This window comes from Vibrio algicola, from assembly GCF_009601765.2.
GTDB lineage: Bacteria > Pseudomonadota > Gammaproteobacteria > Enterobacterales > Vibrionaceae > Vibrio > Vibrio algicola.
Genome location: NZ_CP045699.1, coordinates 1,903,159 through 2,018,501, shown reverse-complemented (window position 1 = coordinate 2,018,501; position 115,343 = coordinate 1,903,159). Strand labels below are relative to the sequence as shown.

The 115,343-nt window shown below is 42.9% G+C and carries 96 protein-coding genes, 5 tRNA genes, 3 rRNA genes, 2 pseudogenes and 2 other annotated features (1 of these 108 running past the window's edge); of the genes and pseudogenes, 80 read left to right on the top strand and 26 right to left on the bottom strand.

The genetic code is table 11. The features are described from left to right. Window positions 1-262: 262 nt before the first annotated feature. Window positions 263-379, top strand: a sequence feature (Thr leader region). A 34-nt stretch (window positions 380-413) separates the two neighbouring features. Genes thrA through thrC form a run of 3 tightly spaced genes read left to right on the top strand, consistent with a single transcriptional unit; the run spans window position 414 to window position 5,133 of the window. After that, window positions 414-2,873, top strand: coding sequence for a bifunctional aspartate kinase/homoserine dehydrogenase I (gene thrA, locus GFB47_RS09220; RefSeq protein WP_153447719.1), 2,460 nt, complete (start codon window positions 414-416; stop codon window positions 2,871-2,873). A gap of 2 nt (window positions 2,874-2,875) precedes the next feature. Then, window positions 2,876-3,847, top strand: coding sequence for a homoserine kinase (thrB, locus tag GFB47_RS09215; RefSeq protein ID WP_153447718.1), 972 nt, complete (start codon window positions 2,876-2,878; stop codon window positions 3,845-3,847). Further along, complete coding sequence (thrC, locus tag GFB47_RS09210; protein ID WP_153447717.1) at window positions 3,844-5,133, top strand: threonine synthase; 1,290 nt, start codon at window positions 3,844-3,846, stop codon at window positions 5,131-5,133. Before thrB ends, thrC begins: the two co-directional genes overlap by 4 nt. 222 nt (window positions 5,134-5,355) lie before the next feature. Here the strand turns inward: thrC and grcA are convergent, their stop codons facing one another. Further along, window positions 5,356-5,733 carry an autonomous glycyl radical cofactor GrcA gene (gene grcA / locus GFB47_RS09205; protein WP_153447716.1) on the bottom strand — a complete coding sequence of 126 codons (378 nt, stop codon included), beginning with the start codon at window positions 5,731-5,733 and terminating at the stop codon, window positions 5,356-5,358. Window positions 5,734-6,085: 352 nt separating this feature from the next. On the opposite strand from grcA, the gene ung reads away from it, so the two are divergent. Together ung and GFB47_RS09195 are read left to right on the top strand one after the other, a co-directional pair. After that, on the top strand, window positions 6,086-6,754 hold the full coding sequence (gene ung, locus GFB47_RS09200) for a uracil-DNA glycosylase (RefSeq protein WP_153447715.1): 669 nt from the start codon (window positions 6,086-6,088) through the stop codon (window positions 6,752-6,754). A gap of 125 nt (window positions 6,755-6,879) precedes the next feature. Further along, window positions 6,880-7,407: a hemerythrin domain-containing protein gene (locus GFB47_RS09195; RefSeq protein ID WP_153447714.1), complete on the top strand. Its 528-nt coding sequence runs from the start codon at window positions 6,880-6,882 to the stop codon at window positions 7,405-7,407. 105 nt (window positions 7,408-7,512) lie between these two features. Here the strand turns inward: GFB47_RS09195 and GFB47_RS09190 are convergent, their stop codons facing one another. Beyond that, window positions 7,513-7,698, bottom strand: coding sequence for a DUF3545 family protein (locus tag GFB47_RS09190; RefSeq protein WP_153447713.1), 186 nt, complete (start codon window positions 7,696-7,698; stop codon window positions 7,513-7,515). Between the two features lie 788 nt (window positions 7,699-8,486). Between GFB47_RS09190 and GFB47_RS09185 the strand changes: the two genes are divergently transcribed. Both GFB47_RS09185 and yaaA read left to right on the top strand, forming a co-directional pair. Continuing rightward, complete coding sequence (locus GFB47_RS09185) at window positions 8,487-9,932, top strand: alanine/glycine:cation symporter family protein (RefSeq protein WP_153448203.1); 1,446 nt, start codon at window positions 8,487-8,489, stop codon at window positions 9,930-9,932. A 260-nt stretch (window positions 9,933-10,192) separates the two neighbouring features. Further along, window positions 10,193-10,969 carry a peroxide stress protein YaaA gene (gene yaaA / locus GFB47_RS09180; protein WP_153447712.1) on the top strand — a complete coding sequence of 259 codons (777 nt, stop codon included), beginning with the start codon at window positions 10,193-10,195 and terminating at the stop codon, window positions 10,967-10,969. Window positions 10,970-11,086: 117 nt separating this feature from the next. Here the strand turns inward: yaaA and srmB are convergent, their stop codons facing one another. Beyond that, window positions 11,087-12,322: an ATP-dependent RNA helicase SrmB gene (gene srmB, locus GFB47_RS09175; RefSeq protein WP_153447711.1), complete on the bottom strand. Its 1,236-nt coding sequence runs from the start codon at window positions 12,320-12,322 to the stop codon at window positions 11,087-11,089. A 97-nt stretch (window positions 12,323-12,419) separates the two neighbouring features. Continuing rightward, window positions 12,420-13,127 (bottom strand): tRNA1(Val) (adenine(37)-N6)-methyltransferase, encoded by a 708-nt coding sequence (locus tag GFB47_RS09170; RefSeq protein WP_153447710.1) that lies wholly within the window; start codon window positions 13,125-13,127, stop codon window positions 12,420-12,422. Window positions 13,128-13,426: 299 nt separating this feature from the next. On the opposite strand from GFB47_RS09170, the gene brnQ reads away from it, so the two are divergent. Then, complete coding sequence (gene brnQ, locus GFB47_RS09165) at window positions 13,427-14,773, top strand: branched-chain amino acid transport system II carrier protein (RefSeq protein WP_153447709.1); 1,347 nt, start codon at window positions 13,427-13,429, stop codon at window positions 14,771-14,773. 367 nt (window positions 14,774-15,140) lie between these two features. Here brnQ and fldB read toward each other — a convergent pair whose 3' ends face one another. Beyond that, window positions 15,141-15,659, bottom strand: a complete 519-nt coding sequence (gene fldB / locus GFB47_RS09160; protein ID WP_153447708.1) for a flavodoxin FldB — start codon at window positions 15,657-15,659, stop codon at window positions 15,141-15,143. Window positions 15,660-15,791: 132 nt separating this feature from the next. Here fldB and xerD point away from each other — a divergent pair, with 132 nt between their 5' ends. The 7 genes from xerD (at window position 15,792) to GFB47_RS09125 (ending at window position 24,210) form a co-directional block, all read left to right on the top strand. Beyond that, window positions 15,792-16,697 (top strand): site-specific tyrosine recombinase XerD, encoded by a 906-nt coding sequence (xerD, locus tag GFB47_RS09155; RefSeq protein ID WP_153447707.1) that lies wholly within the window; start codon window positions 15,792-15,794, stop codon window positions 16,695-16,697. A gap of 54 nt (window positions 16,698-16,751) precedes the next feature. Continuing rightward, complete coding sequence (dsbC, locus tag GFB47_RS09150) at window positions 16,752-17,534, top strand: bifunctional protein-disulfide isomerase/oxidoreductase DsbC (RefSeq protein WP_225874262.1); 783 nt, start codon at window positions 16,752-16,754, stop codon at window positions 17,532-17,534. Beyond that, window positions 17,534-17,875 carry a N(4)-acetylcytidine aminohydrolase gene (yqfB, locus tag GFB47_RS09145; protein ID WP_218619083.1) on the top strand — a complete coding sequence of 114 codons (342 nt, stop codon included), beginning with the start codon at window positions 17,534-17,536 and terminating at the stop codon, window positions 17,873-17,875. The genes dsbC and yqfB overlap by 1 nt, the downstream gene beginning before the upstream one ends. Before the next feature lie 74 nt (window positions 17,876-17,949). Then, window positions 17,950-19,749 carry a single-stranded-DNA-specific exonuclease RecJ gene (gene recJ / locus GFB47_RS09140; protein WP_153447706.1) on the top strand — a complete coding sequence of 600 codons (1,800 nt, stop codon included), beginning with the start codon at window positions 17,950-17,952 and terminating at the stop codon, window positions 19,747-19,749. A gap of 126 nt (window positions 19,750-19,875) precedes the next feature. Next, window positions 19,876-20,974, top strand: a protein-coding gene (gene prfB / locus GFB47_RS09135) for a peptide chain release factor 2 (protein WP_153447705.1) whose coding sequence is annotated in 2 segments (ribosomal slippage) — window positions 19,876-19,950 and window positions 19,952-20,974 — 1,098 coding nt in all. Because the reading frame shifts where the segments join, the coding sequence is not laid out codon by codon here. A 75-nt stretch (window positions 20,975-21,049) separates the two neighbouring features. Then, window positions 21,050-22,573 (top strand): lysine--tRNA ligase, encoded by a 1,524-nt coding sequence (gene lysS / locus GFB47_RS09130; protein WP_153447704.1) that lies wholly within the window; start codon window positions 21,050-21,052, stop codon window positions 22,571-22,573. A gap of 290 nt (window positions 22,574-22,863) precedes the next feature. Beyond that, window positions 22,864-24,210, top strand: coding sequence for a sigma-54 dependent transcriptional regulator (locus GFB47_RS09125; RefSeq protein ID WP_153447703.1), 1,347 nt, complete (start codon window positions 22,864-22,866; stop codon window positions 24,208-24,210). Between the two features lie 77 nt (window positions 24,211-24,287). Here the strand turns inward: GFB47_RS09125 and GFB47_RS09120 are convergent, their stop codons facing one another. After that, a complete protein-coding gene (locus GFB47_RS09120) occupies window positions 24,288-25,322 on the bottom strand; it encodes an NADP(H)-dependent aldo-keto reductase (protein ID WP_153447702.1) in 1,035 nt (344 codons plus the stop codon). Window positions 25,323-25,478: 156 nt separating this feature from the next. Here GFB47_RS09120 and GFB47_RS09115 point away from each other — a divergent pair, with 156 nt between their 5' ends. Continuing rightward, window positions 25,479-25,790, top strand: a complete 312-nt coding sequence (locus GFB47_RS09115) for a DUF6482 family protein (protein WP_153447701.1) — start codon at window positions 25,479-25,481, stop codon at window positions 25,788-25,790. A gap of 46 nt (window positions 25,791-25,836) precedes the next feature. Here GFB47_RS09115 and mutH read toward each other — a convergent pair whose 3' ends face one another. Further along, a complete protein-coding gene (gene mutH / locus GFB47_RS09110; protein ID WP_153447700.1) occupies window positions 25,837-26,514 on the bottom strand; it encodes a DNA mismatch repair endonuclease MutH in 678 nt (225 codons plus the stop codon). A gap of 605 nt (window positions 26,515-27,119) precedes the next feature. Here mutH and rppH point away from each other — a divergent pair. The 6 genes from rppH (at window position 27,120) to GFB47_RS09080 (ending at window position 33,437) form a co-directional block, all read left to right on the top strand. Beyond that, the gene (gene rppH / locus GFB47_RS09105) at window positions 27,120-27,635 is read left to right on the top strand and encodes an RNA pyrophosphohydrolase (RefSeq protein WP_153447699.1); all 516 of its coding nucleotides are present in this window, start codon (window positions 27,120-27,122) and stop codon (window positions 27,633-27,635) included. Between the two features lie 127 nt (window positions 27,636-27,762). Beyond that, window positions 27,763-30,012, top strand: coding sequence for a phosphoenolpyruvate--protein phosphotransferase (ptsP, locus tag GFB47_RS09100; RefSeq protein ID WP_153447698.1), 2,250 nt, complete (start codon window positions 27,763-27,765; stop codon window positions 30,010-30,012). A 328-nt stretch (window positions 30,013-30,340) separates the two neighbouring features. Beyond that, window positions 30,341-31,186 (top strand): prolipoprotein diacylglyceryl transferase, encoded by an 846-nt coding sequence (gene lgt, locus GFB47_RS09095; RefSeq protein ID WP_153447697.1) that lies wholly within the window; start codon window positions 30,341-30,343, stop codon window positions 31,184-31,186. A gap of 3 nt (window positions 31,187-31,189) precedes the next feature. Beyond that, window positions 31,190-32,041, top strand: coding sequence for a thymidylate synthase (locus tag GFB47_RS09090; RefSeq protein ID WP_153447696.1), 852 nt, complete (start codon window positions 31,190-31,192; stop codon window positions 32,039-32,041). A 159-nt stretch (window positions 32,042-32,200) separates the two neighbouring features. Further along, window positions 32,201-33,091 (top strand): transcriptional activator NhaR, encoded by an 891-nt coding sequence (nhaR, locus tag GFB47_RS09085; protein ID WP_153447695.1) that lies wholly within the window; start codon window positions 32,201-32,203, stop codon window positions 33,089-33,091. A gap of 52 nt (window positions 33,092-33,143) precedes the next feature. Then, entirely contained in the window at window positions 33,144-33,437 is a 294-nt protein-coding gene (locus GFB47_RS09080; protein WP_153447694.1) for an ArsR/SmtB family transcription factor, read from the top strand. A gap of 277 nt (window positions 33,438-33,714) precedes the next feature. Here GFB47_RS09080 and rpsT read toward each other — a convergent pair whose 3' ends face one another. After that, complete coding sequence (gene rpsT / locus GFB47_RS09075; RefSeq protein ID WP_017023738.1) at window positions 33,715-33,975, bottom strand: 30S ribosomal protein S20; 261 nt, start codon at window positions 33,973-33,975, stop codon at window positions 33,715-33,717. A gap of 289 nt (window positions 33,976-34,264) precedes the next feature. Between rpsT and murJ the strand changes: the two genes are divergently transcribed. From murJ to ispH, 6 genes and pseudogenes are all read left to right on the top strand, one after another. After that, window positions 34,265-35,821 carry a murein biosynthesis integral membrane protein MurJ gene (gene murJ, locus GFB47_RS09070; RefSeq protein WP_153447693.1) on the top strand — a complete coding sequence of 519 codons (1,557 nt, stop codon included), beginning with the start codon at window positions 34,265-34,267 and terminating at the stop codon, window positions 35,819-35,821. 111 nt (window positions 35,822-35,932) lie between these two features. Beyond that, window positions 35,933-36,913, top strand: a complete 981-nt coding sequence (gene ribF, locus GFB47_RS09065; protein WP_153447692.1) for a bifunctional riboflavin kinase/FAD synthetase — start codon at window positions 35,933-35,935, stop codon at window positions 36,911-36,913. Window positions 36,914-36,976: 63 nt separating this feature from the next. Beyond that, window positions 36,977-39,837, top strand: a pseudogene (ileS, locus tag GFB47_RS09060) (isoleucine--tRNA ligase). Continuing rightward, complete coding sequence (lspA, locus tag GFB47_RS09055; RefSeq protein WP_153447691.1) at window positions 39,837-40,349, top strand: signal peptidase II; 513 nt, start codon at window positions 39,837-39,839, stop codon at window positions 40,347-40,349. The pseudogene ileS and the gene lspA overlap by 1 nt, the downstream one beginning before the upstream one ends. 195 nt (window positions 40,350-40,544) lie before the next feature. Beyond that, window positions 40,545-40,973: an FKBP-type peptidyl-prolyl cis-trans isomerase gene (gene fkpB, locus GFB47_RS09050; RefSeq protein ID WP_153447690.1), complete on the top strand. Its 429-nt coding sequence runs from the start codon at window positions 40,545-40,547 to the stop codon at window positions 40,971-40,973. A 124-nt stretch (window positions 40,974-41,097) separates the two neighbouring features. Further along, entirely contained in the window at window positions 41,098-42,054 is a 957-nt protein-coding gene (gene ispH / locus GFB47_RS09045; RefSeq protein ID WP_178306471.1) for a 4-hydroxy-3-methylbut-2-enyl diphosphate reductase, read from the top strand. 284 nt (window positions 42,055-42,338) lie between these two features. Here ispH and GFB47_RS09040 read toward each other — a convergent pair whose 3' ends face one another. Continuing rightward, window positions 42,339-43,832 carry a carbon starvation CstA family protein gene (locus tag GFB47_RS09040; RefSeq protein ID WP_153447688.1) on the bottom strand — a complete coding sequence of 498 codons (1,494 nt, stop codon included), beginning with the start codon at window positions 43,830-43,832 and terminating at the stop codon, window positions 42,339-42,341. A gap of 273 nt (window positions 43,833-44,105) precedes the next feature. Between GFB47_RS09040 and GFB47_RS09035 the strand changes: the two genes are divergently transcribed. From GFB47_RS09035 to GFB47_RS09025, 3 genes are all read left to right on the top strand, one after another. Then, the gene (locus GFB47_RS09035) at window positions 44,106-44,495 is read left to right on the top strand and encodes a DUF2799 domain-containing protein (protein ID WP_153447687.1); all 390 of its coding nucleotides are present in this window, start codon (window positions 44,106-44,108) and stop codon (window positions 44,493-44,495) included. A 157-nt stretch (window positions 44,496-44,652) separates the two neighbouring features. Beyond that, window positions 44,653-46,440 (top strand): cation:proton antiporter, encoded by a 1,788-nt coding sequence (locus GFB47_RS09030; RefSeq protein ID WP_153447686.1) that lies wholly within the window; start codon window positions 44,653-44,655, stop codon window positions 46,438-46,440. A gap of 36 nt (window positions 46,441-46,476) precedes the next feature. Beyond that, window positions 46,477-46,893, top strand: a complete 417-nt coding sequence (locus tag GFB47_RS09025; protein ID WP_153447685.1) for a phosphate-starvation-inducible protein PsiE — start codon at window positions 46,477-46,479, stop codon at window positions 46,891-46,893. On the opposite strand, the gene btsR is transcribed toward GFB47_RS09025, so the two are convergent. Both btsR and GFB47_RS09015 read right to left on the bottom strand, forming a co-directional pair. After that, window positions 46,888-47,622 (bottom strand): two-component system response regulator BtsR, encoded by a 735-nt coding sequence (gene btsR, locus GFB47_RS09020; RefSeq protein ID WP_153447684.1) that lies wholly within the window; start codon window positions 47,620-47,622, stop codon window positions 46,888-46,890. The two genes, GFB47_RS09025 and btsR, sit on opposite strands and share 6 nt — an antisense overlap. 8 nt (window positions 47,623-47,630) lie before the next feature. After that, entirely contained in the window at window positions 47,631-49,313 is a 1,683-nt protein-coding gene (locus GFB47_RS09015; RefSeq protein WP_153447683.1) for a sensor histidine kinase, read from the bottom strand. 195 nt (window positions 49,314-49,508) lie between these two features. On the opposite strand from GFB47_RS09015, the gene GFB47_RS09010 reads away from it, so the two are divergent. Both GFB47_RS09010 and tyrA read left to right on the top strand, forming a co-directional pair. Then, window positions 49,509-50,582 carry a 3-deoxy-7-phosphoheptulonate synthase gene (locus GFB47_RS09010; protein ID WP_153447682.1) on the top strand — a complete coding sequence of 358 codons (1,074 nt, stop codon included), beginning with the start codon at window positions 49,509-49,511 and terminating at the stop codon, window positions 50,580-50,582. 49 nt (window positions 50,583-50,631) lie between these two features. After that, window positions 50,632-51,762, top strand: a complete 1,131-nt coding sequence (gene tyrA, locus GFB47_RS09005) for a bifunctional chorismate mutase/prephenate dehydrogenase (RefSeq protein WP_153447681.1) — start codon at window positions 50,632-50,634, stop codon at window positions 51,760-51,762. A 156-nt stretch (window positions 51,763-51,918) separates the two neighbouring features. Here the strand turns inward: tyrA and GFB47_RS09000 are convergent, their stop codons facing one another. From GFB47_RS09000 to ettA, 3 genes are all read right to left on the bottom strand, one after another. Beyond that, on the bottom strand, window positions 51,919-52,839 hold the full coding sequence (locus GFB47_RS09000; RefSeq protein WP_153447680.1) for a hypothetical protein: 921 nt from the start codon (window positions 52,837-52,839) through the stop codon (window positions 51,919-51,921). Window positions 52,840-52,928: 89 nt separating this feature from the next. After that, entirely contained in the window at window positions 52,929-54,023 is a 1,095-nt protein-coding gene (locus GFB47_RS08995; protein ID WP_225874261.1) for a M23 family metallopeptidase, read from the bottom strand. 231 nt (window positions 54,024-54,254) lie between these two features. After that, entirely contained in the window at window positions 54,255-55,922 is a 1,668-nt protein-coding gene (gene ettA / locus GFB47_RS08990) for an energy-dependent translational throttle protein EttA (protein WP_153447679.1), read from the bottom strand. Between the two features lie 196 nt (window positions 55,923-56,118). Here ettA and GFB47_RS08985 point away from each other — a divergent pair, with 196 nt between their 5' ends. Continuing rightward, window positions 56,119-58,113 carry a transglycosylase SLT domain-containing protein gene (locus GFB47_RS08985; protein WP_153447678.1) on the top strand — a complete coding sequence of 665 codons (1,995 nt, stop codon included), beginning with the start codon at window positions 56,119-56,121 and terminating at the stop codon, window positions 58,111-58,113. A 38-nt stretch (window positions 58,114-58,151) separates the two neighbouring features. Further along, window positions 58,152-58,460 (top strand): trp operon repressor, encoded by a 309-nt coding sequence (gene trpR / locus GFB47_RS08980; RefSeq protein WP_153448199.1) that lies wholly within the window; start codon window positions 58,152-58,154, stop codon window positions 58,458-58,460. Between the two features lie 18 nt (window positions 58,461-58,478). Here the strand turns inward: trpR and yjjX are convergent, their stop codons facing one another. From yjjX to bamD, 4 genes are all read right to left on the bottom strand, one after another. After that, window positions 58,479-59,012, bottom strand: a complete 534-nt coding sequence (gene yjjX, locus GFB47_RS08975) for an inosine/xanthosine triphosphatase (RefSeq protein WP_153447677.1) — start codon at window positions 59,010-59,012, stop codon at window positions 58,479-58,481. A 1-nt stretch (window position 59,013) separates the two neighbouring features. Then, the gene (gene pheA / locus GFB47_RS08970; protein WP_153447676.1) at window positions 59,014-60,195 is read right to left on the bottom strand and encodes a prephenate dehydratase; all 1,182 of its coding nucleotides are present in this window, start codon (window positions 60,193-60,195) and stop codon (window positions 59,014-59,016) included. A 10-nt stretch (window positions 60,196-60,205) separates the two neighbouring features. Next, window positions 60,206-60,327 (bottom strand) — a sequence feature (Phe leader region). A 123-nt stretch (window positions 60,328-60,450) separates the two neighbouring features. Further along, window positions 60,451-60,795: a ribosome hibernation-promoting factor, HPF/YfiA family gene (gene hpf / locus GFB47_RS08965; protein ID WP_153447675.1), complete on the bottom strand. Its 345-nt coding sequence runs from the start codon at window positions 60,793-60,795 to the stop codon at window positions 60,451-60,453. 222 nt (window positions 60,796-61,017) lie between these two features. Further along, the gene (bamD, locus tag GFB47_RS08960; RefSeq protein WP_153447674.1) at window positions 61,018-61,746 is read right to left on the bottom strand and encodes an outer membrane protein assembly factor BamD; all 729 of its coding nucleotides are present in this window, start codon (window positions 61,744-61,746) and stop codon (window positions 61,018-61,020) included. Between the two features lie 149 nt (window positions 61,747-61,895). Between bamD and rluD the strand changes: the two genes are divergently transcribed. The 12 genes from rluD to nfsA all read left to right on the top strand — a co-directional run bounded on the left by rluD (window position 61,896) and on the right by nfsA (window position 73,589). Further along, window positions 61,896-62,873 carry a 23S rRNA pseudouridine(1911/1915/1917) synthase RluD gene (gene rluD / locus GFB47_RS08955; protein ID WP_153447673.1) on the top strand — a complete coding sequence of 326 codons (978 nt, stop codon included), beginning with the start codon at window positions 61,896-61,898 and terminating at the stop codon, window positions 62,871-62,873. 3 nt (window positions 62,874-62,876) lie between these two features. Further along, window positions 62,877-63,629: a peptidoglycan editing factor PgeF gene (gene pgeF, locus GFB47_RS08950; RefSeq protein WP_153447672.1), complete on the top strand. Its 753-nt coding sequence runs from the start codon at window positions 62,877-62,879 to the stop codon at window positions 63,627-63,629. 138 nt (window positions 63,630-63,767) lie between these two features. Further along, window positions 63,768-66,341 (top strand): ATP-dependent chaperone ClpB, encoded by a 2,574-nt coding sequence (gene clpB / locus GFB47_RS08945; protein WP_153447671.1) that lies wholly within the window; start codon window positions 63,768-63,770, stop codon window positions 66,339-66,341. 713 nt (window positions 66,342-67,054) lie between these two features. Next, a 16S ribosomal RNA gene (locus tag GFB47_RS08940) occupies window positions 67,055-68,597 on the top strand. 116 nt (window positions 68,598-68,713) lie between these two features. Further along, a tRNA-Glu gene (locus GFB47_RS08935) sits at window positions 68,714-68,789 on the top strand. Window positions 68,790-68,822: 33 nt separating this feature from the next. Further along, a tRNA-Lys gene (locus GFB47_RS08930) sits at window positions 68,823-68,898 on the top strand. 44 nt (window positions 68,899-68,942) lie between these two features. Further along, a tRNA-Ala gene (locus GFB47_RS08925) sits at window positions 68,943-69,018 on the top strand. A 26-nt stretch (window positions 69,019-69,044) separates the two neighbouring features. After that, window positions 69,045-69,120: transfer RNA gene (locus tag GFB47_RS08920), tRNA-Val, on the top strand. A 405-nt stretch (window positions 69,121-69,525) separates the two neighbouring features. Next, window positions 69,526-72,415, top strand: a 23S ribosomal RNA gene (locus GFB47_RS08915). Between the two features lie 130 nt (window positions 72,416-72,545). Next, a 5S ribosomal RNA gene (gene rrf / locus GFB47_RS08910) occupies window positions 72,546-72,661 on the top strand. The 16S, 23S and 5S rRNA genes sit together here with 5 tRNA genes alongside, the layout of an rRNA operon. Before the next feature lie 29 nt (window positions 72,662-72,690). Beyond that, window positions 72,691-72,767, top strand: a tRNA-Asp gene (locus GFB47_RS08905). A gap of 99 nt (window positions 72,768-72,866) precedes the next feature. Next, a complete protein-coding gene (gene nfsA / locus GFB47_RS08900) occupies window positions 72,867-73,589 on the top strand; it encodes an oxygen-insensitive NADPH nitroreductase (RefSeq protein WP_153447670.1) in 723 nt (240 codons plus the stop codon). A 117-nt stretch (window positions 73,590-73,706) separates the two neighbouring features. Here the strand turns inward: nfsA and GFB47_RS08895 are convergent, their stop codons facing one another. From GFB47_RS08895 to rdgC, 3 genes are all read right to left on the bottom strand, one after another. After that, window positions 73,707-73,961, bottom strand: a complete 255-nt coding sequence (locus tag GFB47_RS08895) for a YfhL family 4Fe-4S dicluster ferredoxin (protein ID WP_153447669.1) — start codon at window positions 73,959-73,961, stop codon at window positions 73,707-73,709. A 12-nt stretch (window positions 73,962-73,973) separates the two neighbouring features. After that, complete coding sequence (trhP, locus tag GFB47_RS08890; protein ID WP_153447668.1) at window positions 73,974-75,455, bottom strand: prephenate-dependent tRNA uridine(34) hydroxylase TrhP; 1,482 nt, start codon at window positions 75,453-75,455, stop codon at window positions 73,974-73,976. Between the two features lie 202 nt (window positions 75,456-75,657). Continuing rightward, window positions 75,658-76,569: a recombination-associated protein RdgC gene (rdgC, locus tag GFB47_RS08885; RefSeq protein WP_153447667.1), complete on the bottom strand. Its 912-nt coding sequence runs from the start codon at window positions 76,567-76,569 to the stop codon at window positions 75,658-75,660. A 212-nt stretch (window positions 76,570-76,781) separates the two neighbouring features. Between rdgC and phoB the strand changes: the two genes are divergently transcribed. The 7 genes from phoB to phoU are packed head-to-tail and all read left to right on the top strand — an operon-like array spanning window position 76,782 to window position 85,409. Further along, the gene (gene phoB / locus GFB47_RS08880) at window positions 76,782-77,471 is read left to right on the top strand and encodes a phosphate regulon transcriptional regulator PhoB (RefSeq protein ID WP_153447666.1); all 690 of its coding nucleotides are present in this window, start codon (window positions 76,782-76,784) and stop codon (window positions 77,469-77,471) included. Window positions 77,472-77,500: 29 nt separating this feature from the next. Continuing rightward, window positions 77,501-78,820 (top strand): phosphate regulon sensor histidine kinase PhoR, encoded by a 1,320-nt coding sequence (gene phoR / locus GFB47_RS08875; protein WP_153447665.1) that lies wholly within the window; start codon window positions 77,501-77,503, stop codon window positions 78,818-78,820. Next, window positions 78,817-79,797, top strand: a complete 981-nt coding sequence (locus GFB47_RS08870) for a PstS family phosphate ABC transporter substrate-binding protein (RefSeq protein WP_153447664.1) — start codon at window positions 78,817-78,819, stop codon at window positions 79,795-79,797. The genes phoR and GFB47_RS08870 overlap by 4 nt, the downstream gene beginning before the upstream one ends. A 60-nt stretch (window positions 79,798-79,857) precedes the next feature. Further along, entirely contained in the window at window positions 79,858-82,128 is a 2,271-nt protein-coding gene (locus tag GFB47_RS08865) for an ABC transporter permease subunit (protein ID WP_153447663.1), read from the top strand. Between the two features lie 45 nt (window positions 82,129-82,173). After that, complete coding sequence (gene pstA, locus GFB47_RS08860; RefSeq protein ID WP_153447662.1) at window positions 82,174-83,877, top strand: phosphate ABC transporter permease PstA; 1,704 nt, start codon at window positions 82,174-82,176, stop codon at window positions 83,875-83,877. 1 nt (window position 83,878) lies between these two features. Further along, window positions 83,879-84,697 carry a phosphate ABC transporter ATP-binding protein PstB gene (gene pstB, locus GFB47_RS08855; RefSeq protein WP_153447661.1) on the top strand — a complete coding sequence of 273 codons (819 nt, stop codon included), beginning with the start codon at window positions 83,879-83,881 and terminating at the stop codon, window positions 84,695-84,697. Window positions 84,698-84,707: 10 nt separating this feature from the next. Continuing rightward, on the top strand, window positions 84,708-85,409 hold the full coding sequence (gene phoU / locus GFB47_RS08850) for a phosphate signaling complex protein PhoU (RefSeq protein WP_153447660.1): 702 nt from the start codon (window positions 84,708-84,710) through the stop codon (window positions 85,407-85,409). A 139-nt stretch (window positions 85,410-85,548) separates the two neighbouring features. Here the strand turns inward: phoU and GFB47_RS08845 are convergent, their stop codons facing one another. Then, complete coding sequence (locus tag GFB47_RS08845) at window positions 85,549-86,286, bottom strand: copper homeostasis protein CutC (protein WP_153447659.1); 738 nt, start codon at window positions 86,284-86,286, stop codon at window positions 85,549-85,551. 150 nt (window positions 86,287-86,436) lie between these two features. Next, window positions 86,437-87,048: a peroxiredoxin gene (locus GFB47_RS08840; protein ID WP_153447658.1), complete on the bottom strand. Its 612-nt coding sequence runs from the start codon at window positions 87,046-87,048 to the stop codon at window positions 86,437-86,439. A gap of 198 nt (window positions 87,049-87,246) precedes the next feature. On the opposite strand from GFB47_RS08840, the gene GFB47_RS08835 reads away from it, so the two are divergent. Beyond that, a complete protein-coding gene (locus tag GFB47_RS08835) occupies window positions 87,247-88,152 on the top strand; it encodes a hydrogen peroxide-inducible genes activator (RefSeq protein WP_153447657.1) in 906 nt (301 codons plus the stop codon). Window positions 88,153-88,171: 19 nt separating this feature from the next. Here the strand turns inward: GFB47_RS08835 and GFB47_RS08830 are convergent. Beyond that, a pseudogene (locus GFB47_RS08830) lies at window positions 88,172-88,626 on the bottom strand (CBS domain-containing protein). Between the two features lie 304 nt (window positions 88,627-88,930). On the opposite strand from GFB47_RS08830, the gene queA reads away from it, so the two are divergent. The 5 genes from queA (at window position 88,931) to secF (ending at window position 94,603) form a co-directional block, all read left to right on the top strand. Beyond that, on the top strand, window positions 88,931-89,983 hold the full coding sequence (gene queA, locus GFB47_RS08825) for a tRNA preQ1(34) S-adenosylmethionine ribosyltransferase-isomerase QueA (RefSeq protein ID WP_153447656.1): 1,053 nt from the start codon (window positions 88,931-88,933) through the stop codon (window positions 89,981-89,983). A gap of 88 nt (window positions 89,984-90,071) precedes the next feature. After that, window positions 90,072-91,217, top strand: coding sequence for a tRNA guanosine(34) transglycosylase Tgt (tgt, locus tag GFB47_RS08820; protein ID WP_153447655.1), 1,146 nt, complete (start codon window positions 90,072-90,074; stop codon window positions 91,215-91,217). A gap of 135 nt (window positions 91,218-91,352) precedes the next feature. Then, window positions 91,353-91,688 (top strand): preprotein translocase subunit YajC, encoded by a 336-nt coding sequence (yajC, locus tag GFB47_RS08815; protein WP_153447654.1) that lies wholly within the window; start codon window positions 91,353-91,355, stop codon window positions 91,686-91,688. 104 nt (window positions 91,689-91,792) lie between these two features. Further along, window positions 91,793-93,643, top strand: coding sequence for a protein translocase subunit SecD (gene secD, locus GFB47_RS08810; RefSeq protein WP_153447653.1), 1,851 nt, complete (start codon window positions 91,793-91,795; stop codon window positions 93,641-93,643). 9 nt (window positions 93,644-93,652) lie between these two features. Further along, window positions 93,653-94,603, top strand: coding sequence for a protein translocase subunit SecF (gene secF, locus GFB47_RS08805; protein WP_153447652.1), 951 nt, complete (start codon window positions 93,653-93,655; stop codon window positions 94,601-94,603). Between the two features lie 284 nt (window positions 94,604-94,887). Here secF and suhB read toward each other — a convergent pair whose 3' ends face one another. After that, a complete protein-coding gene (gene suhB, locus GFB47_RS08800; protein WP_153447651.1) occupies window positions 94,888-95,691 on the bottom strand; it encodes an inositol-1-monophosphatase in 804 nt (267 codons plus the stop codon). 195 nt (window positions 95,692-95,886) lie between these two features. On the opposite strand from suhB, the gene trmJ reads away from it, so the two are divergent. The 20 genes from trmJ (at window position 95,887) to GFB47_RS08700 (ending at window position 114,371) form a co-directional block, all read left to right on the top strand. Next, window positions 95,887-96,627, top strand: a complete 741-nt coding sequence (gene trmJ / locus GFB47_RS08795) for a tRNA (cytosine(32)/uridine(32)-2'-O)-methyltransferase TrmJ (protein WP_153447650.1) — start codon at window positions 95,887-95,889, stop codon at window positions 96,625-96,627. Between the two features lie 104 nt (window positions 96,628-96,731). Beyond that, window positions 96,732-97,256 carry a Fe-S cluster assembly transcriptional regulator IscR gene (iscR, locus tag GFB47_RS08790; protein WP_153447649.1) on the top strand — a complete coding sequence of 175 codons (525 nt, stop codon included), beginning with the start codon at window positions 96,732-96,734 and terminating at the stop codon, window positions 97,254-97,256. Window positions 97,257-97,288: 32 nt separating this feature from the next. Further along, on the top strand, window positions 97,289-98,503 hold the full coding sequence (locus GFB47_RS08785) for an IscS subfamily cysteine desulfurase (protein WP_153447648.1): 1,215 nt from the start codon (window positions 97,289-97,291) through the stop codon (window positions 98,501-98,503). A gap of 74 nt (window positions 98,504-98,577) precedes the next feature. Next, on the top strand, window positions 98,578-98,958 hold the full coding sequence (gene iscU / locus GFB47_RS08780; RefSeq protein WP_153447647.1) for a Fe-S cluster assembly scaffold IscU: 381 nt from the start codon (window positions 98,578-98,580) through the stop codon (window positions 98,956-98,958). 92 nt (window positions 98,959-99,050) lie between these two features. Beyond that, on the top strand, window positions 99,051-99,374 hold the full coding sequence (gene iscA / locus GFB47_RS08775; protein WP_153447646.1) for an iron-sulfur cluster assembly protein IscA: 324 nt from the start codon (window positions 99,051-99,053) through the stop codon (window positions 99,372-99,374). A gap of 126 nt (window positions 99,375-99,500) precedes the next feature. Beyond that, on the top strand, window positions 99,501-100,016 hold the full coding sequence (gene hscB, locus GFB47_RS08770; RefSeq protein WP_153447645.1) for a co-chaperone HscB: 516 nt from the start codon (window positions 99,501-99,503) through the stop codon (window positions 100,014-100,016). 30 nt (window positions 100,017-100,046) lie between these two features. Beyond that, complete coding sequence (gene hscA / locus GFB47_RS08765; RefSeq protein ID WP_153447644.1) at window positions 100,047-101,897, top strand: Fe-S protein assembly chaperone HscA; 1,851 nt, start codon at window positions 100,047-100,049, stop codon at window positions 101,895-101,897. A gap of 49 nt (window positions 101,898-101,946) precedes the next feature. After that, window positions 101,947-102,285 carry an ISC system 2Fe-2S type ferredoxin gene (gene fdx / locus GFB47_RS08760; RefSeq protein ID WP_153447643.1) on the top strand — a complete coding sequence of 113 codons (339 nt, stop codon included), beginning with the start codon at window positions 101,947-101,949 and terminating at the stop codon, window positions 102,283-102,285. Window positions 102,286-102,302: 17 nt separating this feature from the next. Beyond that, window positions 102,303-102,500 (top strand): Fe-S cluster assembly protein IscX, encoded by a 198-nt coding sequence (gene iscX / locus GFB47_RS08755; protein ID WP_153447642.1) that lies wholly within the window; start codon window positions 102,303-102,305, stop codon window positions 102,498-102,500. A 318-nt stretch (window positions 102,501-102,818) separates the two neighbouring features. Continuing rightward, the gene (pepB, locus tag GFB47_RS08750) at window positions 102,819-104,114 is read left to right on the top strand and encodes an aminopeptidase PepB (RefSeq protein WP_153447641.1); all 1,296 of its coding nucleotides are present in this window, start codon (window positions 102,819-102,821) and stop codon (window positions 104,112-104,114) included. 62 nt (window positions 104,115-104,176) lie between these two features. Next, window positions 104,177-104,608 (top strand): nucleoside-diphosphate kinase, encoded by a 432-nt coding sequence (gene ndk, locus GFB47_RS08745; protein WP_153447640.1) that lies wholly within the window; start codon window positions 104,177-104,179, stop codon window positions 104,606-104,608. A gap of 213 nt (window positions 104,609-104,821) precedes the next feature. After that, on the top strand, window positions 104,822-105,940 hold the full coding sequence (locus tag GFB47_RS08740; RefSeq protein WP_153447639.1) for a bifunctional tRNA (adenosine(37)-C2)-methyltransferase TrmG/ribosomal RNA large subunit methyltransferase RlmN: 1,119 nt from the start codon (window positions 104,822-104,824) through the stop codon (window positions 105,938-105,940). Between the two features lie 54 nt (window positions 105,941-105,994). Beyond that, on the top strand, window positions 105,995-106,756 hold the full coding sequence (pilW, locus tag GFB47_RS08735; protein WP_153447638.1) for a type IV pilus biogenesis/stability protein PilW: 762 nt from the start codon (window positions 105,995-105,997) through the stop codon (window positions 106,754-106,756). Beyond that, window positions 106,746-107,759 (top strand): cytoskeleton protein RodZ, encoded by a 1,014-nt coding sequence (gene rodZ, locus GFB47_RS08730; protein WP_153447637.1) that lies wholly within the window; start codon window positions 106,746-106,748, stop codon window positions 107,757-107,759. The genes pilW and rodZ overlap by 11 nt, the downstream gene beginning before the upstream one ends. A 7-nt stretch (window positions 107,760-107,766) precedes the next feature. Further along, the gene (gene ispG / locus GFB47_RS08725; RefSeq protein ID WP_153447636.1) at window positions 107,767-108,903 is read left to right on the top strand and encodes a flavodoxin-dependent (E)-4-hydroxy-3-methylbut-2-enyl-diphosphate synthase; all 1,137 of its coding nucleotides are present in this window, start codon (window positions 107,767-107,769) and stop codon (window positions 108,901-108,903) included. A 33-nt stretch (window positions 108,904-108,936) separates the two neighbouring features. After that, window positions 108,937-110,205 (top strand): histidine--tRNA ligase, encoded by a 1,269-nt coding sequence (gene hisS, locus GFB47_RS08720; protein WP_153447635.1) that lies wholly within the window; start codon window positions 108,937-108,939, stop codon window positions 110,203-110,205. A 35-nt stretch (window positions 110,206-110,240) separates the two neighbouring features. Then, a complete protein-coding gene (locus GFB47_RS08715) occupies window positions 110,241-110,858 on the top strand; it encodes a YfgM family protein (RefSeq protein WP_153447634.1) in 618 nt (205 codons plus the stop codon). A gap of 11 nt (window positions 110,859-110,869) precedes the next feature. After that, window positions 110,870-112,042 carry an outer membrane protein assembly factor BamB gene (gene bamB / locus GFB47_RS08710; RefSeq protein WP_153447633.1) on the top strand — a complete coding sequence of 391 codons (1,173 nt, stop codon included), beginning with the start codon at window positions 110,870-110,872 and terminating at the stop codon, window positions 112,040-112,042. 183 nt (window positions 112,043-112,225) lie between these two features. Continuing rightward, window positions 112,226-113,728, top strand: coding sequence for a ribosome biogenesis GTPase Der (gene der / locus GFB47_RS08705; protein WP_153447632.1), 1,503 nt, complete (start codon window positions 112,226-112,228; stop codon window positions 113,726-113,728). A 403-nt stretch (window positions 113,729-114,131) separates the two neighbouring features. Continuing rightward, window positions 114,132-114,371: a YfgJ family double zinc ribbon protein gene (locus GFB47_RS08700; RefSeq protein ID WP_153447631.1), complete on the top strand. Its 240-nt coding sequence runs from the start codon at window positions 114,132-114,134 to the stop codon at window positions 114,369-114,371. 24 nt (window positions 114,372-114,395) lie between these two features. On the opposite strand, the gene GFB47_RS08695 is transcribed toward GFB47_RS08700, so the two are convergent. After that, window positions 114,396-115,343, bottom strand: partial view of a sensor domain-containing phosphodiesterase gene (locus tag GFB47_RS08695; protein WP_153447630.1) — the 3' portion only. Its footprint extends 690 nt past the window's final position; the window shows 948 of its 1,638 coding nt (coding positions 691-1,638); the start codon falls outside the window, past its right edge; the stop codon is at window positions 114,396-114,398.

Below are 115,343 nucleotides of genomic sequence, written 5' to 3'. Positions count from 1 at the left end.
TTTACCACATTTTATTACATTTACTCATATCAACTTATTTAGATGAATTATGCAAAATTAATCACTAATTATTATTTATCATTAGGTTTTACCTGTGGGTTTTTAATGATTAATTAGCCAATTGTAATGTGTGTGTTTTTGGGGGGATTCGAGTTTAATGCTAATAAAATGAAGTTTTGATTGACTCATCGAGCTTAAATCGGTATTTCTAGTATCAGTTCTTAAGTTAAGTAGATTTTTTATATGTTTTCGACTAGCGCTATGATGATGACCAGCACCACCATTATTATTACCGACACTATAAATGTTGGAGCAGGCTGGTAAGCGAAAGTTTTCAAAAAAAGGCCTGTATCTCTCACCAGATACGGGCCTTTTTTATGCGAGATTAAAACTAAGGAATACCGGAGGAAGGGATGCGAGTATTAAAATTTGGCGGCTCATCATTGGCCGATGCGGATCGATTTTTACGAGCCGCGGACATTATTATTAATAATGCCCAACAGGAAGAAGTGGCAGTTGTATTGTCAGCTCCAGGAAAAACAACCAATAAGTTAGTTGCAGTCATTGAAGCGACATTAAAAAACGGTGAGGCTGAATTACAAATAGATGAGCTAGAGCAGTCATTTTATGATTTGTTTAAAGCGATTAAAGCGGAAATAGGCAACCTAGAAAATAAAAATTTCGATGCTCAAGTTAAAACCTCAATGTTGCAGCTGCGCCAGTATGTGCATGGTATTAGCTTACTTGGTATGTGCCCCAATCATGTTAACGCGCGAATCATCAGTAAAGGCGAAAGGATTTCGATCAAACTGATGCAAGCGGTTATTGAAGCTAAAGGTAAATCTGCCAGTCTTATTGATCCGGTGGCCTACTTATTGGCCAAAGGCGATCACCTTGAAGCTATGGTTGATGTTGATGCGTCAACGGTGAATTTCCAACATAACCCGTTACCTCAAGGTCATATCAATATTATGCCAGGCTTTACTGCTGGTAATGCTCAAGGTGAACTGGTTACCCTAGGGCGTAATGGCTCGGATTATTCTGCGGCAGTTCTTGCGGCTTGTTTGCGCGCCGATTATTGTGAAATATGGACCGATGTCGATGGCGTTTATAATTGCGATCCACGCTTAGTTGAAGATGCACGTTTATTGAAATCGCTGAGTTATCAAGAAGCGATGGAGCTGTCTTACTTTGGCGCTTCGGTACTGCATCCGAAAACCATTGCCCCTATCGCACAATTTCAAATTCCATGCTTAATCAAAAATAGCTTTAATCCTCAAGGCGCGGGTACTTTAATCGGTCAAGACACCGGTGAAGATAACTTAGCAATAAAAGGCATCACCACGTTAAGTAATCTAACCATGGTTAATGTGTCAGGTCCTGGCATGAAGGGCATGGTAGGCATGGCGAGCCGAGTATTTGGCGCGATGTCGATTTCGGGTGTGTCAATTGTCCTTATTACTCAATCGTCTTCTGAGTACAGCATCAGCTTTTGTATTGAAGCCGCCGATAAACTCAAAGCGGAGCAATCCTTACAGGCAGCCTTTGAGCTTGAGTTAAAAGATCATCTGCTGGATCCTATTGAATTTACCGATGATGTGGCAATTGTGACCTTAGTGGGTGACAAAATGCGCACCGCGCGTGGCGTGGCATCACAGTTCTTTGCCTCGTTAGCTGAAGTGAATGTCAATGTGGTGGCGATTGCGCAAGGCTCATCTGAGCGCGCGATTTCAGCGGTGATCCCAGAAGATCGCATCGCAGTGGCGGTGAAAGCGTGCCATGAAAATCTGTTTAATTCTAAGCATTTCTTAGATGTGTTTGTGGTCGGTCTTGGTGGTGTCGGCGGCGAACTTGTCGATCAATTCCAACGTCAACAAGCCAAACTAGCTGAAAAAGGTATTGTGATCCGAGTGTGTGGTCTGGCAAATTCAAAAGGTTTATTGCTAGATAGTGAAGGCTTGCCTCTTGATGATTGGCGTGAGCGTATGGGGCACGCGACGGAAGAGTTTAGTCTTGCTCGCATGATCGCATTAGTGCAACGTAATCATATTATCAACCCTGTGCTGGTGGACTGTACCTCAAGCGAATCTATTGCCAATCAATATATTGACTTTCTTGCCGCCGGTTTCCATGTGGTCACCCCGAATAAGAAAGCCAATACCGCTAGCATGAGTTACTACCATCAATTACGTGAAACTGCGCGCAGTACTCGTCGTAAACTCATGTATGAAACCACGGTTGGCGCAGGTCTTCCGGTGATTGAAAACTTGCAGAATTTGATTTCAGCCGGTGATGAGCTCGAGAAGTTTAATGGCATTTTATCCGGTTCGTTATCCTATATCTTCGGCAAGCTGGATGAGGGCATGACTTTAAGTCAAGCGACTAATATTGCTAATGATAATGGCTTTACTGAACCCGATCCACGGGATGATTTATCGGGAATGGATGTGGCGCGTAAACTGCTTATTCTTGCCCGTGAAGCTGGAATGGAACTTGAGTTAGACGATGTCATTGTTGAGCAAGCATTACCACCGGGATTTGATGATTCAGGCAGCATTGATGAATTTATGGCGCGTTTGCCACAAGCTGATGGTTACTTTATTGAGTTATCGGCCAAAGCGGCAGCCGAAGGCAAAGTATTGCGTTATGTTGGCAGCATTGATGGTGGTGTATGCCGAGTAAAAATGATCGCGGTTGACGATGATGACCCTATGTACAAAATTAAAGATGGTGAGAATGCGCTGGCTTTCTATAGCCGCTATTACCAACCGATCCCATTGGTGTTGCGAGGTTACGGCGCGGGTACTCAAGTGACCGCAGCGGGAGTGTTCTCGGATGTTATGCGCACCCTTGGCTGGAAATTAGGAGTCTGATCATGACATTAAAAAATGAAAGTGTAGTGGTGTATGCCCCCGCTTCAATTGGTAATGTGAGTGTCGGCTTTGATGTTTTGGGCGCGGCAGTGTCACCGATTGATGGCACCTTGTTAGGTGACCGCGTATTAGTTGAATCTGGCAACTCGCCTTTTGAGTTAAAAACCGCCGGTAGTTTTGTGAGTAAACTGCCCACCAATCCGAAAGAAAATATCGTTTATGATTGCTGGCGTGTGTTTGCGCGCGAGCTTGAGAAAAAAGGCATTGATTTGCAACCGTTAGCCATGACGCTTGAAAAAAACATGCCGATTGGTTCGGGGTTGGGATCAAGTGCTTGTTCGATTGTAGCGGCGCTTGATGCGTTAAACCGTTTCCATCACCAGCCTCTTAATGAGATGGAGTTACTGGCGTTAATGGGCGAAATGGAAGGCCAGATCTCAGGTGGTGTTCACTATGATAATGTGGCGCCATGCTATTTAGGCGGCTTACAATTGATGCTAGAAGAATTAGGCACTATTAGTCAGCAAGTACCGTGTTTTGATGACTGGTATTGGGTGATGGCGTATCCGGGGATTAAAGTTTCGACCGCTGAAGCGCGATCTATTTTACCGTCGCAATATCGCCGCCAAGATATTATTGCTCATGGTCGGCATTTGGGCGGTTTTATTCACGCTTGTCATTCGGCGCAACCTGAACTGGCTGCCAAACTTATCAAAGACGTGATCGCCGAACCGTATCGTGAGAAGCTATTACCAGGCTTTGCTAATGCGCGACAATATGCGATGTCGGCCGGTGCGTTAGCATGTGGCATTTCAGGTTCAGGGCCAACTATCTTTACCATTTGTTCGAAAAAAGATGTGGCAGAGCGTGTGGCTCACTGGTTAGAAGAAAATTACCTACAAAACCAAGAAGGTTTCGTGCATATTTGTCGCTTAGACAAGGATGGTTCGAGCGTAACAGGAAGTGAATTATGAAGCTGTACAATATCAAAGAAAATGATGAGCAAGTCTCTTTCGGCCAAGCGGTACGCCAAGGATTAGGTCGTAACCAAGGGTTGTTTTTTCCTGCCGATATCCCACAATTTGATGATATCGATGCGCTGCTAGCAGAAGATTTTATTTCGCGTAGCAGTAAGATTTTATCGGCATTAATTGGTGATGAGTTATCAAGTGAGCAAGTGGCTCAATTGGTGGATGCGGCATTCCAATTCCCAGCACCGATTAAATCGGTTAAAGATGGCGTCTATGCGTTGGAGCTATTCCATGGCCCGACGTTGGCGTTTAAAGATTTTGGTGGTCGTTTTATGGCGCAATCACTGGCTGCCGTCACTGCTGATAAAAATCAAAAAATCACGATTTTAACCGCCACATCGGGTGATACTGGCGCGGCGGTGGCGCATGCGTTTTATGGTATGGAAAACATTAATGTGGTGATCTTATATCCGAAAGGTAAGATCAGCCCACTGCAAGAAAAACTATTTTGTACGCTGGGCGGGAATATTCATACCGTGGCGATTGATGGCGATTTTGATGCCTGCCAAGCGTTAGTGAAACAAGCGTTTGATGATCAAGCGTTACGTGAAGAAATTGGTTTGAACTCGGCGAACTCAATTAACATTAGTCGCTTGATGGCACAGATCTGTTACTACTTTGAAGCCGCGTCTCAAATGAGCAAAGCGGAACGTGAAAACCTAGTGATTTCAGTGCCAAGTGGTAATTTTGGTAACTTAACGGCCGGCTTACTGGCGAAAGCATTAGGTTTACCGATTAAACGCTTTATCGCCGCCACCAATGCTAATGACACCGTACCGCGCTACCTTGAAACCGGTAAGTGGGATCCTAAACCAACCGTTGCCACCACCTCGAATGCGATGGATGTCAGTCAACCAAACAATTGGCCACGAATTGAAGAACTGTGCCGGATTAAAGGTTGGGGTTTAGATACCTTAGGTAAAGGGATGGTAACCGATCAACAAAGCGCTGAATCTGTGGTAGACCTTAATCAACTGGGCTACTTATGTGAACCGCACGGTGCGATCGCGTATCGAGTATTGACTGAACAACTTCAAGCAGGTGAAACTGGGTTGTTCTTATGTACCGCGCATCCGGCTAAGTTTAAAGAAGTGGTGGATGAGATTTTAGGCTCGGATATCGATGTGCCTGCGCCTTTAGCTAAACATGGTGCGATGGAATTACTCTCACAAGACCTGGCGGCAGACTTTGATTTACTTAAAGTGGTATTAAGAAGTGTGCAAGGGTAATAATAAGTCGCTCTTAACCAGTATGCTTTAAAAGCGGGACTGCCTATCTATTGACTATCTATTGCCTTAGCACAGGGGGTACAGGGCACAGATATGAACTTACGTTTTTTTGGCTTCTAAGCAGAAAAAAGACACAAAAAAGCTCAAGAGTGATCGCCACTTTTGAGCTTTTTATTTGCTTGCCAATCCGAATAACAAACAAGGTTATTCGGAAGCTGTCATTTACATAGTTTCTGTAAATGTACGTGCGATAACGTCACGTTGTTGCTCAGCAGTTAGAGAGTTGAAACGTACAGCGTAACCCGAAACACGGATAGTTAGCTGTGGGTAGTTCTCTGGGTGAGCAACGGCATCCTGTAGAGTTTCACGAGAAAGCACGTTTACGTTTAGGTGTTGACCACCTTCTACGCGTGGTGCAGTTTCGATTGCAACTTCACGGAATTCGATTTCCCCTAGTGCGTCAGTAGCAACAACTTGATCAGCTTCAAAGCCAGCGTCTGCAGCAACACAACGAGCTTCGTTTTTCTCGTTGTCTAAAAGCCAGATTGAATTTAATAATTCGTCATTTGCTGCTTTAGTAATTTGGATACCTTGGATCATGTCCATCTCCTTTGCCACACAATGTGGGATTAATATGTGCTCACTTTCTTATGGGAAAGCGTCGTTTGTCTCAATGTCGCTATTATATACGCAATAACCATAAAATTCATATTGATTTAAGTCAAAAAACTACCAATTTTATTTTCCATTATTGGTGGTTTTTGTTGCTGTAAATCAAGAAAACCTTAATAAACGTGGCTTTGTAACTTATTTTTAAGCTTTAAAATATATTTGATAGCTCATTTTGTCGTAATTTTACGACGATTTTAAATGAATTTTTTATGTCAGCAGAGGTAAGTTAGAGGTAAAATAAACCCAATACTGACAAATTTGAGTGACAAGAGGCAATGAGATGGATTGGGCAACAATAATCAAACAGCAGCAACAACTGCCATATTTTCAGCAATTGATGGCATTTGTTGAATCGCAACGTTCTGATCCTGAGATTGAGATCTTCCCTCCTCAAGAGCAGGTTTTTAGCGCATTTGATTACACGCCATTTGAGCAAGTGAAAATAGTGGTGCTAGGGCAAGATCCCTATCATGGACCGAATCAAGCTCATGGTTTGGCTTTTTCTGTATTGCCCAATGTGAAAGTGCCACCGTCGTTGGCCAATATTTATAAAGAACTTGCTTTGGATATTAAAGATTTCACCACGCCTTCGCATGGTTATTTGGAAAGCTGGGCTAAACAAGGGGTGTTATTGCTTAATACTGTGTTAACTGTGGAACAAGGCAAAGCACATTCTCATGCTAAATCAGGCTGGGAGACCTTTACCGATCACATTATTGATCAGATCAATCAGCATAAAACGGGTGTGATCTTTTTATTGTGGGGGGCTCATGCGCAAAAGAAAGGTGCGAAAATCGACAGTGACAAACACTTTGTACTCACTGCGCCACATCCTTCTCCTTTGTCTGCTCATCGTGGTTTCTTTGGCTGTGAGCATTTCTCGCGCAGTAATCAGCTATTAGAGCAGCAAGCAATGACCCCGATTGATTGGCTTTTGCCACCACTTTGATGATCATAGATTAAAATGACTGGTGATTTTTTTGTTCTCATTTTGTTGCTTTATTGATCGAGAATAAGAGGGACTATCGAAATCGCGCTATAATTAAAGCAGCGAAACTGCACAAGGAGACAGTTATGTTAGGCGAAATTATTAGTCGAGAACACAGCTATATGGTGCGATTGTTGGTGGTGTTAGATAAGCTTTTAGCCGATTTAAAGGCTGAAAAAAGTATTGATTATAATGTGATAGCAGAAGTAATCCATTATCTGCAACAGCATTCAGAACAAACTCATCACCCTAAAGAAGACATTATTTATCATTATTATTTAGAGCATTATGGCAATGATGAACAAATCGCCAATCTTGAACAAGCGCATCATGAGTTAGCGCAGGTGAGCCAAGAGTTTGCCGAACTGGTTGAAATGGTTAATCAAGATGCGGTGGTGCCACATGATGTTTTTTACCAAGCATTAGCCAATTTTATTCATCAACAAAAGAAACATCTTGATTTTGAAGAGCGAGAAATACTGCCGCAATTGAAGAAGATGTTTACTGACCAAGACTGGCAACAGGTTGAATCTCTATGGGGCGAAGCGGATAAAGATCCGCTATTTGGTGCTGATATCGAGCAAGATTATGCCAAATTAGTGGCGTTGATATAACCGTTAAAAATGGTGAACTCAAGATTGAAAATAGGCGCTATTAGCGCCTATTTTTGATGATAAACATGAAACGGTATAACCAAATTATTGATGTTTCAGTTATGGTTAAATTTGAATATCGTCGAGCTTGTACTCACCACTGTAATCCAATTCCATTAATTCCTTTTGGAGTTGTCTTCGGTCTAGAATCGCTTCAATTTCTCTCCATTTACGTTTGCCTGCTTTTACTCTGGTCGAGCGGTACTGATCCGTTTCCATATCCATGATGCTATCGAGTTGAAAACCTTCCATAATATGATCCCTCTCTACTATAGATTATCCAAGAATAGTGTGACTCAAGAATAAATTTATCCCAGACAAACACCTTAAACCTAATGCTTATTTGGAGAGTTATAGATACCACACTTTTGAAAAGCTTAACTTTGAACTATTTCTCATTTGTTTCTAAATAATGAAATTTTCATGTCATTCTGCAAAGACTATCAAACTTTTTGAAGGTGAGGTTAAAAAGTGACCACTTGGTTGTGTTTATGTAAAATTAAATCTCATTAATAACCCTGATAATTGTTAATATTTCGTTACCAATATCAATTGGAAGGAATAGTGATTTTTTGTTAGGTGGTTCTGTTGATGACATGGTTCGAAGTAATTTATGCAAAGTTAAAAAGGCCTTGTTTCATTGGTGGTTTTTTAGGTCGAAGTCAGATTGTTATATTTGAATAGCAACAGATAACACATCTCTAAAGATTAGGGTTTAATGCCATTTTTATGATTATTTACCGACTAAATATATTGAATACTTAGGTTTCGATAGCAAAATAACGCATAGTTATGAAATTAGATTCATATTGATTTTTGACGCTTAGCCCTGCATTATCCTGCTGGTCATTATATTTCTCTGCCGATCTTATATTGATATAGACTGATGAGCGTTTGAGTGTCGGCATCGAGGGAAAGTTTGGTGTCAGGGTTTTACCTTTTGTGATTATGACAAGATTATAAAGATAAAAGGTAAGACAGAAGGAACCTACCAATGAGTGGTGGGGGTGAATGTTGTCATAAATTTATGTGAGGTTTACGTGACGGATCTACTTGGGTTAGTAAACGGTCTTCTTTGGGGATCGATCTTAGTGTATTTATTGGTTGGGGTGGGGGTGTTCTTCACTGTTCGTCTTGGCTTTATTCAATTTCGCCACTTCGGCCACATGTTTTCGGTTTTAAAGCATAGCCGTAAAGCCGACAAAGATGGTATATCTTCCTTTCAAGCTTTTTGTACTAGCTTAGCCGCGCGTGTCGGTACCGGTAATATGGCCGGTGTGGCAGTCGCGCTTATGGTGGGTGGTCCCGGTGCTATTTTCTGGATGTGGTTGATTGCCATGGTCGGTATGGCAACGGCATTCGCAGAAAGTACTTTAGCTCAGCTTTATAAAACCCCCGGTGAAGATGGTGTTTACCGTGGTGGTCCAGCTTATTATATGGAAAAAGGCCTAGGCATGCGTTGGATGGGGACTTTATTCTCTGTCTTTTTGATCATTGCTTTTGGTTTGGTATTTAATGCGGTGCAATCTAACTCGATTGCTGCGGCTATGCATACTGCTTTCCATTGGGATAAAACCATGGTTGGTGTTGTATTAGTGCTGCTGTCTGGTTTTGTTATCTTTGGTGGTATCCGTAAAATTGCACGAACTGCCGAACTGTTAGTGCCGATTATGGCGATTTTCTACTTAGTGCTCGCTGTATTCGTTATTATCATGAATCTTGATAAAGTGCCTGCCGCATTTGAGCTTATCTTTAAGAGTGCTTTCGGTCTGCAAGAAGCCGCCGCAGGTGGTGTTGGTTATGCGGTTATGAACGCAATTAAAACCGGTGTTGCTCGTGGTTTGTTCTCCAACGAAGCGGGTATGGGTTCTGCGCCTAATGCTGCCGCCGCCGCTACGCCATACCCTCCACACCCAGCATCGCAAGGTTATGTGCAAATGCTAGGTGTATTTGTTGATACTATTGTTATTTGTACTGCTACCGTGTCTATCATTTTGTTATCGGGTGAATATGTTCCTGGTATGCAAATGGATGGCATCGTATTAACTCAGAATGCATTGAGCTCTCAAGTTGGCGAATGGGGTAAAACCTTTGTGGCGATTGCGATTTTCTTCTTCGCATTTACTTCAATTATTGCTAACTATTCTTATGCTGAAGGTAACATTGTCTTTATCTTCAAAAAATCACAGCATGCAAAAAATATCTTCCGTGTGATGGTGTTAGGGATGGTAATGTTCGGTGTGGTAAAAGATGCGCCAACCATCTGGGCATTGGCCGATGCATCAATGGGTTTAATGGCGATTGTTAACTTGGTGGCGATTATTTTGCTATCGGGTATCGTGATTAAACTGGCAAAAGATTACAACAAACAACTGGATGAAGGTAAATTACCGACGTTCGATGCCAATGATTTCCCTGAATTGAAATCACAAATCGAACCAGGTGTTTGGGGTACAGAAAAGAAAAAAGAATCCGCTAAGTTGTAATAACCCACGCAGATGAGACTAATAGAGAAAACCGTACAGTGATGTGCGGTTTTTTTTGTTATATTGATAACCATTGAATTTGAGAATGAATAATTATAGTCATTCGATGGGATCTTTGGTCCATTTGAACATGCCGAAAAGACGCGACTCTACCCTTGGACACTTGAAAAAGACCGTCCATGGCCTTTGACTCTTTTCTCTATGCTCAATATTGGCAGAGTATAAAACCCCTTGGATTGATATCAAAGGACGGACAAATTATGTTGATCTTGGTTTCCCCGGCAAAGACGTTAGATTACGACTCACCTTTATCCACGCGTAAGCATACCCAGCCAGAGTTTATTTCACACTCTGCACAACTGATCGATGTGTGTCGCAAGCTTTCACCACAAGACATTTCTGGCTTAATGAAAGTTAGTGATAAAATTGCTGGTTTGAATGTGGCGCGCTTTGAGCAGTGGAGCGACCACTTTGATTTTGATAATGCTCGCCAAGCCATTTTTGCTTTTAAAGGCGATGTTTATACGGGGTTGGATGCGACCAGCTTATCCGATGCTGAGCTTGACTATGCTCAATCGCACCTGCGAATGCTTTCCGGTTTGTATGGTTTATTAAAGCCGTTAGATCTGATGCAACCGTATCGTTTGGAAATGGGCACTCGCCTGGCTAATGAACGTGGTACTAACTTGTATCAATTCTGGGGCGACATTATTACCGAGGCGGTTAATCAAGCGCTACAGGCACAAGGGGATGATTTTCTAATTAATCTTGCTTCGAATGAATACTTTAAAGCCGTGAAACCAAAGAAAGTGACAGGCCAGATCATTACGCCGGTGTTTAAAGATTGCAAAAATGGCACTTATAAAGTGATCAGCTTTTATGCCAAAAAAGCCCGCGGCATGATGGCGCGTTATATCATCGAGAATAAGGTTTCATCATTAGCGGATCTAAAAGAATTTGATGTCGCAGGTTATTATTTTGTTGAGGCTGAATCGAGCGCGACCGAATTGGTGTTTAAGCGCGAAGAGCAGAAGTAGCACAAGCTGTTCGATTAAGCGTGCTATTCCAACGAATCAATGGCCATAAAAAAAGGGAGCAAATGAATGCTCCCTGTTTAGATTTGTCTTTAGTGCTACTGAACTGAGATCAGCGGACTATTTCTTTTTCTTCTTCACGGCGGTCTTTTTCTTAGCTGCCGCAGCCGCTTTAACTTTCTTTTTATTTTTCTTCTTCAGCGCCGGTTTTTTGTGCTCAGGGCGCATCTCTTTAATGTAGCGTTCTTTGATTTCTTCTTGAATGTAGCGCATCACACGTTCAATCATTTCTTGGTCGTGGGCTTCAACAATAGAAAGAGCATTACCTTTTTTACCAGCACGAGCTGTACGGCCAATACGGTGTAAATAGACATCGGCGCTGCGCGGCATGTCGTAGTTGATCACATGGCTGACGTCGGGTAAATCGATACCACGCGCGGCAACATCGGTAGCTATAAGGACATTGACTTCACCATCACGGAAACGAGAAATCGCATTGTTACGACGATCTTGTGGCATTTCACCTTGGATCCATGAACAGACAATTTGCGCGCTTTCTAATTGCAGGCGCAATGAAGCAAGACGTTCACGAGTTTTCACAAAAATAATGGTGCGTTCAGCTTGCTCGGTTAAAATGTGCTTTAACATCGAGAACTTGTGCTGAGGTGAATCTGCACGGTGATACCATTGAGTGATCTTCTTGCGCTCACGACGAGAAGGATCCGCTTCTAGTTTTACTGGGTTTTTAAGTAGGTCTTCAGTAAAACCTTCCACCCCACGGCCTTCTAAAGTCGCAGAGAAAAGTAAGGTTTGTTTACGCCAGCGACATTCAGCCGATAGACGGTCAACCACAGGACCAAAGCCCATATCCAGCATGCGATCGGCTTCATCTAAAATTAGCCATTCAATCGCACGGCAATCAAAGCGCTCAGATTCAATGTACTCCATTAAGCGACCCGGAGTTGCTACCACGATATCTTGTGTGGTCGCCAAAATATCGGCGTGCTCTTCGTACATCACACCACCAGTAATGGTGAAGACATTCAAATTAGTATTTTTTGCCAGTGTGCGAGTTTGATCGGCAACCTGCATCGCCAGTTCGCGAGTTGGGGTTAAGATCAAGATACGAGCGGGGCCTGCACGTTTGCGCGGAAAGTCTTGCAAGTATTGCAGCGCAGGCAGTGCAAAGGCAGCTGTTTTACCGGTACCGGTTGGCGCAGAGGCAAGAATATCTTTGCCATCAAGTGCTTGCGGAATAGCTTCAGATTGAATTTGAGTTGGACGTTCAAAACCCATATCTTCAATAGCAGAAATAAGGTTTTGGTCTAGTTCGAGTTCAGCAAAAGTTCTGATCACGTATATTCTCCAGCAAGCTTGTGGTTATGGATGTTACCACTCGCAATAAATAGGGATGGTAAAACGGTCGCGCATTATACACCCAAAGTCTTAAAAATTACATCTTTAAGTAAAAGGCTTTAGTGAGATCAATAAACGCTTCACTGTAACCACTGTCTTGATGAATAGTTAATTCGCTTTGTTGAGTCTCACTGGGGCTAAGGCTTAATTCGAATAATACACGATAACTGGTTTTTTTTAGCGTGGTATGAACCAAGCATAACCGGCTTAAATACCAACCTTGCGATTGAGCTAATCCAATAAAAGCGAGCCCTTCGACTTTAGGTAAGATAAAACTGGCGCGACCTTCGCAAGTTAACCATGTTTTGCAAGCCGTTAATAATGCGTGATGAGACAAGGTGAGAGTATGACGAGCTTGCGCGCGAGCCTGATGTTGAGTGGCCTCTCCGCTGGTGAAATAGGGCGGATTACAAATGATACGGTCAAATTGTTGCTTTAAATCGGCGTGGGTAATATCCGTTTGCTGCACTTTAAGTCGCTGATGCCAAGGGCTTTGCTCGGCATTATAGCGCGCAGCGCACACGGCCCCCTCGTCAATATCAACGGCGGTGATTTGGCTTTTGTCACTGCGTTGGGCACACATCAAGGCGAGTAAACCGGTGCCGGTGCCAATATCTAAAATCTTATGTTTATCATGTAATTGGATCCACGCACCGAGCAAAACCCCATCGGTACTGACTGCCATTCCAGATTGGCCACCGCAAATTGAAAATTGCTTAAAGCTAAAATCTTTCGTCTTATTCATGGTGTTAATACTTCCACTAAAACTAGCTGTAAATGCTATTGATTACTCATTAATTGGTCTTTTGTTTTGCTACGGTTATGTATTTGTTTACTTATTGTTAAGCATTAAACGCTGCCAATTTACTAATTAGCCAGTTTAACGAACTGGTTTGTGGTTAATAACTTGTTATATTATGGTGTTTTTGTTGGATCTATTGCGCATCTTGTACCTTTTGGTCATTATCTTATCATTATGCAGTTGATTGGGTTGTTCTACTGAATCGAATCTTAGATGTACTATTATTTTATTAAGGGGTTATTTTGAACCAGAAGTTAAAAATAACGGATGTTATTGCCTTAGGCTTTATGTTGTTTGCCTTCTTTCTTGGCGCTGGCAACATTATCTTCCCACCGCTTGCAGGTCAACTGGCGGGCGATCACGTTATTCCGACCATGGTGGGTTTTTTGATCACGGCGGTTGGCCTCCCTCTACTGGGTATTATTGCAATTGCCTTGGTCGGTGGTGGTTGGGATAAACTGACTCAAGATCTACCAAAGAAAACCGCAACTATTATCGCGGTGTTGTTCTTTATTATTATTGGTCCTGCGTTTGCTGCGCCTCGTACAGGCTTAGTAGCGTATGAAATGGGCATTAAACCCTTTTTAGATGTCCCGTCACAAACACAATTAACGCTCTTTTCAGTTCTGTTTTTTGTGGTTGCGATGTTTTTTGCTTGGTCACAAGGGCGATTACTTGATGTGATAGGTAAAGTGCTGACGCCAGTATTATTTATTGGTTTAGCCGTGTTATCTGTGATGGTGTTTTTAAACCCGCAAGGGGATATTTTAGCCGCCCAAGCCAGCTACATTCAGCAACCCTTTAGTACTGGTTTCCTTGATGGTTACAACACCATGGATACTTTTGCCTCTTTGATGTTTGGTACCTTGATCATTGAAGCGCTGCGCAGCAAAAAAATCACTCAAAAAGCGGCGGTAACGAAATACGTTATCTATGCTGCCTTTATTGCGGCGGCAGGTTTAGCATTAGTGTACATCTCATTATTTTACTTAGGCGCGACCAGTAATTCGATTGCTTCTGGTTTGGATAATGGCGGTGCAATCTTAAGTGTTTATGTACAAGCGTTATTTGGCACTGAAGGTCAGTTAGTGTTGAGCACCATTGTATTATTGGCATGTTTAACCACATCGATAGGTTTGATTTCGGCTTGTTCGGATTACTTTAGTTCATTAACGCCAATCAGTTATAAAGTTTGGGTTGTGGTAATTGGTTCTGCTTGTGCGCTTGTGGCGAATGTTGGACTGACACAATTAATCGCGCTATTTGTGCCGGTCTTGTTTGCCTTGTATCCGGTTGCGATTGCGATTGTATTTTTGACCTTGGTGCGTTCTCGTTTACCAAACCGTGCATTGGCGTATCGTAGCGTGGTGTTGATTTCGCTGCTGTTTGCGTTAATCGATGCTGCTAAAGCGGTTAATATTGATGTGTCGGCACTGAACTTCTTACCATTATTCGATTATGGTATGGCATGGATGTTACCAACGTTGGCGGCAATCATGTTTATGCTAATAGTGCCGAAAAAGGTAGATCAAGGCGAGACTGAATTGTCAAACCAAGCAGACAATAACGTTGAGTTTGAAGCGTTGTAATTAGCTTGGCAATGAACGGATAAAAACAATAAAGGCTGAGCTATCTTACCGATGACTCGGCCTTTTTTATTTTATAATCGATAAGATAAAAGCGAGCTCCCGTATCTTCTTCGCTTAGGCTCATGTACGGGATGACGAGAGAGGTGTGTGTTTTTGCAATCAATCATAGCGATAACAGGGTGTTATACCAATTTCATAAATTGAATGATCGTTCAAAATTGAGTACAGAGAAAAGTGTCAAAGGCCATGGATGGCCTTTTCTCAAGCGACCAAGGACGGATCAGCGTCTTTTCGGCGTATTCAAATTGATCAAATATTAAATAGAATTGATATTAAGCTGTCATTAAGCGAAGACAATGTGCAACATTTACAAACTATCGTAGTACTCAACTAAGATCTGTTCACACCAAGTGGCAATCCGTTCATCAGTTTGTTCATACTGAGAGTCTTCATCTAGCGCTAAACCGACAAAGAATTTTTTGTCTTCGGTCAGGGCTTTCGATTGCTCAAATTGATAGCCTTGATTAGGCCAGTAACCTAAAAATTGGCACCCTGTGGCTTGTAATTCATCATGCAATAAACCCATCGCATCTAAGAACCATTCGCCATAACCTTCTTGATCGCCGAGTCCAAATAACGCGACCTGTTTATCTTTGAGGGTTAGGCCATCAAGTTGGTCCCACACCGCGCTCCAGTCTTCTTGAATTTCGCCAAAATCCCAAGTGGAAATCCCCAGAATAAGCAGTTCGTAATCTTGCAAGGTCGAGACTGGCGTATCTTTGATATTGTAGATATCCACCAACTCTTCACCAATAATGGCGCGAATTTTTTCTGACACCATTTCGGTGTAGCAAGTGCTGGAGCCGTAAAATAGACCAATTTTCATAATGGTATCTTTGCAAGTGAGGAATAAAATTGACTGCTATTCTAACAAACATCGAAGCAAAAAGGGTGGTAATTCGCAATCGGCTGCCGTACTCTCGCTAGCATTAAAATAATGTTATTGATGAGGTTGTAAATGGAGCCCAAACAAGCGGAGTTAATCGTCGTTGAGAGCTTTATTGATGCTATTTGGCTAGAGCGTGGGCTGTCGGAAAATACCTTACAATCCTATCGCCATGACCTTGATCGTTTAATCGGTTGGATGATGCCGTTATCATTAACGTGGAACTCGATTCAGCATGCTGATTTGCAGGATTATCAAGCATGGCTGGTTGAAAAAGACTACAAACAAACCACTCGTGCTCGTATGTTGTCGGCGATCCGTCGTTTCTTTCAATATTTAACCCGTGAAAAAATTCGCGCCGATGATCCAAGTGCCTTGCTCTTGATGCCTAAACTGCCTAAGCGTCTGCCTAAAGATCTCTCCGAGCAACAAATTGATGATCTATTGATGGCGCCAATTGTGGAAGACCCGATTGAGCTGCGTGATAAAGCGATGCTGGAGTTACTTTATGCTACCGGTTTACGTGTTACTGAGTTGATAAGCTTGACGATGGAAAACATGAGCTTGCGTCAGGGCGTGGTGCGGGTGATTGGTAAAGGCGGCAAAGAGCGTTTAGTGCCAATGGGTGAGAACGCGATTGAGTGGATTGAAACCTTTCTCGAACAAGGTCGCCCTGCATTATTAGGCGAAACCAGTTCCGATGTGGTGTTTCCCAGTAAGCGTGCTCGCCAGATGACCAGACAAACTTTTTGGCATCGGATCAAGTTTTATGCGGTGCATGCTGGCATTGATACCGAAACCTTATCTCCCCATGTTTTGCGTCATGCTTTTGCCACACATTTACTAAATCATGGTGCGGATCTCAGAGTAGTACAAATGCTACTCGGTCATAGTGACTTATCCACCACACAAATTTATACTCATGTCGCAACCGAGCGATTAAAACAAATTCATCAACAACATCACCCACGAGCGTGATACTGTTGTTATTTATAGCCACTTTTATTTTTATTTCAATTTTTAAGGTGAATCATGCGTTATTTAGCATTTATGCGTAACGGTTTTATTGTTCTTCTTTCTTGCTTAGCGTTAACGGCGCAAGCGGCTGATGCTCCCGTTTCTGACAGTCACGTCACTGATAACCAGACCGCTGGAACTCATATCGATAAACAAGAAATTGCCTCTCGTTTTGGTAAGTTAGGTTTAGTGCCTACTTCAATTCAAGCATCACCAATTACTGGGTTAGCGGAAGTGACCACAGAGCAAGGGATCTTCTATGTCACGGCTAATGGTGATCACTTTTTGCAAGGTAAAATGTACGGATTAGATAAAGACGGTAATTTCACCGATTTAATGGCAAAGAAATACGCCAAAATGCTCGAGAAATTTGCAGGCGACATGATTGTCTATAAAGCTAAAAATGAGAAATATGTGGTGACGGTATTTACCGATATCACTTGCGGCTATTGTGTGAAGCTGCATAAAGATATGCAAGCGTATAATGATTTAGGCATTACGGTGCGTTATATGGCATATCCGCGCCAAGGTCCACGCAGTGAAGTGGCAAATTCAATGGCCAAAGTATGGTGCGCCGATGATCGAAAAGCGGCATTGGATGCGGTGAAACTTAATCGCAACTTTGATTTTGACAGTAAACATTTAACTCAGTGCCAAGATATGATCGCCAAGCAATACGCCTTTGGAGCGTTAGTTGGTATTACCGGAACCCCAGCCATTTTGTTACCGAATGGTCAGTTAGTGGGTGGTTACTTACCGCCAAGCCAATTGATTCAAGCATTAGAGTCAATGAAATAATGGCTAAGTCTGCTCCTATCATTCCGACTACCATGACGTTTTTTGCCCGCTTTGAAGCCGATATTTTAGCGGGTAAGAAAACCATTACTATTCGTGATAAAGCCGAAAGCTATTATGTTCCTGAGAGCATTGTGACGGTATCGACACTAGAGCAAGGTCGGGAGTTTTGTCAGTTACAGATTGATTCGGTTGAAGCGATTCAATTTTGTGACTTGAGTGAGTTTCACGCACAGCAAGAAAACATGACTCTGACTGAGCTTAAAAATGTGATCCGCGATATTTATCCCGATCTGGATGCTTTATATGTGATCCATTATCATTTGATCCGCTCTTTAGCCTGAGCGGTTTTTCATTTTTGAGCCATGATTAATAAATCTATCGTTAAATCAATCGCCAATAAAGAAGCCGATTACTTATGACCGCCATTGTTCGCCGCCCAGATGTAGACCTTTCACTCCTACCAGAGACGATTCCCGCTTTGCTGCGTCGCTTGTATCTCAATCGTAATATTAGTGATGAAAAGCAATTAGAAAAAGGCGCAAAAGGACTGCATTCTTATCAATCATTGCACGGTATTAGCTTGGCGGTTGAGTTGCTGTTTGAAGCAATTAAAACCCAGCAACGCATTATTGTGGTAGGGGATTTTGATGCTGATGGCGCCACCAGTTCGGCGTTATCGGTATTGGCGATCCGTATGCTAGGCAGCAACAATGTTGATTACTTAGTGCCAAACCGATTTGAAGATGGCTATGGCTTAAGCCCTGAAGTGGTTGATCAAGCGATTGAACTTGGTGCACAAGTGATCATGACGGTCGATAACGGCGTGTCATCGATTGATGGTGTCGCTTATGCTAAGCAAAAAGGTTTAATGGTAATAGTGACCGATCACCACCTGCCTGGCCATGAACTGCCGATCGCCGATGCGATGGTCAATCCTAATTTGCAACAATGTCAGTTTCCCTCAAAAGCGTTGGCAGGGGTCGGGGTGGCGTTTTATTTAATGTTAGCCCTGCGCGCGCACATGCGTGAACTCAATTGGTTTGTCGAGCAAAATATCCCTCAACCCAATCTAGCTGAACTGCTTGATCTGGTAGCGCTTGGTACGGTGGCCGATGTGGTGGCGCTGGATGAAAATAATCGCATTTTAGTGCATCAAGGTTTGCAACGTATTCGCGCCGGTAAAGGTCGGCCAGGAATTCAAGCGTTAATTGAAGTCTCGAAACGCGATGCGAAAAAATTAGTCGCGTCAGATTTTGGTTTTGCATTAGGCCCAAGGCTTAATGCGGCCGGTCGATTAGAAGATATGTCGTATGGCGTAGAATTACTACTAAGCAATAACATTCATGCCGCCAGACAAATGGCAAGTGAATTGGACGGCTTAAATCAAATGCGACGTGAAATCGAGCAAAGCATGAAACAAGAAGCGATGGCTTTTTGTGAACGTTTGTTAAATGGTAAAGATTGCTTAGCCAAAGATAGTCAATTGCCGTATGGCGTAACGCTATATCAAGCCGATTGGCATCAAGGCGTGATTGGTATTTTAGCTTCGCGGATCAAAGATGAATTTTATCGCCCAGTGATCGCCTTTGCTGATGGTGGCGAAGATAACCAAGGTCGGGCGCTAATTAAAGGGTCTTGTCGCTCGATTTCCGGATTACACATGCGTGATGTACTGGATCGGATTGATACCCAAAACCCAGGCGTGATCCTTAAATTTGGTGGTCATGCGATGGCGGCAGGCCTTACTATTAAACGCGATCAATATGCGCATTTTAGTCAATTATTTGATCAAGCGGTACGAGCTGAATTAGATGAGTCGGCGCTTAAAGGGGTGATTTTATCCGATGGTGAATTACAGCCTGAAGAGTTCTCAATGGACACCGCCGAAATTTTGCGTGCTGGTGGACCGTGGGGACAAGCCTTTCCAGAGCCGATATTTGATGGCGAGTTTAAATTACTCAATCAAAAACTGGTGGGCGAAAAGCATTTAAAGATGATGGTTGAGCCGATATTTTTAGATCCAGAGACATTGCAACCACTGGGCAAAGGGCGCAGTACCAGCATCATGATCGATGCGATTGCGTTTAATGTTGATTTACGCCGTTGGCCAGATGCTTCGGTTAAAACGGTACATTTAGCCTACAAGCTTGATATCAATGAATTTCGCGGCAATCAATCGCTGCAATTAATGGTCGATCATTTAGAAGCCAAATAAGAGCCAGTTTGGCATCGATAGTGCTTAACAAAATACCTGTAAAGTTCAAGTGATATTAGGTAGAATTGCGCGGTTATCTCGATCTTAAAGATAATCCCAATTTTCTAATTTTAGCGATGAGCCCAAATGTTTGAAATCAATCCTATCAAAAACCGCCTTCAAGACGTTGCCGAGCGCACACACGTTTTGAGGGGGTACCTTTGACTATGATGCTAAGAAAGAGCGTCTAGAAGAAGTCAACGCAGAACTTGAACAACCCGATGTTTGGAATGAACCACAACGAGCACAAGCGCTTGGTAAAGAGCGTGCCGCACTAGAAGCGGTCGTCGAAACCATAGATCTACTCGATCAAGGTGGTGAGGACGTTGAGGGTTTACTCGAACTGGCGGTTGAAGAAGACGATCAAGAAACCTTCGATGAAATTGAACCAGAGTTGAGCGAGCTTGAAACTAAGCTAGAAAAGCTAGAGTTTCGCCGTATGTTTTCCGGCGATCACGATCCATCAGATTGTTATATCGATCTGCAATCAGGATCTGGCGGTACCGAGGCGCAAGATTGGACTTCAATGATGCTGCGTATGTATTTACGTTGGGCTGAATCCAAAGGTTTCAAAACCGAAATTATTGAAGTATCAGATGGTGATGTAGCAGGCCTAAAAGGTGCAACCGTTCGTATTTCAGGTGAATATGCTTATGGTTGGTTGCGTACTGAAACTGGCGTGCATCGCTTAGTGCGTAAGTCGCCGTTTGATTCTGGTGGCCGTCGTCATACTTCATTTGCTTCTGCATTTATCTATCCAGAAATTGATGACAACATTGAGATCGACATTAATCCATCCGATCTGCGTATTGACGTTTACCGTGCTTCCGGCGCGGGTGGTCAGCACGTTAACACCACAGAATCTGCGGTTCGTATTACCCACGTTCCAACTAACCTTGTGGTTCAATGTCAAAACGATCGTTCTCAGCATAAGAACAAAGATCAGGCAATGAAACAAATGCGCGCTAAATTGTTTGAGTATGAATTACAAAAACAAAATGCAGAGAAGCAAGCCAGCGAGGATTCTAAATCTGATATCGGTTGGGGCAGCCAGATCCGCTCTTATGTATTAGATGATTCACGCATTAAAGATTTACGCACTGGGATCGAAAATCGTAATACTCAAGCAGTATTAGATGGCGATTTAGACAAATTTATTGAAGCAAGTTTAAAGTCAGGTTTATAACTGGTTAAACAACTTGCGGCACCACAGAATAATGCTCAGATAGAGCGTACTAATTTTATTAATTAAGGGCACCTGATGACTGAATCAACTAGCCAAGACCAAATTGATGTAGCAGAAGAAAATAAACTGATCGCAGAGCGTCGTAGTAAACTTGACCACATCCGCAAAGCTTGTAAAGCCAATGGTCACCCAAATGATTTCCGTCGTGAAAATCTAGCGGCAGATTTACAAGCTGAATTTGGCGAAAAAACCAAAGAAGAATTGGTTGAGCTTAATTACATTGCAGCCATCGCCGGTCGTGTAATGGCAAAACGTGGTCCTTTCCTTGTGATCCAAGAAGTGTCTGGCCGCATTCAAGCGTACGCTGCTAAAGACGTGCAAAAAGATCTTAAAGAAAAATACCAAGGTCTTGATATCGGCGACATCATTGGCGTAAAAGGCACGTTGCATAAATCAGGCAAAGGTGATCTTTACGTTAATATGGAAAGCTACGAATTGCTGACGAAAGCACTGCGTCCACTGCCAGAAAAATTCCACGGTTTAACTGACCAAGAAATGCGTTACCGTCAACGTTATGTTGATTTGATCGTAAACGAAGATTCGCGTAATGCGTTTATCATTCGCTCTAAATTAGTAATGGCGATCCGTAACTTCATGTCTAAGAAAGCGTTCTTAGAAGTGGAAACCCCAATGATGCATGTGATCCCTGGTGGTGCAACTGCGCGTCCATTTATCACTCATCATAATGCGCTTGATATTGATATGTACTTACGCGTTGCTCCTGAGCTTTACTTGAAGCGTTTAGTGGTAGGCGGTTTTGATCGTGTATTTGAAATCAACCGTAACTTCCGTAACGAAGGTTTATCGCCACGTCATAATCCAGAATTCACCATGATGGAATTCTACATGGCGTACGCTGATTATAACGATCTAATCGATCTTACCGAAGAAATGTTGAGCACAGTGGCGGTTGAAGTTCTGGGCGATACCTCAATGCCTTACGGTGAAGAGCGTGTTGAGTTCGGTGGCAAATATGCCCGCATGACCATGATCGATGCGATCAAACATTACAACCCTGATCACGCTGATATTGCCAACTTAAATGAAGAAACGGTAAAAGATCGTGACTTTATGGTTAAGATCGCGAAATCTGTGCATGTTGAAGTAGAAACTTTCTGGACTTGCGGCCAACTGCTTGAAGAGATCTTTGGTGAGACAGCTGAACCTCAGTTAATCCAACCGACTTTCATTACGGGCTACCCAGCGGATATCTCGCCTCTTGCTCGTCGCAGCGATTCAAACCCATTCTTTACCGATCGTTTTGAATTCTTTATTGGTGGTCGTGAAGTGGCTAATGGTTTCTCTGAGCTTAATGATGCAGAAGATCAAGATGCCCGCTTTAAAGCGCAAGTGGATGCGAAAGATGCTGGTGATGATGAAGCCATGTTCTACGATGCCGATTACATCAATGCGCTAGAGCACGGTTTACCACCAACAGCAGGACAAGGTATTGGTATTGATCGTTTAGCAATGCTATTTACCAATACGCATACAATTCGCGACGTTATTCTATTCCCTGCGATGCGTCCACAACAATAAAGTAAATTACGGACTTCGTCCTTATTTACATAATTGTTATTTAATAAATAAAACCCGTCTCTATGGCGGGTTTTTTAGATCTCAGCAATAACGGATACATTCTATTATCAGAATAATGTTAATTCGATGGCAGAAATGCGATTAAATTTTAACTTGTCTCATTAATGATACAAACAAACTTTTATTTAACGATATAGTGATGGCTTTTATAACAGCATAAAATGCTACTGATAAATTAGGTAATACTACGATTGGTATCAGTACCCGTTCAAGGATGAAAAAAAAGTATTATGGAACGCCAGTTTAAAATAGGTATTATGCCTGGATCTTTAATCACAATTGGAGGCTCAGCTGAAACTTGGTTTGATTCAATTCAACAAACTGGCTGGATGTGCCATCGATGTGATGATCTAAGATTGGCACAACAACAATTAGAGCAACTTGGCCCATGCATTGGCATTATTGATTTGTGCCAAGAAAATTTAAGTTTAAATGCCATTTCTTGCTTGGTTAGCACCAATAAACAAGTGCGTTGGATTGCCTATATTAAAGAGAGCCAATTAAATTCAGATCCTGTTCGCCAATTTATTGTCAATTATTGTATCGACTTTTTCACTTCACCAATGCCTGAAAAACGATTACTTAATTGTATCGGCCATCAATTAGGGATGCTTAAATTAGAGCAAAAAGTATGGCCAGATAATCCATTAGATCAGCAAGTTAGTTTAATTGGTGACTCATTACCGATGAAGCGACTGCGTGAGCAAATTAAACGTATTGCGGTGACTGATGCGTGCATTATTATTTCTGGCGAGCAAGGTTCAGGTAAAACAATAGTTGCGCAATATATCCACCAATATTCTTCACGCAATAAAGGTCCGGTGGTGGTGGTTAACTGTAGTGCTTTACCCGAGCAACGGCTGGAACAAGAGGTCTTCGGTCACAATAGAACCCACACTACTGGCTATATTGATTGTGAGATCGAGAAGGCAAAAGGCGGCACCTTGATTTTTAAAAATGTCACCGCATTACCTTTGTCTCAACAAAAACACCTGCATAGCTTGCTCAGTGCTAATCATTTAGGGTCCTCGCAAACGATAGAGTCAAATGATGTGCGTATTCTCGCCACAACCCATAATGATATCGAACAGTGCGTGCGTGAGAATACTTTTTTGTCTGAATTATTTTTCAGCCTTAATGTATTAAAAATTTATGTTCCACCGCTAAAAGAACGTTGCACCGATATCAATTTACTCGCGCAATATTATCTGCAACAAAATAGTCGTGAATATAATTCCCAAGCAAGGACATTATCAAATAACGCGGTCAAACAACTGACCCAATATCATTGGCCTGGTAATGTGCGTGAATTAAGTAATCAAATCAAGCGAGCAGTATTAATGTCGGAAGGGACAATCTTAGATGTGCATCATTTGGATCTTCCAAGCCGATTAACCAAAAAACGTAATTTGCGTACGATTCGAGAAGATTCGGAACGTAATGCTTTGATTTATGTATTGGAGAGTCATAACGGCCAAATATCACCTGCGGCTAAAGAATTAGGCGTATCAAGAGCCACCATGTACCGATTACTCGGAAAACATAATGTGGCAGTTGAAAATAAAAGTTTGGCTTAAGTCTTAATTCTGGGGTGAATAAAAAGGTAGACCAATATTTTGGGCTACCTTTTATTCTTTAATGATAAATGTTTTCTTTAAGGGCAAGGATTTGAGAATTGAATACCGACTTGCAAAATATCCTGCAATAATTCGTCACCGAGCTCACTCTCAATACTGTTAATATTGGCTTCTAATTGGTTGATGCTGGTAGCGCCAATAATATTGGATGCAACAAAAGGGCGCTGATTGACAAAAGCTAATGCCATTTGTACCGGATCGATATTATGTTTATTGGCGACATCGATATAGGCTTGAGTCGCAGCTTCTCCTTGTGGTGTCATATAACGCACAAAACGTGAGAACAAACTGCAACGGGCTCCCGTTGGACGTTGACCATTTAAATATTTACCGCTGAGTACCCCAAACGCCAGTGGAGAATAAGCCAGTAACTCGATCCCTTCATGATGACTGATTTCAGACAAACCCACCTCAAAACTGCGGTTGAGTAAGTTATAAGGATTTTGAATCGACACAATTCGTGGCAAGTCATGTTTTTCCGCTAAGCGAAGCAAGGTCATTACGCCCCATGGGGTTTCATTCGACACGCCGATATAGCGAGTTTTCCCAGCTTTAATTAATTCAGCCAGTGCTTCTAAGGTTTCAATTAAGGTCACTTCTTGTTGTTCATCTAAGTGGGGGTAATTGAGTTGACCAAAGCAATTGGTATTACGTTGTGGCCAATGGAGCTGATAAAGATCGACATAATCGGTTTTCAAGCGTTGTAGGCTGCTATCCATCGCTAAATGAATATTACGGCGATCAAGGCTCATATTGTCACGAATATGCGACATGCGACCGGGGCCGGCTACTTTACTTGCTAGTACGATTTTCTCGCGTTTGCCGCTTTTCTCTAACCAGTTTCCAATATAAGCCTCGGTTGAACCTTGGGTTTCTGCCTTGGGTGGCACTGGGTACATTTCGGCTGTATCTATAAAATTAACGCCACGCTCAATAGCATAATCCAATTGCGAGAATGCATCCGCTTGACTGTTTTGCTCACCAAAGGTCATGGTGCCTAATGCGATTTTGCTCACTTCTAGGTTTGAATGCGGGATCTTATGATATTTCATCTAACGTCCTTGATTTTCATTCTTAATATGAAAACCAATATATAACAAAAAATTGTGGTGAGTAAATTCTGCCGAGCCAATTTTGGGTGATTAATTCAAGATCTTGCAGCCGCTTAAGGATCGACTAAGATTAAAGAAGGATGTTGGGGGAGTAATATGAAAAAACAACAATTAGATCATTGGCTGCAAGCCAGTAAAAGCACAGATTGCGGGCCACCAAAAGTCTTTGTGGTCAGTTGCGCTGATCTTGCGCATTACTCTTTAGCTGTGGAGTATAAGCATCAGTTAGAGCCGATCTTAATGAAAGATCAACTGCTGTATTTTTCTTCTTTAGAGCAGGTGAAATCAGAGTTGAAAAAGTTAGGCTTATCTTCGGCTTATTTGCGTTTGCATAATGCTTACGATGAATTCGGCCATGATGACTACGCAGTGACATTTCAAGATATTGAATTGCATTTAGCCAGCTAAGATCAGCCGGATCTTAATCTGTTTGACGAGCAAAAGATCTCTGTTCTTAATTGTTGGGGAGATTGAGGTGGCGAGCTAAAATATTGGCGGTAAATTGGGTGCGTAAATAAAAGCCGCGCGGCAAGGTTTTAAACGGTTGACCGGATGCGCTATAAGCCTCGGTGACCACTTTACTGTTGGCCGCTTTTGGTCTTAGTTGCATCACTTCTCCATGTTTGGCGGTGATTTCTTCCACTCGTCCTAACACAATAAATTCCATCAGCTCTTCCCAATCTTGTTGTAATTGCTGTTGCTCCTCTTGATTCGGTGACCAAAGCAGCGGCAGACCAACCCGCCGCTCGGCTAATGGGATCTCGCGCTCACCTTCCACTGGGATCCATAATACTTTGGCGAGTTTATGCTTAACGTGTGAAGCTTGCCAAGTTAAGCCTTGCACGCCAGTTAATGGCGCCACGCAAACAAAGGTTGTTTCTAGTGGTTTGCCATTATAACCAATCGGTAAGCTTTTTAATTCAATGCCTAAATGTTCAAAATCGGGTTGGGGTTTACTGCCGGCTTCTGCACCTAAATGCCATTCCAATAATTGTCCGACCCAGCCTTTTTCACGGGTAAGATCATCGGGGATCGCAATATTGGCTTGTTGGGCGAGCTGGTAAAATGTTTGGCCAGCCAGCTGTTGCGCCCGTTGTAATAGTTCTTGCTCGGTTTTTGGTGCTAAAGGCATGGTCGATAGTCTGAGTTAGGCATCATGAGGCCACACTATAACAAAATAAGAGCGGGATCTGGCGCGAGAGGATTGAAAAATGAAATTAAAAGTTATCCACAAGTAACTTAACCATTGACACTGATGTGACGTTTTTAGATCGAGTTATTTACATTTAAACCAATAATAATTCAAGGGTTGTTGGAAAATCAGCCGAAAAGCGAGATTAAATGTGGATAATCCATAACGTGATGGATCTTTGACCGATCTGTGATTAAAAAAGATCCTGCAGATCCTTGGGTAAGATTTTCCCTTTGGGTGTTGGTGTAAGTCGATGTTTAATAAGTATAAATGAAGATATTAAAATTAATGTTGCTTAGGGTTTGTTCGACTCGTTATGTGATTAAAATTGCTAATGTCACTTTCTTCACACATTTATTCACAGAAAAAGTGAATAAATGCCAAGTGACCAGCATTTCAGTGTTGATAACTTGTTTTTAAACGAACTTTATCCCAAAAGTGGGCGCTAGGTAATAAAAAACACCAGATTATGCACTTGAAATTTGCCCCTTTTGTGGATATGTGAAAAAATCACTGGTAACAGAGATTTATATTAGAGGTTAGCCGTGATAGATGGCGATGGTTACCGCTTAAATGTGGGGATTGTAATATGTAACAACCATGGTCAGGTATTCTGGGCAAAACGATACGGACAACATTCTTGGCAGTTTCCTCAAGGTGGTATTGATGACGGTGAAACGCCGGAGCAAGCCCTTTATCGAGAACTGTACGAAGAAGTGGGTTTGACTAAACAAGATGTGAAACTGATTGGAGTGAGTCGTCATTGGTTAAGGTATAAATTACCCAAGCGACTGGTCCGTTGGGATTCAAAACCGGTTTGTATCGGACAAAAACAGAAATGGTTTTTACTGCGACTTGAATGTGATGAAGCAAATATCAACATGAATCGCGGGACGACCCCTGAGTTTGATGGTTGGCGCTGGGTGAGTTTCTGGTATCCAGTCAGGCAAGTTGTTTCTTTTAAACGAGATGTTTACCGACGCGCGATGAAAGAATTTGCCGCATTAGCGATGCCGTTTCGTGAACCAAGCTATAAAGCTAAGCGTAAAACACGCCGATAATTAGCCGATAGCAGAGCGCAATGAGCAGTGTAATAGAACCAGCCCTATTTTAATTTTCACCGATTAAAGTAGTGCTGATTTTTCATAATGGAATAGCAGGTATCATTCTAGGAGGGAAGTACCCTGTATGTTGATTCAACTGAGGGACATCGTTGAACAAGTTTCTAAGGCCGAAAACGTACACCAAGCCTTAACTATTTTGGTGCAAGAAACCTGTAAAGCAATGCAGACGGAATGCTGTACGGTTTACCTTGCCAATAACGATCGTCATCGGTTGGAATTAATCGCCACACAAGGTTTAAAGTTCTCAGGTCAATCGGTTCATATTCCTTTTGAACAAGGTCTGGTTGGGTTGGTACGGCGCAGTGCAGAGCCATTAAACTTAGCACAAGCACAGCAACATCCTGATTTTAAATATTTTCCTAAGCTTGGCGAAAATGTTTACCAATCCTTTTTAGGCACTCCCATCATTCATCGCCGTCAAGTGTTTGGCGTGTTGGTGATCCAGCAGCGATCGCCGCGTCAATTCAGTGAAATCGAAGAATCCTTTCTAGTCACCTTAGCCACTCAATTAGCGGTTATTATTGCGCATAGTCAAGCGCAAGGGGTGTGGACATTAAAAGGTCGTCAAGTTCGCTCGTTTAAAGGGCTGGCCGCTTCACGCGGTATCGCAATTGGTAAAATGTGGTGGGACGATACTCATCCAGATCTTAGTAAAGTGGCACCGGCTTCCAGTTTAGATATCGAATACGATCAAGAGTGGTTAGCCTTAGCGGTTGAGCAGGCGATTGCCGATTTCCGCCGTATGCGTAAACGTTTTGATAGTGAACTGAATAAAGATACCTTAGCGATCTTCGAGTTATATATTCACTTATTGCACGATCCTATGTTGAAAGCGGATCTTAATCGTCAAATTGAGCAAGGCGATCGGGCCGATTGGGCATTAAGGCAGGTCATTGAACTGTATGCTAAACGCTTTGCGACAATGTCGGATCCATATCTGCGAGAGCGGGCGAATGATATTAAAGAATTAGGCCATCGGTTATTATTCTTTTTGCATAATCATGATAAGCGCGAGTCTGGATTTAAAGATCCGGTGATCTTAGTGGTGCGTGAGTTAACCGCTTCTATTCTTGCTGGTATTCCAAGAGATAAGTTATTAGCCGTAGTGTCGCTTGAAGGGGCTGCAAACTCCCATGCGGCTATTTTGGCGCGCGCTTTGGGGATCCCCGCCATTATGGGGGCGCAACTAAAACCGGAAATATTACGCGGTAAGTTGGGCATTATTGATGGTTATAGCGGTGATATCTTTATTGAGCCGACCAAGCAATTACTCAAAGAATACCGCTCGCTGTCGCATGAAGAGCAAGAATTATCGCAGTTGGTTGAGCAAGAATTATCTAAGCCGGCCTACACGCAAGATGGCCAGCGAGTGGAGTTAATGCTTAATGCCGGCCTGAGCGCTGATACCAATATTGCCATCAACCAAGGTGTCGATGGGGTGGGTTTATACCGCACAGAGATTGCGTTTTTAATGCAGCATGGCTTTCCGTCAGAGGAAGAACAAACTCAAAATTATCGCCTGATTTTATCCTCCTATCCGGACAAACGAGTGGTGATGCGCACCTTAGATATTGGTGGCGATAAAGCCCTACCGTATTTTCCAATCGAAGAGGATAACCCTTTCCTTGGTTGGCGTGGTATTCGTTTTACCTTAGATCACACTGATATTTTCTTGATCCAATTACGCGCAATGTTAAAAGCCAGTGCAGGGATCGGCAATTTGAATATTATGTTGCCAATGATCTCCAGTAGCCAAGAGATCGATGAATCGAAAGCCTTGCTTGAGCGTGCTTATCAAGAAGTATTAAAGACCATTCCTGAGCTAGAACGACCTCAACTCGGTATTATGCTTGAGGTACCATCAATATTGTATTTATTGCCCTTGGTGGCAGATAAAGTCGATTTTGTTTCGGTTGGCACCAATGACTTAACCCAATATTTATTGGCGGTCGATCGTAATAACTCCCGTGTTTCCGATCTGTATGAACATGTGCATCCTGCGGTGATGATGGCGCTAAAACATATTTTTGAGACCTGTCAGCAACACAAGTTACCTGTGTGTATTTGTGGCGAACTGGCCGGCGATCCGATTGGGGCACTGCTCTTAATTGGCTTAGGTTACCGTTCGTTAAGTATGAATACCTCGAACGTAGCCAAAATTAAATATATTTTAAGAAAGGTCAGTGCCAAAGAGTTAGCACAATTAAGCCAGGATGCTTTAGCTAAGCCTTATGCTGATCAAATTTATCACACCGTTTTTTCTTATCTTGAGCAAAAAGGCTTAGCAGGCTTTATCCGCGCCGGTAAAAAATAGAAGCGAATTTCAATGCCATTTAATATTTGATCAATTTGAATACGCCGAAAAGACGCTGATCCGTCCTTGATTGCTTGAGAAAAGGCCATCCATGGCCTTTGACACTTTTCTCTGTACTCAATTTTGTTCGAGCATTAAATTATGGCATTGCTATTACTTCGATTGGTATGGCACTTTTTCTATGCTCAATATTGTCCAGCCTGACTATGATTAAAATTACTATTCCTCTATGATACGCCTCATTATCTGTTTGTTATGCTATGGCACTATTTGAACCTTAGCTTGTCAGACATTATTGACTATTTTCAATTTTTACAGAGAGACCGTTATGAGTCAGGGATTTTTTGTCTTTCCCCATATAGACCCCGTTATTTTTTCTATCGGCCCGATTGGGGTGCGTTGGTATGGCTTGATGTACTTACTTGGCTTTGCATTCGCGATGTATGTTGCCAATCGCCGCGCTGATAAACCAGGCAGTACTTGGACTCGTGAGCAAGTATCGGACTTATTATTTGCCGGTTTTCTTGGGGTTGTATTGGGCGGTCGTATTGGCTATGTCCTATTTTATGGCTTTGATTACTGGATGGCCGACCCACTGTACATCTTCAAAGTGTGGACTGGCGGCATGTCATTCCATGGTGGTTTGATGGGCGTTATCACCGCAATGTGGTGGTATGCGCGCAAAAACAAACGTACCTTCTTTGGTGTTGCTGACTTTATTGCCCCATTGGTACCGTTTGGCTTAGGCGCCGGTCGTATTGGTAACTTTATTAATGGCGAATTATGGGGGCGCGTCACCGATGTGCCTTGGGCGATGATTTTCCCAAGTGGTGGTCCTTACCCACGTCACCCATCACAATTATATGAATTTTTGTTAGAAGGTGTGGTGCTGTTCTTTATTTTAAACTGGTTTATTCGTAAGCCTCGTCCTGCTGGTGCGGTATCGGGTTTATTCTTGATTGGTTATGGTGTATTCCGCTTTAGTGTTGAATTTGTACGTCAACCGGATGCTCAGCTAGGCTTATTTGATGGGGTGATCTCTATGGGACAAATCCTATCCACGCCAATGATTATTATTGGCGCGCTGATCATGATTTGGTCTTACAAAACTCAAAAACCTCAAGCAGTCGCTGGTACACAAAGCTCGAATAAAAAATCAGTAAAAGGAAAATAAGCGGTGAAACAATATTTAGATTTATGCCACCGAATTATTGAGCAAGGCCACTGGGTTGAAAACGAACGCACTGGTAAACGTTGCTTAACCATTATCAATGCTGATTTAACTTACGATGTGGGTAATAATGCTTTTCCGTTAGTCACCACCCGTAAAAGTTTTTGGAAGTCGGCAGTGGCGGAATTACTGGGCTATATCCGAGGTTACGATAACGCCGAAGATTTTCGCAAGTTAGGCACCAAAACATGGGATGCCAACTCAAACTTAAACCAAGCTTGGCTTAATAATCCTTATCGTAAAGGCGAGGATGATATGGGGCGCGTCTACGGCGTTCAAGGTCGAGCATGGGCTAAACCCGATGGCAGCAGTGTCGATCAACTGCGTAAAATTGTTGATGATTTAAGCCGTGGTGTGGATGACAGAGGGGAAATCTTAAATTTCTACAACCCTGGTGAATTTCACATGGGTTGCTTACGTCCTTGTATGTACAGTCATCATTTTTCTTTATTGGGTGATACCTTATACCTAAATAGCACTCAGCGTTCGTGTGATGTACCGTTAGGGCTAAATTTCAATATGGTTCAGGTGTATGTATTCCTTGCTATTATGGCGCAAATCACTGGCAACAAAGCGGGTGTGGCTTACCATAAGATCGTTAACGGTCATATTTATGAAGACCAACTGGCGCCCATGCGGGATATCCAATTAAAACGTCAACCCTTTGACGCGGCTACTTTTCATATCAATCCAAAAATTAAATCATTAGAAGATTTAGAAACTTGGGTAACGCTTGATGATTTTGAAGTGCGTGATTACCAATGCCACGAAGGGATTAAATACCCGTTTTCAGTGTAATTTGAATTCGTTTTAGTCACGGTATTCATCAACATGATGAGCCCTTACTCCGCTATCTCGCTGTTTAGATAGTGTGAGTAGGGGCTTTTTTGTTACTCGTAAAAAGATCGGAAAAACTTTACTATTACAGGCTATGTAATGCTTTTTTCGAGGTTAAGGATGTCGCATTTAAATTATAACCATCTGTATTATTTTTGGATGGTATGCAAGCAAGGTTCGGTGGTTAAGGCGGCAGAGGCATTATTCTTAACCCCTCAAACAGTGACAGGGCAGATCAAATCCTTTGAAGAGCGTATGGATGGCAAACTCTTAAAGCGCAGTGGTCGTAGCGTGGAGCCAACGGAACTAGGGCAAATGGTGTTTCGCTATGCCGATAAAATGTTTGGCCTGAGTTATGAGATGCTGGATATCGTCAATTACAGCCAGCGAAAGAATGTTTTGTTTGATGTTGGCGTGGCGGATGCGTTATCTAAGCGCTTGGTGAGCAAAATACTCATGACCACTGTACCGGAAGATAACAGTATTCATTTACGCTGTTTTGAATCGACCCATGAACTATTGCTAGAACAACTCTCGCAGCATAAGTTGGATATGATCCTCTCAGATTGTCCGGTCGATTCGAGTCAAAGCCCAGGATTATTTAGCAAAAAACTGGGCGAATGTAATATGAGCTTCTTTTCTTCTAGCCCGATCGATGCCAAAAGTTTTCCTGCTATTTTACAAGATAAAAAATTATTAATGCCTGGTCGTCGAACCGCAATGGGGCGTAATATTTTGCATTGGTTTGAAAGCCTAGCGATCACGCCTGATATTTTAGGTGAGTTTGATGATGCCGCATTAATGAAAGTATTCGCTCGTTACCACAAAGATGCCATTTTCTTAGCGCCGTCGATTTATTTTAATGAAGTGAAAGATGAAGTACCTATTCATTTGGTGAGTGAAATTGAAGGATTAAAAGAAGAATACTACGTTATTTTTGCAGAACGTATGATCCAGCATCCGGCAGTTAAGAGTGTGTGTGAGGCTGACTTTAGTAATCTATTTCATTAATGCAGATTCAAGTATTGATGATGAAGAATGTTCCAGTTTATGAGGCAGTAAGATGGATTTAGTCAAAATGGAAGGCAACGTAGCGCAAGCGGTGGTACTTCTTAAAGCCATGGCCAATGAGAGCCGATTGCAAATCCTGTGTATTTTGCACGATCAAGAGTTATCGGTCGGCCAGTTGGGGGAATTGTTAGCATTAAGCCAATCGGCGTTATCGCAGCATTTGGCATGGTTGCGCCGTGATGGGCTAGTCACAACCCGTAAGCAGTCTCAGACGGTGTATTACTCGCTACATAGTACCGAAGTGAAAGCCATGATACAGCAGTTGCATAAGCTGTATTGTGATTAAAGAATTATCCCCATTCCATTTAATATTTGATCAATTTGAATACGCCGAAAAGACGCTGATCCGTCCTTGGTGCTTGAGAAAGACCATCCATATCCTTTGACACTTTTCTCTGTACTCAATTTTGAACGATCATTAAATTTATGGAATTGGTATTAGGGGCTGTGAGTGACAAATATTAAATTTATAGAATGGGTATTAGACGTTGTGAGTGACAAATTTTAGATATAAAAAAACCGGCCGAGGCCGGTTTTTGTGCAATTAAGCGTTTAATATAAAATTAAAGTGCTTTGATTGCTGCAGTGAAGCGAGACTTGTGACGAGCAGCTTTATTCTTATGAATAAGGCCTTTAGTCGCCATGCGATCTAGAAGAGGTGTAACTTCAACTAGAGCAGCAGTAGCCGCTTCTTTATTACCAGCTTCAATAGCGGCAATAGTTTTTTTCATGTAAGTGCGCATCATTGAGCGACGGCTAGCATTGTGCTGGCGACGTTTCTCAGCTTGGATCGCGCGCTTCTTAGCAGATTTAGTGTTTGCCAAGGGTCTAACTCCCAAAACTTTAGTTCGGTGACAATTTAAGGGCGAGGACTATGCCTCTTTCCTACGTGGTTGTCAACAGATTTGTACGAAAACCAAGCTTTTCCAAAGAAAACTTTGGAGAAGTGAGGTCTACGCGGTTAAGATGGCGTGGATTCTATCAGCATTTGTTTTCCAATGCTATTAATTATCTCATCACATGAGTAACTCTTTTGCTTTGTTTTTAATTTTAATCCTGTGAGCGAAAGATTGCTTATTTTTGTTGTACCCACTCTTTATATTTGAGGCACGTGTGAGTAGAAAACTGCTTAAATCTGGGCTTATTGTAAGCGCAATGACCTTTGTTTCTAGGATATTAGGCCTAGTCCGTGATGTTGTGGTGGCTAATTTGATGGGGGCGGGGGCAGCAGCGGATGTCTTTTTCTTTGCCAACCGAATTCCCAACTTTTTACGTCGCTTATTTGCCGAAGGGGCATTCTCGCAAGCTTTTGTACCAGTCTTAACCGAATATCACGCGGCAGGAGACAAAGATAAAACCCGCGATCTGATCGCTAAAGCCTCCGGTACTCTAGGGGTGTTAGTGACCATAGTGACTATTTGTGGGGTGGTAGGCTCTGGAGTGGTGACGGCTATTTTTGGTGCGGGTTGGTTTATGGACTGGTTACATGGCGGTCCGAATGCGCATAAATTTGAGCTAGCAAGCTTCCTACTCAAAATTACCTTTCCTTATTTATGGTTTATCACCTTTGTGGCGCTGTCGGGCGCGGTGCTTAATACCATAGGAAAATTTGCCGTTTCATCTTTCACCCCCGTTTTTCTTAATGTGATGATGATTATTGCGGCGATTTTTATTGCTCCGCACATGCAACAACCGGAAGTCGGCTTAGCAATTGGGGTCTTTTTAGGGGGCTTAGTGCAATTTGGCTTCCAAATCCCGTTTATGTACCGCGAAGGCTTATTGGTAAAACCACAATGGGGTTGGAATGATCCGGGGGTGAAAAAAATTCGCACCTTGATGATCCCTGCTTTGTTTGGTGTGTCTGTCAGTCAAATTAACTTATTGTTTGATACCATGGTGGCGAGTTTCCTAATGACCGGCTCGATCAGTTGGCTGTATTACTCAGATCGCTTATTAGAGTTTCCGTTAGGCTTGTTTGGGATTGCGATTGCGACCGTGATCTTGCCAGCCTTGTCGCGTAAGCATGTCGATGCTGAATCAAAAGGTTTCTCCGATACTATGGATTGGGGAGTACGCATGGTGATCTTACTGGGCGTACCAGCGATGGTGGGTTTGATCGTATTAGCTAAACCTATGCTAATGGTCTTGTTTATGCGTGGTGAATTTATGCCAAGCGATGTACACAATGCGTCATTATCGTTGTTTGCTTATGCCTCCGGCTTGTTAAATTTCATGTTGATCAAAGTATTAGCGCCGGGTTATTACTCAAGACAAGACACCAAAACCCCTGTGCGCTACGGCATTATCGCAATGCTGACCAATATGGTCTTTAATGCGATTTTTGCTTATTTCTTTGGTTATGTTGGTCTAGCGATGGCGACTTCGCTTTCGGCCTTGGTCAATATGGTGTTGCTGTATCGTGGTTTGCACATTGCAGGAGTGTATCGTTTATCGCGTGAAACCTTGATTTTTGCCTTGAAAGTGGTGATTGCAGGTGGCGTGATGGCCGCGTTATTGGATTGGCAATTAGCGGATATGAGTGTGTGGTTAACTTGGCATATTTCGACCCGTGCTTACTGGTTAATTGGCTTAATTGGTTTGGGGGCGGTGGGGTATATCGTCTCAATCTTAACGTTTGGCATTCGGGTGAAAGATCTAAAAGGCCATTAATCCGCCATGATACACATAAACTGCCGCTAGGATGCTCGCATTGGTAGGGGGTTTATGTGTATAATTCGCCAGTTTAACGCACAATAAAACCCTGGTAATAAGAACCTTAATATGGAATTAATCCGCGGCATTCACAATATCAAATCGCATCATAAAGGGTGCGTGCTCAGTATTGGTAACTTTGATGGGGTGCATTTAGGCCACCAGCAAGTGCTAAGACGATTGTGTCAACATGCTGAAGTATTAGATTTACCTGCGGTTGTGATGACATTTGAGCCTCAACCGATGGAGTTTTTTGCTAAGCAATCAGCGCCTGCGCGGTTAACTCGGCTGCGAGATAAGTTTGTTAAATTGGCCAAATGCAACATTGACCGACTACTGTGTGTTAATTTTAATCAAAGCTTTGCTAACTTAACTCCCGATGCTTTTATTCGAGATTTATTGATTGCTAATTTAGGCGTCAAATATTTAGTGGTTGGGGATGATTTTCGCTTTGGTAAAAATCGTCAAGGCTCGTTTGATGATTTAAAATTGGCCGGACAACAATACGGCTTTGAAGTGGTGAGCACCGACAGTTTTTGCATGCATACGCCAAAACACAATGCTCAGCCAGATTCTATTCGAGTCAGCAGTACAGCAATAAGAAAAGCACTGGCGCAAGATCACTTACCAGAAGCTGCCGCCATGTTAGGGCGTGATTACAGCATAAACGGACGAGTGGCTCATGGTCGTAAACTGGGTCGTACCATTGGTTTCCCAACCGCGAACATTGCATTAAAGCGCAACGTATCACCGGTTTCTGGTGTGTATGTAGTGAAGATTATTGATGGTAATCAACAGGTTGTCGGTGGGGTTGCGAATATCGGTAACCGCCCAACGGTCAATGGGGTTCGCCAACAATTGGAAGTGCATTTATTTGATTTCCAACAAAATATTTATGGTAAACAACTCGAAGTGGTGCTGTTGCATAAACTTCGAGATGAAAAAAAGTTCGATAATTTCGAGCTACTGAAACAACAAATAGACTTAGATGCTCAAGCCGCAAGGGTGTGGTTGCTTGAACATAATATACTTTCCGAGCCTGGTTGCTAACGCGAACAGCCCAGAAATTAAACTTCTCATTAATGTCGCCCAATGTAACGGAATTAAGAATCGATGACTGATTATAAAGATACTCTGAATCTACCTGACACAGGGTTTCCAATGCGTGGAAATCTGGCCAATCGTGAGCCAGAAATGCTTAAGCGTTGGTACCAAGAAGATCTTTACGGCGCAATCCGCGCAGCAAAGAAAGGTAAAAAATCGTTTGTATTACACGATGGCCCTCCTTATGCCAACGGTGATATTCATATTGGTCACGCTTTAAATAAAATTCTTAAAGACATTATTATTAAATCAAAGACGCTATCTGGCTTTGATGCTCCGTACGTTCCAGGTTGGGATTGCCACGGTCTACCAATTGAATTAATGGTAGAGAAGAAAAAAGGCAAGCCAGGTCAAAAGATCACGGCGGCTGAATTTCGTGAAGAATGTCGTAAATACGCAGCAGGTCAAGTTGAAGGCCAAAAAGAAAGCTTTAAGCGTTTAGGCATTATGGGCGAGTGGGACAAACCTTACCGCACCATGGATTTTGGCACCGAGGCCAACATTATCCGCTCATTAGGTAAAATTGCCGATCAAGGTCACTTGCTAAAAGGTTTTAAACCTGTTCACTGGTGTACTGACTGTGGTTCTGCATTAGCCGAAGCGGAAGTAGAATATAAAGATAAAGTATCGCCTTCTATCTATGTGCGTTTTAAAGCGACAGATGAAGCGGCGACACTGGCAAAATTTGATTGTAAAGAAGGTCATCAAGGTCAAGGTGATGTGTCGGTTGTTATCTGGACCACCACACCATGGACCATGCCGGCTAACCGCGCGGTTTGTTTGCGTGATGATCTTGAATACGTATTAATCCAAATTGAAGCCAATGGCGATCAACCAGCAGAGCGTATTATCGTGGCTTCTGAGTTGGCGACAGCGGTAATGGATAGCGTGAATGTTGAGCACTACCATAACTTAGGCTTTACGACTGGCGCAGCTCTAGAGCTATGTCAGTTTAATCACCCATTCTACGATTTCACCGTACCGGCTATTTTAGGTGAGCACGTGACCACTGAATCCGGTACTGGTGTGGTTCATACCGCTCCGGGCCACGGTCAAGAAGATTTCGTGGTCGGTAAGCGTTACGATCTTGAAGTGGCGAACCCTGTAGGGTCAAATGGTGTGTATCTACCCGATACCGAGCTATTTGCTGGTCAACACGTATTCAAAGCCAATGCTTCGGTATTAGAAGTGTTACAACAAAAAGGTGCATTGCTGCATCATCACTCTTTTGAGCATAGCTACCCACATTGCTGGCGTCATAAGACTCCGATCATCTTCCGCGCCACGCCACAATGGTTTATCTCGATGGATCAAGCCGGTCTACGTGCGAAAGCATTAAGCGAAATCAAAAACGTTGAATGGATGCCAGAATGGGGTCAAAGCCGCATTGAAGGTATGATCGAAGGTCGCCCAGAATGGTGTATCTCACGTCAACGTACTTGGGGGCGTACCAATCGCATTATTCGTACATAAAGAAACCGCAGAATTGCACCCAGACTCTCCAGCACTGATCGAAAAAGTGGCAAAACTGGTTGAAGAAAAAGGCATTCAAGCATGGTGGGATCTTGATCCTGCTGACTTAATGGGCGCAGCCGATGCCGCCAATTACGAAAAAGTACTCGATACTTTAGATGTATGGTTTGATTCAGGCACGACTCACTATTCAGTAGTAGATAGTCGCGGCGAATTCAATGGCAACAGCGCTGATCTGTACCTTGAAGGTTCGGATCAACACCGTGGTTGGTTCCAATCCTCATTGATCACCTCTGTGGCAATGAAAGATAAAGCCCCCTTACAAACAAGTATTAACTCACGGTTTTGTGGTGGATGCTAACGGCCGTAAGATGTCTAAATCTATCGGTAACGTGGTTTCACCAAAAGATGTGACCAACAAACTTGGCGCGGATATTTTGCGTTTATGGGTTGCTTCTACCGATTACACTGGCGAAGTGGCAGTGTCGGATGAAATTCTAAAACGCAGCGCCGATTCTTACCGTCGTATTCGTAATACTGCGCGTTTCTTCCTCGCTAACTTGAAAGGTTTCAACCCTGCTACCGATATGGTTGCGCCACAAGATATGGTTGCACTCGATCGCTGGGCTGTGGGTCGTGCACAAGCGGCGCAAACTGAAATCGTAAAAGCTTATGAAGAGTACAACACCCATGGCGTAACTCAGCGTTTGATGCAGTTCTGCTCAATTGAAATGGGTTCGTTCTACTTAGATGTGATTAAAGATCGCCAGTACACAGCCAAATTGGGCGGTCATGCTCAACGTAGTTGTCAAACCGCTCTGTACTACATTGTAGAAGCATTAGTGCGTTGGATGGCTCCTATCATGTCGTTCACGGCAGATGAAATCTGGAACGAAATGCCAACCAATCAAGCCAATGGCGAAGCGCGTGATACTTTCGTGTTCACCGGTGACTGGTTCGACGGTTTATTTGGTCTAGAACAAGGCGAAGCACTAAACAACGATTTCTGGGCTCAAATCCAATCGGTTCGTGCTGGCGTGAACAAATTGCTCGAAACTGCGCGTAAAGACAAAACCATTGGTGGTTCGCTACAAGCGGAAGTTGTGTTATACGCCGATGACGCATTAGCAGCTAACCTGAACAAACTTGAAGATGAACTTCGCTTTGTGCTATTAACCTCTAAAGCACAAGTTCAACCATTAAGCGCTAAAACCGATGCTGCCCAAGCAACTGAAGTTGAAGGTTTATTTGTTGAAGTGACGGCTTCAGAAGCTGAAAAATGTGATCGTTGTTGGCACCATGTGGCCGATGTTGGCACTATCGCAGGACACGAAACTGTGTGTGGTCGTTGTGTGACTAACGTTGACGGTGACGGCGAAGCGCGTAAGTTTGCCTAATGACGACTCAATCGTTAACACTTAAACAATCAGGCGTACGCTGGCTTTGGCTAGCGGCGCTGGTATTTTTTGCTGATATTGGCATTAAATTATTAGTGATGAACAACATGGGTTACGGCTGGGTAAATCGGATTGAGATTTTGCCTTTCTTTAACCTACTGTATGTTCACAACCTTGGTGCAGCGTTTAGTTTTTTAAGCGATCAACCGGGTTGGCAACGTTGGTTCTTTAGTGCGATTGCATTTGCGGTTACCGCGATGCTGATCTTCTGGATGCGTAAACTACCGGCGACAGAGCGTTGGAATAATCCCGCTTATGCCATGGTGATTGGTGGCGCGCTCGGTAACGTATTTGATCGTTTAGTGCATGGTTTCGTGGTCGATTACCTCGATTTTTTCTGGGGTAACTACCATTGGCCTGCCTTTAACTTAGCCGACTCAGCGATTTGTATTGGCGCGGTTATGATTGTACTGGACGGTTTTCGTACAAAAAAAGAGCAGTCGCAAGATTAATTCGTAATCTAAGCCTCAGTTTATTAGCGCCGCACGTTTATCGTGCGGCGCTTTTTTATATACTCATTCTAGATAGTTGAGATTGAGATTTCGGTTGCGGTTGGGTTATACCAATGCCATTTAGTCTTTGATTACTCTCTCACCCTAATCACATAGGATCTCAATTTTAAACCCTATATAAATAAGGATATTTTTGTGTCGAACATAACCAATACTAGCCAAGTTACCTTGCATTTTACCATCAAGCTTAAAGATGGTTCCGTTGCTGATAGTACCCACAATCAAGGCAAGCCAGCTAAGTTTGTGATGGGAGATGGCAGCTTAAGTGAGAACTTTGAGCACTGCCTTATTGATTTAACCACTGGCGATAAAAAAGCGATTGAATTGGCAGCCAAGGATGCGTTTGGTTTGCCGAATCCAGATTTTATCCAACATATGGATCGCACTCGCTTTAATGGCCAAGATCTTGAAATTGGAACGATTATGGCGTTTACCGGACCAGATGGTCGTGAAATCCCAGGCATTATCTCTCAAATGAGCGGTGACTCAGTGACGGTCGATTTTAATCACCCACTTTCAGGCCAAGATGTTATTTTTGATGTGGAAATTTTAAACGTCGAATAATCACTATTTGATTTTAGACGCCAGGCGATATTGGAATTGATATTACATCTCATCTAGAGGTTGTCAGTGAGTTCGTTATAGGTAGAATAGCGCTATTATTGACGCACAAGAGATAGCTCAGGACATGACTCAAAAAATGAAAATTTTATTAGCAAACCCGCGTGGTTTTTGTGCTGGTGTTGATCGTGCGATCAGTATCGTCGAACGTGCCTTAGAAATGTATCAACCACCGATTTATGTTCGCCATGAAGTGGTGCATAACCGTTTTGTGGTTGAAGGCTTAAAAGCGCGCGGCGCCGTATTTGTTGAAGAGCTATCTGAAGTACCAGATGACAACATTGTTATTTTTTCGGCGCATGGTGTCTCTCAAGCGGTGCGTAGTGAGGCAAAAGAGCGTCAATTAACCGTATTTGATGCCACTTGCCCTTTGGTAACGAAAGTGCACATGGAAGTCGCTCGTGCCAGTCGTAAGAATATGGAAGTGGTACTTATTGGTCATGCGGGTCATCCTGAAGTGGAAGGCACTATGGGGCAATATGCCAGTGACGTTGGTGGTATGTATCTGGTTGAACGCCCTGAAGATGTTGCCAAATTAACGGTAAAAGATCCCACTAATCTACATTATGTTAGCCAAACCACTTTGTCGGTGGATGAAACTTCGGATGTGATCAATACATTGCGTGAAGTATTCCCTGATATCCAAGGGCCACGTAAAGATGATATTTGCTACGCGACTCAAAACCGTCAAGATGCAGTGCGTATTCTAGCCAGTAGTGTCGATATTATGGTGGTGGTAGGCTCTAGAAATTCCTCGAACTCTACCCGTTTAAAAGAATTAGCTGAAAAGCTTGGTACTCAAGGTTACTTAATTGATTGCCCAGAAGATATTGATGCAACTTGGTTTGACGGCAAACACAAAATTGGCGTCACCGCTGGAGCCTCCGCGCCAGAAGAGTTAGTCGATCAAATCATTGCACGCATTCAAGAGCTGGGCGCAACCGATGTTGAAGAAGTGTTAGGGCGAGAAGAGAATATGTTCTTTGAAGTGCCAAGAGAGCTGCAAATTAAAAATGTAGAGTAGCGGGTCTCGGAAAACGTTACTCGTAGCTCGAAAAAAATTAGAAAGGTCGCTAGATGAAAGTCTTGTAGTGGCTGAGTGAATTGGGCCACTTGATTGAAGGTTTGCAATACCTGAAATTATCCGTGAGATGCTAATTTAGGAAAGCCACTGACAAGGAATTGTCCAAAAACGAGTTGTGTTATTGATGGCTTATTAACTACAAATACCTTACCACCCGTTCTTCAATACAAAAAAGGCCGATAGTTTTTCAACTATCGGCCTTTGTGTTTTTAGCAACTTAGCTATTAATCACGAGATTCAGTGTAATCGATCAGCTTGTCTTCTTCTGCTTGATCAAACTCTGGGTCACCTTTACCTTTCGAGATTTTAATGACGTAGCCAGTAATTAATAAGCTCGCCACAATGCCGACGATAGTTGAAATTTGCATTCCCATACCAAAGCCTAACGTGTGGTTATTTAAGATGAAAGTGATACACACTGCGGTCATAAACATCGCAGGAACGGTTGTGATCCAGTGGAATTTATTAAAGCGTAGTAGGTAAGCCGATGCGGTCCACAACATCATCACTGCGGTAGTTTGGTTAGCAAAACCGAAGTAGCGCCAGATAATACCAAAATCAACTTGAGTTAAAATGCCGCCGAGAATAAATAACGGCATCGCCATCAATAAACGATTCTTTAAGGTTTTTTGTTCCATGTTGAAGTATTCAGCTAAAATCAGACGACTTGAACGGAAAGCTGTATCACCGGAAGTAATCGGCAAGATGACCACACCTAAGAAGGCTAAGATACCACCAAATACGCCAAGTAAACCAAATGAGGCACTGTAAACCACATTACCAGGGCCGCCGTTGGCAACTGCTGCTTGTAATGCATCCATAGAGCCAAAGAAAGATAGGGCTACTGCACACCAAATTAAGGCAATCACACCTTCACCAATCATGGCGCCAAAGAACACAAAGCGGCCATTTTTTTCATTCTCTAAACAGCGAGCCATTAATGGAGATTGAGTGGCATGGAAGCCAGAAATCGCACCACAAGCAATGGTAATAAAGAGTGCAGGCCAAAGCGGTAGATCATTTGGGTTCATATTGGTGAACATATCGCTGAACTTGTATCCGGCTAAAATTGAATGTTCGCTAGAAAACGCAATCGCCGCGATAAGGCCAACCGACATGAAGATCAGCAGAGCGCCAAAGAATGGATAAAAACGACCGATGATTTTATCGACTGGAACTATGGTAGCAATCACATAATAAGTGAAGATAATCGCGACCATCATTCCCATAGAAACCGTAGTATTGGTTTGCTCATTGACAAGGTTGGTGATCATACCTGCCGGAGCGGAGACAAAAACCACCCCAACCAACAGCAACAACACTAAAGCAAAAATATTCATAAAGTGCTTGGCATTTTTACCTAAGTAACGGCCAGTTAAGCTTGGAACCGAAGCGCCACCATTACGCACCGACAACATTCCAGAGAAGTAGTCATGTACCGCACCTGCAAAGATACAACCCAGTACAATCCATAACATCGCGGCAGGGCCGTAAAGGGCACCCATGATTGGGCCAAAAATTGGACCGACCCCTGCAATATTGAGTAGCTGAACTAAATAAACTTTTTTGTTCGACATTGGCACATAATCGACCCCGTCTTGCTTTGAGAAAGCCGGCGTGGTGCGTTTTTCATTAATGCCAAAGACTCTCTCAACGAAAGCGCCATAGATAAAGTAGCCCGCGATCAGCGCCGCTACACAAAAAAGGAACATCATCATAGTTATTGCCTTATTCAAATAGTTTGAAAATTCAGGATATATAGTAAATGGCTATTTGATAACAATCTCATAACTTTTGCTTAGTGGTTAAATAGTGGATTAAGTGGTCATAAAAACAAATTAAGTGGCTTTTATGTTAATAAATGTGCTTGATTTCATTTGTTTTAAATGTGACCTGTGTAATAGTTGCTAGATTCAACATCGAAGTACACAAGCGTGTTGGTGGCTTAGAGATAAAAAAGTCACACTCAAATCATATCAATAAGGAATATTATGAGCGTTCATAAAAGCGGTTATTCATCACTAGCAAAAGGGTTACTGATCAGTTGCTCCACTTTGTTGTTAGCGGCTTGTGTTAATAGCACGGTAGAAGATTACGCTAAGGCAGGAGATTGGACATCCGTAGGCTACTCCGATGGCATTAAGGGCAAACAAAATCGAACCACAAGTCAGTTGAAAAAATTAGGTTACGTTAATATCAATGATTACGCCGACGGTTATTTAGAAGGGAATAAAGAATACTGCAATCCGAAACACGCTTATCAAATTGGTATCTCTGGCAATTATTATGAAGGCGTATGTGAAGGCACGCCGGATGCGCAAAAATTCAGAATGGAATGGCAACGTGGTTGGAATGACAGTAAGTTAGATGGCTCCAACTAAATATACCCGTCTTACTTGAAGCTACAGCTTTGTTGGCTGCGCTAACTCACCCCAATTACTTAGGCAAGCTAAGCTCATGGGGCTTCGTTTACTTGCCGCCTCACTGCAACTTCAATTACTTTGGGTATAGAACATAAATTAGCGTAAAGGGATTTTTATGCATGAAGAACAAATAGGATTAATGCTGGCTGCGGTTGGTTTAGTCGGTTTAGGTTGCCAGTGGCTGGCTTGGCGTTTAAAGCTGCCCGCCATTTTGTTCTTATTGATCGCTGGATTTATCATTGGTCCTATTACGCACCTTTTTACCCCCAATGAAATGTTTGGCGATTTGTTATTTCCGTTAATCTCCCTCGCGGTGGCGGTGATCTTATTTGAAGGCAGCCTGACCTTAAATTTAAAAGAGATCCGCGAGGTGAACCGCACCGTGATTAATATTGTCACCATCGGCGCGTTGATCTCTTGGGGATTAACCAGTGTATTTACCTTTTACATCCTCGATTTTAGTTGGCCATTGGCGTTGTTGTTCGGTAGTTTAACTGTGGTCACCGGACCTACTGTGGTGGTGCCATTACTGCGTACCGTTCGACCTCAAGCCAAGCTTGCCAATATTCTGCGCTGGGAAGGGATCTTAATTGATCCTATCGGCGCGTTGTTTATTGTGATCGTGTATGAATTTATTGTCTCAAGCAGCAAGGTACATAGCCTTGAAGTCTTTGGCTTAATCTTACTGATTGGGATTGTATTTGGTGTGGTGGCAGGCACGATCTTAGCGCAATTACTACGTCGTCGATTATTGCCAGAATATCTGCAACCTTTTGCGGTATTAACCTTAGTGTTAGGTGTGTTTTCGATTTCAAATAGTTTGGAGTCAGAGTCTGGTTTACTGGCGGTCACCGTGATGGGAATGTGGCTCGCCAATGCCAAAGGCGTCAATATTCAAAACATCCTGCATTTTAAAGAAAACCTCACTATCTTATTGATTTCCGGTTTGTTCTTAATGTTATCGGCCCGCATGGAGTTGAGTGATTTTGCCGCGCTTGGTGTGGGCTCCGCTATTTTGTTTGCCGCGATCCAATTGCTCTCACGACCGATTGCTATTTTTGTGGCAACTATTGGCAGCAGTCTTAAATTTAAAGAAAAATTCTTTGTTGCTTGGGTTGCGCCGCGTGGGATCGTCGCCGCTTCCATTTCATCTTTATTTGCCATTAAGCTGGTGGATGCCGGCGTAGAAGGCGCGAATCTATTAGTACCACTCACTTTTATGGTGATCGTCGGAACGGTGGTATTACAGAGTTTCACTGCGCGCCCCTTAGCCAATTTATTAAACGTCGCCGAGCCATCACCAAGAGGCTATTTGATTGTGGGGGCCAATGATATCGGTCGAAGCTTAGCGCTAGCATTAAAGAAATATGGCGACCGAGTGGTAGTCACTGATTCTAACTGGGACTATATTCGCAAAGCCCGTATGTTGGGGCTAGAAACCTATTACGGCAACCCAACCTCAAGCCATGCGGAAGAGTATTTAGATCTCATTGGCATTGGTAATGTGGTGGCGGTATCACCGGATAAACACTTCAATATTGTGGTCGCCAAACACTTTATGAGTGACTTTGGCGAAAGGCGGGTATTCTTTTTAAATGGTAAAGTCAAAGATACCAATCAGCACGAAAAGCATAATGTAGTGGAACAAAACAATGGTAGAACACTATTTGGTGATGAGGTCAGTTATAAAAAACTCGCCAGCTTGTTAAATCAAGGCGCAGAAGTAAAACACACTAAGCTCAGCGCCGAATTTACTTGGCAAGATTATGTGATGAAATACGCCGACGGACATCGTTTATCATTATTTACCATCGATCCAAAAGGCAATATTCATATTTTGTCGAAGGACAGTACGCATACTACGGATGCGGATTGGACTGTGGTGAGTTTGATTAAAGAGTGATTATTGAATTGGATCAGGTTTAAGGGAAATGGAAATATGAACCGAATTAAAGGAAAAGGTTATCAGGCGATCTCTTTTGTCGAGGATCTAGGGCTATTTGCGATTGCCTTATTAACGGTGATCGCGATGGGGATTGAGATTTGGCTAGTGTTTACCAATATGCATGTAGGTCTAACGGATTTACTTCTACTTTTTATCTATTTAGAAGTATTGGCGATGGTGGGCTTGTATTTAAAATCGGGGCGATTACCGGTTAGGATGCCACTTTATATTGTGATCGTGGCGCTGGCTCGTTATATGATTTTAGATATGAAAAACTTGGATACCTATCGAATGTTGGGCTTATCTGGGGCGATCTTGATCATTACTATTGCGATCTTGGCGATCCGATTTGGCCACACTAAATATCCTTATGGCGATACAGATAATGGCGATACCGATAAAAACTCATAATATGCCAAGAATTTCCTTTAACGGCTTTAAGTAACGGCGACTGACTGGGGTGATATTACCACTATGGGTGATCACTTCAGCCAATCCATTGTCGAGTAAGCGGATCTCACGAATGGCTTGAGTATTGACTAAGTATTGGCGATGACAGCGTAATAATTCGGTTTTTTCTTCTAAGGTTTTTAAGGTCAGTTGGCTACTGGCGGTTTGCTGCGCGGTTTGAATATGCACCCCAGAAAGATCACTAAAAGCGGTTTCAATATCGTGCAGTGGAATGATCATAATGCGGTTGTGCCCCATGCAAGGCACTTGCTGTAATTTTTTGGGCGTGAGCGCTTCGATTTGAGCTTGAGTATGGATCGCTTCTTGGTTTTGCTTGGCTTTAAGTAATCGCTGAATGGTTTTATCTAAACGCTTTGGATCAACCGGTTTAAGCAAGTAGTCGAATGCGTTATCTTCAAATGCTTGAATGGCATATTGATCAAATGCAGTAACAAAAATAACTTGCGGCATGGTATCGGGATCCATCATCGCTAATAACTCGATGCCATTAACTTGTGGCATTTGAATATCCACAAACACCGCTTCCGGTTTTAAGTTGTTGATGAGCTTTAGTCCTTCAATCGCGTTGCTAGCTTGCGCGATCACTTCAACCGCACCGCTTTCTTGCAGTAATTCACTCATCTCTTCACGTGCAAATTGCTCATCATCAATGACTATCGCGGTTAACATAATTATCCTTATTGTTTGCCGATCATGCTCGTTGGGATCAAAAAGCTCATGCGAGTGAATTGGTCTTTTTGACACTCGATCTGGAGTTCACCGTTAGGGCCAAAAAAGTTGTTTAAACGCTTATTCACAATATCCATTCCTAAGCCTTGATGCTCGCGAGGTGGTGCGATAAAACTGCCAGCATTATCTTCGACTACGATTAAATAGCCTAACGCATTTTGCTGACTATAAATACGCACTCGTCCACCTTGTAATAGATTGCCGACGCCATGCTTGATCGCATTTTCCACCAAAGGTTGTAAGGTGAAGCTTGGCAGCGATTTATCTAATAATGCCTCGGCAATATCAATCTCTACTTCAAGCCTATCGGTAAAGCGCGCTTTTTCAATAGTAAGGTAGGCGTTGACATGCGCCAGTTCATCTTTAAAGGTCACGGTTTCGATATTCTGTTTTAAGTTACTTCTAAAAAAGTGGGAAAGGTGCTGGATCAGTTCACGCGCTTTATCGGGATCGCGGCGGATCACCGCATTAATGGTATTGAGAGCATTAAATAAAAAATGTGGGTTAACTTGAGCGTGTAATAATTTAATCTCGGCTTGAGTGAGCAGCGTTTGTTGCTGCTGAAAATCACCATAAAGAATTTGGCTAGAAAGCAGTTGCGCGATCCCTTCTCCCATCGAACGATTAATATTAGACAACAGTTTACGTTTTGGCTCATACAGTTTAATCGTTCCCACCACTTCTTTGCCGGCGCGCAGTGGGATCACCAATACCGAACCTAATTTACAGTCAGCGGAGATCGAACACTGATAGGGGCTTTCCCTACCATCTAAAACAATGACTCGATTTTCTTGCATCGCTTGTAAAGTGCAATCAGAGGAAATAGGGGTGTTGGGTTGATGATGATTATCGCCAATGCCAATAAAGGCTAAGATTTTTTCTTTATCGGTGATCGCAACCGCGCCGACACGTGTTTCTTGATAAATAATACGAGCCACTTGTTCGGCGTTATTGGCATTAAACCCTGAATTCCAGATCCCAACCGTTCGCTCAGCAATGGTTAAAGCGCGACGTGAAAAAGTGGCAGAGTATTTTTCATAAATGGTTTTTCTATCTTGCAAAATACTGACAAACAACGCGGCACCAACACTGTTGGCGATGATCATTGGTGCGGCAATATTGGAAACTAAAGATAGAGCCTGATCGAAGGGTTTCGCCACCGCAACAATGATTAACATTTGGCTGACTTCCGCCACAAAAGCAACCAACAAGACCACGATAGGGTTGAACAGTTGATCCGCTTTGCCTTTTCTCACTAAATACAGATGTAACAAGCCGCCAATTAATCCTTCTGTGGTGGTGGAAATCGCACAAGCGACATCGGTAAAGCCCCCTAGGCTATAGCGATGCATACCGCCAGTAAATCCGACAGCAAAGCCGACAATTGGCCCACCAAATAACCCGCCCATGACCGCACCAATGGCACGAGTATTGGCAATGGCATCGTTAAAACTCAAACCAAAATAGGTCCCCATAATGCAAAATAATGAGAATAAGACATAACAACTGAATTTATGAGAAAGACGCGATGAGACATTGAGTAGCGGCAAAAAAATGGGTGTTTTGCTCAGCATATACGCCAAGACTAAGTAGACACACATTTGTTGTAGCAGCGAAAGAATAAGATCCATAGTTTGCGCTTTGAGTTAAGAGAATAAAGAATGCAGAATAGTGGTGTAATTATATTTTTACACGTGTATATTAATTCTTACGGATGTTTTTAACTATTGATTGGTTTGAAAATAAAAAATAGCGTGTTAATTTAGTTCCATACAGCGCCATGTCGCTATTCAATTAAATGTATTATAAAGTTTACAGGGATGACCATGCATAAAAGTGAATTAAGCAATATCAATATTAGTGATGAACAGATTATCATTACTCCCAATGAATTAAAGCAAAAAATCCCACTAAGTGACAAGGCTCGTCATTTTATTCAAGAGTCACGTCAAACCATTTCTAATATCATCCATAAACAAGATCACCGCTTATTGGTCGTATGTGGCCCTTGCTCGATCCACGATATTGATGCCGCCAAAGAATACGCCAAACGTTTAAAAGCGTTATCCAATACCTTAAATGATCAATTGTACATTGTGATGCGGGTGTACTTTGAAAAACCTCGTACTACCGTTGGTTGGAAAGGGCTGATCAACGATCCACATCTTGATAACTCATTTGATGTCGAACATGGTCTGCACATGGCGCGTCAATTATTAGTTGATTTAGCTGAAATGGAAATCCCATTAGCAACCGAAGCGCTCGATCCTATTAGCCCGCAATACATTGGTGATACTTTTAGTTGGGCGGCGATTGGTGCGCGTACCACCGAATCTCAAACTCACCGTGAAATGGCGAGTGGATTATCGGTTCCGGTTGGCTTTAAAAATGGTACCGATGGCAGTTTAGGCACCGCTATTAATGCAATGCAAGCCGCATCATCGAGTCACCGCTTTATGGGAATAGACAGCAACGGCCAAGTCGCACTGTTAACCACTCAAGGTAACCCAAATGGTCATGTGATTTTACGAGGCGGTAAGCAAACCAACTACGATTCAGTGTCGGTTAATGAATGTGAAACCGAAATGGCGAAACACGGCTTAGATGCGTCATTAATGGTCGATTGTAGCCATGCCAATTCACGCAAAGATTACCGTCGTCAGCCATTGGTGGCAGAAGATGTTATCCATCAAATTCGCGAAGGCAATAAGTCTATTATTGGTTTAATGATTGAAAGCCACATTAATGAAGGTAATCAAGGGTCGGATATTGCGCTTTCTGAGATGCAGTATGGCGTATCGATCACAGATGCGTGTATTAATTGGGATTCGACTGAAATCTTATTGCGCCATGCTCATCAAGAATTGGTACCCTTTTTAGAAGACCGTTTAAAAGGATAAAATAGGCGGTTATCAAGGACGTTAGTATTGGTGGAATTAGGAAAAAATCATGGCTGTTGAATTAAATGAACTGCGCGATCAAATTGACGCAGTAGACAAACAAATTGTGGATCTTTTAGCGCAGCGTTTGTCGCTGGTGGAAAAAGTTGGCGAAGTAAAAAGTATTCACGGCTTACCGATTTACGCCCCAGACCGAGAAGCGGCAATGTTGGCTTCTCGGCGCGAAGAAGCAGAAAAACGAGGGGTGCCACCGCAATTAATCGAAGATATTTTGCGCCGTACTATGCGTGAGTCTTATGCCAGCGAAAAAGATTCGGGCTTTAAATGTTTGAATCCAGAATTACGTCCGATTGTGATTGTTGGTGGTCATGGTCAGTTAGGTGGCGTATTCAAGCGGATGTTTGAACTCTCTGGCTACCAAGTGAAAATCTTGGGTAGTCAGGATTGGGATAATGCCGAAAGCTTAGTGAAAGATGCTGGCATGGTGGTGGTGAGTGTTCCTATTCATTTAACTGATGGCGTGATCCAAAAGCTGCCTAAATTGCCTGATGATTGTATTTTATGTGATTTAACTTCCATCAAAGCCGAGCCGTTAGCGGCAATGCTTGAAGTGCACGCTGGCCCTGTTGTTGGCTTGCACCCAATGTTTGGCCCTGATATTCCAAGCATGGCAAAACAGGTGATTATTTGCAGCGACGGACGCGCCCCCGAAACCTACCAATGGTTACTCAAGCAGTTCGAAATTTGGGGAGCAAGCATTTGCGCGATTGATGCTAAAGAGCACGATAACGGTATGACGCTGATCCAAGCGCTGCGTCACTTTACTTCGTTTGCTTATGGTCTGCATTTGGCGCAAGAGAACCCAAACTTAGATACCTTGGTCCAATTGAGTTCACCGATTTATCGCTTAGAGCTGGCGATGGTGGGGCGCTTATTTGCTCAAGATCCAAATCTCTATGGCGATATCATCATGGCATCGCAACACAATATCGACATGATTAAACGCTTCCACCATCGTTTTGGTGAAGCAATTAAGATTTTAGATAACCACGATAAAGCCGAGTTTGTTAAGCAGTTTGAAGGCGTATCGGAATGGTATGGTGATTATTCTCAACAATTTATGAACGAGAGCCAAAACCTACTCAAACAAGCCAATGACGCGATCCATCGAGGTAAGTGACGGTTTGTAGAATGTCAGAAAAATTATAAAAATGCCCAACTTGAACGATTCAAGTTGGGCATTTTTTTGTTTAACTTTTAGTTTGGGTTTCTTTTACTCATCAATTTCAAAGGAGTGAATCCAAATTAAAAATAGTGGATACCCGATGATACTTTCTTATGGTGTTGGTTTAAGAAATTCGTATTTTTTGCCTTGCGTGTATATTGTTGGTAATGGGTTTAATGTATTAATGTAATATTGATCACCTTGTTTTACTGTTGGGAATGGAATGTAGTATAGGTAAAATCCTTTAGGCAACTTAGTGGTAATGCTATTAATTATTTGATCGAAATCTTGTTCTTCTCCCATTTTTCGGGCAATTAAAATGGGTAACGGCACTGTTACTAAAGTGGTATTCAAATTGGAAATTTCAGCACCATATCCATAGGTGTATGCGTCAACCATCTTCCCATCGCGTAGAACTTTACGCTCTGTTAGTAAGTCAGTGGAAACCGATTCAGATTGAATATTTAACCCACTTCTTATCCACTGACCGTCAATTTTAACTACAAATGTTTCCCAATTTGGGTGGTTTTTAAACGCCTGTTCTTGTTTAACTTCACCGTACTTTTCAAGCTCATTTATTGTTGCTGTTTTAATGTTGTTTATAATGAATTTTTGAGCTTCAAGTTTTGAACCAAAGTCTGATTTTTTAACGGATATTATCCATGTGGGTTTCGAGGCTATATGCTGTGAATTAGTCATAGCCAGTAATCCACTTGTTCCTGCACCTCCAAGTGCCAACATGGGATTACCCGATAGTGCGGTAATTAATGACAGACTTAACATCGACCCTGCATTGCTTTTTTTATTGAAAACTTGATTTGCAGCCTCTTTCTCTTCCAATGTGAAATCTTTTAATGGCGAATCATACGTTTTTATACCAAACGAATAGGGCTTAGTTAATGCTGTTTGATTTGCTATGTTGTATGCATAACTATTCTCAGAGCTAAAAGGTTGTGGTTCGATAACTTGTGGTGAACTGCAACCTAGTATTGTCATTATTGGTATCATGCTAATAATAAGTTTGATATTCATAATAATTAAGTCCTTTTATTTTTATCGTAATTGAAAACTTATAACCTTGTATGAATGTTAAATTTATTGGCAATATTAGATAATACCAATCACCTCACCGCGGTCAAATTATCCGTATTATGTTTGTTGCTGGTTACGTTCTCCCAACCTGATTCATCAATTCCAAAGTCTTGTAATTCCTTTTGACGATGCAATGTTGGCGGTTTGGTTTTTGATGTGGATTTTTCCACCGATTTTTTATTAATTGTTCGGTGTTTAGTGGTTCTTTCGAGCAAACTTTGCAGTTGCACTAAGCCATTGATGTTTTTAACCAACGCGGCCCAATGAACAATTTTTTGCTGCTTAAATAGGCGGTCAAAATTTTCCGGTTGCCATTGCATAAAATCTTTAGGATCGAGGGTTTGCCCTAAAAAGCGGATTTCATAATGCAGGTGAGGGCCAGTTGAAAGGCCGGTGCTACCGCATAAGGCAATAGGATCCCCTTTTTCTACAAACTGACCGGTCTTAACTAAAAAACGATGTAAGTGGGCATACATCGATATAAATCCAAAACCATGGCGAATTTTAATTAAATTGCCATAACCTTGATTACTTGGACGGGTGAGTTCTACCACACCATCGGCAGTTGAGTAAATGCTACCACCTGACGGGCAGGTTAGATCTATACCTAAATGGCGTTTGGATTTACCAGTAATGGGGTGGACTCTGGTGCCATAAGGGGATGAGACACGGGTATAACTCATGGGCGAATCATTGGGTATCATTCTAAATAAAGTTGCTTTTACTGCTGGGCTGAGATCAGGAATGGTGTCGTCGGGATTCGACTGACTGAAAGATAGCAATAATGAACTGATCGCTTGGTTGGTATTGGTGACAACAATCTCAACGCCTTCTTCGTCATCGAGTTGAGGTGATTCTTCATCTAATAAGGCGAGATCGCTTTGTAGATTTTGATTAATTAACAATTGATCGTTATAGAGATCTTTATATTGTTGAGATTTTTGGTGTAGATAATTAATTGTGATCCCTGCCGTTTTAGGGGGGAGGCTTGTGAAAAAAGAGCCTATCAAGCTACTTAGACTAAAGAAAACACAACCGAAAATCAGTAATATGGCACTCATTCCTAGTATAGGATTGATGGCGATAGTACGGTTTTTATTATTAAGTGGAAGAGTAAGTTCCATTAAGCCAAGCTGCATAGAAATTTATTCACATGGATAAGAAATTGTCTGGGTTTAGTTAGGTCTACCTGAATTCACTTAACAGCTAAAGTTTGTTAGGTTAACTGTTTGAAATTTTACAGCGCTGTTCGCATTATTTCGATTGAGACATGAAAAAAGCCACTTTCAATTAATGAAAGTGGCTTTGATGTATTCGCAACTATGGTTGAACATTAGCTGCGATTTATACGGTTATTACTTGGTCATACGCTTGTACTTGATGCGGTGTGGTTCTGCTGCCGCTGCGCCAATAGTTTGCTTTAACCAATCGCTGTATTCGGTGTAGTTACCTTCAAAGAAGTTCACTTGACCTTCATCGCGGTAATCTAAGATATGAGTTGCAATGCGGTCAAGGAACCAACGGTCATGCGAGATAACCATAGCGCAACCTGGGAATTCCAGTAATGCTTCTTCTAGTGCTCGAAGAGTTTCAACATCCAAGTCATTGGTCGGTTCATCGAGCAGCAATACGTTACCGCCTGCTTTTAGCAGTTTAGCTAAGTGAACACGGTTACGCTCACCACCAGATAGATCACCGATGCGTTTTTGCTGATCGTTACCTTTGAAGTTAAAGCGAGAGCAATAAGCACGCGCTGGAATTTCAAAGTTGTTGATCTTGATGATGTCAGCACCTTCTGAGATCTCTTGGAATACGCTGTTGTTATCATTCATGCTGTCGCGGAACTGATCAACTGACGCTAATTTTACGGTTGCACCTAATTCAACACTACCAGAATCGGCTTGTTCTGCGCCGCTGAGGATCTTAAATAGGGTTGATTTACCCGCGCCGTTTGCCCCGACGATACCGACGATCGCCCCTTTAGGCATGCTAAAAGAAAGATCATCAATTAGTACCCGATCACCAAACGATTTGGTCAGGTTCTTAACATCAAGAACTTTGTCCCCTAAACGCTCACCTGGCGGAATAAACAGCTCATTGGTTTCGTTACGTTTTTGGTGATCACTGGTGTTCAATTCTTCAAATCGAGCCATACGCGCTTTTGATTTCGCTTGGCGACCTTTTGGATTTTGACGAACCCATTCTAATTCTTTTGCGATGGTTTTCTTACGGGCATTTTCAGTTGATGATTCTTGCGCCAGACGAGCATCTTTTTGCTCTAGCCATGAGGTGTAGTTGCCTTCCCATGGAATACCTTCACCACGGTCAAGCTCTAAGATCCAACCAGCAGCGTTGTCGAGGAAGTAACGGTCATGGGTGATCGCAACCACAGTGCCGCTGTAATCAACGAGGAAGTGCTCAAGCCATGCAACGGATTCTGCATCCAAGTGGTTGGTGGGTTCATCGAGTAATAGCATGTCCGGCTTTTCAAGCAGCAGACGACAAATTGCCACGCGGCGACGCTCACCACCAGATAAGAATTCAATCTTGGCATCCCACTCCGGTAGGCGCAATGCATCGGCAGCGCGCTCCAACGAGTTCTCTAGATTATGACCATCTTTAGCTTGGATTAAGGCTTCTAATTCACCTTGTTCTTTCGCCAATGCGTCGAAATCGGCATCAGGTTCAGCGTAGGCGGCATAAACCGCATCAATTCGCTTGAGCGCGTCGGCTACATCGCCCACCGCTTCTTCAACAATTTCACGTACGGTTTTTGATTCATCTAGAACGGGCTCTTGTGGTAAGTAACCCACTTTAAGGTCTACTTGCGCGCGCGCTTCGCCATCAATATCTTGATCGATACCGGCCATAATGCGCAATAAAGTCGATTTACCTGAACCATTTAGACCAAGAACACCAATTTTGGCACCTGGAAAAAAGCTTAGTGAGATGTCTTTTAGTATTTGACGTTTCGGTGGCACAATTTTGCTCACGCGAGACATGGTATAAACGTATTCAGCCATTGCTGTATCGATCCTATTCTGGAGAATAAATTGAAAAGCTTAGTTTACTCTTTCTCACATAAGATTCACACTAGGGATAAGAAACAAAGATATGATGAATGTCATACCATCGAGTAAATGAAAGCCTTAGCATTTTAACTCGATAATCTGGATTTACTCTCTCGCAAATACCTTAAATAAGGAAATGTTTGTATTCATGCCGCATTCAAAGAAAAACATAGCTCGTATTATTGTCCTAACTGGTTGCGTTCTTTTAGGTACGTACTTTCTCGCAAAGCCTGTTATTGCCAATAGTTTGACAAAAAAAACAGTGATTGCAAAACCGACTAAGGCATTGACTCATTTAGAAAAGCAACGAGAGCTGTACCAGCAAGCGCAAGATTTACTCGATCTTAAAAAGATCGCTCAATATATTGATCTTCGCCCACAAATTTCTGATTACGCTTTGACTCCTTATGTCGATTATCGTGCTTTTTTGATTGATATTGGTGAGCGAGCGCCTCAAGAAGTGGACAATTTTACCTTGCTTCATAAAGACTTCCCATTCTCAAGCAGCATCAAGGCGGCATATTTAACCGGATTGGCGAAAAATAAGCGTTGGAAAACTTTAAGTGAATATCAAAAAGAGCCCCCCAATGATCAACGTTTTCGTTGTTACTATTACACCGCTAAGTGGGAAACTAACTACAAAACTCAAGCGTATAAAGGTGCACAAAGCTTATGGTTAACCGCGGGGAGTGTATCTTCTGCTTGTGATGATTTATTTGATCATTGGGCTAAAGCCGGTCATCGCACCGATGATATGATCATTGATCGTATGGTGCTGATGTCAAAAGCGCGTCGCTCTGGGCTGTTTAGCTATCTGGATAAAATGTTGGTTAGCGACGCCGCTAAAGAGCAATCTAAAAATCTGCAAGCTCTGTTTAAAAAGCCACAAGATGTGCTGAGCTTTAGTCAATCAAACCCGGTCACTAAGTTTAATCAATCGTTAACGGATATCGCGTTTAAACAATGGATTAGGCAAGATACTAAGTCAGCAGTAGAAAATTTTGATGCGGTGATGAAAGCGCAAAAATTGCCACAAAGCACCCAAACCTATTTAGCTAACTACGCCACATCATGGTTAGTGAACACTGATTCGGATAAATTAGCCGCTTGGCGTGATGCGCAAATTAAGCAAGGCGGTTCAGTGGCAATGATAGAGCGTCGAGCCAGATTAGCTGTGCAGCATAATGATTGGCAAGGTGTGAGTTATTGGGTGGGATTGCTGCCACAAAAAATGCAGAGCACCACCCGTTGGCAATATTGGCTTGGCCGAGTTGAATTTGCACAAGGTAAAGACAAACAAGCGAAACAACGATTAACGAAAATTTTAGGCCAGCGCGATTTTTACAGTGTGGCGGCAGCGAATCTTTTGGGTGAGCCAATCCGTTATCAAAGTCAGATATTAACCGGTAAGCAAGTGGATATCTCAAGTAAGAAGGTGGCACTGGCTCGAATTGAAGAAATGATTGCAGTTGATAAAATTGATGCGGCTAAACGTGAATGGCGTTGGTTGTTATGGCACAGCACTCAAAGTCAGAAGATGGCACTGGTTGAGTATGCCTCACATAAGCATTGGCATAACTTTACTATTGTTGCCACCATTGAAGCTAAAATGTGGAGCTACACCAGTTTACGTTTTCCCATCACTCATCGTTGGTGGTTTGAGCATTTCGCGAAACAAAATAATGTCCCATTGATCACTCTCATGTCGTTGTCTCGCCAAGAAAGTGCTTTGGATGTGAATGCTCGTTCCCCGGTTGGTGCTCGCGGTTTAATGCAAATAATGCCAACTACGGCTCAGCATGTGGTTGATATTCATGATCTTAAATATAATAATGCAGACGATTTATATAACGTTGATAAAAATATTGAGATTGGCAGTTATTACTTAAGTGATCTGTTGAAAGATTATGATAACAATAGAATTTTCGCTTTTGCTGCTTATAATGCTGGCCCAAATAGAGTTAAACAATGGCGTCAACGTACTGGTGGAAAAGTAGATGCCTATTCCTTTATTGAAGCGATTCCTTTTAAAGAAACGCGCGGTTATGTGCAAAATATTTTAATGTTTGAAACTTACTATCGTAATCTGCTTGCTCAAGATGGGGCTTTCTTAACCCCAAGTGAACTAAAAGGAAAATACTAATCATGGGGTTATCAAATGATCCACTGGTCAATGATGAAATGAATAAAGCTGAATTTGAACACTGGCAAGATGTATTAACAGCATTACAATTGGCAACTAAGAATGATCAATTGGATTTTTTGTTGTCCGCTTTATTGACCTTTGATGAGCGTGAGGCGCTGCTGGCTCGAATGAATATCTTACACGAGCTAATGAAAGGTGAGCGTTCGCAACGGCAAATTAGTCAAATGCTTAAGGTGGGGATTGCGACTATAACGCGAGGTTCGACTGAGTTGAAACACAGTAGCCCCGAACAAAAACAGCAGTTACAACAATTATTGCAAGCTGCTGCCGATGTTAAAGCGTAATGGGGCTTCACTAAAGGGTTAAAAATGGCTAGGATTGACGAACGGGATCAGAGCTAGAATTAACGCTTGATGATACACCGAACTGCGCGTTAATTGATGGTGAGTAAGGAGGCCAATTGCGCCTCCTTTTTGTTTGATGTTTTCGGTAGCAAATACCTCATCCATCACATCGCCTAATTCTTTGCCTTGGCTTACCTTCACTAATACTTCCGGTGGTAACATTAAACAAGCTGAGCGAGATTCGCCGCGTTTAACTAAATTATCTTCAATCACCATCCATGCAAAAGTAAAGTTATCTTCAATTCCGGCTTCAAGCCCAACATAAAAATCAGCATCGACGATCGCTTGCTTAGCGTTTTTAACTCGATTGAGTGCGCCTTGTTTGGTGGCTTGATCACTCATCGGTTGATCGGGGACTTCGCTTGACACTGATACCCCTTCAAAATGAAAGGTATGTTGTGGAAAGCTATCATGAAAGGCACTTTCAACCGCTTTTATTTTTGCGGGGTTGAGTGACGCAATCACTACTTTAACAACGCGCGATTGGATCATATTAAACCTCTAAATCGATAGATGTTGGTTTTACATTTTCAATCGGATAGCAGCCAAGTACTTTTAAATGACGAGTGATTTTGGTTAGCTCCGCCAGAGCTTGTTGCATTGGCTGAGAATCTAAATGGGCTTCCAGATCAACATAGAACATTTCTTCCCATGGATTCCCCATGATTGGGCGCGATTCCAACTTCGTCATATTGATCCCGTAGCGTTGCAATACCAGTAAGGTTTCAACCAGTGAACCGGCTTGATGGGAGGTCGACATGATAATGGTTGTTTTGGCTGGGATTTGCGGTGAGACTTCAACCGACTTACGCGCCACCACAATAAAGCGAGTATGGTTCTCGGTTTGGTTGGCAATGTTGCCTTGGATTTTTTGTAAGCCGTACAGTTTACCGCTGCTTGAGTTACCAATTGCTGCCACATCATTGCGGTTAAGCGCTTTGACTTTTTTCATCGCATCGGCTGTGCTGGCGCAAGATTCTAATGTCACACCATCAAGGTGGCTCAAGAACTCACTGCATTGCTGGTGTGGTTGTGGATGAGAATATAAGGTCTTAATGTCTTCGATGCGAATATCTTGTTGTGCTAACAGGCAGTGCTCAATCGGCAGAGTCATCTCACCAACAATATAAAGGGTGGTATTTTGCAGTAAATCATACACTTCGTTAATTGAGCCAGAACTGGTATTTTCAATTGGCAGTACACCAAAATCGGCATGACCGGTTTCAACGGTGGTGGCGATATCTTTAAAGTGATGACAGTTTAGTTCAATTAACTCATTATTTTTACGGCTAAAGTATTCACGGCTAGCAAGGTGAGAGTAGGATCCTTTTGAACCAAGAAAAGCGACGCGAACTAAAGGCTGACGACTGTCTTGGGGATTGACTAAGTTCTGTAAATAGGATTGTTGTAATAGTACCGAGTCTTCAATAATGGTATGGAATAACTTGGTGATGTAATTGGCATCGAGTTGATACTTTTCTTTACCGTTATTGATGAGCTTAACCAATAGTTCTTGTTCGCGAGCGGCATCACGAACAGGCTTGGCCGTTTCAACTTTGCTTTTTGCCACTTCAATACTTAATGCGCGACGTTCGGATAAAATATTAAGTAATTGATCGTCTAGTTGATTGAGTCTAAGACGAATGTGGTCGAGAGAGTATTTAGCTTGTGTCATGATTTTTCCTATAAAAAAGCCCCCCAGTGGTGGGAGGCTTTCTGCTCGTTTTTGGTTTGTTTTTAAAACGACATTAGCCTCGCAGGTTAACCGCGAAAAAAGAAGCCAAAAAAGAACAGCATATATGGGTTCATAAGATTAGTAACGTTATGAATAAAGAGTGATTACACCATAAGGCACAGGCTATAAAAGCGTCAAGCAAAAAAATAGCGCCAAGGTAGGCGCTAAACGATAAGAATGTGATTCTAGTGAGGCTTATGCTTCAGCTTCCTCTTGTTCTAATTCTTCTTCCCCTCGGAGGACTTGGTTACGTTTTGCTTCTGGCTTGTGGCTGAGTTTATTCAGCTGGCGACCAAGTTTTTGTTCTACTTCATTGATTGCTTTATACAGATCTTCATCACTGGCTGAGGCAACCAATTGTCCTTTCGGTACGGTTATTTTAGCTTCTATTTTGGTTTGATTAGCAGGTTCAGTGCTGATGGTTGCATGGCAACTAAGCAGCTCGATTTGCCATTTTTCAAGCTTTTTAAATTTAGCCTCAATGTGATCACGAATAGAAGAAGTAACTTCGATATTTTTTCCAATAACGTTCATTTGCATAAATATTTTTCCTCGTGTGACCTAACTCGTTAACTTCAGGATACCCTTTGGAAGAAATAATATTGTGATAAAGATCGCTTTTTGGGGTGAGATTGCTAAGCAAAGAATGAAATGTGATCCTGAACAAAATTAATGAGGTAATTAGCACAAAAAAGCAGCTGAATTTGAATTCAACTGCTTTTTTTCATCGACGACTGTTTTTAAACACAAGCTAAGCTAATATTATTTTTCTTTATTTAATGTGATGAGTTCCTGGGTCTTGTTGACACCATCCTCAAGGTTAATCGCTTTGTAAGCTTTGAGTTGTATTTTTAATGAATCATGTGCCGCTTTAGTATCTGGGTAGGTTTTTTGGATTTCTTGACAGCGGTTGATGGCTGCAATGTAAGCTTCTCGACGCAGGTAGAAATCGGCAGACGCTAAATCATATTCAGCTAAACGATTTTTTAGTGCTAATAAACGAATACGAGCATCGGCGGCATAATCACTATTCGGGTAGCGTTCAAGTAAACGTTTAAAATCAACAAACGCAGCTTTTACTGGTTCAGGATCACGATCGGAGCGGTCAATACCAAATAGAGTATGCATAAAATTAGAATCTTGCGCCATATTAGTTAGGCCACTCATATATAACACCCAGTCAGTACGAGCATGTGCCGGGTTTAAACGAGTAAAGCGCGCAATGGTGGCAGAGGTTAATGCATAATCGCCATTTTTATAGTAGGCATAGATGAGATCAAGTTGCACTTGATCGGAATAGGGACCAAAAGGATAGCGTGAATCGAGTGCTTCTAACTTCTTGATGGAACTAGCCCAGTCACCGGTTTGCAATTCCATATGCGCTTGAGAATAGAGATCAGATGGCGGGATATCGGGCACTGCATCTTTTTTATCTGCGCATCCTGCAAGCAAAATGACGGTCATTAGACCTATAATATATTGGCGTTTCATTGTGAAGAGTAATTCCCTTGATTTGGATATTCTTTAATTAAATTTTGTCGCGTCCGTTACTTCTGACAACTTAACAGATACAATGACGAATAACTCTATTTTATCCATAATGTTGGATAATAGTCTCATGGTTTTTTAAAAAGTTCGATATGACCCAGCAGATAATACGCACAGATACAGTAAAAGACTCGCAATTAGGACAACGTTTAGACCAAGCGATGGCCGAATTGTTCACAGATTTTTCACGTTCTCGATTGAAAGAATGGTTGCTTGCGGGCAATGTTCAAGTTGATGGAGAAGTCGTGACCAAACCTCGAATTCGTATGATGGGAGGCGAAGAGATCATTCTCCAAGCTGAACTTGAAGATGAAGAGCGTTGGATCGCGCAAGACCTTCCACTTGATATCGTTTATGAAGATGACGATATTTTGGTGATCAATAAACCGCGCGATTTTGTGGTTCACCCAGGAGCGGGTACCCCAGATGGCACGGTATTAAATGCACTATTGCATCATTACCCCGATATTGCCAAAGTACCTCGCGCTGGTATTGTTCACCGTTTGGATAAAGACACCACAGGTTTGATGGTGGTGGCTAAAACGGTCCCAGCCCAAACTCGTTTGGTTCGAGCACTGCAAAAACGCAATATTACTCGTGAATATGAAGCGATTATTATTGGCACCATGACTGCCGGTGGCCGGATTGAAAAGCCAATTGGTCGTCATGCGAATAAACGAACGTTGATGGCGGTAACTGAAACCGGTAAAGATGCGGTGACTCACTACCGTGTGGCAGAGCACTTCCGTGAACATACGCGTATTCGTTTACGCCTTGAAACGGGTCGTACTCACCAGATCCGTGTGCACATGTCTTACATTCAGCATCCATTATTAGGTGATATTGCTTATGGTGGTCGCGCACGGATCCCTCGTGGTGCTTCGGCTGAACTTACGCAAATGATCCGCAGCTTTGATCGCCAAGCATTGCATGCGGTGATGCTTAAATTTGTTCACCCAGTCAGTGGTGAAGAAATGAAGTTTCACGCCCCAGTGCCAGATGACATTCTCATTATGGCAGAAGCGCTGCGTCAAGATGCCAAAGACAACGTTGAAGACGAGCCAATATAAGTCATGGATGTAATTATTCCCAACTGGCCAGCACCAAAACAGGTTAAAGCAATAAGCTCTACCCGTATTGATGGGGTGTCAAAAGGTGTGTACCAAGGATTAAATCTTGGTGCGCATGTTGGGGATGATGCAAAACGGGTTAGGCAAAATCGCAAGCTACTCACTCAAGCGATGCAGATGCCCAATCCGCCTGTGTGGTTAAATCAAACGCATTCAACCCATGTCGTTGAAGTGAATCAACCAACCGCAACAGTATTGGATGCAGATGCTTGTACTACTCAGCAGAAAGGGGTTGTATGTAGCGCGATGACGGCAGATTGTTTGCCAGTGTTGCTCACTAATATTGAAGGTACCCAAGTGGCCGCCGTGCATGCAGGTTGGCGCGGTTTAGCCGATGGTATTATTGAGCAGGCAGTCAAAAAGTTCGAACACCCTGAAACGGTAATGGCTTGGCTTGGCCCTGCTATTGGCGCCAGTGTATTTGAAGTTGGACAAGATGTAGTGGATATATTTGTGGCGGTTGATCCAGATGCTAAAGATGGATTTAACTTGCTCTCATCAAAAGTAGCGTCAGAAACTTCAGCTAAAAAATATCTGGCTGATATGAATAAACTTGCCACACAACGTCTTAACCGAATTGGCGTCACACAAGTGTATTACAGTAATCGCTGTACTGTTTCCGAGCACGATACTTTCTATTCTTATCGCCGCGATGGCGTGACGGGCAGACAAGCTTCTTTTATTTGGATTGAATAATTCTATTTTCTTCTTTCTTTCATATCCCTTCCGGTACTAGTAATAAATTCTAAATTCCTCTCTTGAAAACTGTTCAATATGCATCCATCTATTAAACATAGATAAACGTCTCTCACCTGAGAAACTAGGAGTCATATTATGCGTTTCGATAAATTCACCAGTAAATTTCAACTTGCCGTTTCTGACGCACAATCTTTAGCGTTAGGCCGTGATAATCAATTTATTGAACCTGTACATCTGATGCAGGCATTATTGGATCAAGACAGCAGTGCAATTCGACCACTTTTCACCATGCTGGGGGTCAATGCGACTCAATTACGTTCTAAATTATCTCAAGCATTAGATAAGTTGCCAAAAGTGACCGGTATTGCCGGGGATGTACAGTTATCGAAAAGTACCACCAACTTGCTCAACCTTTGCGATCAGTATGCGCAAAAGCGTAAAGATACTTATATCTCAGCCGAATTGTTTTTATTAGCTGCGATTGAGGATAAAGGGGCATTAGGTCAGTTGTTCAAAGAGTTCTCTTTAACCAAAGATAAAGTCAATAAAGCGATTGATGAGATCCGTGGTGGTCAAAATGTGGATGACCCTAATGCGGAAGAAAAACGTCAAGCACTAGAAAAATACACTATCGATCTCACTGAACGCGCAGAGCAAGGCAAACTTGATCCTGTGATTGGCCGTGATGATGAAATTCGTCGCACCATTCAAGTATTGCAACGCCGGACTAAAAATAACCCAGTATTAATTGGTCAACCCGGCGTAGGTAAAACCGCGATTGTTGAAGGGTTGGCGTTGAGAATTGTCAACAACGAAGTACCTGAAGGTTTGCGTGGTCGCCGAGTGTTATCACTTGATATGGGAGCATTAATTGCAGGTGCGAAGTATCGCGGTGAATTTGAAGAGCGCTTAAAGGCCGTCTTGAATGAACTGGCGCAAGAAGATGGGAATATCATTTTATTTATTGATGAATTGCATACTATGGTCGGAGCGGGTAAAGGCGAAGGGTCTATGGATGCCGGTAACATGCTCAAACCTGCTTTGGCTCGTGGCGAATTACACTGTGTTGGTGCCACGACGTTGGACGAATATCGTCAATATGTTGAAAAAGATCCCGCGTTAGAGCGCCGATTCCAAAAAGTGCTGGTGGATGAACCAAGTGTTGAAGATACGATTGCGATTTTGCGTGGTTTAAAAGAGCGTTATGAACTGCATCATCATGTTGAAATTACCGATCCTGCAATTGTTGCAGCCGCGACGTTATCGCATCGATATGTGTCGGATCGTCAACTGCCAGACAAAGCGATTGATTTAATCGATGAGGCAGCGTCAAGTATTCGTATTCAAATTGACTCAAAACCAGAATCAATGGATCGATTAGATCGTCGCATTATTCAATTAAAAATCGAGCAACAAGCATTATTGAATGAAGATGATAACGCTAGTGCTAAGCGCTTAGAAATCTTAAATCAAGAATTAGAAGAAAAGGAACGCGAGTATTCTGAGTTAGAAGAAGTGTGGAAAACTGAAAAAGCGGCACTGTCCGGTACTCAACATATTAAAACGGAATTGGAACAAGCTCGCTTAGATATGGATGTGGCACGCCGTGCTGGTGATTTACAGCGTATGTCAGAATTACAATATGGCAAGATCCCTGAACTTGAAAAACAATTGGAAGTCGCCTCGCAAGCAGAAACCATTGAAATGACATTGCTTAAAAATCGTGTCACCGATGCAGAAATTGCTGAAGTACTGTCGAAACAAACCGGTATTCCAGTATCGAAAATGCTAGAAGCGGAAAAAGCCAAATTGCTTTCGATGGAAACCGTATTACATCAACGAGTTATTGGTCAAAAAGAAGCGGTCGAAGTGGTTTCAAATGCGATTCGCCGTAGTCGGGCTGGATTATCTGATCCGAATAAGCCGATTGGGTCGTTCTTATTTTTAGGCCCAACCGGAGTGGGTAAAACGGAATTATGTAAAACATTAGCTCATTTCATGTTTGATACCGAAGATGCCATGGTGCGGATCGATATGTCTGAGTTTATGGAAAAACATTCAGTGTCACGTTTAGTCGGCGCGCCTCCGGGTTATGTCGGTTATGAAGAGGGGGGGTATTTAACAGAAGCTGTACGCCGTAAACCTTATTCAGTGATTTTATTAGATGAAGTCGAAAAGGCGCACCCAGATGTGTTCAATATACTATTGCAGGTATTAGATGATGGCCGCTTAACTGACGGGCAAGGACGAACGGTTGATTTTAAAAACACCGTAGTGATCATGACGTCTAACTTAGGGTCAGACCGGATCCAGGAAAAAGCCGCGAGTTCGGATTATGATTCGATGAAAGCGGAAGTGATGGAAGTAGTCATGCAACATTTCCGTCCGGAGTTTTTAAATCGGGTTGATGAAAGTGTGGTATTCCATCCATTAGGTCGGGAGCAGATTAAGTCGATTGCTTCTATTCAGCTACAGCGTTTAAGTCAACGTATGGCCGAGAAGGAATATCACTTAAAAGTCAGCGATGATGCTTTGGCGCTGATCGCTCAAGTAGGGTTTGACCCTGTCTATGGGGCAAGGCCGTTGAAACGTGCAATTCAACAAATGGTTGAAAATCCATTAGCGAAAGCTATTTTGTCGGGGGAGCTAATCACTGGTCGAGACGTGAACCTCAACGCCATAGATGAAGAAATTGTCGCGCAGCAATGAAAGAGAACACTCTTCAGCACCCTTAAATTGAAAATAACCTTCCTCCTCTTATCGACAGAAATAGGAGGAGAGGGTTGTTTAATTTACTTTCTTATTGGAACTAAAGTGAAACGATGAGGGGGGATTAATTTAAAAATGATGGTCTAAATCATGTTTTCTGTGGGTAACCCGTGCTTAAAGTGAGAGTAAAAAGGTATAAATACGCATTTGAACGTAATATGAACATCTAAGCTTTATTTTTGAATTTATTGAAAGAAAGTGCTTGCCAATATGAAGTTGATCTCTATAATGCGACCTCACTGACACGGAGCACACAGCCTAACGGCAGCAACGAGTCAGAGGTCATAACCTTCTCAAAAAGGTTAACGAAAAAAGATTGTAGAAAGTGTTTGACACGCTCAATCAAATCGTTAAAATGGCCGCCCTGTTCGACGAGACGCAAGTCGCACGAACAGTTGCTCTTTAACAATTTAAACCTATCAATCTGTGTGGGCACTCGTTGATGATAATCAATAAAGCTTCTTAGGAAGCAAAAATGATTTCAATGAACTGAGTGACCAAATTGAACAATTTATTGTTCGGCACAGTCAATTCATTACCATTCTGTTGGAATGGTAATAGCTTTAAAATTACACTTTATCTTCGGGTAAAGATTAGTTTTGAAGTCAGTATTCGTTGAGTCACTCCCTTTTAATTAAGGGAATCAAAATCTTAAATTGAAGAGTTTGATCATGGCTCAGATTGAACGCTGGCGGCAGGCCTAACACATGCAAGTCGAGCGGTAACAGAGATAGCTTGCTATCTGCTGACGAGCGGCGGACGGGTGAGTAATGCATAGGAAGTTGCCCTGATGTGGGGGATACCAGTTGGAAACGACTGTTAATACCGCATAATCTTTTCGGAGCAAAGCGGGGGACCTTCGGGCCTCGCGCGTTAGGATACGCCTATGTGGGATTAGCTAGTTGGTGAGGTAATGGCTCACCAAGGCGACGATCCCTAGCTGGTCTGAGAGGATGATCAGCCACACTGGGACTGAGACACGGCCCAGACTCCTACGGGAGGCAGCAGTGGGGAATATTGCACAATGGGCGAAAGCCTGATGCAGCCATGCCGCGTGTATGAAGAAGGCCTTCGGGTTGTAAAGTACTTTCAGTTGTGAGGAAGGTTGCGTAGTTAATAGCTGCGTAGCTTGACGTTAGCAACAGAAGAAGCACCGGCTAACTCCGTGCCAGCAGCCGCGGTAATACGGAGGGTGCGAGCGTTAATCGGAATTACTGGGCGTAAAGCGCATGCAGGTGGTTTGTTAAGTCAGATGTGAAAGCCCGGGGCTCAACCTCGGAAGGTCATTTGAAACTGGCAAACTAGAGTACTGTAGAGGGGGGTAGAATTTCAGGTGTAGCGGTGAAATGCGTAGAGATCTGAAGGAATACCAGTGGCGAAGGCGGCCCCCTGGACAGATACTGACACTCAGATGCGAAAGCGTGGGGAGCAAACGGGATTAGATACCCCGGTAGTCCACGCCGTAAACGATGTCTACTTGGAGGTTGTGGCCTTGAGCCGTGGCTTTCGGAGCTAACGCGTTAAGTAGACCGCCTGGGGAGTACGGTCGCAAGATTAAAACTCAAATGAATTGACGGGGGCCCGCACAAGCGGTGGAGCATGTGGTTTAATTCGATGCAACGCGAAGAACCTTACCTACTCTTGACATCTACAGAAGTCGGCGGAGACGCTGATGTGCCTTCGGGAACTGTAAGACAGGTGCTGCATGGCTGTCGTCAGCTCGTGTTGTGAAATGTTGGGTTAAGTCCCGCAACGAGCGCAACCCTTATCCTTGTTTGCCAGCGAGTAATGTCGGGAACTCCAGGGAGACTGCCGGTGATAAACCGGAGGAAGGTGGGGACGACGTCAAGTCATCATGGCCCTTACGAGTAGGGCTACACACGTGCTACAATGGCGCATACAGAGGGCAGCAAGCTAGCGATAGTGAGCGAATCCCAAAAAGTGCGTCGTAGTCCGGATTGGAGTCTGCAACTCGACTCCATGAAGTCGGAATCGCTAGTAATCGTGGATCAGAATGCCACGGTGAATACGTTCCCGGGCCTTGTACACACCGCCCGTCACACCATGGGAGTGGGCTGCAAAAGAAGTAGGTAGTTTAACCTTTCGGGGAGGACGCTTACCACTTTGTGGTTCATGACTGGGGTGAAGTCGTAACAAGGTAGCCCTAGGGGAACCTGGGGCTGGATCACCTCCTTACGAAAAGATTATTTTTGATGAGTACCCACACAGATTGATTAGGTTTAGAAAAGAAAAGAGTTTGAAAGCATCCCATATGCTTTCGCATTTTATTCAGAAATGAATAAAAATCCTGTGTCCCGTTCGTCTAGAGGCCTAGGACACCGCCCTTTCACGGCGGTAACAGGGGTTCGACTCCCCTACGGGATACCACTTCTCTCCTTTTGATTAAGAGAGTAGTAAAATGGGTCGTTAGCTCAGCTGGTAGAGCAGTTGACTTTTAATCAATTGGTCGCAGGTTCGAATCCTGCACGACCCACCATTTTCTCCCATGAAAATGCTTACTTTTGGTAAGAAAATAAATTTGGGGCTATAGCTCAGCTGGGAGAGCGCCTGCCTTGCACGCAGGAGGTCTGCGGTTCGATCCCGCATAGCTCCACCATTCCTTCCTTGGGAATTAAAATATAAGGGCGATTAGCTCAGTTGGGAGAGCACCTGCCTTACAAGCAGGGGGTCACTGGTTCGAGCCCGGTATCGCCCACCACTCTTTAAGTGTTTTTACGATGTTTCGCATTCAATTTTTATTGAATGGGATTTTTTGTCTCTGAAAGCCTTTAAAAAGTGTTACGTTTGTAAAAACAATAACTCTTTGCTCTTTAACAATTTGGAAAGCTGACTGAATAGCTTAATTGGTTTTTACTTTTGAAAAAGTAAAATAAAACAGCTCAGGCTGTAACAATTAAGTTATTCAAAATAAAAGTTCTCAAATCTTATTGCTTGCTTGCAAGTGATGAGTAACAACACACATTCAAGTGTCTTGTATTCTACAAACCATTTATGGTTTGTTCTATTGAGTCCGGCAAATCGTTTATTCAAGATTACCCTCTTGAATAAACAAAAAACTAAACCTTATTTAGTTGAACATACATAAGACCCTTTTGGGTTGTATGGTTAAGTGAATAAGCGTACACGGTGGATGCCTAGGCAGTCAGAGGCGATGAAGGACGTATTAACTTGCGATAAGCGTAGATAAGGCAGTAAAAGCCACTTGAGTCTACGATTTCCGAATGGGGAAACCCACGTGCATAAGCACGTATTATTAACTGAATACATAGGTTAATAAAGCGAACCCGGGGAACTGAAACATCTAAGTACCCGGAGGAAGAGAAATCAACCGAGATTCCGAAAGTAGCGGCGAGCGAAATTGGATTAGCCCTTAAGCTTTATATGATGCAGGTGAAGGCTCTGGAAAGTGCCGCGATACAGGGTGATAGCCCCGTAACCGACACATCATACTAAGTGAAAACGAGTAAGGCGGGACACGTGATATCCTGTTTGAATATGGGGGGACCATCCTCCAAGGCTAAATACTCCTGACTGACCGATAGTGAACCAGTACCGTGAGGGAAAGGCGAAAAGAACCCCTGTGAGGGGAGTGAAATAGAACCTGAAACCGTGTACGTACAAGCAGTAGGAGCACCTTCGTGGTGTGACTGCGTACCTTTTGTATAATGGGTCAGCGACTTAATTTTAGTAGCAAGGTTAACCGTTTAGGGGAGCCGTAGGGAAACCGAGTCTTAACTGGGCGAATAGTTGCTAGGATTAGACCCGAAACCAGGTGATCTAGCCATGGGCAGGTTGAAGATTGAGTAACATCAATTGGAGGACCGAACCGACTAATGTTGAAAAATTAGCGGATGACTTGTGGCTAGGGGTGAAAGGCCAATCAAACCTGGAGATAGCTGGTTCTCCCCGAAAGCTATTTAGGTAGCGCCTCGGACGAATACTACTGGGGGTAGAGCACTGTTAAGGCTAGGGGGTCATCCCGACTTACCAACCCTTTGCAAACTCCGAATACCAGTAAGTAATATCCGGGAGACACACGGCGGGTGCTAACGTCCGTCGTGGAGAGGGAAACAACCCAGACCGCCAGCTAAGGTCCCAAAGTATAGCTAAGTGGGAAACGATGTGGGAAGGCTCAGACAGCCAGGATGTTGGCTTAGAAGCAGCCATCATTTAAAGAAAGCGTAATAGCTCACTGGTCGAGTCGGCCTGCGCGGAAGATGTAACGGGGCTAAGCTATACACCGAAGCTGCGGCAGCATAATTTATTATGCTGGGTAGGGGAGCGTTCTGTAAGCCGTTGAAGGTGAACTGAGAAGTTTGCTGGAGGTATCAGAAGTGCGAATGCTGACATGAGTAACGATAAAGGGAGTGAAAAACTCCCTCGCCGGAAGACCAAGGGTTCCTGTCCAACGTTAATCGGGGCAGGGTAAGTCGACCCCTAAGGCGAGGCTGAAAAGCGTAGTCGATGGGAAACGGGTTAATATTCCCGTACTTCTTATAAATGCGATGGGGGGACGGAGAAGGCTAGGTGGGCCTGGCGATGGTTGTCCAGGTTCAAGTGCGTAGGCTAATTTCTTAGGTAAATCCGGGAAATTGTTAGGCTGAGACACGATGTCGAGTCACTACGGTGATGAAGTCATTGATGCCATACTTCCAGGAAAAGCCTCTAAGCTTCAGTTTATAAGAAATCGTACCCCAAACCGACACAGGTGGTCGGGTAGAGAATACCAAGGCGCTTGAGAGAACTCGGGTGAAGGAACTAGGCAAAATGGTACCGTAACTTCGGGAGAAGGTACGCTCCTGTTGGTGATGAGACTTGCTCTCTAAGCTGACGGGAGTCGCAGATACCAGGTGGCTGCAACTGTTTATTAAAAACACAGCACTGTGCAAAATCGTAAGATGACGTATACGGTGTGACGCCTGCCCGGTGCCGGAAGGTTAATTGATGGGGTTAGACTTCGGTCGAAGCTCTTGATCGAAGCCCCGGTAAACGGCGGCCGTAACTATAACGGTCCTAAGGTAGCGAAATTCCTTGTCGGGTAAGTTCCGACCTGCACGAATGGCGTAATGATGGCCACGCTGTCTCCACCCGAGACTCAGTGAAATTGAAATCGCTGTGAAGATGCAGTGTACCCGCGGCTAGACGGAAAGACCCCGTGAACCTTTACTACAGCTTGGCACTGAACATTGAACCTACATGTGTAGGATAGGTGGGAGACTTTGAAGCATTGTCGCTAGATGATGTGGAGTCGTCCTTGAAATACCACCCTTGTAGTTTTGATGTTCTAACATAGGTCCCTAATCGGGATTGTGGACAGTGCCTGGTGGGTAGTTTGACTGGGGCGGTCTCCTCCCAAAGAGTAACGGAGGAGCACGAAGGTGGGCTAAACACGGTTGGACATCGTGTGGTTAGTGCAATGGCATAAGCCCGCTTGACTGCGAGAATGACAATTCGAGCAGGTGCGAAAGCAGGTCATAGTGATCCGGTGGTTCTGAATGGAAGGGCCATCGCTCAACGGATAAAAGGTACTCCGGGGATAACAGGCTGATACCGCCCAAGAGTTCATATCGACGGCGGTGTTTGGCACCTCGATGTCGGCTCATCACATCCTGGGGCTGAAGTCGGTCCCAAGGGTATGGCTGTTCGCCATTTAAAGTGGTACGCGAGCTGGGTTTAGAACGTCGTGAGACAGTTCGGTCCCTATCTGCCGTGGGCGTTGGAAGATTGAAGGGGGCTGCTCCTAGTACGAGAGGACCGGAGTGGACGAACCACTGGTGTTCGGGTTGTCATGCCAATGGCATTGCCCGGTAGCTAAGTTCGGAATCGATAAGTGCTGAAAGCATCTAAGCACGAAGCGAGCCCTGAGATGAGTCTTCCCTGGCGCTTTAAGCGTCCTAAAGGGTTGTTCGAGACTAGAACGTTGATAGGCAGGGTGTGTAAGTGCTGCGAGGCATTGAGCTAACCTGTACTAATTGCCCGTGAGGCTTAACCATACAACACCTAAAGGGTTTTGTTGTTGGATTTAATAGAAGATACAGATAGATACTTGAATTTGTGTGAGAACGAATTAGCAAAGCAGCTTTCCGAATTAGTTAAGACGAAATCGTCTTAACAAAGAATATGCTTGGCGACCATAGCATTGTGGACCCACCTGATTCCATGCCGAACTCAGAAGTGAAACGCAATAGCGCCGATGGTAGTGTGGGGTTTCCCCATGTGAGAGTAGGACATCGCCAGGCTTTGATTTAGTATACTGAATAGACACTGCGGAGTGGTAGTTCAGTTGGTTAGAATACCGGCCTGTCACGCCGGGGGTCGCGGGTTCGAGTCCCGTCCACTCCGCCACTATTTATGAAAGCCTGATTCGAAAGAGTCGGGCTTTTTTACGTTTGAATAAAATATGGTATTCTGATCTGGAATTAAAGCTCTGCTTAAGGAAAGATTATGAATACCGTTATTGATACGATGATGGCACACCGCTCGATTCGTGCATTTACTCCAGAAACTATAACCACCGAACAATTAGAGACTATTTTAGCCGCCGGTATTTCAGCGTCCTCATCCAGTTTTCTACAAACGACGTCCATTATACGAGTTACAGATCCTGTAAAGCGTAAAGCACTAGCAGCGTTTGCTGGCGGTCAAAACTATGTTGAAACGGCAGCAGAATTCTTGGTGTTTTGTATTGATTATCAACGCCATTATCAATTATCCAATCAAGTTCAACCCGAATTTACCGAACTGACTTTAATCGGTGCCATTGATGCTGGGATCATGGCGCAAAATACCTTACTAGCCGCTGAGTCTTTAGGTTTGGGGGGAGTTTATATTGGTGGATTGCGTAATTCACCCAAAGAGGTGGACGAACTACTAGGTTTACCTAAATATTGCGCCATGATGTTTGGTATGTGCCTTGGGCACCCAGATCAAGAACCACAAATCAAACCACGTTTACCGCAAAAAGTGATGATTCATCAAGATAGCTATCAAGCATTATCGACCGATGATATTACTGAATATGACCAACAAACGGCGCATTATTATCAGACTCGCGTTAGTAACCAAAAGTCAGGTTCATGGTCGGATCATATAGCTGAACGGTTAGGTAAAGAGTCACGTCCATTTATTAAGGATTATTTGAATTCAAAGGGATTAGCGACGAAATAATTGGCTATTTTCTATTGTCGAGAATCTAAAAAGGCCGATCTGAAATCAATCAGATCGGCCTTTTTGTTGCTAACGAGTATTGGTTATGATCAATACTCGTTAGCTGTTTAGAGCGTATTAAGCCATTCCTTGGATCATGACAAATTTTTCTAATAACTCATCTTCCGTTTCAACATGCTGAGGATCGACAATAATACAATTGGTGATCGGGCAGACTGACTGGCAAGTGGGTTTATCGTAATGTCCTTTACATTCGGTGCATAAATTAGGATCGATTTCGTAAATACTGTCACCCATAGTGATTGCACCATTTGGGCATTCAGGATCGCACATATCGCAATTAATGCATTTATCTGTAATTAATAAGGCCATATTATTCGCTTCTTATTTGGCAGAGTCAGCCGTTGATGTCGCCGCAATAGTTTGATTAGGATTGCGTGTATCTTGACCAGCTTTAAGGTTACGCATCAATAATCCAAAGCGTAAATCGAGATCAGCAGGAACCGGAATAAACACAAAGTGACCATTACCTTTCGCGTCATCAATTTCTTGGAATTTACGGTTTTCCATCGCTTCTAAAGTGAAGATAATATTGCCTTCAGGTGTCATCAGTTCAATACTGTCGCCAGTCATGAATTTATTTTTCACTTCTACTTCGGCTAAGTGACCGTGTTTTTCTGATACGCGAGTGTTACCGGTAAACTCACCCACAAACTGTTGAGAATCCGATACTGAGTAGCCGTAATCGTAATTTTGGTAAGCATCGTGAGTATGACGACGTAAGAAGCCTTCAGTGTAACCACGGTGTGCAAGGCTTTCTAATGTACCCATTAAGCTATCATCGAATGGACGACCTGCTACCGCATCATCAATGGCTTTACGGTACACTTGAGCAGTACGAGCACAATAATAGAAAGACTTAGTACGGCCTTCAATTTTAAGTGAATGCACACCCATTTGGGTTAAGCGTTCAACATGTTGAATGGCACGTAGATCTTTTGAGTTCATGATGTAAGTACCATGTTCGTCTTCAAACGCAGCCATTTTTTCTTCAGGGCGATGCGCTTCTGATAATAGCACCACTTCATCGCTTGGCTTACCCAAACCTAAAGTGTTGTCTGGACGCTCATTTTGAATTTCGATAGCTTGTGCCGATTGAGGATCAAATTGTTCGACTTGGCCGTTTTGCTCAGTATTGGCCGAAACGATCTGTCCACTCTCGTCTTCTTTACCTTTTTCGACACTGTATTCCCAACGACAAGCATTGGTACAAGTACCTTGGTTTGGATCGCGTTTATTCATGTAGCCAGATAATAAACAACGACCCGAGTAAGCCATGCAAAGTGCGCCATGAACGAAAATTTCAAGTTCGGTTTCTGGGCAGTTTTCGCGGATCTCTTCAATTTCTTCCAGTGACAACTCACGAGATAAAATCACACGCTCGACACCTTGAGTCGCCCAAAATTTCACCGTCGCCCAGTTTACCGCATTAGCTTGGACTGATAAGTGAATCGCCATATCAGGAAAAGCTTCACGCACCATCATGATTAAACCAGGATCTGACATGATCAATGCATCAGGTCCCATTTCAACTACCGGTTTAAGATCTCGGATAAAGGTTTTTAACTTTGAGTTATGCGGTTGAATATTGCATACCACGTACAGTTTTTTACCTAAAGCGTGGGCTTCATTAATACCGATTTGTAGGTTTTCGTGATTGAATTCGTTGTTACGAACGCGAAGGCTATAACGTGGTTGTCCGGCATAAACAGCGTCCGCGCCATAAGCAAAAGCGTAACGCATATTTTTAAGGCTACCGGCTGGAGATAATAGCTCTGGTGTGGCAATAGATTGCGATGTCGACATAATAATTTCTCTCGGTCTGATTTCAGGTCAGGTTCATACCACCATATGGCATGAATTTGGGAGGCGAATATTACGTCAATTTAGTCAAAAAAGCGAGGAAAGCACACAAAGTGTCAGGTTTTATATTTTATAAAGGGAGAAATAATAAAGCTCAGAGGCTGAGCTTTATTTATTTTGATCATCTGGCGTGAGAAACAGCGAATTATTTTGCTTCGGGTAAGCCACCTAAAGCATCAAATAAAGAGGGTAAAAAGTGCTCAAATTCGCCACACATTAAGGCGAAATCAGCATCAAAACGTTGCGCAGCATCTTCGCGTGGAATATCTTCATTGGTCTCTTTTAATTCATCGCTGAATTTTAAACGTTTAAGACTAGCATCGTCGGCTAAAACAAATTCAATCCGCTCTTGCCAATCGAGTGCCAGTTTCGTAACTAGTTTGTCGGCCGCAATGTGGTTTTGGATTTCATCAGTGCTGAGATCTTGTTTCTTACAACGGATGATCCCACCTTCTTCCAATACCGATTGTAGCTCTGCTTCATCCATTAATTGGAAGCCTTGTGGTAAATCACCTGATTTTACCCACTCGGTTAAGCTAAGTTCGATAGCTTGTTCTGGAATCGCCGGCACGACAGGTAAGCTGCCAATGGTTTTACGCAATAACGCCAGTGCATCTTCGGCTTTTTTTGAACTGCCTGAATCAACCACCACAAAACCCAGTTTGGGCATGATTAAAATGGAAGTGAAATTATGACGACTAAAAGCGCGCGGCAATAAGTCGATCAAAATTTCTTCTTTTAAATCGTCTTTTTCTTTCTTTTTCAGTGGGCGATTTTCTTGTTGTTCAAGCATTTCAATTTTGTTTTGCAGTGAATCATTGATCACAGATGCCGGTAGCATTTTTTCTTCTTTTTGTGCTTTGACCAGAATATGCTCACCGGCCACATGAGTCAGCATTTCACTGTTGCGGTTGATCACGCTAGTCCAGCCAAATTTTTGTTTATCTTGGCTACCACAAGGAGAGAATTTGAATTCAGCCAGTTGAGACTCTAAGGTATCGAGATTGAAATCGATATCACGGTTGAAGCGGTACACTAAACAATTTTTAAACCACATAATTCTCATTCTTTGTGAGTAAGTTTGTCGCTATGATATTAGATTTTTTAACGTTTGTCTTATGTCACTTTTTCACGATTAACATGACGTTGGTATGAAAATCACTTTGCCTTAGTCACAAAACTGTCATAATTAAGACACATAATAAGGAACATACAATATTCAACCCCAATTCATTATGGGGGTTATTAGGCACGAAAGGGCTTTCGAACATGTCGAGAAGAATTCTAGTCGTTGAAGATGAAGCGGCGATCAGGGAAATGATTTGTTTTGTGTTAGAGCAAAAAGGTTATCAAACCATTGAAGCTGAAGATTACGATTCAGCAATCAATAAACTGTGTGAACCCTATCCTGATTTGATCTTGCTAGATTGGATGCTACCAGGCGGTTCTGGTATTAATTATATTAAGCATTTAAAACGTGAAGAATTAACCCGTCATATTCCCGTGGTGATGTTAACCGCTCGCGGTGAAGAAGAAGATAAAGTGCGTGGGCTTGAGGTCGGCGCTGATGATTACATCACCAAACCATTTTCACCTAAAGAATTAGTCGCACGTTTAAAAGCGGTGATCCGCCGTGTCACGCCAACCGCTTTGGAAGAGGTAATTGATGTGCAAGGTTTACAACTCGATCCGGTTTCACATCGTGTGATGGCAAATAATGAAGCTCTCGATATGGGGCCGACCGAATTTAAAATGCTGCACTTTTTTATGACTCACCAAGAGCGTGTTTATAGTCGTGAGCAATTATTGAATAATGTGTGGGGCACCAATGTTTATGTCGAGGACCGCACGGTTGATGTGCATATTCGCCGCTTAAGAAAAGCATTAGAAAGCGCTGGGCACGATAAATTAGTTCAAACAGTACGTGGAGCGGGTTACCGTTTTTCTACTCGAGCTTAATAATATTAATGAGTGGAGCATGTGTTTGAATGGTTGAAAAATTAAGCTGGAAAAAGCTCGCTTGGTCGCTGGCTTTTTTTTACCTTCCTTGGATTGTGATTGGCTGGTTTTTTGGTTATATGAGCTGGCTATTGCTGGCTGCGACCGCTATGCAACTGGTGTGGCAATTCTATAATCAAATTCGTTTATCAGAATGGTTATGGGATGAAAAACGCTTAAATCCTCCAGCGGGAACGAATAGTTGGGAGCCTTTATTTAACGGTATTTATCGACTGCAGAAAAAGCAACGCCAGCGTCGTAAAGAACTGGGTAGCTTGATCCGCCGTTTTCGCCATGGCGCTGAAGCTTTGCCCGACGCGGTGGTGGTATTTCGTCGTGAAGGCAATATCGTTTGGTGTAATAAACTGGCGCAATCTTTATTAGGCTTTCGCTGGCCTGATGATTCTGGTCAACCTATCTCTAATTTGCTACGCACCCCTGATTTTATTAAATATCTCACCAAAAATGATTTCTCTGAACCGCTTGAGATGCTTTCTCCGTTAACGCCGGAAAATATTTTAGAGTTGCGTATTGTGCCTTACTCGCAAGGTGAGCACTTGATGGTGGTGCGCGATGTGACTCAATTGAAGCAACTCGAAGGTATGCGTCGCAATTTCTTTGCCAATGTATCGCATGAATTAAGAACCCCAATGACGGTACTGCAAGGTTATTTAGAAATGACCGAAGATCCCGATGTTTTGGTTGGACCTATGTGGCCCAAAGCGCATGGGGTGATGACTGAGCAGTTATCTCGTATGAACGCTTTGGTTGAGCAGTTACTGACACTGTCTAAAATTGAAGCGTCCACCACCAATCAATTAGTGGATGTGACTAATATTCCATTAATGTTGGAAGCATTGGAAAAAGAAGCTCAAGCACTGAGTGGCGATGATCAACATAAATTGGTTTTCGATGTGGATAAAACCCTGCATGTTTATGGCGATCACGATCAACTGCGCAGTGCGATTTCGAATCTGGTTTATAACGCGGTTAAGTACACCCCAGCTGGCGCCGATGTGGTGGTGGCATGGCATGAAACCGCCAACGGAGGGGCGAGTTTATCGGTTAAAGACAGTGGTGATGGGATTGAAGCGCAACATATTCACCGCTTAACCGAACGTTTTTATCGGGTCGATAAAGCGCGCTCTCGTGAAACCGGTGGTAGTGGCTTAGGTCTTGCGATCACTAAGCATGCGTTAAGTCATCATGAGTCGCATCTTGAGATCGCCAGTGAAGTCGGCGTGGGCAGTTGTTTTTCTTTTGTCTTACCGGCTAAACTTGTTTGCCGAATAGATGAGGATGCACAATGAGTTGGCTTAAGTATGGGGTGTCATTAGTGGCATTATTTAGTTCACTTGGCCAAGCTTCAAGTGATGTAAATTCAAATGGTACAAATGCTTTGCCTGACTACCATAAAGTGTCTGGCGTGGCGGGGAACTTAACTTCGGCAGGCTCTGATACTTTAACTACATTAATGAGTATGTGGGCGGAAGACTTCCAACATATTTATCCTAATATCAATATGCAGGTGCAAGCGTCTGGATCATCGACTGCACCCACCGCATTAACTGAAGCGACTTCTCAGCTCGGCCCAATGAGTCGGCTGATGAAAGTGAAAGAAGTTGAATCCTTTGAACAACAATATGGCTATCCGCCAGTACGCTTAAAAATTGCGATTGATGCGATTGGCATTTTTGTGCATCAAGACAATCCGATCAAAGGGTTGAATTTCGAGCAGATAGATGCGATTTTTTCATCCACACTACAATGTGGTGCCACTCAAAGATTACACAGTTGGCAACAGTTGGGAGTACAAGCGGATTGGGCTAAACTGGGCTTTCAGTTATTTGGACGAAATTCAGCTTCCGGCACCTATGGCTACTTTAAGCAAAATGCCTTGTGCGGAGGTGATTTTAAGCGAGAAGTGAATGAGCAACCTGGCTCGGCAGCGGTGGTGCAATCGGTGGCTTCTTCGGTCAATAGTATTGGATACTCAGGCATTAGTTATCAAGTGTCTAAAGCGCGTTTGATGCCGATCGCGATACAGGGTGATCACTATATTGAGGCTACGAGAAATAATATTCTATCGGGTCAATATCCATTATCCCGTTACTTATATTTGTATGTGAATAAGAACCCATTAAAACCATTGCCGCATAATCAAGCTGAATTTTTAAAGTTTATTTTTTCTCAGCAAGGTCAGAAAAGTGTCGAGAAAGATGGTTATGTTTCGTTATCAACCCAGTTAGCGGAACAACAACTAAAAAAGGTTGGATTAACGCCTTAATTGAGTCAGGATCTTTTCGGCAACTTCAACTAGACAACACAATAAGGATAATGATCGTACATGACTCAAATCGCTCACTCACTTAAACCTCGAGATAAACGACGCTGGGCGATGGATCGTCTCGTTCGTGGTTTGATCAAGGTTGGCGGAGTCAGTGTATTAATAACGTTAGTGTTGCTGATTGTTTATCTCATTTGGGTGATTTTGCCTATTTTTTCCTCCGCTAGTCTTAAACTGGTTAACACCTTTGAGGTTAGCCATTCTTCACAACATCAAGCTAACGCGATTGGAATTGATGATAAAGGCAGTAGTGCTTTTGTTTTTCGTCGCAATGGTGAGTTTCAATTCTATTCACAAGGCAATACTCCTCCGGCTAATAAACGGGTTTCAACACAAACTCTTCTCCCATCATCACAACAAACTATATTGGCCGATCCTACTGCATTTCGAGCAACGATGGCGGAAAGTGGTTGGTATGGTTACGCCAATGGACAAGGGCAAGTGGTGGTGGTTAAGCCCAGCTTTACTACTCATTATGAGCGTAATGGCAATCAAGTCGCGGCCAAGTTAACTTACTTCCATCCTCAACCGATCACTTTGTCGAAGCAGCAACAAGCGATCGTATCATTCGATTTTGCGATTAATCAGCATCAAGCGTTATTTATTGGGCAAGATAAGCAACATCAATGGCAAGCGATCGGTTTTGATAAGAAAATCTCGCTGCTTGATGCGGATTCAGAAGCGGATGAGAAGGCGCAATGGCTGGCTTATCGGCTTTCTATCCCTGAGGTTGGTGCCAAGATAAACGATTATCGCTTAAGCCCAGATGGTCGGACATTATATGTTCTTTCCGATACCCAACTCTCTGTTTTTAAACGTCACGAGCATCAATTTAGCCTACGTGAGAGCGCTGATCTCTCTGCATCATCGAACTCACCCGCTAAGCATTTATCGTTTCTCGCTGGTGGTAAATCCTTATTGATCAGTTACCAAAACGGTCAAGTGTCACAATGGTTTGATGTATTAAAAGATCAGCAACGCACTCTTACTCATATTCGAGATTTCCAGTTAGGAAATGTACCAAGTGTATTGTTGCCCGATTATTTTCGTAAAGGCTTTTATAGCTTTCAAGCTGATGGGGTAATTCAGAATTTTTATACCACCACCAATAAAAAGGTATTATCCGAACCATTATTGGCCCAAGTACCACAAGCGGCTGGGGTTTCTCGCAATGAGCGCTACCTTGCCACTATTTCAGATTCTTCTTTACGCACCTTTGAAATCAGCAATTACCATCCTGAAATTTCGCTATCTTCATTATGGAGTAAGATCTGGTATGAAGGTTATGACCAACCTAAATATGTGTGGCAATCCACCTCGGCCAGTAATGATTTTGAAGCTAAGTTTAGCTTGGCACCGATCGCTTTTGGTACTTTAAAGGCGGCGTTATTTGCGATGTTGTTTGCGGTGCCGATTGCCATTTGTGGCGCGATTTATACCGCTTATTTTATGACGCCAACCATGCGTCAATATGTTAAACCGACCATCGAATTGATGGAGGCTTTACCCACCGTCATTATCGGTTTTATCGCTGGACTTTGGCTGGCGCCTTGGGTAGAGATGAATTTATTTAGTGTCTTATTGTTATTTGTCACCTTGCCTGTGGTGATTATTGGCATAGCGCTGGTTTGGCATGGATTGGCCAAAATCCAAAATAGAGCCTCAAGAAATGATTGGTTAGCATTAGTGCTGATCCCGATATTATTAGCCAACAGTTACTTAGCGATACATTTTGGCCATACGATTGAATCGGCATTATTTGACGGAGATGTGCGTTTATTTTTAATTCAGTACGGGATCGGTTTCGACCAACGTAACGCCTTAATTGTTGGTTTTGCTATGGGGTTCGCAGTGATCCCGACCATCTTCACTATCGCAGAAGATGCGATTTTCTCGGTGCCAAAGCATTTATCCGACGGCGCTAGCGCTTTAGGGGCGACACCTTGGCAGTGTTTGACCTCTGTGGTATTAGTGACCGCAAGCCCTGGGATTTTCTCTGCGGTGATGATGGGGCTAGGGCGAGCGGTGGGCGAAACCATGATTGTATTAATGGCAACGGGAAATACCCCAATCATGGATTGGAACGTATTAGAAGGAATGCGCACTTTGTCGGCTAATATCGCGATAGAAATGTCGGAATCTCAAGTGGGTGGTTCACATTTCAGATTACTGTTTTTATCGGCCTTTTTACTGTTTGCCTTTACCTTTGTAGTCAACTCGATTGCGGAAGTGATCCGCTTGCGATTAAGGGAGAAATATCGTGCCATGTAAGGTTTATGACGGTGCTGATAATGCCTTTCTTTATCGAGGCATCACATGTTAGGTCAAGCGAAGCGTTGGCTAAAAGCTGGCAACCCATGGGTGTGGCTGACGGCTGGCGCGGTGAGTATCTGTTTAATTTCAGTACTGGGATTATTGTTATTGATTGGTTGGAAAGGACTGGTCTATTTTTGGCCGACGCCTGTTTATCAATGGCAGGACGCACAAGGAAATCGCTTAATTGGACAAGTGTATCAACGTGATTGGGTATCGTTAGATCAACTCTCATCCTCCCATAAGGTTTCTTCAAAGCTTTCTCCGCACGAGCGGTGGCCAGCTAAAACGTTGGCAAAAGGTGAAGCTGAGCGTTTATCAATTAAGGTCGCTAATCGCGAGATTTATCCCAAAGATTTCATTTCTGTTTTGACACTAGAGTTAAAACATCAAACTCAACCACACGATGTAGCGGTATTTGAACGCAACCGTAACGGCGCTTTTTTTGCCACCCCGATCGGTTATCAAATTGGCTCTGATATTAAGCAAGATGACCTGCCGCAACGCATTCAGACTGGGATAGAAAAAGCCAAGCAAATTCGTGCTGAAATTGCCGATATTCGAGCGGATAAACTAAGTTCATTAAGCCAAGATATTGCTAATATTAATCGTAAACTAAAATCGTCATCGTTACAGAAAACGCACTCTGATCGCACTCAAGCACCCTCTGGGTTAGACACTTCGTTACTCACCGAGAAGAAAAAGCTACAACAGAAATTTAACCAACAAGAGCAAGCGATAGTCGAGCGACAAGCGCTGCTCACCAATCAACAAATCATCGTACAAGACATGCAAGGGAAAACTTATCACTTGCCATTAGAGTCGGTGCTTGATATGTGGTATCCCAATGCCATGAGCCCCATGCAAAAGGTGCAGCATTGGTTTGTTCAAGTCGGTAAATTTTTAACCGATAGTCCGCGTGATGCCAATTCTGAAGGTGGCGTTTTTCCGGCTATTTTTGGTACGGTATTATTGGTGATTATTATGTCGATTGTGGTGATGCCATTAGGGGTGATCGCAGCGGTGTACTTACACGAATACGCCCCCAATACTTTAATGACCAAATTGATCCGCGTCTCGGTGGTGAACTTAGCGGGTGTTCCGTCCATTGTTTATGGCGTGTTTGGTTTGGGATTTTTTGTCTATACCATAGGTGGCACCATAGATAGCTTGTTTTATTCGGCTAGCCTGCCAACTCCCACCTTTGGTACCCCCGGTTTATTATGGTCGGCATTAACATTGGCCATTTTGACGCTGCCAGTGGTGATAGTGGCAACCGAAGAAGGGCTATCGCGGATACCGAGTTCTTTGCGTAATGGTTCTTATGCACTGGGGGCGACTAAGTTTGAAACCCTATGGCGGATCGTTTTGCCTATGGTGAGCCCTGCCATTATGACCGGTCTTATTTTAGCGGTCGCAAGGGCTGCGGGTGAGGTCGCGCCATTAATGCTAGTCGGGGTAGTGAAGCTCGCGCCAAGTTTGCCGATCGATGGCAGCTTTCCTTATTTACACTTAGATCGTAAATTTATGCATCTTGGATTTCATATTTACGATCTTGGTTTTCAAACACCGAATATTGAAGCCGCAAGACCTTTAGTTTATGCCACTTCATTTTTATTGATTACCGTCGTGATAGGGCTCAATATAACCGCCATAATGATCCGTAATAACTTACGTGAAAAATTCAAAATTCTAGGAAGTGATTAACATGTTTTCGATGCACGCGGCGCTAGGTTATGCCGAGCCTTTAGATGTGAATCAACTGAGCGACAGTCAAACCGCGATCAGTATTGAGAACTTGGATCTGTATTATCAGCAAACCCAAGCGTTAAAATCGATCAATATGAAGATCCCTAAAGGGCATGTAACGTCATTTATTGGACCGTCTGGTTGCGGTAAATCGACCTTATTGCGCTGTATTAATCGGATGAATGATCTGGTAGATGGTTGCCGAGTTGAAGGTCGTGTGTGGTTAGATGGACAAGATATTTACCAACCTAATGTTGATGTTGCTCGTTTACGTCGCCGAGTGGGTATGGTATTTCAAAGGCCGAATCCATTCCCGAAATCGATTTATGAAAACGTGGTGTATGGGTTACGGTTGCAAGGCGTAAAAGATTCACGCACTTTAGATGATTCCGTCGAACGTTCATTACGAGCGGCTGCGCTATGGACTGAAGTGAAAGATCGCCTGCATGATAATGCTTTTGGTTTATCCGGCGGGCAACAACAACGCTTAGTGATCGCCAGAGCCATCGCCATTGAACCGGAAGTGCTATTGCTCGACGAACCCACCTCGGCGTTAGATCCACTCTCCACTTTAACCATTGAAGAATTGATCAGTGAATTAAAGCAACACTATACCGTGGTGGTGGTGACACATAATATGCAACAAGCCGCTCGAGTGAGTGATTACACCGCGTTCGTGCATATGGGGCAATTAGTCGAATATGGCGATACAGATTCGATGTTTACCTCGCCGAAAAACAAGCAAACAGAAGATTATATAACCGGACGCTACGGTTGAGGGCAAAAAGATGAAAACGCAATTGGGGCGTCATATATCAGAACAATTTAATCTTGAGCTTGAATCCCTTCGAACCCACGTTTTGGCAATGGGCGGGCTGGTGGAAGAGCAGTTCTCATTGTCACTACAAGCTTTGTTAAAGCAAGATATGCAACTGGCAAAAAAAGTCCATCAAGACGATCAAAAAGTGAATCAAATGGAAATGGCGATTGATGAGGCTTGCACTCGAGTCATCGCTAAACGTCAGCCAACCGCGCGTGATTTACGTTTGGTGCTCGCCATTATTAAAACCATTTCAGATTTAGAACGAGTAGGTGACGCGGCTAAAAGAATCGCTCGGGTGGCGCAAGATGCGTTTTCACACCAACAATCGGAATTATTAATTGCAGTAGAAGCCTTAGGCCGGATTGCGGTTAATATGCTGCACCAAGTATTAGATGCCTTTGCGCGCATGGATATCAAAGCCGCTGCTCAAGTTTATCAAATGGATCAACATATCGAGCAGCAATATAAAATGTTGCGCCAACAACTGATCGAATTTATGCAGCAAGATGCTGAATCAATTTCTAAAGTGATGTTAATTATGTCAGGTGTCCATACCATTCAAAGAGTGGGGGATCGTTGTCAAAATATCTGCGAATACATTGTGTATTTTGTCGAAGGTAAAGATGTCAGACATGATCCGCACTACCTGATGTCTCTTTTGGATTGATAGTATGAATCTCGAACCATAATGGTTAATGACGAAAAGCCGTTTAAACCATCGATGGGCACTTGGAAAAGAACATCCATGTTCTTTGACACTTTTCGCCATCAACAATATGAATAGAGTGATACTTTTGGGTGGTAGCCTAACTAACTATGCTTTTGACTGCTTTAATCGCTTGTGAACTGGTGACTGGAATCGCAAAGTCATCGACATTATCTGCGCCCATTTTGGCCGCGTCTGCCATTAATTGCATGTGACTGGCACGAGTGGTTTTACCCGAAAGATGTATTTCATTAATGCCGGTTACTTGAATCATTTTTGCTGCATTATCGGCGTTCATCCCAGCGCCTGCCATAATTGAAAATCGGCCATTGGCTAATCTCACCATCTCGGCAATCACATCCATACCTTGTGGCGCAGTGGCAGCCAATCCTGACGTTAAAATCCGTTCACAACCTAATGTTGCTATGGCTTCAATTGCCGCTTTATAATCTTGGCATTGATCGATGGCGCGATGGAAAGTGGTTCCCATACCTTGGGCTGCGGTCATTAATTGTTGCGCTATTGCGATATCGACATCGCCTTGCGCGGTAAGAACCCCAAACACCACACCATCAAGCCCCGCCTGCTTTGCGCTGGCAATATCATCAAGCATAATCTCAAGATCTTGTTGGCTATATAGAAAGTCTCCTTGGCGTGGCCTTATCATGGCATAAACGGGGACGCTGGATAATTGAGCGGCGGCTTTCATAAAACCAACGCTTGGGGTGAGGCCGCCTAAAGCCAGAGAAGAGCACAATTCAATCCGAGTGGCGCCGCCTTGAATGGCATTATGCAGAGATTCAATATTGTCGATACAAACTTCAAGTTGGATGGTCATGGGAATACTTAATCAAAGAAACAAGGTTGGGGATTATAAATCAATTAAAGCGGAGAAAAGAGGGGCGAGTTAAAAGTGTGATAAAAAAAACCTCGCACTGGGCGAGGTTTAGGATCAAATTAATCTTAGGTTAAATAACGTTAGATTTAATTATTTTTTACCTAGATCTTCTGAGTGCTCAGAAAGGTATGCAGCAACACCTTCGGTAGAACCCGTCATGCCTGCTTTACCTTCTTCCCATTGCGCTGGGCAAACTTCACCGTTTTTCTGGTGGAAGTTTAGAGCATCAACCATACGTAGCATTTCATCAATGTTACGGCCAAGTGGAAGATCGTTCACAACTTGGTGACGTACAGTGCCGTCTTCGTCAATTAGGAAAGAACCACGGAAAGCCACGCCAGCTTCTGGATGCTCAACATCGTAAGCTTTTACGATTTCGTGCTTAACATCAGCAACTAGTGGGTATTTTACTTCACCGATACCGCCATCAGCGATAGCTGTTTTACGCCATGCGTTATGTGAGAATTGTGAATCGATAGAAACACCGATCACTTCAACGCCTTTCGCTTTAAAATCTTCAAAACGCTTATCAAAAGCAATCAGCTCAGATGGGCAAACGAATGTGAAATCTAGAGGGTAGAAGAACACAACCGCTTTTTTACCTTTAGTGAAATCTGCAAAGTTGAATGCATCAACAATCTCACCGTTACCTAGAACTGCTGCTGCTGTAAAGTCTGGGGCTTGACGACCTACTAGTACCATTATATTGCTCCTAAATTTTGCTTAATTTAAACATCCACATTAAACGTCAGTGTTTGAATGTGTTTCAACGAGACAAACTATAGTACAAGTTGTAGTATGAAAAAAAGCGAATTAAACCGATTAACTTAATCGAAAAAAGCGATGATTAAAAATTTGTGATCATCGTTCAACTTATCCTCATTATGATTGAAATTTACTATGACGAAATGGCCAAGTTTAAAACAATTACATTATTTAATTACTCTGCATGAGACCCATCATTTTAGTGAGGCGGCTGAACGCTGCTTTGTCAGTCAATCAACCTTAAGTAAAGGTATTCAAAATATTGAAGAATTAATTGGCTGCCCTTTGTTTGAAAAAAAAGATAAAAAAAGTCCGTTGATTTTTACTCTCGCGGGAGAAAAAGTCGTGCGCCAAGGGCGTGAATTACTCGCCAAAAGCCAAGACTTACTTGAAATTGGATCGCTGTGCCAAAGTGGCAATATGCAAGGGCAGTTAAGAGTCGGTTGTATTCCGACCATCGCGCCTTTTTTACTCGGAGACTTAGTTCAAGAGATCAACCAAGGTTTTCAACAGCTCACCTTGTTGCTGCGTGAAGATACCACCACCAACTTATTAAAAGCGCTGCGTAATGGAGAGTTGGATGTGCTAATACTGGCGATGCCGGTCGATATTGCGGAAATGGAATGTCAGATTGTTGGGCAAGATCCGTTTCGGATGATCATGAGTCGCCAACAAGCCGATGTGATAAGAGCGCCTATTCGTTATGACGATTTGCCCGATGAATCGGTATTCTTATTAGAAAATGAGCATTGCTTAACCGAGCACGCAGTTTCAGCGTGTAAACTTACTAAAAGAGAAAAAATAAACCCGTTTTCAGCTACCAGTTTGCACACGTTGGTACAAATGGTCGCCAATGGTTTAGGGACCACTTTCATTCCACAAATGGCGATTGAGCATGGTTTATTAAACAACCAAAATTTAGTGGTGATAGAGCCGCCGGGCCGCAGTGCCTACCGTGAAATTGGCCTAGTATGGCGTCCGAGTTCCAATCGTATTGAAACCTTTAAAGCACTTGCAACCGTGGTTGAAGGCTTATTATAAAGGCCGTAATCAAAAGACGTTATAAATCGTCAAACTCTTCTATCGGTTCTAAGATGCTGTCTTCTTGGATTTCGAGCAAATGAATCGCCACCGTCACAAAGTCGGTGTCGGAATAATGCCAATTAATTTATGGTTCAGCGTGACCGGTAAACAGCCGTATTTTTGCGTTTGCATATAACGGGCGGACTCTTTAAGTCCTGCAGTGGCACTGATGGAAGTGACTTTTTTATTCATGATCCGCTCAAGAGGGGTGGATAATGTATAAGAAATCTGTCCGGTGGATTTTTTCAAATTTGAGTCTTGCGCGGCAAGGATATCTCTTTGGGTGATGAGGCCTAGTAAGCGCATATCGTTATCAACAATAGGAAGGTGCCTAATATCGTGCTCTTTCATCAAGTTTTTTGCATCTTGTAATGTGTTCGAGCGCTTTAAATTATAAGGCTTTTCGGTCATAACATCGGCGACAGTAAACATACCAGACTCCTTTTGTTTCGGTCGATAATTCATCATAAGTGAACCATTAAACAAAAACTGCGAGAAAGGTGGCCTTTTGTATAAAGTAACCTTTCAAAAGCTATGGTTTTATTGGGATTAATATATTGAAATGATAAAAGGTAAATACATTGAGTGTTTAACCTTATGTTATATCGTTAGATGCTGACTTGTTTTCAAAGGATAGCACCGAACAAACCTTGATATTACTGGTGGTAAGCCTATACTAGCGCTTTATTTTTAAGCCCCTCGTTTGTTTAATAAACTGCCTTCATAAGTGATCACCATGCAAGTATCTGATTTTGATTTTGACCTTCCGAATGAGTTAATCGCTCGTTATCCTCAGCCGCAACGTACTGCTAGTCGTTTATTGCAATTAAATGGTGATAGCGGGCAACTGATCGATGGACAATTTACCGATGTACTGGATCTGGTCAATGAAGGTGATTTGATTGTGTTTAACAACACGCGCGTGATCCCGGCTCGAGTGTTCGGTCGTAAACAATCTGGTGGTAAATTTGAGTTGTTAGTTGAGCGCGTGGTGGATGAAAAAACCATCCTTGCTCATGTGCGTGCGTCTAAATCGCCTAAACCGGGTAATATCCTTTTTTTAGGTGAGAATGAACAATACCAAGCTGAAATGATCGCCCGTCATGATGCCTTATTCGAAATTCGTTTTGATGGTGATAAAGGGGTGTTGGAAGTATTAAATGAGGTGGGGCACATGCCACTGCCACCTTATATTGACCGTCCCGATGAAGACTCTGATAAAGAACGTTATCAAACCGTCTATAATAAAAAACCTGGCGCGGTCGCCGCTCCTACTGCGGGTTTGCATTTTGATAATCAACTTTTAGACAAAATTGCCGCCAAAGGGGTGGAGTTTGCTTATGTCACCTTGCATGTTGGCGCTGGCACATTCCAGCCGGTGCGAGTGGATGATATTAACGATCACCACATGCATTCTGAATACGTTGAAGTGCCGCAAGAGGTGGTTGATGCTATCGCCGCCACTAAAGCGCGCGGTGGACGAGTGATAGCAGTCGGGACTACATCGGTGCGCTCACTTGAAAGCGCGGCTCAAGATGCCAAACAAAAAGGCACCGAGCTGGTACCATTTTTTGGTGATACCGAAATTTTTATTTTCCCAGGTTATGAATATCAATTAGTCGATGTCTTAATCACCAATTTTCATTTACCTGAATCAACTTTGATCATGCTCGTTAGTGCTTTTGCCAATTATGATAATGTAATGGCCGCCTATCAGCATGCTGTGCAACAACAATATCGCTTCTTCAGTTATGGTGATGCGATGTTTGTCACTAAGCGAAATTCGTAATTCTTGCTGAATCGTCACTTGAATGGCGAAACAAATGAACATGTAATGAGTATCCGTTGGACTGTTTTTCCGACATTTTGGAGGTTTCGTGAAATACGAACTAATTAAAAAAGACGGTGTTGCCCGCCGTGGACGTTTAACGTTTGAACGTGGCTCTGTAGAAACCCCTGCTTTTATGCCGGTTGGCACTTATGGCACCGTAAAAGGGATGACACCGGAAGAAGTGAAAGATACCGGCGCTGAAATCCTACTGGGTAATACTTTTCACCTTTGGTTACGTCCTGGTCAAGAAATCATGAAATTGCATGGCGACTTGCATGACTTTATGAATTGGCAAGGCCCGATCTTAACCGATTCAGGCGGCTTCCAAGTATTTAGCTTAGGTAAAACACGCAAAATCACCGAAGAGGGCGTGCATTTTCGTAACCCTGTAAATGGTGACCGTATTTTCATGGACGCTGAAAAGTCGATGGAAATTCAAAAAGATTTAGGGTCTGATATCGTGATGATTTTCGATGAATGTACCCCATATCCAGCCACTCACGATGAAGCTAAAAAATCGATGGAAATGTCATTGCGCTGGGCACAACGCAGCCGCGATCATTTCGATAAACAAGCTAATCCGAATGCTTTATTTGGCATTGTGCAAGGTAGCGTGTATGGCGATTTACGCGATGCATCTGTTAAAGGCTTAACCGATATTGGCTTTGATGGTTACGCCGTCGGTGGTTTAGCGGTTGGTGAGCCGAAAGATGATATGCACCACATGCTGGAGCATACTTGCCCACAACTTCCACAAGACAAACCTCGTTACTTAATGGGAGTTGGCAAACCAGAAGATTTAGTGGAAGGTGTACGCCGCGGTATTGATATGTTTGATTGTGTAATGCCAACTCGTAACGCGCGTAACGGGCATCTGTTTGTCACAGGTGGCGTGGTTAAAATCCGAAATGCATTCCACAAAACAGACACTTCGCCGCTTGACCCAGAATGTGACTGTTACACTTGTAAGAATTACTCTAAATCATATTTGCATCATCTCGATCGTTGTAATGAGATCTTAGGCGCTCGCTTAAATACCATTCACAACCTGCGTTATTATCAACGTTTAATGGCCAGTATTCGCTTAGCGATTGATGAAAACCGTTTTGATGAATTTGTGGAAGCATTTTATGCACGACGTGATCGTGAAGTGCCACCGATGCAAAAAGAAGTAAGAGAAAATCAAAAATAAGTGAGATTGTTCGCTTTTTTAGTCACTTAGTTACTTTAAATGTCACTAAGTTTGCCCTTTGTATTGAAAAACACTTAGGGCAACCCAATTACTGATTCAATTATCTAATATCTATCTATAAGAAGGAAAATTTTAATGAGCTTATTTATTTCTCAAGCACATGCAGCCGGCGGCGCAGCACCAGCTGGTGGTGGTATGGAAATGTTTATCATGCTAGGCATGTTTGCCGTGATCTTCTACTTTATGATTTACCGTCCACAAGCAAAACGTGCGAAAGCCCATAAAACACTGATGGCATCAATGTCTAAAGGTGATGAAGTGCTTACCAATGGTGGTTTAATTGGTAAAATCGTAAAAGTTTCTGATGAAAATGACTACATCCTATTAGCATTAAACGAGAACAATGAAGTGACGATTAAAAAAGACTTCATTACTGCGGTACTGCCTAAAGGTACGCTTAAGTCTCTTTAATTGATCATTCTATAGCATCGATGATTATAACCAACAATAATGGTTATCTTGATCGATGCTTTATGATATTGATTATTCTTTATAACAGCTAAAGGATACCTGCTGTGTTAAACCGTTACCCGTTATGGAAGTATTTGATGGTGGTCGCTGCCATCCTCATTTGTGCATTATATGCCCTTCCAAATATTTACGGTGAAGATCCTGCAGTACAAGTCACAGGGGCGCGTGGTGCCTCGGTTGACATGTCAACGCTAGACTCTTTAAATACCGTATTAAAAGAAAATAAGCTCGAAACCAAATCAATTGGTCTAGAAAATGGCTCAGTTTTGATCCGTTTTAAAAGTACCGATACTCAAATTAGTGCTCGTGACTTGATCTCTCAAGCCATGGGTAAAGATTTTATTGTGGCTTTAAACCTTGCACCAGCAACTCCGGGATGGCTTGATTCTATTGGTGCGACTCCAATGAAACTCGGCCTTGATTTGCGTGGTGGTGTTCACTTCTTAATGGAAGTGGATATGGACGCGGCAATGGAGAAACTGGTTGGGCAACAAGAAGAATCTTTCCGTAGTGAATTACGTGAAGATCGCATTCGTTACCGTGCTATTCGTCCTGCTGTTAAAGATGGCGTTGAAATTGTTCTACGTAATGAAGAACAACGCGATCAAGCCAAAACATTATTAACAACAAAACATCGTGATATGCAATTTGCTGAAGGGGACAACAATGCGTTAGTCGCGACCTTCACCGAAGCGCGTATGACTGAAATTCGTAACTACGCCGTTGAGCAAAATATCACTATCTTGCGTAACCGTGTAAATGAATTAGGTGTTGCTGAACCATTAGTTCAACGTCAAGGTGCAAGTCGCATCGTGGTGGAATTGCCAGGTGTGCAAGATACCGCTCGTGCTAAAGAAATTTTAGGCGCGACCGCAACACTTGAGTTCCGCGAAGTGGACGACAAAGCCGATTTAGCCTCAGCAGCCGAAGGTCGTGTGCCACCAGGCAGTGAAGTTAAATTCGACAAAAATGGTCGCCCTGCCGTAGTGAAAAAACGCGTTATTCTTGGCGGTTCAAGCATCACTGATGCAAGTTCAAGCGCCGATGAATATGGTCGTCCTCAAGTGAATATTTCTTTAGACAGTGAAGGGGGCAGTAAAATGTCTGACTTCTCTAAAAAGAATATTGGCAAGTTGATGGCAACCATCTTTACCGAATATAAAGATAGCGGACGCCGCACGCCGGAAGGCAAAGTGGTATTAGCGAAACATGAAGAAGTGATCAACCAAGCGACGATTCAATCTGCGTTAGGCCGAAGCTTCCGTATTACCGGTATTGATTCACCTGCAGAAGCGCATAATTTAGCCTTGCTACTTCGTGCTGGTGCTTTGATTGCGCCAATCTCGATTGTTGAAGAACGCACCATTGGTCCATCTATGGGTCAACAGAATATCGATATGGGTATTCAAGCGTGTGTTTGGGGTATGGTTGCAGTAATGCTATTTACGCTGCTTTACTACCGCGCATTTGGTCTGATTGCCAATATGGCATTGATGGCAAACTTAGTACTTATCATTGGTATTATGTCATTAATCCCAGGAGCAACTATGACCTTGCCAGGTATAGCAGGTATTGTCTTGACGGTGGGGATGGCGGTTGATGCCAATGTTCTGATCTTTGAGAGGATACGTGAAGAGCTAAAAGAAGGACGCAGTCCTCAACAAGCGATTCACCAAGGCTACGCGAATGCATTCAGCACCATTGCCGATGCCAATATCACCACCTTAATCACAGCAATCATCTTGTTTGCTGTGGGTACCGGTGCGATTAAAGGTTTCGCGGTTACGCTATCGATTGGTATTTTGACTTCAATGTTTACTGCCATTATCGGCACTCGTTGTGTGGTTAATTTACTGTACGGACGTAAACGTAATCTTAAGAAACTGTCGATCTAAGGAAAAGTTATGTTTCAAATATTGAAAGCAAACAAAGCGATCGACTTTATGCGTTGGTCAAAGTTTGCCTTTGCATTCTCAGGATTAATGATCGCCGCGTCGTTATACTCGATTGCAACTAATTGGTTCAACTGGGGTTTAGACTTTACTGGCGGGACTCTGATTGAAGTGACCTTCCAACATCCAGCGGATTTACCTAAAATTCGTGAAGCTTTGACCAATGATGGTTTTGCCGATGCTACGGTGCAAAATTTTGGTTCGGCGCACGATGTAATGGTTCGTTTACGTCCGCGTGAAGGTACTAAAGGCGAAGTGATTGGTAATCAAGTTCTTGCTTCTGTTAAAAAAGGCAGCGGTGATGAAGTTGAATTAAAACGTATCGAATTCGTAGGACCTAATGTCGGTGGTGAATTAGCAGAAGCGGGTGGTTTAGCGATTTTAATCTCATTACTTTGTATCTTGATGTATGTTTCTATGCGTTTTGAATGGCGTTTATCAGCGGGTGCGGTATTAGCATTGGCGCACGATGTCACCATCACGTTAGGGATATTCTCAGCGTTGCAAATTGAAATTGATTTAACCATCGTGGCAGCGTTGCTGACCGTGGTCGGTTACTCACTCAATGATACCATCGTAGTATTTGACCGGATCCGTGAAAACTTCCGTAAAATGCGAAATGGTATTCCGGGTGACATCATGAACCATTCCATCACTCAAACATTAAGCCGTACCTTAATTACTTCTGGTACCACTTTGTTTGTGGTTATCGCCTTGTTTACTAAAGGCGGCGCTAATATTCATGGTTTCGCACTGGCGTTACTATTGGGTATTACCGTTGGTACTTACTCTTCTATCTATGTTGCCTCGTCTCTTGCATTGAAACTGGGTCTAACGCGTGAGCATTTAATGCCAACGCAAATAGAGAAAGAAGGTGCCGATCAAGATGAGATCATGCGTTAAGCATTGACTTAGCTAGATTGAGACTTGATGAAAAAAGGCTTTGAGAGCGATCTCAAAGCCTTTTTTATAGCCATTCCATAAATTTAATGATCGTTCAAAATTGAGTACAGAGAAAAGTGTCAAAGGTCATGGATGGCCTTTTCTCAAGCGACCAAGGACGGCTCAGTGTCTTTTCGGCGTATTCAAATAGATCAAATATTAATTATTACCTGATATTAAGCATAAAAAAACGCCGAGGCTTCTAATTGAAGTCTCGGCGTTATGATGTTTATTTTAGAAGTTGATTACTTCTGCATGCCTTCGTTAGCATGTTCACGGATGTGCTTAAGAATGCTCTTCACTCCGCGTGGGCTTGAAGCAACAATGTTACCCGTTGCAAGGTAGTTAGTGCCGCCAGCAAAATCAGTTAAGATTGCGCCAGATTCGCGAGCGATCAACTCAGCAGCAGCCATATTCCAAGGCTTAAGACCTAGCTCGAAGTAACCGTCAACACGGCCAGCGGCTAAGTAACATAAATCAAGAGCAGGAGAGCCTGTACGACGGAAATCAGAACACTCATTAAATAGAGCGCCAACGATTTTAATGTAGCTTTCAGCGTGTTGTTTTTGTTTAAACGGGAAACCAGTTGCAAGAACAGCACCATTTAAATCTTTAATTGGATTGATACGTAGACGAGCGTTGTTTAATTGTGCGCCAGAACCACGTTGAGCTGTGAATAGCTCATTACGAATTGGATCGTAAACACAAGCGACTTCTGTTCTGCCGCGCATACGAACTGCGATAGAAACTGCAAAGTGTGGTAAACCTTTTACAAAGTTATTGGTGCCATCCAGTGGGTCGATAATCCATTGTACATCAGTGTCTTTACCTTCGATAGAACCCGTTTCTTCACCCACGATGCAATGATCTGGGTAAGATTTTTTAATGGTATCGATGATCAGTTGCTCTGCTTCTTGATCGATATTGGTGACGTAGTCGTGTTGACCTTTTTGAGTCGCCTCAATTTTATCGGTGTTTTCTGCAGATTTAGCAATATGATTGCCAGCTATTCGTGCAGCACGAATCGCAATGTTTAGCATAGGATGCATAAGATTTTCCCAACGGATGTTAAAGAACGAAAAAGCGGCGTGAAGTATACCAGAGTTTTTCCAAATAGAAAGTGTCTATTTTTTGCGCTGCCAGAGTGAATCCTTAGATTCAGCAATCACAATGTAATGCAAGCGAGTATATTTCAGACCGAGTGTGGTATGATTTGCACAAAATTTTAAAGGGTGAATAGAGTCATGTTAGAGAACGTTAAAGTCATTTTAGTTGGTACTTCCCATCCAGGCAATATTGGTTCAGCTGCTCGTGCAATGAAAGTCATGGGGCTAACAGAAATGGTTTTAGTCGCGCCGCAATGCCAGGTGGATGAACAAACCCGTTCGCTGGCTTCTGGCGCCGCCGATGTGGCTCAAAATGCCGTAGTGGTAGAAACACTAGAAGAAGCGATCGAAGATTGTGTGCTGGTGGTAGGATCAAGTGCCCGTTCTCGCACCCTGGAATGGCCAATGCTTGAACCACGAGAGTGTGGTAAGAAATTTGTCGAAGAAGGCCAAAAAGGCAAAGTGGCGATTGTGTTTGGCCGTGAACGTACTGGGCTAACCAATGAAGAGCTACAAATGTGTCATTTCCATGTTTGTATTCCAGCTAACCCTGAGTACAGTTCGCTTAATCTTGCGATGGCGGTGCAAACCATCAGCTATGAAATTCGAGTTGCATTTTTAGATTGGCAAACGTCGGCTTACCCGCAATCAGAACAAGAAGCCTACCCGCGTAATAAAGAATTAGAAATGTTTTATCAGCACCTTGAAAAAGTGTTGTATAGCACCCAGTTTATATCTAAAGATAAGCCTAATTTAGTAATGAATAAATTCCGTCGCTTATTTAGCCGTGCTCGCCTAGAGCAACAAGAGTTAAATATGTTGCGAGGAGTATTAACCGCGATCGAAAAATCGACCTCAAATGATGATAAATCTAATTAAATCATAGCGCCAATACCTGAGTAAATCAGTCAAATAAATAGTTGACTGATTTGCTCGGGTATGTGACTATATTATCCACATGCTTACTGTGGGTACGAGGCAATATGAGACTGACATCAAAAGGAAGATATGCGGTAACGGCAATGCTGGATGTAGCATTACATTCTAGCGATGGACCGGTTCCGCTGGCTGATATTTCAGAGCGACAAGGGATTTCATTATCTTATTTAGAGCAACTATTCTCTCGCTTGCGTAAAGCCGGATTAGTAGCCAGTGTTCGTGGCCCCGGTGGCGGTTACCGACTTGGGATCAATGCTGACGATATTGTGGTTGGCGCAGTGATTGCCGCGGTTGACGAATCGGTCGATGCGACTAAGTGTCACGGTAAGGGCGATTGCCAAGGTGGTGTGCGCTGTCTTACTCATACGTTATGGCATGATTTAAGTGCCCGTATTAGTGACTTCCTTGATGGGATCACCTTAGGCGAATTAATGAAGAATAATGAAATTCAAGATATTACAGAACGCCAAAACATAGAGCTGGTAGTCAATAATGGCTTTGGTAATAAGAATATTAATGCCAAAGAACAGACAAAATCTAAAACTATCGGTATGAATGCTCGCGTCTAAGTGAGCAATACGTTTTTACATTGGAGTAAAGAATGAAACTGCCTATTTATTTTGACTATTCAGCAACTTGTCCAGTTGATCCTCGCGTCGCCGACAAAATGGTTCAATGTATGACGATGGATGGCAATTTTGGTAATCCAGCCTCTCGCTCGCACCGTTTTGGTTGGCAAGCAGAAGAAGCTGTCGATCATGCGCGTGACCAAATCGCCGAGCTTATCAATGCAGACCCGCGTGAAATTGTCTTTACCTCGGGCGCAACTGAATCAGACAACTTAGCGATTAAAGGTGCGGCGCACTTTTACGGTAAGAAAGGCAAGCACATCATTACCTGCAAAACCGAGCACAAAGCCGTGCTTGATCCATGCCGCCAACTAGAGCGTGAAGGTTTTGACGTGACGTATCTTGAGCCTGAAACCAATGGCTTAATTGATCTGAAAAAACTGCAAGCGGCACTGCGTGAAGATACGGTATTAGTGTCTATCATGCATGTGAATAATGAAATCGGTGTGGTGCAAGATGTTAACGCGATTGGCGACATGTGTCGTGAACGCAAAATCATCTTCCACATGGATGCAGCACAATCTGCGGGTAAATTACCCATCGACGTACAGCAGTTGAAAGTGGATTTGATCTCATTCTCAGCACACAAAATTTATGGCCCGAAAGGCATTGGCGCATTATATGTTAGCCGCAAGCCTCGCGTTCGCCTTGAAGCGCAAATGCACGGTGGTGGTCATGAGCGTGGTTTCCGTTCAGGCACTCTTCCTACTCACCAAATCGTGGGTATGGGCGAAGCCTTTGCGATTGCTAAACAAGAAATGCAACAAGATTACGATCACGCATTAATGCTGCGTACCCGTTTGCTTAATGGCTTGAAAGACATGGAGGCGTTAACCATTAATGGTGATTTAGAACAGCGCTTACCAAACAACCTCAACATTAGCTTTGCTTTCGTTGAAGGTGAATCATTGTTGATGGCATTAAAAGACTTAGCAGTATCATCGGGCTCTGCTTGTACTTCAGCTAGCCTAGAGCCATCGTATGTTTTACGTGCACTTGGTTTAGAAGATGAATTAGCGCATAGCTCAGTTCGTTTCTCATTTGGTCGCTTCACTACCGTAGAAGAAATTGATTACGCGGTTGAGCAGATCATTGTTGCCGTAACAAAGCTCCGTGATATGTCACCACTTTGGGATATGTACAAGGAAGGGGTTGATTTGAACACGGTTGAGTGGGCACATCACTAATACTAATTATCGACTTAGGTTGGATATGGTATCGATCATTCCAACCTCAGTAGCAAGGATTTGAGGACAATATTATGGCGTATAGCGAAAAAGTAATTGAACATTATGAGAACCCACGTAACGTCGGTTCTTTTGATAAAGAAGATCCATCTATCGGTAGCGGTATGGTTGGTGCTCCAGCTTGTGGTGACGTAATGAAACTGCAAATTAAAGTATCACCAGAAGGCATTATCGAAGATGCGAAATTCAAAACTTATGGTTGTGGTTCTGCTATTGCATCAAGCTCACTGGTCACTGAATGGGTGAAAGGTAAAAGTTTAGATGAAGCAGCATCAATCAAAAACTCTGAAATTGCTGAAGAATTGGCACTACCACCAGTGAAAGTACACTGCTCAATTTTAGCAGAAGATGCGATCAAAGCAGCGGTATCCGATTACAAAAAGAAACATCAGTAAGACTGGTTTAGTGAGGGAAGGTGATTATCTTCCCTTATTCTTTACTCGTTTTATTTTTACTTATATTGATTGAAACTACACAAGGTTGAAGTATGGCCATTACCATGACAGATGCGGCAGCAGGTCGCGTAAGAACATTTTTAGAAAACCGCGGGAAAGGTCTAGGTTTACGCTTAGGAGTAAGAACCACGGGATGTTCTGGTATGGCGTATGTACTTGAGTTTGTCGATGCACTCAATGAAGAAGATCAAGTATTTGAACATGATGGTGTTAAAATCATTATTGATCCAAAAAGCTTAGTTTATCTTGATGGTACTGAACTCGATTTTGCCAAAGAAGGCTTAAATGAGGGCTTTAAGTTTAATAACCCGAATGTAAAAGGTGAGTGTGGTTGTGGCGAAAGCTTTAATGTCTAGCAGCTTCTAACATCTAAAAGCTTGAACATTTAACTGTTTTTATTCATCTTATTATGACAGCCGGTAGTTTATGATGACAACGAGCGGCGGTTTGGTTTTATCTCTCAGTTCAAAAGAAGCCGCATTATGAATCACTTTGAATTATTTGGCCTGTCTAATCAGTTCGATTTAGATAAAAATCAGCTATCGGATAAGTTTAGAGATCTGCAACGCCAATTCCACCCTGATAAATTCGCGTCTGCCTCAGAGCGCGATCGTCTGATGTCAGTGCAAAAAGCAACTGAAATAAATGATGCTTATCAAACCTTAAAACACCCTTTAAATCGCGCCGAATACATACTCGCTTTACAAGGCGTAGATATTCGTGGCGAACAACAAACGATGAGTGATCCCGCTTTTCTAATGGAGCAAATGGAATTACGCGAAACACTTGAAGATATTTCGCATTCTCGTGATCCTGATAGCGCATTAGTTGATTTTGATAGTAAAATTCAAGCCATGTATCAGCAGCAAATCGAACAATTACAACAACAATTAATTAATCAAGATTGGAATGTTGCGGCTGATAGCGTAAGAAAACTTAAGTTTGTCAATAAATTACGCCTCGAAATTGAGCAGTTAGAAGATAAACTGCTGGGTTAATAGGCCAAGATAAAAGGACCGAGTAATACCATGTTACTTCAAATTGCCGAACCAGGACAAAGCGCTGCACCTCATCAACATAAATTTGCCGTCGGTATCGATCTCGGTACCACCAATTCATTAGTTGCCGCTGTGCGCAGTGGAAGTTGCACCCCTTTAGCCGATGAAAATCAGCAAACCATTCTTCCTTCTGTTGTCAATTACGGTGAGCAAAATATTGTAGTGGGCCATGCGGCTAAAGCATTGGCGCAAAGCAACCCTATTCATACTATTAGCTCGGCAAAACGTTTAATCGGTCGTTCTTTGGCGGATATTCAAACACGCTACACCACCTTACCTTACCAATTTAAAGCCAGCGACAATGGCTTGCCTTTAATTGAAGTACCAACTGGTCAGGTAAATCCTATCCAAATCTCGAGTGAAATATTAAAGTCATTAGCAGCGCGAGCAGAGAAAGTCTTAGCTCATGAATTAGAAGGCGTGGTGATTACTGTTCCCGCTTATTTTGATGATGCCCAACGTGCCGGTACCAAAGATGCGGCTGAATTAGCGGGTCTCAAAGTTTTACGCTTACTCAACGAGCCGACAGCGGCGGCAATCGCTTATGGTTTAGATTCAGGTCAAGAAGGTGTCATTGCAGTCTACGATCTTGGCGGTGGTACCTTTGATATTTCATTATTGCGTTTATCTAAAGGCGTATTTGAAGTGCTAGCCACAGGTGGTGACTCTGCGCTTGGTGGTGATGATTTTGATGATCTTATTGTCGATTTTTTCAAGCAACAGGCTGATATTAAACAGCAGTTAAGCGCCGAGCAACATCGAGTTCTACTGGATGCGGCGACCCAAGCCAAAGTTGAATTATCACAACAAGCCCAAGTTCAAGTTGATGTGCTTGGTACTTTCATTACCTTGACTCGTGAGCAATTTGAACACTTGATCCAACCGTTAGTGAAAAAAACACTTTTATCATGTCGCCGCGCTTTAAAAGATGCTGAAGTTAGCGTCGATGAAGTTGCCGAAGTGGTGATGGTCGGCGGTTCGACTCGCACATTATTGGTGCGGAATATGGTCGGTGACTTCTTTGGTCAAACGCCATTAACCAGCATTAATCCAGATGAAGTGGTCGCGATTGGCGCCGGTATTCAAGCGGATATCTTAATCGGTAATAAGCCCGATTCTGACATGCTATTACTGGATGTGATCCCATTGTCACTTGGGATCGAAACCATGGGAGGTTTAGTGGAGAAAATCATTCCACGTAACACCACTATTCCCGTTGCCAAAGCACAAGAATTTACCACTTTTAAAGACGGTCAAACCGCAATGTTGGTGCATGTAGCTCAAGGTGAACGTGAAATGGTCGGGGATTGTCGCTCTTTAGCGCAGTTTACTTTGCGTGGTATTCCGCCAATGAAAGCGGGCGCAGCGCATATTCGCGTAACTTATCAAGTCGATGCCGATGGCTTACTATCGGTCACCGCGATGGAAAAAAGTACCGGCGTGCAAGCGGATATTCAAGTTAAACCATCGTATGGTTTAAGCGACAATGAAATCGCCGACATGCTTAAAGCATCAATGACTCATGCTAAACAAGATATGCAGACTCGAGCGCTAGCGGAACAAAAAGTCGAAGCAGACCGCGTGATTGAAGGCTTGCTGGTGGCATTACAAGAAAACGGCGAGCAATTACTCAGTGTTGAAGAATATCAAGCGATTGAAGGCTCATTGAAAGTGTTGATTGGTTTGCGTAATGGCACCGATGCCGATGCGATTGAACAAGGCATTAAAGATACCGATAAAGCGAGCCAAGATTTTGCTTCTCGTCGTATGGATGTATCAATTCGAGCGGCGCTGTCTGGCCAATCAGTGGATAACCTATAACACCAATTGAATAATAAATACCAATTAAATAATTAGAGTAGGATGGATTATGCCTAAGATTGTTGTACTACCACATGAAGAATTATGCCCAGAAGGCGCGGTATTAGAAGCGAAAAAAGGCGAGTCAGTACTGGATGTGGCGTTAAAAAATGGAATTGGTATTGAGCATGCGTGTGAAAAATCTTGTGCCTGTACCACTTGTCACATCATTATTCGTGAAGGTTTTGATTCATTAGAAGAAAGCGAAGAACTTGAAGACGACATGCTAGATAAAGCATGGGGTTTAGAGCCTGAGTCTCGTTTAGGTTGCCAAGCATTAGTCGAAGATCAAGATCTGGTGGTTGAGATCCCTCGTTACACCATCAACCTAGCATCAGAAAAACATTAAACCAAAAGGATAGGGTTATGGGATTAAAATGGTCTGATTCACAAGATATCGCGATCGAACTGTATGAGAAGTTTCCGGATTTAGATCCAACCACAGTTCGTTTTACCGATATGCATCAATGGATCACCGAACTTGAAGAGTTTGATGATCAGCCTAATAAGTCAAATGAGAAAATTCTCGAAGCGATTTTATTGTGCTGGTTGGATGAAGTTTAAGTTTTATTCGCTGGATAGTCACTTCAATGACTTTGATTGTCGTTGATTGTCGTTGATTGCTGATTTTGCTGGTCATTGATCAGTTGTCGTTGAAAGGTAATCCATTTTGATGGCACTTTAATCAATCATTGCATGAGTCAATATCTTGTTACGCCAATTAAAGCCTCTTCGGAGGCTTTTATGCTATTTAGTGCACAAGTCTCTTGCCGTTTTCATGTTAAATCAGTAAAAATCCATTATGATAGTTCTCAGTTTTTTACATTCACCTATTAATTCTCTTGGCTACTCAAGCCACATTAAAGTGAGAAAGGAGTCGAAATGTCTACATCTATGTTGGTTTCAATTACACAACAAGCCGCTTTGCCACAATGGGGTGAAAAAGCGCTGCTATCTTTTGATGAAAATGGCGCAGTTATTCACATAACTTCTGCAACCGATATCGATGCGGTGCAGCGTGCAGCACGTAAATTAGACGCTCAAGGTCTTAAGCACATTGAACTTAGCGGTGAAGGTTGGGATTTAGAGAAAATCTGGGCATTTGTACAAGGTTACCGTTCATCGAAACAAGGTAACCCAATTACTTGGCCTGCATTAGACGCTGCTCAACAAACCGAGCTTGAAGCGCGGATCAAAACTACCGATTGGGTGCGCGATATTATCAATAAAAGCGCTGAAGAAGTGGCGCCACGTCAATTGGCGACCATGGCTGGCGAGTTCATTAAGTCTATTGCACCACAAGGCAGTGTAAGCTACCGCATCGTGAAAGATAAAGATCTGCTGACCGAAGGTTGGAATGGAATTTATGCTGTAGGTCGTGGCTCTGAGCGCACCTCTGCCATGTTGCAACTGGACTTTAACCCAACCGGTGATGACAACGCACCAGTGTTTGCTTGTTTAGTCGGTAAAGGGATCACGTTTGATTCCGGTGGTTACAGCATCAAAGGCTCTGGCTTTATGGATTCAATGAAAGCCGATATGGGCGGAGCGGGCACCATTGCGGGCGGTTTAGCGTTAGCGATTACTCGCGGCTTAAACAAGCGTGTCAAACTGATCTTATGCTGCGCAGAAAACATGATCTCTGGTCGCGCGTTAAAGCTGGGTGATGTGATCACATATAAGAATGGTAAGACGGTTGAAGTGATGAATACCGATGCCGAAGGTCGCTTGGTGTTAGCCGATGGTCTCATGTACGCCAGCGAGCAAAACCCTAAGCTTATTATTGATTGCGCCACCTTAACCGGCGCAGCTAAAAATGCACTTGGCAATGACTATCACGCTTTATTATCGTTTGATGATAAATTGGCGCAAAAAGCACTGAAACAAGCCAAAGTAGAATCAGAAGGTCTATGGCAATTACCGGTGGAAGACTTTCACCGCAAGATGCTGCCGTCTAATTTCGCCGATATGTCTAACATCTCAGCGGGAGGTTATTCTCCAGGCGCTAGTACGGCAGCCGCTTTCTTGTCGTATTTTGTTGAGGATTATAAAAAAGGCTGGTTGCACTTTGATTGCGCGGGTACTTACCGTAAAACCAGCAGTGACAAATGGTCGGCAGGCGCAACCGGTATGGGCGTAAGAACCTTAGCTGGGCTGTTAATTGAACAAGCGAAATAATTTTCTGACAAGGAGAGGAGCGATCCTCTCTTAACGATAATAAATTAAATAGGACATAAATTATGGCTACGGAAAGAACGTTTTCAATTATTAAGCCCGATGCGGTCGAGCGCAATTTAATTGGTGAGATTTATCATCGTTTTGAAAAAGCGGGACTGTCGATTGTGGCGGCTAAAATGCTGCATTTGACCGATGCTCAAGCAAGCGGTTTTTATGCTGAACATGAAGGTAAACCCTTCTTTGATGGTTTAAAAGAGTTTATGACATCAGGGCCGGTTATGGTTCAAGTGTTGGAAGGCGAAAATGCGATCATACGTTACCGCGAACTAATGGGAAAAACTAATCCTGAAGAAGCGGCTTGTGGCACCATTCGTGCTGATTATGCACTTAGCATGCGTTATAATTCGGTGCATGGTTCCGATAGTCAGGAGTCAGCGGCGCGTGAAATTGAGTTCTTTTTTCCGCAAGCTGAAATTTGCCCGCGCACAAAGTAGTCACTCAAACATGCACTATACTTAAAGAGGCCAATGGGTCTCTTTTTGTTTTTTAAGCGGTACTCGACCTGCTTTAAAGTTGCAAACCAACCGTTTTTAAGTTGCAAACCATAATGTTTAAGTTGCAAGCAAAGAGTACAACAAGCCTTGTTGTTAATGGCTAAAGCCTGTACAATTCGCGCCCTAATTTATTGTTCCATTAGTGAGAAAAACATGACCATCACAAAAGTAAATCTTATGGATTTTGATCGTAAAGGTCTACGCAAATATTTTGCCGAAGAGCTGAATGAAAAAGCCTTCCGCGCCGATCAGATCATGAAATGGATCTATCACTTTGGTTGTGATGATTTCGCACAAATGAACAATATCAATAAAGTGCTACGCGCTAAGCTAGAGCAACGCTGTGAGATCCGCGCTCCTTATGTATCAGAAGCGCTACACTCAAAAGATGGCACCATCAAGTGGGCGATGCGTGTTGGCGATCAAGACGTAGAAACTGTCTATATTCCAGAAGATGATCGCGCGACGTTGTGTGTCTCATCTCAAGTCGGTTGTGCTTTAGAGTGTAAATTTTGCTCAACCGGTCAGCAAGGCTTTAATCGTAATTTGAAAGTGTCGGAAATTATCGGTCAAGTATGGCGCGCAGCACGCGAAATTGGCTTACAAAAAGAAACAGGACGCCGTCCAATTACCAATGTCGTGATGATGGGTATGGGCGAGCCTCTACTTAATATGAAAAACTTGATCCCATCACTTGAGATCATGCTTGATGATTTAGGTTTTGGTTTATCAAAGCGTCGTATTACGGTATCGACTTCTGGCGTGGTATCAGGACTGGATCAAATGACCGGAACCATCGATGTTGCTCTTGCTATTTCATTGCATGCACCAACCGATGAATTGCGTAGCCAAATCATGCCGATTAATGATCGTTGGAATATCGAAGCCTTTTTAGCTTCAGTTCAACGCTATATTGCCTCATCAAATGCTAACCGAGGTCGTGTCACCATTGAGTATGTTTTACTCGATCACGTCAATGATGATATGCAACATGCAAGACAGCTCGCAGAGTTACTAAAAGATACCCCTGCAAAAATTAATTTGATTCCCTTTAACCCTTATCCTGGGTCACCATATAAAAAACCAAGCAACTCGCGTATCGATCGCTTCCAGAAAACATTAATGGAATACGATTACACCGTGACGGTTCGAAAAACTCGTGGTGATGATATAGATGCAGCGTGCGGGCAATTAGTTGGCGATGTGATCGACCGAACAAAACGCACAAAGCAGAAACAACAAGGGGAACCAATCCCAATTAAAGCTATCTGATAATAGCAAGATAGATAACAGATTGGCCCTTGTTTTGAAAAAGGATGAGTGTCAATGTTATCAATTAAGAAGTTGGTCTTTATTTCGGTAGTTAGTTTCCTAACCGGTTGTGTTACAGTGACAGATAACCCCAAGATGGGGAAGTTTGACAATATTAAAGCCTCAGAAGGTCGAATTTCGCTCGGACTGGGGTATTTAGAAGATAACCACATGGTCAAAGCAAGGGAAAACCTTGAAATGGCGGTGCAATATGCCCCAACCTATTATCGAGCGTTAAACTCACTGGCGTATTATTACCAAAGAGTTGGGGAACCAGAATTAGCGGAAGATGCTTACGAGAAAGCGTTAAAGAGCTCACCTAAAAATGGTGATGTACTCAATAACTATGGTGCATTTTTATGTCGCCAAGGTGATTACAAAAAAGCCGATGAATACTTTAATCGCGCGATAGAACAGCCTTATTATTACCTGGTTGCGGCCAGTTATGAAAACGCGGGACTCTGTGCATTAAAAAGCGGTGATAAAGATAAGGCAAGTAATTACTTCTCTCGGGCGCTTGCCCATGATCCAGACAGAGCAAAATCAGCGTTACACTTAACTGAATTGGAAATTGAAAAGGGTGAATTTTCCGATGCAAGGCTCCGTTTGTTTAAATTTAACAAGAGATATGGATATCACCCCGTCAGTTTAGGGCTGCTCATAAAATTAGAACATAAAGCAGACAACCCTGAAATGGTGTCTAAATATGGCAACATATTAAAGGCTAAATATCCAACCTCTGACCAATATCAGAAGTACGTGCAGAATGAGTACTGAAAATAAGATTGAAGTAGAAGAAATAACACAACATAAACTCAACACGTCACTCGATACGGAAACGTTATCTGTGGGTGAAATATTACGCCTTCGACGTGAAGAGCTCGGACTGACTCAACAAGATATTGCAAAACGATTGCGACTTAAAATAGCCGTAATTGAAAGCATTGAAAGTCACGAGTTTGAATCGCATCAAGTAGCCACTTTTATTCGTGGCTATTTTCGATCTTACGCCAAAGTGGTGGGAGTCAATGAGAAAGATATCTTGAAGGCATTAGAACTTTCAGGTGAAGGGCAACACCAGCATAAAGAACACAGCATGCAAAGCTTTTCTCAACAGACTAAAAAGCAAAAACATGACAATCATATTATGCGTCTCACTTGGGGGATCTTGGTAGTTATTCTCGGTATTTCGTCTATCTGGTGGTGGCAAAATCATCAACAAGATACGCTTTCTGCCATTTCTATTCAGCATGAACAGGCAGAACAAGCTAAGTTAGCGCTAGAACACCCATCGACACAAGAAAATACCGCTCAAACTGATGGTCAATTACAAGAGCCAACGTTAGCGGTGTCAGCAAGTGAAGATGCCCAAACCTCGACAACACCGCAACCGACGGATACAACGACGACAACTGGTGAGAATGCCAGTCAGCATGAGGCTACCCCTGTAGGCACAGAGCAAGCTCCACAAATATCAGATGCCAAAGAATCGGTAAGCACAGAACAAACTCAAATTAAAAACCTATCGCATGATGAAACGGCAAATAAGCCATTAGCGATGACGTTTAAACAAGATTGTTGGATCCAAGTAAAAGATAGCACCGGTGCGATTTTAGCCACAGGGCTGAAAACATCCGGTCAATCAATCACTTTAACTGGCAAAACGCCTTACTCTATAATATTAGGTGCTCCGGAAGGGGTTTCTATTACATTAGCCGATGAACCTGTCGACCTTTCTCGCTATACTGCTGGGAAAGCCGCTAGACTGACATTACTGTAGATAAATTATGCATCACGAATCCCCTATAAAACGTCGAGCTTCGACCCGTATTTATGTTGGCAACGTTCCAATTGGTGACGGTGCTCCGATTGCTGTCCAATCCATGACCAATACCCGCACCACTGATGTGGCGGCGACGGTCGCTCAAATTAAAGCACTTGAAAATGTCGGTGCCGATTTGGTTCGCGTCTCTGTGCCTACTATGGATGCGGCCGAAGCGTTTAAACAGATCAAGCAACAAGTTAATGTACCGTTAATTGCCGATATTCACTTTGATTACCGTATTGCATTAAAAGTGGCAGAATACGGAGTAGATTGTTTACGTATTAATCCAGGCAATATTGGTAATGAAGCCAGAATTCGTTCGGTGGTTGATTGCGCCCGTGATAAAAATATTCCGATCCGTATTGGGGTCAATGGCGGTTCGCTTGAGAAAGAAATTCAATTGAAATATGGCGAGCCAACGGCGCAAGCATTAGTCGAATCGGCAATGCGCCATGTTGATATCCTTGATCGCTTAAACTTCGATCAATTCAAAGTCAGCGTGAAAGCGTCCGATGTTTTCCTCGCGGTCGACTCTTATCGTTTACTAGCCAAACAAATCGCACAACCTTTGCATCTTGGTATTACCGAGGCTGGTGGCGCACGTGCAGGTTCGGTAAAATCGGCGGTTGGTTTAGGCATGTTATTATCCGAAGGCATTGGTGATACCTTACGTATTTCTCTAGCCGCCAATCCGGTAGAAGAGATTAAAGTCGGATTTGATATCTTAAAATCACTACGTATTCGATCTCGTGGAATCAACTTTATCGCTTGCCCGACGTGTTCTCGCCAAGAGTTTGATGTGATTGCTACTGTCAATGCATTAGAAGAGCGTTTAGAAGATATAATCACCCCAATGGATGTTTCCATTATTGGTTGTGTCGTCAATGGCCCAGGTGAAGCAGAAGCTAGCCATATGGGTATTGCTGGCGGTAGTAACAAAAGTGCATTTTATGAAGATGGAAAACGCCAAAAAGAACGTTTTGATAACGACAATGTGATTGAACAGCTTGAAGCTAAGATCCGCGCCAAAGTCGCGATGTTAGATAGCGCTAATCGCATTGCGATCGATAACATTGACCCGGATAACGCTAATAAGTAGTCATCCCCTAGATAATATTGAATGGTAGAAACTGTGAGTAAAACAATTCAAGCAATTCGAGGCATGAACGACTGCCTACCGACTCAATCTCCTTTGTGGCACAAAGTGGAAGATGCAGTTAAGAATGTCGTCAGTTCTTATGGTTACAGCGAAATTCGCATGCCAATCGTTGAAGTGACCAATTTATTCAAACGCGCAATCGGTGAAGTGACCGATGTGGTTGAAAAAGAAATGTACACTTTTGAAGATCGTAATGGAGATAGTCTTACTTTACGTCCAGAAGGCACAGCTGGTTGTGTGCGCGCTGGAATTGAAAATGGCTTGATCTACAATCAAGAGCAACGTTTATGGTACATGGGACCAATGTTCCGCCATGAGCGCCCACAAAAAGGTCGTTACCGTCAATTTCATCAAGTTGGTGTCGAAACATTTGGTATAAATGGTCCAGATGTGGATGCAGAACTTATCATGATGACCGCGCGTTTATGGCGTGAACTCGGTATTGATAAGCATGTTCGTTTGGAATTAAATTCGATTGGTTCGATAGAATCGCGTGCTAATTACCGTACTGTTTTAATTGAGTTTCTTGAGCAGCATATCGACGTATTAGATGAAGATTGTAAGCGCCGTATGTACACCAATCCATTGCGTGTGCTCGATACTAAAAACCCGGCAGTGCAAGCTATTTTAGGTGATGCACCGCAATTAGCCGATTATCTTGATGATGATTCGCGTGAGCACTTTGCTGGTTTATGTGAATTATTGGATGCGGCGGGAATTGAATATCAAGTCAACCAACGTTTAGTACGGGGTCTTGATTATTATAACAAAACTGTCTTTGAATGGATCACCGAAAGCCTAGGCGCACAAGGTACCGTTTGTGCTGGTGGCCGTTATGACGGTTTAGTTGAGCAACTTGGTGGCAAACCTGCGCCTGCGGTTGGTTTTGCTATGGGGCTGGAACGTTTAGTTCTGATGATGGAAACCTTAGAGCTGAACGATGTTCGTAAACCGGTGGATGTTTACCTCGTTACTGCGGGTGAAGGGACATTGATCAACGGCATGAAATTAGCAGAAGAACTGCGTGAAAAGGTGTCAGGCTTACGCTTAATGACGCATTTTGGTGGTGGCAACTTTAAAAAACAATTTAAACGTGCAGATAAAGTCGGTGCTTCAATTGCATTGGTGCTGGGCGAGAATGAAGTCGCAGAGAAAACAGTGGTAGTGAAAGATCTAACCGGTGGTGAGCAACAAACGCTCGCTCAGTCTGAACTGGCCGCTTATTTAGCCAATGCTATTTAATTAATTATTTTTAGAATTTAAACAGAGGACAGCACGTGAGTATCTACGACGCAGATGAAGAACAACAAGTAGAAGCAATTAAAGATTGGTGGGCAGCCAACGGTAAAGCGGTGATCATTGGTGTAGTTATCGGTATCGGTGGCATTATTGGGTGGCGTTATCACCAAGACGGCATTACTGCTGAGCAAGAAGCTGCTTCTCATGGTTACAATGCATTGATTTCAAATCTTGAAGCAAAAGGTTTATCAGCAGAGAAAACCACTCAAGAGTTTATTACCGCCAATGATAAAACTTCTTATGCGGTTTTAGCTTCTCTACAGCTAGCCAAAGCTCAAATTGACGCCAATAAATTGGATGACGCACTCACCCAATTAAAATGGGCTAAGTTGCATGCCAAAGATGAAACGTTACTGCCAATCATTTCTTACCGCATTGCTCGTGTCTTAGCGGCTCAAGCGCAATATGATGCTGCAATCAAAGAAGTATCAACTGTGAAATCAGAAGCATGGAAAGCGCGTAATCAAGAGTTGCTAGGTGATATTAACTTGCTAAAAGGCGATAAAGAAGCAGCCCAAAAAGCGTATATTCAAGCGCAGCAAGATGGTAGCCAGAACCAAGCTTTACAAATGAAAATTGATGATCTTGCCAAGTAGGGAATGCTTGAATGAAAAAATTGCTTAAACGTGGTCTTGCGCTTACTTTTATTACCTTAGGGTTACTTGGGTGTTCGAGTGAGGAAGATACGATAGTGATGTCGCCACTGCCTGTGGTGAAGAGTCAATTTACGCCGAAAACAATATGGACGGCGTCTATCGATGATGGCGTTGGGCATTATTTCTCTAAGCTTGCTCCAACCTATGCATACGATAAAGTGTTTGTTGCCAGCCGTGACGGTGATGTTAAAGCGCTTGACCCTAAAACAGGTAAAACCCTGTGGGAAAAAGACTTAGGCAAAGATGAACCGGCGCGTTTATCTGGTGGTGTTACCGCATTGTACGACAAAATATTTATTGGCTCTGAAAATGGTCAAGTATACGCATTATCGGTCGATGATGGTTCCTTGGTATGGCAAAAAGATATTGAAGGTGAAGTACTCGCTAAGCCGCTTGCCGATCAAAATTTTGTGATGCTCAACACCGCCAAAGGCTCATTAATTGCACTAGACCAAGATACTGGTGAACAAGAGTGGGATATTAGTAATGAAGTGCCGAACTTAACCTTACGTGGTGATAGCTCCCCTGCCTCTGTTTCTGGTGGTGTTTTTTGGGGAATGTCGAATGGTCGCCTAGCTGCTGCTTTGATCCAAAAAGGTCAATTATTGTGGCAACAGCCGATTGGTACACCGAAAGGATCAACCGAGATTGATCGCTTAGTCGATGTCGATGCTTCGCCACTTATTATCGGTGCAAACCTTTATACTGTCGGAATTAATGGCCAATTAGTAGCAGTCGATTTACGCTCCGGTACACCAATGTGGAAACGTACTTATTCTTCCGCCACTGACTTAGCCACCGATGGAAGCAAGCTGTTCGTGGTAACAGATAAAGATCATCTCATTGGCGTTGATGTCCGTAGTGGTACTAAGTTGTGGGAAAATAATGATCTTCAATATCGTCAACTATCAGATCCAACGGTGATTGGTGATTATTTGGTGGTCGGTGATAACGAAGGTTACTTACATTGGATTGACCGTGATACAGGCGCATTTGTGGCACAACAATTAATCGGCGATGATGATGATGGCATTGCGGTTGCTCCAATCGCGTTGGACGATGGCTTTGTAGTCATAACACGTGAAGGGGAAATAAAGAAAATGCAGATCCCCGACGGATCGTGATATAATCCGCCACCCTGATTTATCAGAACTAAAAACGGCTCCTATTGCAGGGGCCTTTATTCATTCTTAATGAGGGAAATTTTTCCGTCATTTTGTTTTTAAATCAGTAGTTATAGGTAATGGTAATAATGACATTCATTACCTATAACTACTCTGGTTATTTTAAGATTTGTTGAGGTATATATGATTCCTGTAGTGGCTTTGGTTGGACGCCCAAACGTTGGTAAATCAACGTTATTTAACCGTCTTACACGTACACGCGATGCACTGGTTGCTGACTTTCCAGGCCTAACCCGCGATCGTAAATACGGTCAAGCGAAATCCGGTGAGCATGAATTCATCGTGATCGATACTGGCGGTATTGATGGCACTGAAGATGGTGTTGAAACCAAAATGGCAGAGCAGTCATTAGCCGCAATTGAAGAGGCTGACGTGGTTTTGTTTATGGTTGATGGCCGTGCCGGATTAACCGTTTCAGATGAAGCAATTGCCCGTCACTTGCGTATGCGTGAGAAGCCAACCATGTTGGTAGTCAACAAAGTTGATGGTGTTGACGCCGACGCTGCTAGTGCGGAATTCTGGCAATTAGGTATGGATAAGATCTATCAAATTGCAGCAGCCCATGGTCGCGGCGTAATGAGCCTAATTGATAAAGCCTTAAAACCTTTCTCTGACCAATTAGCGGAAGAAGAAGCAAGACTGCAAGCCGAAATCGAAGACCTAACCGGTCAGGTTGACGCAGAAGACGAGCAATTAGAATACACAGAAGAAGAAGCGGAAGCCGAATTTAAACGTCTGCAAGATCAACCGATCAAACTGGCTATTATCGGTCGCCCAAATGTCGGTAAATCAACCCTGACTAATCGTATTTTAGGTGAAGAACGTGTTGTGGTTTACGATATGCCTGGCACCACGCGTGATTCGATTTATATCCCGATGAAACGTGATGAGCGTGAATACGTCTTAATTGATACTGCGGGTGTTCGTCGCCGTAAGCGTGTTAATGAAGTGGTCGAAAAATTCTCAGTGATAAAAACCTTGAAAGCAATTGAAGATGCTAACGTGGTATTGCTGATCATTGATGCGCGTGAAAGTATCTCGGATCAAGATCTAAGCTTATTAGGCTTTGCGCTGAATGCGGGTCGCTCGATTGTTATCGCGGTTAATAAGTGGGATGGACTGGACACTGACGTTAAAGAACACGTGAAGAAAGAACTCGATCGCCGTTTAGGTTTTGTTGATTTTGCACGAATTCACTTTATCTCAGCTTTGCATGGTACAGGTGTTGGTCACTTGTTTGAATCGGTGCAAGAAGCGTATAAATCGGCCACTACGCGTGTTGGTACTTCTGTTCTGACTCGTATTATGAAAATGGCACAAGACGATCACCAACCACCATTGGTACGTGGCCGTCGTGTTAAGATGAAATATGCGCATGCGGGTGGCTATAACCCACCAATTATTGTGGTGCATGGCAATCAGGTAAAAGAACTGCCAGATTCATACAAACGTTACTTAATGAACTATTTCCGTCGTTCATTAGAGATCATGGGTACCCCGATCCGGATCCAATTCCAAAGCAGTGAAAACCCATTTGAAGGTCATGTGAATAAAGCCAGTGTTACTGAAGCTCAAAAGCGTAAACGTATGGTTAGCTTGATTAAACGTGGTCGTAAGAAGCAATAATTACATAGTGTAATTGAATAAATAAAAACAAAAATACCACTCTTGCAGTGGTATTTTTTTGTCTATTGATCTGCATAGCTCAGATCGTAATATATCGGATCGGGTCGTTGATTAATGATTGAGTAGATTATTATGTCGATTTAAATTGAAATGCAGCATATGTAACTTATGCTTTCGGGTTGTGGTGATATAAATATTCTTAATGGGGTAGATCGCTGATCAAAATGGATAAAGCAGGAGATCATCAAAGATCATACTATATCACCCACGAACTATTAGTTTTGATTTTTTGCCATTTAAGTATATAGCTATATCAGAAAGTGAATGGTATTGGTATTGGTATAAGGGTAAAGTTAGCGCTAAAATATAGCAGTAACCCTCAGTACCGATTAAAAAGGAACTTATGTCTACCGATTGCCCTCAATGCCAGAGCCTAATGCAATGGCAAAAAAAAACTGACAAAAATCAGCCTGTTTATCAGTGTGATTATTGTCAGCTTAGCTTTATAAAACTCGCGATTTGTCCAACTTGTGACAGTGAGCTTACTTATTTAAATGCGTGCGGTTCAAGCAGCTTGTTTTGCCCGCAGTGTAACGAGCTTAAATCTAAATCAACGGCAATGACAAAACTCGCTCAACGTTGAAGCGAGTTTAGACGAGCATTGAATCTATTTCTCTATGTTGTTTTGTTTAACCGAAGGTAAGTATTGAATTTCAAAGTCTTGTTGTAGCATTGGGCGGTTCCAATAATAACCTTGCATATAATCACAACGCAGATGCTGCAGCTGCTCACATACGTCTTGATTTTCGACCCCTTCCGCCACAATAGTCAGATCGAGTAATTTACCTAAAGATAAAATACCTTTGACCAATTGATTTGAGCGTTCAGATTTATCTAAATTTAAGATAAAGCTCTTATCAATTTTTACCACATTAATAGGGAAATCATGTAAATGACTGAGTGATGGGAAACCAGTACCAAAATCATCCAACGCCATACGGATACCAGCCTCGGCTAATTTCTGACAATGTTTAAGTACTAAAGGCCCGTGGCCTAAAAATGCGGTTTCGGTAAACTCAAGTAAAATACAAGTAGGATTAACACAAAATGCTCGGATCTTTTTAATGATCTGATCTGAGAAGTCTTCTTGCGCTAATTGGTTGCTGGAAATATTAATACTGATATAGAAATTCTTGTTATCTTCTTCTTGCTGCCAGCGCTTTAAACTGCTTAATGCTTCATCTAATATCCAATCGCCAAGTTGCAAAATAGCACCTGATTTTTCCGACAGAGGGATAAACTCATCAGGAAAAACCATGCCTAATTTTTCATTCTTCCAACGAACTAATGCCTCACAACCAACTACTTGATTGTCGCTACCTGAGATAATTGGCTGGTAGTTAAGATAAAACTCATTATGTTCGAACGCATAAGCAAATTGCTGCGTGATTTCATAATGACGACGATGTTTTTTCTGTTGTTCAGGATTGAAAATATGGAAATGTTTACCTGACTTAGTACCTTGAGTACAAGCTACGGTTGCCATATCCAATACTTCAGCAAAGGAAAATTTATTTTTGTAAGATAGTGCACAGCCAATTCCGGTAGGCAGAAT

Coding starts and splice junctions, on each gene's coding strand:
- thrA (WP_153447719.1), top strand. CDS start 414: ATGCGAGTATTAAAATTTGGCGGCTCATCATTGGCCGATGCGGATCGA.
- thrB (WP_153447718.1), top strand. CDS start 2,876: ATGACATTAAAAAATGAAAGTGTAGTGGTGTATGCCCCCGCTTCAATT.
- thrC (WP_153447717.1), top strand. CDS start 3,844: ATGAAGCTGTACAATATCAAAGAAAATGATGAGCAAGTCTCTTTCGGC.
- grcA (WP_153447716.1), bottom strand. CDS start 5,733: ATGATCCAAGGTATCCAAATTACTAAAGCAGCAAATGACGAATTATTA.
- ung (WP_153447715.1), top strand. CDS start 6,086: ATGGATTGGGCAACAATAATCAAACAGCAGCAACAACTGCCATATTTT.
- GFB47_RS09195 (WP_153447714.1), top strand. CDS start 6,880: ATGTTAGGCGAAATTATTAGTCGAGAACACAGCTATATGGTGCGATTG.
- GFB47_RS09190 (WP_153447713.1), bottom strand. CDS start 7,698: ATGGAAGGTTTTCAACTCGATAGCATCATGGATATGGAAACGGATCAG.
- yaaA (WP_153447712.1), top strand. CDS start 10,193: ATGTTGATCTTGGTTTCCCCGGCAAAGACGTTAGATTACGACTCACCT.
- GFB47_RS09170 (WP_153447710.1), bottom strand. CDS start 13,127: ATGAATAAGACGAAAGATTTTAGCTTTAAGCAATTTTCAATTTGCGGT.
- fldB (WP_153447708.1), bottom strand. CDS start 15,659: ATGAAAATTGGTCTATTTTACGGCTCCAGCACTTGCTACACCGAAATG.
- xerD (WP_153447707.1), top strand. CDS start 15,792: ATGGAGCCCAAACAAGCGGAGTTAATCGTCGTTGAGAGCTTTATTGAT.
- dsbC (WP_225874262.1), top strand. CDS start 16,752: ATGCGTTATTTAGCATTTATGCGTAACGGTTTTATTGTTCTTCTTTCT.
- yqfB (WP_218619083.1), top strand. CDS start 17,534: ATGGCTAAGTCTGCTCCTATCATTCCGACTACCATGACGTTTTTTGCC.
- recJ (WP_153447706.1), top strand. CDS start 17,950: ATGACCGCCATTGTTCGCCGCCCAGATGTAGACCTTTCACTCCTACCA.
- lysS (WP_153447704.1), top strand. CDS start 21,050: ATGACTGAATCAACTAGCCAAGACCAAATTGATGTAGCAGAAGAAAAT.
- GFB47_RS09125 (WP_153447703.1), top strand. CDS start 22,864: ATGGAACGCCAGTTTAAAATAGGTATTATGCCTGGATCTTTAATCACA.
- GFB47_RS09120 (WP_153447702.1), bottom strand. CDS start 25,322: ATGAAATATCATAAGATCCCGCATTCAAACCTAGAAGTGAGCAAAATC.
- GFB47_RS09115 (WP_153447701.1), top strand. CDS start 25,479: ATGAAAAAACAACAATTAGATCATTGGCTGCAAGCCAGTAAAAGCACA.
- mutH (WP_153447700.1), bottom strand. CDS start 26,514: ATGCCTTTAGCACCAAAAACCGAGCAAGAACTATTACAACGGGCGCAA.
- ptsP (WP_153447698.1), top strand. CDS start 27,763: ATGTTGATTCAACTGAGGGACATCGTTGAACAAGTTTCTAAGGCCGAA.
- lgt (WP_153447697.1), top strand. CDS start 30,341: ATGAGTCAGGGATTTTTTGTCTTTCCCCATATAGACCCCGTTATTTTT.
- nhaR (WP_153447695.1), top strand. CDS start 32,201: ATGTCGCATTTAAATTATAACCATCTGTATTATTTTTGGATGGTATGC.
- GFB47_RS09080 (WP_153447694.1), top strand. CDS start 33,144: ATGGATTTAGTCAAAATGGAAGGCAACGTAGCGCAAGCGGTGGTACTT.
- ribF (WP_153447692.1), top strand. CDS start 35,933: ATGGAATTAATCCGCGGCATTCACAATATCAAATCGCATCATAAAGGG.
- lspA (WP_153447691.1), top strand. CDS start 39,837: ATGACGACTCAATCGTTAACACTTAAACAATCAGGCGTACGCTGGCTT.
- ispH (WP_178306471.1), top strand. CDS start 41,098: ATGACTCAAAAAATGAAAATTTTATTAGCAAACCCGCGTGGTTTTTGT.
- GFB47_RS09040 (WP_153447688.1), bottom strand. CDS start 43,832: ATGATGATGTTCCTTTTTTGTGTAGCGGCGCTGATCGCGGGCTACTTT.
- GFB47_RS09035 (WP_153447687.1), top strand. CDS start 44,106: ATGAGCGTTCATAAAAGCGGTTATTCATCACTAGCAAAAGGGTTACTG.
- GFB47_RS09030 (WP_153447686.1), top strand. CDS start 44,653: ATGCATGAAGAACAAATAGGATTAATGCTGGCTGCGGTTGGTTTAGTC.
- GFB47_RS09025 (WP_153447685.1), top strand. CDS start 46,477: ATGAACCGAATTAAAGGAAAAGGTTATCAGGCGATCTCTTTTGTCGAG.
- btsR (WP_153447684.1), bottom strand. CDS start 47,622: ATGTTAACCGCGATAGTCATTGATGATGAGCAATTTGCACGTGAAGAG.
- GFB47_RS09015 (WP_153447683.1), bottom strand. CDS start 49,313: ATGGATCTTATTCTTTCGCTGCTACAACAAATGTGTGTCTACTTAGTC.
- GFB47_RS09010 (WP_153447682.1), top strand. CDS start 49,509: ATGCATAAAAGTGAATTAAGCAATATCAATATTAGTGATGAACAGATT.
- tyrA (WP_153447681.1), top strand. CDS start 50,632: ATGGCTGTTGAATTAAATGAACTGCGCGATCAAATTGACGCAGTAGAC.
- GFB47_RS09000 (WP_153447680.1), bottom strand. CDS start 52,839: ATGAATATCAAACTTATTATTAGCATGATACCAATAATGACAATACTA.
- GFB47_RS08995 (WP_225874261.1), bottom strand. CDS start 54,023: ATGGAACTTACTCTTCCACTTAATAATAAAAACCGTACTATCGCCATC.
- ettA (WP_153447679.1), bottom strand. CDS start 55,922: ATGGCTGAATACGTTTATACCATGTCTCGCGTGAGCAAAATTGTGCCA.
- GFB47_RS08985 (WP_153447678.1), top strand. CDS start 56,119: ATGCCGCATTCAAAGAAAAACATAGCTCGTATTATTGTCCTAACTGGT.
- trpR (WP_153448199.1), top strand. CDS start 58,152: ATGAATAAAGCTGAATTTGAACACTGGCAAGATGTATTAACAGCATTA.
- yjjX (WP_153447677.1), bottom strand. CDS start 59,012: ATGATCCAATCGCGCGTTGTTAAAGTAGTGATTGCGTCACTCAACCCC.
- pheA (WP_153447676.1), bottom strand. CDS start 60,195: ATGACACAAGCTAAATACTCTCTCGACCACATTCGTCTTAGACTCAAT.
- hpf (WP_153447675.1), bottom strand. CDS start 60,795: ATGCAAATGAACGTTATTGGAAAAAATATCGAAGTTACTTCTTCTATT.
- bamD (WP_153447674.1), bottom strand. CDS start 61,746: ATGAAACGCCAATATATTATAGGTCTAATGACCGTCATTTTGCTTGCA.
- rluD (WP_153447673.1), top strand. CDS start 61,896: ATGACCCAGCAGATAATACGCACAGATACAGTAAAAGACTCGCAATTA.
- pgeF (WP_153447672.1), top strand. CDS start 62,877: ATGGATGTAATTATTCCCAACTGGCCAGCACCAAAACAGGTTAAAGCA.
- clpB (WP_153447671.1), top strand. CDS start 63,768: ATGCGTTTCGATAAATTCACCAGTAAATTTCAACTTGCCGTTTCTGAC.
- nfsA (WP_153447670.1), top strand. CDS start 72,867: ATGAATACCGTTATTGATACGATGATGGCACACCGCTCGATTCGTGCA.
- GFB47_RS08895 (WP_153447669.1), bottom strand. CDS start 73,961: ATGGCCTTATTAATTACAGATAAATGCATTAATTGCGATATGTGCGAT.
- trhP (WP_153447668.1), bottom strand. CDS start 75,455: ATGTCGACATCGCAATCTATTGCCACACCAGAGCTATTATCTCCAGCC.
- rdgC (WP_153447667.1), bottom strand. CDS start 76,569: ATGTGGTTTAAAAATTGTTTAGTGTACCGCTTCAACCGTGATATCGAT.
- phoB (WP_153447666.1), top strand. CDS start 76,782: ATGTCGAGAAGAATTCTAGTCGTTGAAGATGAAGCGGCGATCAGGGAA.
- phoR (WP_153447665.1), top strand. CDS start 77,501: ATGGTTGAAAAATTAAGCTGGAAAAAGCTCGCTTGGTCGCTGGCTTTT.
- GFB47_RS08870 (WP_153447664.1), top strand. CDS start 78,817: ATGAGTTGGCTTAAGTATGGGGTGTCATTAGTGGCATTATTTAGTTCA.
- GFB47_RS08865 (WP_153447663.1), top strand. CDS start 79,858: ATGACTCAAATCGCTCACTCACTTAAACCTCGAGATAAACGACGCTGG.
- pstA (WP_153447662.1), top strand. CDS start 82,174: ATGTTAGGTCAAGCGAAGCGTTGGCTAAAAGCTGGCAACCCATGGGTG.
- pstB (WP_153447661.1), top strand. CDS start 83,879: ATGTTTTCGATGCACGCGGCGCTAGGTTATGCCGAGCCTTTAGATGTG.
- phoU (WP_153447660.1), top strand. CDS start 84,708: ATGAAAACGCAATTGGGGCGTCATATATCAGAACAATTTAATCTTGAG.
- GFB47_RS08845 (WP_153447659.1), bottom strand. CDS start 86,286: ATGACCATCCAACTTGAAGTTTGTATCGACAATATTGAATCTCTGCAT.
- GFB47_RS08840 (WP_153447658.1), bottom strand. CDS start 87,048: ATGGTACTAGTAGGTCGTCAAGCCCCAGACTTTACAGCAGCAGCAGTT.
- GFB47_RS08835 (WP_153447657.1), top strand. CDS start 87,247: ATGACGAAATGGCCAAGTTTAAAACAATTACATTATTTAATTACTCTG.
- queA (WP_153447656.1), top strand. CDS start 88,931: ATGCAAGTATCTGATTTTGATTTTGACCTTCCGAATGAGTTAATCGCT.
- yajC (WP_153447654.1), top strand. CDS start 91,353: ATGAGCTTATTTATTTCTCAAGCACATGCAGCCGGCGGCGCAGCACCA.
- secF (WP_153447652.1), top strand. CDS start 93,653: ATGTTTCAAATATTGAAAGCAAACAAAGCGATCGACTTTATGCGTTGG.
- suhB (WP_153447651.1), bottom strand. CDS start 95,691: ATGCATCCTATGCTAAACATTGCGATTCGTGCTGCACGAATAGCTGGC.
- trmJ (WP_153447650.1), top strand. CDS start 95,887: ATGTTAGAGAACGTTAAAGTCATTTTAGTTGGTACTTCCCATCCAGGC.
- iscR (WP_153447649.1), top strand. CDS start 96,732: ATGAGACTGACATCAAAAGGAAGATATGCGGTAACGGCAATGCTGGAT.
- GFB47_RS08785 (WP_153447648.1), top strand. CDS start 97,289: ATGAAACTGCCTATTTATTTTGACTATTCAGCAACTTGTCCAGTTGAT.
- iscU (WP_153447647.1), top strand. CDS start 98,578: ATGGCGTATAGCGAAAAAGTAATTGAACATTATGAGAACCCACGTAAC.
- iscA (WP_153447646.1), top strand. CDS start 99,051: ATGGCCATTACCATGACAGATGCGGCAGCAGGTCGCGTAAGAACATTT.
- hscB (WP_153447645.1), top strand. CDS start 99,501: ATGAATCACTTTGAATTATTTGGCCTGTCTAATCAGTTCGATTTAGAT.
- hscA (WP_153447644.1), top strand. CDS start 100,047: ATGTTACTTCAAATTGCCGAACCAGGACAAAGCGCTGCACCTCATCAA.
- fdx (WP_153447643.1), top strand. CDS start 101,947: ATGCCTAAGATTGTTGTACTACCACATGAAGAATTATGCCCAGAAGGC.
- iscX (WP_153447642.1), top strand. CDS start 102,303: ATGGGATTAAAATGGTCTGATTCACAAGATATCGCGATCGAACTGTAT.
- pepB (WP_153447641.1), top strand. CDS start 102,819: ATGTCTACATCTATGTTGGTTTCAATTACACAACAAGCCGCTTTGCCA.
- ndk (WP_153447640.1), top strand. CDS start 104,177: ATGGCTACGGAAAGAACGTTTTCAATTATTAAGCCCGATGCGGTCGAG.
- GFB47_RS08740 (WP_153447639.1), top strand. CDS start 104,822: ATGACCATCACAAAAGTAAATCTTATGGATTTTGATCGTAAAGGTCTA.
- pilW (WP_153447638.1), top strand. CDS start 105,995: ATGTTATCAATTAAGAAGTTGGTCTTTATTTCGGTAGTTAGTTTCCTA.
- rodZ (WP_153447637.1), top strand. CDS start 106,746: ATGAGTACTGAAAATAAGATTGAAGTAGAAGAAATAACACAACATAAA.
- ispG (WP_153447636.1), top strand. CDS start 107,767: ATGCATCACGAATCCCCTATAAAACGTCGAGCTTCGACCCGTATTTAT.
- bamB (WP_153447633.1), top strand. CDS start 110,870: ATGAAAAAATTGCTTAAACGTGGTCTTGCGCTTACTTTTATTACCTTA.
- der (WP_153447632.1), top strand. CDS start 112,226: ATGATTCCTGTAGTGGCTTTGGTTGGACGCCCAAACGTTGGTAAATCA.
- GFB47_RS08700 (WP_153447631.1), top strand. CDS start 114,132: ATGTCTACCGATTGCCCTCAATGCCAGAGCCTAATGCAATGGCAAAAA.